Annotated in this window: 104 protein-coding genes and 2 CRISPR repeat arrays (2 of these 106 running past the window's edge); of the genes, 35 read left to right on the top strand and 69 right to left on the bottom strand. The window is 69.7% G+C overall.

The genetic code is table 11. From position 1 onward, the window contains the following. Together OG884_RS22935 and OG884_RS22930 are read right to left on the bottom strand one after the other, a co-directional pair. Positions 1-2,122, bottom strand: partial view of a carbon starvation CstA family protein gene (locus tag OG884_RS22935; protein ID WP_326636001.1) — the 5' portion only. It extends 56 nt beyond the left edge of the window; 2,122 of the gene's 2,178 nt are visible here — the first part of the coding sequence; it begins with the start codon at positions 2,120-2,122; its stop codon lies beyond the left edge, outside the window. 121 nt (positions 2,123-2,243) lie between these two features. After that, positions 2,244-2,498, bottom strand: coding sequence for a DUF3311 domain-containing protein (locus tag OG884_RS22930; protein WP_326635999.1), 255 nt, complete (start codon positions 2,496-2,498; stop codon positions 2,244-2,246). Positions 2,499-2,660: 162 nt separating this feature from the next. Between OG884_RS22930 and OG884_RS22925 the strand changes: the two genes are divergently transcribed. From OG884_RS22925 to OG884_RS22915, 3 genes are all read left to right on the top strand, one after another. Then, positions 2,661-4,193, top strand: coding sequence for a sodium:solute symporter family protein (locus OG884_RS22925; RefSeq protein WP_326635996.1), 1,533 nt, complete (start codon positions 2,661-2,663; stop codon positions 4,191-4,193). Positions 4,194-4,255: 62 nt separating this feature from the next. Beyond that, entirely contained in the window at positions 4,256-4,807 is a 552-nt protein-coding gene (locus OG884_RS22920) for a SigE family RNA polymerase sigma factor (RefSeq protein WP_326635994.1), read from the top strand. Further along, positions 4,804-5,106 (top strand): hypothetical protein, encoded by a 303-nt coding sequence (locus OG884_RS22915; protein ID WP_326635992.1) that lies wholly within the window; start codon positions 4,804-4,806, stop codon positions 5,104-5,106. Before OG884_RS22920 ends, OG884_RS22915 begins: the two co-directional genes overlap by 4 nt. A gap of 114 nt (positions 5,107-5,220) precedes the next feature. Here OG884_RS22915 and purE read toward each other — a convergent pair whose 3' ends face one another. Next, positions 5,221-5,724 carry a 5-(carboxyamino)imidazole ribonucleotide mutase gene (gene purE / locus OG884_RS22910; RefSeq protein ID WP_326635990.1) on the bottom strand — a complete coding sequence of 168 codons (504 nt, stop codon included), beginning with the start codon at positions 5,722-5,724 and terminating at the stop codon, positions 5,221-5,223. Positions 5,725-5,799: 75 nt separating this feature from the next. Further along, on the bottom strand, positions 5,800-6,957 hold the full coding sequence (locus OG884_RS22905) for a 5-(carboxyamino)imidazole ribonucleotide synthase (RefSeq protein ID WP_326635988.1): 1,158 nt from the start codon (positions 6,955-6,957) through the stop codon (positions 5,800-5,802). 461 nt (positions 6,958-7,418) lie between these two features. On the opposite strand from OG884_RS22905, the gene OG884_RS22900 reads away from it, so the two are divergent. Continuing rightward, the gene (locus OG884_RS22900; protein WP_326635986.1) at positions 7,419-7,952 is read left to right on the top strand and encodes a GtrA family protein; all 534 of its coding nucleotides are present in this window, start codon (positions 7,419-7,421) and stop codon (positions 7,950-7,952) included. 133 nt (positions 7,953-8,085) lie between these two features. On the opposite strand, the gene OG884_RS22895 is transcribed toward OG884_RS22900, so the two are convergent. The 9 genes from OG884_RS22895 to OG884_RS22855 all read right to left on the bottom strand — a co-directional run bounded on the left by OG884_RS22895 (position 8,086) and on the right by OG884_RS22855 (position 15,360). After that, on the bottom strand, positions 8,086-9,363 hold the full coding sequence (locus OG884_RS22895; RefSeq protein ID WP_326635984.1) for an ATP-binding protein: 1,278 nt from the start codon (positions 9,361-9,363) through the stop codon (positions 8,086-8,088). 3 nt (positions 9,364-9,366) lie between these two features. Continuing rightward, a complete protein-coding gene (locus OG884_RS22890; RefSeq protein ID WP_012888073.1) occupies positions 9,367-10,035 on the bottom strand; it encodes a response regulator transcription factor in 669 nt (222 codons plus the stop codon). 251 nt (positions 10,036-10,286) lie between these two features. Next, positions 10,287-10,769 (bottom strand): bacterioferritin, encoded by a 483-nt coding sequence (gene bfr / locus OG884_RS22885; RefSeq protein ID WP_326635967.1) that lies wholly within the window; start codon positions 10,767-10,769, stop codon positions 10,287-10,289. A gap of 15 nt (positions 10,770-10,784) precedes the next feature. After that, entirely contained in the window at positions 10,785-10,988 is a 204-nt protein-coding gene (locus tag OG884_RS22880; RefSeq protein ID WP_326635965.1) for a (2Fe-2S)-binding protein, read from the bottom strand. 171 nt (positions 10,989-11,159) lie between these two features. Continuing rightward, complete coding sequence (locus tag OG884_RS22875; protein ID WP_326635964.1) at positions 11,160-11,777, bottom strand: MBL fold metallo-hydrolase; 618 nt, start codon at positions 11,775-11,777, stop codon at positions 11,160-11,162. After that, positions 11,774-12,859, bottom strand: coding sequence for an S-(hydroxymethyl)mycothiol dehydrogenase (locus OG884_RS22870; protein ID WP_326635963.1), 1,086 nt, complete (start codon positions 12,857-12,859; stop codon positions 11,774-11,776). Before OG884_RS22870 ends, OG884_RS22875 begins: the two co-directional genes overlap by 4 nt. A gap of 83 nt (positions 12,860-12,942) precedes the next feature. Then, a complete protein-coding gene (locus OG884_RS22865) occupies positions 12,943-13,947 on the bottom strand; it encodes an adenylate/guanylate cyclase domain-containing protein (protein WP_326635961.1) in 1,005 nt (334 codons plus the stop codon). Between the two features lie 36 nt (positions 13,948-13,983). Next, positions 13,984-14,502, bottom strand: coding sequence for a PH domain-containing protein (locus tag OG884_RS22860; protein ID WP_326635959.1), 519 nt, complete (start codon positions 14,500-14,502; stop codon positions 13,984-13,986). A gap of 33 nt (positions 14,503-14,535) precedes the next feature. Beyond that, positions 14,536-15,360 (bottom strand): biotin--[acetyl-CoA-carboxylase] ligase, encoded by an 825-nt coding sequence (locus tag OG884_RS22855; protein WP_326635958.1) that lies wholly within the window; start codon positions 15,358-15,360, stop codon positions 14,536-14,538. Between the two features lie 152 nt (positions 15,361-15,512). Here OG884_RS22855 and fdhD point away from each other — a divergent pair, with 152 nt between their 5' ends. Continuing rightward, positions 15,513-16,400, top strand: coding sequence for a formate dehydrogenase accessory sulfurtransferase FdhD (gene fdhD, locus OG884_RS22850; RefSeq protein ID WP_326635957.1), 888 nt, complete (start codon positions 15,513-15,515; stop codon positions 16,398-16,400). A gap of 77 nt (positions 16,401-16,477) precedes the next feature. Here fdhD and OG884_RS22845 read toward each other — a convergent pair whose 3' ends face one another. The 3 genes from OG884_RS22845 to OG884_RS22835 form a co-directional block, all read right to left on the bottom strand. Then, positions 16,478-19,114: a phosphoenolpyruvate carboxylase gene (locus OG884_RS22845; protein ID WP_326635955.1), complete on the bottom strand. Its 2,637-nt coding sequence runs from the start codon at positions 19,112-19,114 to the stop codon at positions 16,478-16,480. Positions 19,115-19,179: 65 nt separating this feature from the next. Then, on the bottom strand, positions 19,180-20,811 hold the full coding sequence (locus OG884_RS22840; RefSeq protein ID WP_326635954.1) for a hypothetical protein: 1,632 nt from the start codon (positions 20,809-20,811) through the stop codon (positions 19,180-19,182). Beyond that, positions 20,787-21,569 (bottom strand): ABC transporter ATP-binding protein, encoded by a 783-nt coding sequence (locus OG884_RS22835; protein ID WP_442811738.1) that lies wholly within the window; start codon positions 21,567-21,569, stop codon positions 20,787-20,789. The genes OG884_RS22840 and OG884_RS22835 overlap by 25 nt, the downstream gene beginning before the upstream one ends. Positions 21,570-21,676: 107 nt before the next feature. On the opposite strand from OG884_RS22835, the gene OG884_RS22830 reads away from it, so the two are divergent. From OG884_RS22830 to OG884_RS22815, 5 genes are all read left to right on the top strand, one after another. Further along, positions 21,677-23,281, top strand: a complete 1,605-nt coding sequence (locus tag OG884_RS22830) for an acyl-CoA carboxylase subunit beta (protein WP_326635949.1) — start codon at positions 21,677-21,679, stop codon at positions 23,279-23,281. Beyond that, complete coding sequence (locus tag OG884_RS37575) at positions 23,278-23,484, top strand: acyl-CoA carboxylase subunit epsilon (RefSeq protein ID WP_442811505.1); 207 nt, start codon at positions 23,278-23,280, stop codon at positions 23,482-23,484. Before OG884_RS22830 ends, OG884_RS37575 begins: the two co-directional genes overlap by 4 nt. A gap of 101 nt (positions 23,485-23,585) precedes the next feature. After that, complete coding sequence (locus OG884_RS22825) at positions 23,586-24,539, top strand: NYN domain-containing protein (protein ID WP_326635947.1); 954 nt, start codon at positions 23,586-23,588, stop codon at positions 24,537-24,539. A gap of 217 nt (positions 24,540-24,756) precedes the next feature. Further along, entirely contained in the window at positions 24,757-26,178 is a 1,422-nt protein-coding gene (locus OG884_RS22820) for an AlkA N-terminal domain-containing protein (RefSeq protein WP_326635945.1), read from the top strand. Beyond that, entirely contained in the window at positions 26,175-26,681 is a 507-nt protein-coding gene (locus OG884_RS22815; protein ID WP_326635943.1) for a methylated-DNA--[protein]-cysteine S-methyltransferase, read from the top strand. Before OG884_RS22820 ends, OG884_RS22815 begins: the two co-directional genes overlap by 4 nt. 191 nt (positions 26,682-26,872) lie before the next feature. Here OG884_RS22815 and OG884_RS22810 read toward each other — a convergent pair whose 3' ends face one another. The 12 genes from OG884_RS22810 to OG884_RS22755 form a co-directional block, all read right to left on the bottom strand. Beyond that, the gene (locus OG884_RS22810; protein ID WP_326635942.1) at positions 26,873-27,811 is read right to left on the bottom strand and encodes a hypothetical protein; all 939 of its coding nucleotides are present in this window, start codon (positions 27,809-27,811) and stop codon (positions 26,873-26,875) included. Further along, on the bottom strand, positions 27,808-28,428 hold the full coding sequence (locus OG884_RS22805; RefSeq protein WP_326635940.1) for a hypothetical protein: 621 nt from the start codon (positions 28,426-28,428) through the stop codon (positions 27,808-27,810). The genes OG884_RS22810 and OG884_RS22805 overlap by 4 nt, the downstream gene beginning before the upstream one ends. Positions 28,429-28,646: 218 nt before the next feature. After that, complete coding sequence (locus OG884_RS22800; protein WP_326635938.1) at positions 28,647-31,619, bottom strand: hypothetical protein; 2,973 nt, start codon at positions 31,617-31,619, stop codon at positions 28,647-28,649. Between the two features lie 52 nt (positions 31,620-31,671). Then, positions 31,672-32,079 (bottom strand): pilus assembly protein TadG-related protein, encoded by a 408-nt coding sequence (locus OG884_RS22795; protein WP_326635937.1) that lies wholly within the window; start codon positions 32,077-32,079, stop codon positions 31,672-31,674. A gap of 191 nt (positions 32,080-32,270) precedes the next feature. Continuing rightward, positions 32,271-32,678, bottom strand: a complete 408-nt coding sequence (locus tag OG884_RS22790) for a TadE/TadG family type IV pilus assembly protein (protein WP_326635936.1) — start codon at positions 32,676-32,678, stop codon at positions 32,271-32,273. Next, a complete protein-coding gene (locus OG884_RS22785) occupies positions 32,675-33,055 on the bottom strand; it encodes a TadE family protein (RefSeq protein WP_326635935.1) in 381 nt (126 codons plus the stop codon). The genes OG884_RS22790 and OG884_RS22785 overlap by 4 nt, the downstream gene beginning before the upstream one ends. A gap of 169 nt (positions 33,056-33,224) precedes the next feature. Continuing rightward, the gene (locus OG884_RS22780) at positions 33,225-33,467 is read right to left on the bottom strand and encodes a hypothetical protein (protein ID WP_326635933.1); all 243 of its coding nucleotides are present in this window, start codon (positions 33,465-33,467) and stop codon (positions 33,225-33,227) included. A gap of 2 nt (positions 33,468-33,469) precedes the next feature. After that, a complete protein-coding gene (locus OG884_RS22775) occupies positions 33,470-34,405 on the bottom strand; it encodes a type II secretion system F family protein (RefSeq protein ID WP_326635932.1) in 936 nt (311 codons plus the stop codon). Continuing rightward, complete coding sequence (locus OG884_RS22770) at positions 34,398-35,285, bottom strand: type II secretion system F family protein (RefSeq protein ID WP_326635931.1); 888 nt, start codon at positions 35,283-35,285, stop codon at positions 34,398-34,400. Before OG884_RS22770 ends, OG884_RS22775 begins: the two co-directional genes overlap by 8 nt. Then, positions 35,282-36,583 carry a CpaF family protein gene (locus tag OG884_RS22765; protein WP_326635929.1) on the bottom strand — a complete coding sequence of 434 codons (1,302 nt, stop codon included), beginning with the start codon at positions 36,581-36,583 and terminating at the stop codon, positions 35,282-35,284. Before OG884_RS22765 ends, OG884_RS22770 begins: the two co-directional genes overlap by 4 nt. Then, on the bottom strand, positions 36,580-37,389 hold the full coding sequence (locus OG884_RS22760; RefSeq protein WP_326635927.1) for a hypothetical protein: 810 nt from the start codon (positions 37,387-37,389) through the stop codon (positions 36,580-36,582). The genes OG884_RS22765 and OG884_RS22760 overlap by 4 nt, the downstream gene beginning before the upstream one ends. A 1-nt stretch (position 37,390) precedes the next feature. Further along, complete coding sequence (locus tag OG884_RS22755) at positions 37,391-38,092, bottom strand: hypothetical protein (RefSeq protein WP_326635925.1); 702 nt, start codon at positions 38,090-38,092, stop codon at positions 37,391-37,393. 631 nt (positions 38,093-38,723) lie between these two features. Here OG884_RS22755 and OG884_RS22750 point away from each other — a divergent pair. Both OG884_RS22750 and OG884_RS22745 read left to right on the top strand, forming a co-directional pair. Beyond that, positions 38,724-43,271 (top strand): FtsK/SpoIIIE domain-containing protein, encoded by a 4,548-nt coding sequence (locus OG884_RS22750; RefSeq protein WP_326635923.1) that lies wholly within the window; start codon positions 38,724-38,726, stop codon positions 43,269-43,271. 154 nt (positions 43,272-43,425) lie between these two features. Further along, on the top strand, positions 43,426-44,427 hold the full coding sequence (locus OG884_RS22745) for an ABC transporter substrate-binding protein (protein WP_326635921.1): 1,002 nt from the start codon (positions 43,426-43,428) through the stop codon (positions 44,425-44,427). A gap of 73 nt (positions 44,428-44,500) precedes the next feature. On the opposite strand, the gene OG884_RS22740 is transcribed toward OG884_RS22745, so the two are convergent. Then, a complete protein-coding gene (locus OG884_RS22740) occupies positions 44,501-44,773 on the bottom strand; it encodes a WXG100 family type VII secretion target (protein ID WP_030907662.1) in 273 nt (90 codons plus the stop codon). Between the two features lie 173 nt (positions 44,774-44,946). On the opposite strand from OG884_RS22740, the gene OG884_RS22735 reads away from it, so the two are divergent. From OG884_RS22735 to OG884_RS22725, 3 genes are all read left to right on the top strand, one after another. Continuing rightward, positions 44,947-45,069: a hypothetical protein gene (locus OG884_RS22735; protein WP_326635916.1), complete on the top strand. Its 123-nt coding sequence runs from the start codon at positions 44,947-44,949 to the stop codon at positions 45,067-45,069. Positions 45,070-45,198: 129 nt separating this feature from the next. Next, a complete protein-coding gene (locus OG884_RS22730; RefSeq protein WP_326635914.1) occupies positions 45,199-46,953 on the top strand; it encodes an acetyl/propionyl/methylcrotonyl-CoA carboxylase subunit alpha in 1,755 nt (584 codons plus the stop codon). A gap of 414 nt (positions 46,954-47,367) precedes the next feature. Further along, positions 47,368-48,711 (top strand): hypothetical protein, encoded by a 1,344-nt coding sequence (locus tag OG884_RS22725; RefSeq protein ID WP_326635913.1) that lies wholly within the window; start codon positions 47,368-47,370, stop codon positions 48,709-48,711. Between the two features lie 73 nt (positions 48,712-48,784). Here OG884_RS22725 and OG884_RS22720 read toward each other — a convergent pair whose 3' ends face one another. The 11 genes from OG884_RS22720 to cas3 all read right to left on the bottom strand — a co-directional run bounded on the left by OG884_RS22720 (position 48,785) and on the right by cas3 (position 59,851). Then, a complete protein-coding gene (locus tag OG884_RS22720) occupies positions 48,785-49,030 on the bottom strand; it encodes a hypothetical protein (protein WP_326635912.1) in 246 nt (81 codons plus the stop codon). Between the two features lie 252 nt (positions 49,031-49,282). Next, positions 49,283-49,762: a TIGR00725 family protein gene (locus OG884_RS22715; RefSeq protein WP_326635910.1), complete on the bottom strand. Its 480-nt coding sequence runs from the start codon at positions 49,760-49,762 to the stop codon at positions 49,283-49,285. Between the two features lie 132 nt (positions 49,763-49,894). Beyond that, positions 49,895-50,761, bottom strand: coding sequence for an aldo/keto reductase (locus OG884_RS22710; protein ID WP_326635909.1), 867 nt, complete (start codon positions 50,759-50,761; stop codon positions 49,895-49,897). Positions 50,762-50,862: 101 nt separating this feature from the next. Continuing rightward, positions 50,863-51,063 (bottom strand): hypothetical protein, encoded by a 201-nt coding sequence (locus OG884_RS22705; RefSeq protein ID WP_326635908.1) that lies wholly within the window; start codon positions 51,061-51,063, stop codon positions 50,863-50,865. Between the two features lie 89 nt (positions 51,064-51,152). Next, a CRISPR array of direct repeats spans positions 51,153-52,003; the repeat unit is 37 nt; unit sequence GTTGCGATCCTCACCGACCCCGGAGGGCCGGTGCTGG. 281 nt (positions 52,004-52,284) lie between these two features. Beyond that, positions 52,285-52,575: a CRISPR-associated endonuclease Cas2 gene (gene cas2, locus OG884_RS22700; RefSeq protein WP_326635906.1), complete on the bottom strand. Its 291-nt coding sequence runs from the start codon at positions 52,573-52,575 to the stop codon at positions 52,285-52,287. A 1-nt stretch (position 52,576) separates the two neighbouring features. Next, complete coding sequence (gene cas1c, locus OG884_RS22695) at positions 52,577-53,599, bottom strand: type I-C CRISPR-associated endonuclease Cas1c (protein WP_326635904.1); 1,023 nt, start codon at positions 53,597-53,599, stop codon at positions 52,577-52,579. Then, positions 53,592-54,236: a CRISPR-associated protein Cas4 gene (gene cas4, locus OG884_RS22690; protein WP_326635902.1), complete on the bottom strand. Its 645-nt coding sequence runs from the start codon at positions 54,234-54,236 to the stop codon at positions 53,592-53,594. Before cas4 ends, cas1c begins: the two co-directional genes overlap by 8 nt. Continuing rightward, on the bottom strand, positions 54,227-55,105 hold the full coding sequence (gene cas7c, locus OG884_RS22685; protein WP_326635900.1) for a type I-C CRISPR-associated protein Cas7/Csd2: 879 nt from the start codon (positions 55,103-55,105) through the stop codon (positions 54,227-54,229). The genes cas4 and cas7c overlap by 10 nt, the downstream gene beginning before the upstream one ends. After that, positions 55,102-56,919, bottom strand: a complete 1,818-nt coding sequence (gene cas8c / locus OG884_RS22680) for a type I-C CRISPR-associated protein Cas8c/Csd1 (RefSeq protein WP_326635898.1) — start codon at positions 56,917-56,919, stop codon at positions 55,102-55,104. Before cas8c ends, cas7c begins: the two co-directional genes overlap by 4 nt. Then, entirely contained in the window at positions 56,919-57,542 is a 624-nt protein-coding gene (gene cas5c, locus OG884_RS22675; RefSeq protein ID WP_326635896.1) for a type I-C CRISPR-associated protein Cas5c, read from the bottom strand. Before cas5c ends, cas8c begins: the two co-directional genes overlap by 1 nt. A gap of 56 nt (positions 57,543-57,598) precedes the next feature. Continuing rightward, positions 57,599-59,851 carry a CRISPR-associated helicase Cas3' gene (gene cas3, locus OG884_RS22670; protein ID WP_326635894.1) on the bottom strand — a complete coding sequence of 751 codons (2,253 nt, stop codon included), beginning with the start codon at positions 59,849-59,851 and terminating at the stop codon, positions 57,599-57,601. Between the two features lie 326 nt (positions 59,852-60,177). On the opposite strand from cas3, the gene OG884_RS22665 reads away from it, so the two are divergent. After that, complete coding sequence (locus tag OG884_RS22665) at positions 60,178-60,318, top strand: VOC family protein (protein ID WP_326635892.1); 141 nt, start codon at positions 60,178-60,180, stop codon at positions 60,316-60,318. Between the two features lie 91 nt (positions 60,319-60,409). Beyond that, positions 60,410-61,626: direct repeats of the CRISPR family, unit length 37 nt; unit sequence GTTGCGATCCTCACCGACCCCGGAGGGTCGGTGCTGG. A gap of 540 nt (positions 61,627-62,166) precedes the next feature. On the opposite strand, the gene OG884_RS22660 is transcribed toward OG884_RS22665, so the two are convergent. Next, positions 62,167-63,465, bottom strand: a complete 1,299-nt coding sequence (locus OG884_RS22660; protein ID WP_326635890.1) for a hypothetical protein — start codon at positions 63,463-63,465, stop codon at positions 62,167-62,169. Positions 63,466-63,654: 189 nt separating this feature from the next. On the opposite strand from OG884_RS22660, the gene OG884_RS22655 reads away from it, so the two are divergent. The 6 genes from OG884_RS22655 (at position 63,655) to OG884_RS22630 (ending at position 70,031) form a co-directional block, all read left to right on the top strand. Continuing rightward, positions 63,655-64,131: a hypothetical protein gene (locus OG884_RS22655; protein WP_326635889.1), complete on the top strand. Its 477-nt coding sequence runs from the start codon at positions 63,655-63,657 to the stop codon at positions 64,129-64,131. A gap of 54 nt (positions 64,132-64,185) precedes the next feature. Next, the gene (locus OG884_RS22650) at positions 64,186-64,563 is read left to right on the top strand and encodes a hypothetical protein (RefSeq protein WP_326635888.1); all 378 of its coding nucleotides are present in this window, start codon (positions 64,186-64,188) and stop codon (positions 64,561-64,563) included. Then, a complete protein-coding gene (locus OG884_RS22645) occupies positions 64,547-64,858 on the top strand; it encodes a hypothetical protein (protein WP_326635886.1) in 312 nt (103 codons plus the stop codon). The genes OG884_RS22650 and OG884_RS22645 overlap by 17 nt, the downstream gene beginning before the upstream one ends. A 196-nt stretch (positions 64,859-65,054) precedes the next feature. Beyond that, complete coding sequence (locus OG884_RS22640; protein WP_326635885.1) at positions 65,055-68,432, top strand: pyruvate carboxylase; 3,378 nt, start codon at positions 65,055-65,057, stop codon at positions 68,430-68,432. Positions 68,433-68,749: 317 nt separating this feature from the next. Continuing rightward, entirely contained in the window at positions 68,750-68,893 is a 144-nt protein-coding gene (locus OG884_RS22635) for a hypothetical protein (protein WP_326635883.1), read from the top strand. Positions 68,894-69,443: 550 nt separating this feature from the next. Continuing rightward, a complete protein-coding gene (locus OG884_RS22630) occupies positions 69,444-70,031 on the top strand; it encodes a histidine phosphatase family protein (RefSeq protein WP_326635881.1) in 588 nt (195 codons plus the stop codon). A gap of 109 nt (positions 70,032-70,140) precedes the next feature. On the opposite strand, the gene OG884_RS22625 is transcribed toward OG884_RS22630, so the two are convergent. Genes OG884_RS22625 through OG884_RS22615 form a run of 3 tightly spaced genes read right to left on the bottom strand, consistent with a single transcriptional unit; the run spans position 70,141 to position 73,528 of the window. Beyond that, a complete protein-coding gene (locus tag OG884_RS22625) occupies positions 70,141-71,772 on the bottom strand; it encodes a pyruvate, phosphate dikinase (protein ID WP_326635880.1) in 1,632 nt (543 codons plus the stop codon). Then, positions 71,769-72,413 carry a transcriptional regulator gene (locus OG884_RS22620; protein ID WP_326635879.1) on the bottom strand — a complete coding sequence of 215 codons (645 nt, stop codon included), beginning with the start codon at positions 72,411-72,413 and terminating at the stop codon, positions 71,769-71,771. The genes OG884_RS22625 and OG884_RS22620 overlap by 4 nt, the downstream gene beginning before the upstream one ends. Then, positions 72,410-73,528 carry a TetR/AcrR family transcriptional regulator gene (locus tag OG884_RS22615; protein WP_326635878.1) on the bottom strand — a complete coding sequence of 373 codons (1,119 nt, stop codon included), beginning with the start codon at positions 73,526-73,528 and terminating at the stop codon, positions 72,410-72,412. Before OG884_RS22615 ends, OG884_RS22620 begins: the two co-directional genes overlap by 4 nt. Positions 73,529-73,620: 92 nt before the next feature. Between OG884_RS22615 and OG884_RS22610 the strand changes: the two genes are divergently transcribed. Next, entirely contained in the window at positions 73,621-73,803 is a 183-nt protein-coding gene (locus OG884_RS22610) for a hypothetical protein (protein WP_326635877.1), read from the top strand. A gap of 185 nt (positions 73,804-73,988) precedes the next feature. Then, positions 73,989-74,825 (top strand): alpha/beta fold hydrolase, encoded by an 837-nt coding sequence (locus tag OG884_RS22605; protein ID WP_326635876.1) that lies wholly within the window; start codon positions 73,989-73,991, stop codon positions 74,823-74,825. Positions 74,826-75,323: 498 nt separating this feature from the next. Here the strand turns inward: OG884_RS22605 and OG884_RS22600 are convergent, their stop codons facing one another. From OG884_RS22600 to OG884_RS22580, 5 genes are all read right to left on the bottom strand, one after another. Continuing rightward, complete coding sequence (locus tag OG884_RS22600; protein ID WP_326635875.1) at positions 75,324-76,211, bottom strand: VOC family protein; 888 nt, start codon at positions 76,209-76,211, stop codon at positions 75,324-75,326. A gap of 54 nt (positions 76,212-76,265) precedes the next feature. Next, positions 76,266-77,450, bottom strand: a complete 1,185-nt coding sequence (locus OG884_RS22595; RefSeq protein WP_326635874.1) for a hydroxylase — start codon at positions 77,448-77,450, stop codon at positions 76,266-76,268. Positions 77,451-77,848: 398 nt separating this feature from the next. After that, positions 77,849-78,460 carry a TetR family transcriptional regulator gene (locus OG884_RS22590; RefSeq protein WP_326635873.1) on the bottom strand — a complete coding sequence of 204 codons (612 nt, stop codon included), beginning with the start codon at positions 78,458-78,460 and terminating at the stop codon, positions 77,849-77,851. 170 nt (positions 78,461-78,630) lie between these two features. Continuing rightward, the gene (locus OG884_RS22585; protein WP_326635872.1) at positions 78,631-78,843 is read right to left on the bottom strand and encodes a hypothetical protein; all 213 of its coding nucleotides are present in this window, start codon (positions 78,841-78,843) and stop codon (positions 78,631-78,633) included. Positions 78,844-79,056: 213 nt separating this feature from the next. Beyond that, on the bottom strand, positions 79,057-80,223 hold the full coding sequence (locus OG884_RS22580; protein WP_326635871.1) for a Rieske 2Fe-2S domain-containing protein: 1,167 nt from the start codon (positions 80,221-80,223) through the stop codon (positions 79,057-79,059). 316 nt (positions 80,224-80,539) lie between these two features. Between OG884_RS22580 and OG884_RS22575 the strand changes: the two genes are divergently transcribed. Continuing rightward, a complete protein-coding gene (locus OG884_RS22575; RefSeq protein ID WP_326635870.1) occupies positions 80,540-81,994 on the top strand; it encodes an MFS transporter in 1,455 nt (484 codons plus the stop codon). A 183-nt stretch (positions 81,995-82,177) separates the two neighbouring features. Here the strand turns inward: OG884_RS22575 and OG884_RS22570 are convergent, their stop codons facing one another. Further along, positions 82,178-83,677, bottom strand: coding sequence for an MFS transporter (locus tag OG884_RS22570; protein WP_326635868.1), 1,500 nt, complete (start codon positions 83,675-83,677; stop codon positions 82,178-82,180). A gap of 583 nt (positions 83,678-84,260) precedes the next feature. On the opposite strand from OG884_RS22570, the gene OG884_RS22565 reads away from it, so the two are divergent. From OG884_RS22565 to OG884_RS22555, 3 genes are read left to right on the top strand one after another with little or no spacing between them, the layout of a single operon-like run. Then, complete coding sequence (locus OG884_RS22565; RefSeq protein ID WP_326635866.1) at positions 84,261-84,455, top strand: hypothetical protein; 195 nt, start codon at positions 84,261-84,263, stop codon at positions 84,453-84,455. Then, entirely contained in the window at positions 84,436-85,980 is a 1,545-nt protein-coding gene (locus tag OG884_RS22560) for an FAD-dependent oxidoreductase (protein WP_326635864.1), read from the top strand. Before OG884_RS22565 ends, OG884_RS22560 begins: the two co-directional genes overlap by 20 nt. Continuing rightward, positions 85,977-86,348, top strand: coding sequence for a nuclear transport factor 2 family protein (locus OG884_RS22555; RefSeq protein WP_326635863.1), 372 nt, complete (start codon positions 85,977-85,979; stop codon positions 86,346-86,348). The genes OG884_RS22560 and OG884_RS22555 overlap by 4 nt, the downstream gene beginning before the upstream one ends. A 183-nt stretch (positions 86,349-86,531) precedes the next feature. On the opposite strand, the gene hsaA is transcribed toward OG884_RS22555, so the two are convergent. The 4 genes from hsaA to OG884_RS22535 all read right to left on the bottom strand — a co-directional run bounded on the left by hsaA (position 86,532) and on the right by OG884_RS22535 (position 91,520). After that, on the bottom strand, positions 86,532-87,767 hold the full coding sequence (gene hsaA / locus OG884_RS22550) for a 3-hydroxy-9,10-secoandrosta-1,3,5(10)-triene-9,17-dione monooxygenase oxygenase subunit (protein ID WP_326635862.1): 1,236 nt from the start codon (positions 87,765-87,767) through the stop codon (positions 86,532-86,534). 167 nt (positions 87,768-87,934) lie between these two features. After that, the gene (locus OG884_RS22545; RefSeq protein ID WP_326635861.1) at positions 87,935-88,969 is read right to left on the bottom strand and encodes a ferredoxin--NADP reductase; all 1,035 of its coding nucleotides are present in this window, start codon (positions 88,967-88,969) and stop codon (positions 87,935-87,937) included. Continuing rightward, positions 88,966-90,654, bottom strand: a complete 1,689-nt coding sequence (locus OG884_RS22540) for an FAD-binding protein (RefSeq protein ID WP_326635860.1) — start codon at positions 90,652-90,654, stop codon at positions 88,966-88,968. Before OG884_RS22540 ends, OG884_RS22545 begins: the two co-directional genes overlap by 4 nt. Then, on the bottom strand, positions 90,651-91,520 hold the full coding sequence (locus OG884_RS22535) for an alpha/beta fold hydrolase (RefSeq protein WP_326635859.1): 870 nt from the start codon (positions 91,518-91,520) through the stop codon (positions 90,651-90,653). The genes OG884_RS22540 and OG884_RS22535 overlap by 4 nt, the downstream gene beginning before the upstream one ends. A gap of 250 nt (positions 91,521-91,770) precedes the next feature. Between OG884_RS22535 and OG884_RS22530 the strand changes: the two genes are divergently transcribed. Next, positions 91,771-92,376: a flavin reductase family protein gene (locus OG884_RS22530; RefSeq protein ID WP_326635858.1), complete on the top strand. Its 606-nt coding sequence runs from the start codon at positions 91,771-91,773 to the stop codon at positions 92,374-92,376. A 16-nt stretch (positions 92,377-92,392) separates the two neighbouring features. Here the strand turns inward: OG884_RS22530 and OG884_RS22525 are convergent, their stop codons facing one another. Then, a complete protein-coding gene (locus OG884_RS22525; protein ID WP_326635857.1) occupies positions 92,393-93,283 on the bottom strand; it encodes an IclR family transcriptional regulator in 891 nt (296 codons plus the stop codon). A 579-nt stretch (positions 93,284-93,862) separates the two neighbouring features. Here OG884_RS22525 and OG884_RS22520 point away from each other — a divergent pair. Continuing rightward, positions 93,863-95,059, top strand: a complete 1,197-nt coding sequence (locus OG884_RS22520) for a pentapeptide repeat-containing protein (protein ID WP_326635856.1) — start codon at positions 93,863-93,865, stop codon at positions 95,057-95,059. An 840-nt stretch (positions 95,060-95,899) separates the two neighbouring features. Here OG884_RS22520 and OG884_RS22515 read toward each other — a convergent pair. Further along, entirely contained in the window at positions 95,900-96,802 is a 903-nt protein-coding gene (locus OG884_RS22515; protein ID WP_326635855.1) for a hypothetical protein, read from the bottom strand. A gap of 55 nt (positions 96,803-96,857) precedes the next feature. Next, positions 96,858-97,259, bottom strand: a complete 402-nt coding sequence (locus tag OG884_RS22510; protein ID WP_326635854.1) for an ATP-binding protein — start codon at positions 97,257-97,259, stop codon at positions 96,858-96,860. 211 nt (positions 97,260-97,470) lie between these two features. On the opposite strand from OG884_RS22510, the gene OG884_RS22505 reads away from it, so the two are divergent. Then, positions 97,471-98,334, top strand: a complete 864-nt coding sequence (locus OG884_RS22505) for a helix-turn-helix domain-containing protein (RefSeq protein WP_326635853.1) — start codon at positions 97,471-97,473, stop codon at positions 98,332-98,334. A 17-nt stretch (positions 98,335-98,351) separates the two neighbouring features. Further along, positions 98,352-98,582, top strand: coding sequence for a DUF397 domain-containing protein (locus tag OG884_RS22500; protein WP_326635851.1), 231 nt, complete (start codon positions 98,352-98,354; stop codon positions 98,580-98,582). 89 nt (positions 98,583-98,671) lie between these two features. Here the strand turns inward: OG884_RS22500 and OG884_RS22495 are convergent, their stop codons facing one another. Together OG884_RS22495 and OG884_RS22490 are read right to left on the bottom strand one after the other, a co-directional pair. Next, positions 98,672-99,007 (bottom strand): hypothetical protein, encoded by a 336-nt coding sequence (locus tag OG884_RS22495; RefSeq protein WP_326635849.1) that lies wholly within the window; start codon positions 99,005-99,007, stop codon positions 98,672-98,674. 65 nt (positions 99,008-99,072) lie between these two features. Then, entirely contained in the window at positions 99,073-100,467 is a 1,395-nt protein-coding gene (locus OG884_RS22490) for an NAD(P)H-quinone dehydrogenase (protein WP_326635847.1), read from the bottom strand. 153 nt (positions 100,468-100,620) lie between these two features. Here OG884_RS22490 and OG884_RS22485 point away from each other — a divergent pair, with 153 nt between their 5' ends. From OG884_RS22485 to OG884_RS22475, 3 genes are all read left to right on the top strand, one after another. Continuing rightward, on the top strand, positions 100,621-101,073 hold the full coding sequence (locus tag OG884_RS22485; protein WP_326635846.1) for a gamma-glutamylcyclotransferase: 453 nt from the start codon (positions 100,621-100,623) through the stop codon (positions 101,071-101,073). Positions 101,074-101,318: 245 nt separating this feature from the next. Beyond that, positions 101,319-102,122, top strand: coding sequence for a purine-nucleoside phosphorylase (locus OG884_RS22480; RefSeq protein WP_326635845.1), 804 nt, complete (start codon positions 101,319-101,321; stop codon positions 102,120-102,122). A gap of 253 nt (positions 102,123-102,375) precedes the next feature. Continuing rightward, on the top strand, positions 102,376-104,031 hold the full coding sequence (locus tag OG884_RS22475; protein ID WP_326635843.1) for a phospho-sugar mutase: 1,656 nt from the start codon (positions 102,376-102,378) through the stop codon (positions 104,029-104,031). A 104-nt stretch (positions 104,032-104,135) separates the two neighbouring features. On the opposite strand, the gene OG884_RS22470 is transcribed toward OG884_RS22475, so the two are convergent. From OG884_RS22470 to OG884_RS22425, 10 genes are all read right to left on the bottom strand, one after another. Further along, positions 104,136-104,891: a heme ABC transporter ATP-binding protein gene (locus OG884_RS22470; RefSeq protein ID WP_326635842.1), complete on the bottom strand. Its 756-nt coding sequence runs from the start codon at positions 104,889-104,891 to the stop codon at positions 104,136-104,138. After that, the gene (locus tag OG884_RS22465) at positions 104,888-105,997 is read right to left on the bottom strand and encodes a FecCD family ABC transporter permease (RefSeq protein WP_442811503.1); all 1,110 of its coding nucleotides are present in this window, start codon (positions 105,995-105,997) and stop codon (positions 104,888-104,890) included. Before OG884_RS22465 ends, OG884_RS22470 begins: the two co-directional genes overlap by 4 nt. Next, positions 105,994-106,971 carry a heme/hemin ABC transporter substrate-binding protein gene (locus tag OG884_RS22460; RefSeq protein WP_326635840.1) on the bottom strand — a complete coding sequence of 326 codons (978 nt, stop codon included), beginning with the start codon at positions 106,969-106,971 and terminating at the stop codon, positions 105,994-105,996. Before OG884_RS22460 ends, OG884_RS22465 begins: the two co-directional genes overlap by 4 nt. Before the next feature lie 611 nt (positions 106,972-107,582). After that, positions 107,583-108,332 (bottom strand): hypothetical protein, encoded by a 750-nt coding sequence (locus OG884_RS22455; RefSeq protein WP_326635836.1) that lies wholly within the window; start codon positions 108,330-108,332, stop codon positions 107,583-107,585. Positions 108,333-108,365: 33 nt separating this feature from the next. Next, entirely contained in the window at positions 108,366-109,445 is a 1,080-nt protein-coding gene (locus OG884_RS22450) for an adenosine deaminase (protein WP_326635835.1), read from the bottom strand. A gap of 178 nt (positions 109,446-109,623) precedes the next feature. After that, positions 109,624-109,977, bottom strand: coding sequence for a cupin domain-containing protein (locus tag OG884_RS22445; RefSeq protein WP_326635834.1), 354 nt, complete (start codon positions 109,975-109,977; stop codon positions 109,624-109,626). A gap of 38 nt (positions 109,978-110,015) precedes the next feature. Beyond that, complete coding sequence (locus OG884_RS22440; RefSeq protein ID WP_326635832.1) at positions 110,016-110,609, bottom strand: AMIN-like domain-containing (lipo)protein; 594 nt, start codon at positions 110,607-110,609, stop codon at positions 110,016-110,018. 341 nt (positions 110,610-110,950) lie between these two features. After that, positions 110,951-112,231: a thymidine phosphorylase gene (locus tag OG884_RS22435; RefSeq protein ID WP_326635831.1), complete on the bottom strand. Its 1,281-nt coding sequence runs from the start codon at positions 112,229-112,231 to the stop codon at positions 110,951-110,953. Positions 112,232-112,233: 2 nt separating this feature from the next. Further along, positions 112,234-112,632 (bottom strand): cytidine deaminase, encoded by a 399-nt coding sequence (locus tag OG884_RS22430; RefSeq protein WP_326635829.1) that lies wholly within the window; start codon positions 112,630-112,632, stop codon positions 112,234-112,236. Continuing rightward, on the bottom strand, positions 112,632-113,410 hold the 3' portion of the coding sequence (locus OG884_RS22425; RefSeq protein WP_326635827.1) for an ABC transporter permease. It continues 511 nt past the right edge of the window; only the last 779 of its 1,290 coding nucleotides appear in the window; its start codon lies beyond the right edge, outside the window; it ends in the stop codon at positions 112,632-112,634. Before OG884_RS22425 ends, OG884_RS22430 begins: the two co-directional genes overlap by 1 nt.

Below are 113,410 nucleotides of genomic sequence, written 5' to 3'. Positions count from 1 at the left end.
GCCGTTCCGCCGCGGTGGCGAACAACCCTGCGGGTGCCACGATGCTGGATTCGACGTAGGGCGCCTCTGCCGTCGACAGGAGGTCACGGGACCGTATCGCGCGCCGGCACACGACCACGGCGTTGACGAGGACGATGATGACCAGCAGCGCGAACATCGCCGCCAGCACGCCGTCTACGGTGGAGTTGACGACGACCGCCTGCATGTCGTCGAGGTTCTTGGCGGGCGCGATCACCTTCCCCTCGGCCAGCGCGTCGGCGTACCGCTCCCGCTGGGCGAAGAAGCCGATCTTGGGGTCATCGTGGAATACCTTCTGCCAGCTGGCGGTCAGCGTCACCGCCAGGTCCCAGGCCAGCGGTATGCCGGTGACCCACGCCCACTTGAGCTTGCCTGACTTGATCAGGAGCGTGGTGCAGAGGGTCAGCGCGATCGCGGCCAGCAACTGGTTGGCGATGCCGAACAGCGGGAAGAGCTGGTTGATGCCACCCAGCGGGTTGGTGACACCGGTGTAAAGGAAGTAGCCCCAGGCCAGCACGACCGCCGCGCTGGTGCCCCACAGGCCGGGCTTCCAGCTGACACGCCCGATCGGCTTCCAGATGTTGCCGAGCATGTCCTGCAACATGAAACGTCCGACACGCGTGCCCGCGTCCACGGTGGTCAGGATGAACAGCGCCTCAAACATGATCGCGAAGTGGTACCAGAAGGCCTTGAGGGCCGCGCCGCCGAAGACTCCGGACAGGATCTCCGAGATCCCCACGGCGAACGTGGGTGCCCCGCCCGTACGAGCGATCACGCTGCTCTCCTGGACCGCCGCCGCCGCGGCGCGCAGATCGTCCGGGGTGATGGTGAAGCCCAGTTTCGCCACGGCGGCGGCGGCGCTTTCCGGCGAGGTGCCGAGCAGACCCGCGGGAGCGTTCATCGCGTAGTACAGACCGGGGTCCAGCACGCAGGCGGCGATCAGCGCCATGATGGCGACGAACGACTCCATGAGCATCGCACCGTAGCCGATCAGACGGACCTGCGACTCCTTCTGGATCATCTTCGGGGTGGTACCGGAGGCGATGAGCGAGTGGAAGCCCGAGAGGGCGCCGCACGCGATGGTGATGAAGAGGAACGGGAACAGCGACCCGGCGAACACCGGTCCGGTACCGCTGACGGCGAACTTGGTGATCGCCTCGTTCTGCAACGGGGGCGCCACGATGATCACACCGACCGCGAGCAACCCGATCGTCCCGACCTTCATGAACGTCGACAGGTAGTCACGTGGGGCCAACAGCATCCACACCGGCAGGACGGAGGCCAGGAACCCGTAGATCACCAGGCAGATGACAAGGGTCTGCGGGCTGAGGGTGAAGGCGTCCGCCCAGGCCGACTCCTGGACCCAGCTGCCGCCCACGATGGCCAGCAGCAGGAGCACGACCCCGATGACCGTGGTCTCCATGACCCGCCCCGGCCGCAGAACGCGCTGGTAGAAGCCCATGAAAAGGGCGATGGGGATGGTCATCGCGATGGAGAACGTGCCCCAGGGCGACTGCGCGAGGGCGCTGACCACGACCAGGGCGAGGACCGCGAGCAGGATGATCATGATGGCGAACACCGCGATCAGCGCGGCGGCGCCGCCGATCGGGCCGATCTCGTCCCGGACCATCTGGCCGAGGCTCTTGCCGTCGCGGCGCATCGAGAAGAACAGGGTGACCATGTCCTGGACCGCCCCGGCCACGATGACCCCGACGATGATCCAGATGGTCCCCGGCAGGTATCCCATCTGCGCGGCGAGGACCGGGCCCACCAGCGGCCCGGCACCGGCGATGGCGGCGAAGTGGTGGCCGAGCAGCACCCGCCGGTCGGTCGGTTGGTAGTCGATCCCGTTGTCCAGCCGTTCGCCGGGAGTCGCGCGGCGGTCGTCGACGCCGAGCACCCGGCGGGCGATGAACCGGGAGTAGAACCGGTAGGCGATCGCGTACGAACCGAGGGCGGCGGCCACCAGCCAGATCGCCGAGATCTCCTCTCCTTGGGACAGGGCGATGACCCCCCAGGCGGCCGCGCCCACCAGGGCGACCGTCGTCCATATGAGTATCGACTTGGGAGTCGACCTCGATTTCGTGGTGCCGGTTTCGGACATGGGTGTGATCCTCCTGAACTCAGGGCATGGCAGAACAGCTCGGTACTACACATGGCAGAACAGCTCGGTACTACGAGGGGAAAAGTCGCCCGGAGATCCGAACGGAGTGACGTGGTCGGTACTACCGGCGATGCCGGTCGCAGGTGGGATGACGATCGCGAGGCGGGCGATCCGCGCCACGTCTCAGGACGTAGGCGATGGCCATGAACACCACGCTCCCCGGCACCCAGATGAGCTGGTACCAGAAAAAGAATTTCATCCCGGCCAGCTGCGGCGCGTCATGGGAATACCAGGGCACCCATAGGAGTGCCACGATGGGCAGGGCCAGACAGATACCGGCCGCGAAACGTCGCGCCCGCCGTGTCGGCTTCACCATCGTTGTCCTCCGGAATGTTCCCGCGTTCTTGTTGCAAGGGTTGTCGACAGGTCCGGTCTGGTTTACACAGATTTCGGGGAGGTTTCGTGTCAACCGATTGTGCGGACTACGCAACCTAGGGGTACTGCCCGGCGTAGTGGACGGTGGCCGATGATCGATCCGATGAGTACGGCGACGTTCCTCGTCGTGCTCGGCAGCACCTCTCTGCTCGCGGTCGCCGCGCGCTGGTTCCGGCCTGCTCCCGAACTGCCCACCCTGGAGGACTGGGCGCTGGCGCACCGCCAGTTCGGCACCCCGACGACGTGGTTCCTGCTCGGCGGGACGATATACACGGCCTACACATTCGCCGCCGTACCGGGCCTGGTGTACGGCACGGGTGCGCTCGGGTTCTTCGCCCTGCAGTACACCGTGATCATGTGCCCGCTGGCGTTCGTGCTGCTGCCCCGGCTCTGGTCGGTGGCACGCCGGCACGGGTACATCACCCCCGCCGACTTCGTCCGGGGACACTACGGCTCCCCCACCCTCGCCCTGGTCGTCGCGGCGACCGGTGTGCTGGCGACCATGCCCTACATCGCGCTGCAGCTGGTGGGCATCCGTTCGATCCTGGCCGCCGTCGGCCTGTATCCGAGGGGGGTGCTCGGCGACCTCGCGCTGGTCGCCGTGTTCGCGGTCCTCGCCGTGTCGACCTACCGGCACGGGCTGCGCGCGCCGGCGATCATCTCGCTGATGAAGGGCGCGGCCGTCTTCTGCTCGATCCTGGCCGTCTCCTTCCTCGTCCTCGACCGGTTCGGCGGGCCCGGGCCGATGTTCGACAGCGCGGAGCGCGCGCTGTCCGGCGGGGAGACGACCCAGGCCACGTTGACGCTCGATCCGAGCCAGTTCCCCGTTTACGCCACCCTGGCTCTCGGCTCGGCCCTCGCCCTGCTGATGTACCCCCACGTGCTGACGGCCGCCTTCGCCGCGTCCGGCCCGGACACGCTGCGCCGCGCGGTGGTGGCGCTGCCCCTGTGGACGGCGGTGCTCGGGCTGTTCGCCATGCTCGGCGTCGCGGCGCTCGCGGCGGGCATCCAGGCCCCGTCCACCGGCGCGGAGACCGCCGTCCCCCTGCTCGTCAAGGACCTGATGCCCGCCGCCCTCACCGGTCTGGTCTTCGGCGCTCTCGTCGTGGGCGCGCTCGTACCGGCGGCGGTCATGTCGATCGCGGTGGCGACCTCGTTCGTCCGCAACATCTACGTCGAGTACTTCCATCCGACCGCCACGCCCAAGCACCAGACACGGATCGCCCAGATGGTCTCGCTCAGCACCAAGGTCGGGGCGGTCGTCTTCGTGTTCGGACTGCGCAACCAGGACGCCATCAATCTTCAGCTGCTGGGCGGCGTCTGGATCCTGCAGACCTTCCCCGCCGTGGCCCTCGGGGTGTTCACCCGCCGCCTGCATCCCCGAGCATTACTGGTCGGGTGGATGAGCGGCATGGCCGCGGGCACCCTCCTGGTGGTACACAGCGGATTCTCCTCGTTGGTGCCCTTGGGCGTGGGCGGCCAAGAGGTGCAGGCATACGCCGCGGTGGTCGCCATGACACTGAATCTCGCCGTCGTCGTGACGCTGACCCCGCTCTTCAACCGAGTGGGCAGATCACACGTTCCGAAACCGAGCTCTCCGGTCCCCATCCCCCCCGAAGCGGAGACGATCATATGACCGGAATCCGGCCACATGCACCATTAACGACGTTCGTCGAATCCGGCTCCGTATCGGTTGACATGCCGCCCCCGGCACGGATGGACGGGCCGTCCGCCGAGGGACCGCAGGCACCCGGCTCGCCGGACACGGGACGTGAGGCCGCCCTGACCCAGCTGTTCGAGACGCACTACACCGGTCTGCTCCGGCTGGCCGTGTTGCTCGGCGCCGACGACGCGGAGGACATCGTCGCCGAGGCGTTCTGTCAGCTGCACCGCCGCTGGAACCGGCTGCGCTCGGCCGAGGCCGCCCTGCCGTACCTGCGCTCGGTGGTCTGCAACCTGACCCGCATGAGACTTCGCCACCTGCAGGTCATCCGCAAGCACACGGATTGGACCACGGGCCTGGAACGGTCGGCTGAGAGCGTCGCCCTGCTCCACGACGATCAGAAGGCGCTCACCGAGGCCCTGCAGCGGCTCTCGACTCGGCAGCGAGAGGCCCTTGTCCTACGCTACTGGCTCGGTCTACGCGAAAGTGACATAGCCGAGGCCATGAGCATCTCCTGCGGTGCGGTCAAGGCGCACACCAGCCGGGGCATGGCCACTCTCACCAAGATCATGCAGGAGCGACGATGACGACCGGCCCCGCCAGCACCGAGGATCAGTTGCGTGAGGTTCTCGACAAACTCGCCAACGGCGTCCAGCCGGCCCCGGACGCCTACCGCCGGGTCCAGGGCGAATGGCGGCGGCGCGAGCGCAGACGCCGGATCATCCTGGCCATCCTCGTGGTGCTCGTCCTCACGATCGCCGACATCGTGGGGCTGTGGGCACTGAACCAGTACCAGGACCAGTCGCGCATCGCCCCCGGGGAGCCGGTCCCGGCCAGGTCGCACGCACCGCCTGCCGTCGACCTGCGATACCTCCCGGTGGGGTGATCGAGGCCAGGCCCGCACAGTCCCACGCTGCCCGAATCCGCGCGGGCAGAGCCTGATGTCCGGCACCGGGGTGCCCTCCACCACGTCTCAAGCTATCGGGCAAAGATCGCGATATCAGGCACCTAGCTGGGCGGCCTCGGCGCGGAGTCTGGCGCCCTTGGCGTGGGCCTGATCTTTAAGGGCGAGCTGGAACGCCTCCATTTTCGTCCGCAGTTCCTCGTCGGCGGTGGCGAGGATCCGTACGGCCAGCAGTCCCGCGTTGCGGGCGCCGCCGACGGCGACCGTCGCGACCGGGACCCCGGCGGGCATCTGGACTATCGAGAGCAGGGAGTCCATGCCGTCGAGGTACTTCAGCGGGACCGGGACACCGATCACCGGCAGGGGGGTCACCGAGGCGAGCATGCCCGGCAGGTGGGCGGCTCCCCCGGCGCCCGCGATGATCACCTTCAGCCCGCGCCCGGCTGCCTGCGCGCCGTAGGCGATCATCTCCTCGGGCATTCGGTGCGCGGAGACCACGTCGGCCTCGAACTCCACCCCGAACTCGGCCAGCGCCTCGGCGGCGAGTCTCATCACCGGCCAGTCGGAGTCGCTGCCCATGACGATGCCAACGGTGGTCATCTTCTCTCCCTGCCTCGCGGCCAGAAGGCCGCACGCGTTCTTGGTGGTGCCGTGGCCCGCCGCCGGTACGGTGGCTCAGGTGTATCTTCCCTCGGTGAGGTAGACGGCGGCGTGCCGGGCGCGCGCGCGGACCTCCTCCAGGTCGGTGCCGAGCGCGGTGACGTGGCCGATCTTGCGCCCCGGCCGCACTTCCTTGCCGTAGAAGTGAATCTTGATCCCCGGGTCGTGGGCCATCACGTGCTCGTACCGGGAGAAGATGTCGGAGTCGTCGCCACCCAGGAGGTTGGCCATCACCACAACGGGGGCGGCCGGCGCGGGCGAGCCGAGCGGGAGGTCGAGGACCGCGCGCAGGTGCTGCTCGTACTGGGAGGTGCGGGCCCCCTCGATCGTCCAGTGACCGCTGTTGTGCGGGCGCATGGCCAGCTCGTTGACCACCAGGCCCGAGGAGGTGGCGAACATCTCCACGGCCAGCAGCCCGGTCACGCCCAGTTCCTTGGCGATGTTCAGGGCGATCCGCTGGGCCACCGCGGCCTGCTCGGGATCGAGGCCGGGGGCGGGGGCGAGGACCTCGACGCAGATGCCGTCACGCTGGACGGTCTCCACCACCGGGTAGCTGACGCCCTGGCCGTGCGGCGACCTGGCGACCAGCACGGCGAGTTCCCGCTCGAACGGCACGAACCCCTCGGCCATCAGCGGCACCCCGGAGGCCAGGGGTTCGGCCGCATCGCCCGCGGAGCGGCAGATCCAGACGCCGCGCCCGTCGTACCCACCCCTGATCGCCTTGAGCACGACCGGCCAGCCGTTCTCCGCGGCGAACTCCTCGACGTCGGCGGCCGTCCCGACCCGCCGCCAGGGCGGGCACGGGGCGCCGATCTCGGTCAGCCGCTCGCGCATCACCGCCTTGTCCTGGGCGTGTACGAGCGCGTCGGCGCCGGGGTGCACGGCGAAGCCGTCCTCGACCAGGGCACGGATGTGCTCGGTGGGCACGTGCTCGTGATCGAAGGTGATCGCGTCGCACCCCTTGGCGAGGTCACGCAGGTCCGCCAGGGACCGGTAGTCGCCCAGGCGCACGTCGGCGATCACGCGGGCGGCGCTCTCGTCCGAGGAGTTGGCCAGGACCCGAAGCTCGACGCCGAGGGCGATGGCCGCCTGCTGGGTCATCCGGGCCAGCTGGCCCGCTCCGATCACGCCGACGACGGGTCCGATGGGACTGGCCAAGGAAGGGCTGCTCACGGGGGTTGAGTTTACCGTCACGCGATACGGGGACGGCCGCCGGATGACAGGAGGAGGGACCGGGAGCGGCTGGTGAGGGTTCCGCCTCGGGGACGGTGCCCCGCATGTCTCTCTGCGCGCCGCAACCGGTCATCGTCGACAGACCGAGGATCAGAGCGAGGAGTCGGCGGCGCAAGGGTTGATCCCCGGGGTAGTGGCCGACGCGTACGGCAGTCCGTCAGGACCGATCACGATTTTCCAGAAGCTTTCCGTGATCTACCGGATTAGCGTAACCTCGGACGCGCCGATTTAGTCGACGTTATGCGATATTTATTGAAATAGCGCCTGATAGCGGCTATGTGGACCACCGGAGCCACGTCGCGCGAATCGCGGCCGGGCACCGGTAACCTGGCTCGACAGTGTTCGAGGGCCTCCTCCGTGGCGGATCAGTGGCCGACCCCCGAAAGGACCGTGCAGGAAACGTGGAGTTTCTCCGACACGCCTACCGGCGGCTCGCCGAGCTGGCGCGAGAGCTGGCCAAGTTCGGCACGATCGGGGCGGTCGCCTTCGTGATCGACGCGGGCGGCACCAACCTGCTCCGGTTCGGCCTCGACTGGGGACCGCTCACCTCCAAGGTCATCGCCACGATCATCGCGGCCACCTTCGCCTACCTCGGCAACCGCTACTGGACGTTCAGGCACCGGGAGCAGAGCGGTCTGGCCCGCGAATACTTCCTGTTCTTCGTGCTCAACGCCATCGGCCTGCTGATCTCAGTGCTGGTGATCGGCTTCGTGACCTACACCCTGGACCTGCAGGACGCGCTGAGCTACAACATCGCCATGCTCACCGGCACCGCCCTCGGGACCCTGTTCAGATTCTGGTCGTACAAGAAGTGGGTCTTCCTGCCCGGTGCCGACGCGGACCTGCCGATGGCGTCGAAGAGCCAGGTCAACGGCCACGTGTACCTGCTGAACAAGAGCACGGAGGAGAACTCGCCACCGCCCCTGCCTCGCTAGGACCCGGAGGAGAATCTCGCCGCCGCCCCTGCCTCACCAGGACAGCCGCCCCTGCCTCACCAGGACACGGGAGAATCTCGCCGCCGCCTCTGCCCCGCCAGGACACGGCCCCGCCGGCACCGCGAGAGCACACTCAGGCAGGCCCCCGGACGACACGGTTCCTGCCCGTCTCGCCCACCTGGCGCAGGAAGAACGCGAACGCCGCGGGACGCGGCCGTACGAGCTCCAGGCGCCCTCCGTCGGCGGCGGCCAGCGCTCTCGCGAGGGGCAGGCCGAGACCCGTACCGCCGGCCCCGCTCACGTTGCGCTCGAAGACCCTCGGGGCGAGGTCGTCGGGTATACCCCTGCCCTGGTCCGCCACCTCGATCACGACGGACCTCTCCTTGGCGCTGGTGGTCACGATCACCGTGCCGCCGCCGTGCTCCAGCGAGTTCTCCAGCAGGGTGGAGATCACCTGGCTGATACCGCCGGCGGTGCCCAGCGCCTGGAGCTCACGCGTACCGGCCAGCCTCAGCTGCCGCCCGGCCCTGCGGAACGCCGGGCCCCACTCGATGAACTGCTGGTCGAGCAGTGCGTCGAGCCTGACGCTCTCGGCCTGCGCCTGACGCTGTCGCCTGGCGGTGGCCAGCAACTCGTCGATCACCGCGGTGAGCCGCTCGGCCTGCACGATGGCGGCCTCGCCCTCCTCCTTGACGATCCCCGGCTCGTCCGCGGCGGCGACGATCTCCTCAAGCCTCATGGTCAGACCGGTGAGCGGGGTGCGGAGCTGGTGGGAGGCGTCGGTCGCGAACTCCCGTTCCCTCGCCAGGAGGTCGGAGATGCGGGTCGCGCTACGGTCGAGCACCTCGGCCACCCGATCGAGCTCCTGGATGCCGTAGCGGTGCTTGCTCGGCCTCGCGTCACCGGAACCGAGCCGCTCAGCGATCATCGCAAGGTCGCTGAGCGGTAACGTCAGGCGGCGCGACTGCACGATGGCAAGCCCGACCGCGACCGCGAGAGCAGCCGCGGCGAGCCCCAGGATGAGAAAGAGCCATGCGTGGATCTCACGCTCCACCCCCGTCCTGTCCCGGCTGACCGCGACGTACACGCCGTTCTCCGACTGTGCGTCCGCGGTCATCTTCTGGCTCTCGGGGGGCTCGGTGCCCACCGTTATCACCTGGGGAGGTGTCCCCTTCGCGTAGATCTGAATGTAGAGATGGGAATACTTACGTTCCAGTTGCTGCTCGTCAATGGGCTGGTCCTGGATCCGGGCGTACTCGACCTCCCCCAGCAGGCTCTTGGCATGGGAGGCGAGCTGCTGGGTCGCCTCCTCCTCGATGAGCCTGTTGACCGCCACGGCGAGGGGGATGCCAAGCAGCAACACCCCGATGACCGCGACAAGGAGGGTTGAGGAGAGCAGGCGTCGGCGCATTTCCTACTCGCGCTCGAACCTGAAGCCGACCCCTCGAACCGTTGTGATGTATCGGGGCTTGGCGGCGTCGTCACCGAGTTTCCGGCGTAGCCACGATATGTGCATGTCCAGGGTCTTGGTCGAACCCCACCAGTTGGTGTCCCACACCTCGCGCATGATCTGCTCGCGAGTGACCACCTTTCCGGCGTCGCGGACCAGGACCCTCAGCAGGTCGAACTCCTTGGTGGTCAGATGCAGTTCCTTGTCGCCCATCCACGCCCGACGGGAGTCGGCGTCGATGCGCACGCCCTGGACCACGGGCGTCTCGGACGTGCCGCGCCGCAGCAGGGCGCGGACACGCGCCAGCAGCTCGGCGAGGCGGAACGGTTTGGTGACGTAGTCGTCGGCCCCGGCGTCGAGGCCCACCACGGTGTCGACCTCGTCGACACGGGCGGTGAGGATCAACACGGGAGTTCCGTGGCCTTCGGCGCGGATGCGCCTGGCCACCTCCAGGCCGTCCATCTCGGGCAGGCCCAGGTCGAGAACAATCAGGTCGATGCCACCCGACAGAGCCCGCTCCAGAGCCTGCGGGCCGTCAGGGCTCACCTCTACTTGATAACCCTCGCGGCGCAGAGCTCGCGCCAGTGGCTCGGAAATCGAGGTGTCATCCTCGGCGAGTAGTACACAGGTCATGTTGCGATCGTAGGACCTTAGAGGATCGTTTCCCGGGTACAGCGCGCGGTTTGACTCGTCGTTGACCTATCCATTGACCTGGGCAAACACTGATAAATCCCGGATAGTCATCCCGCAACGGCCGAGGGTTCCGGAGTAGGTCTCCCGCCTTGGAAGTCCCTCGAAAGCACAGGAGCCCCAAAGGATTGACCGGCAAAGCAGAACACGCCCTACCAGAGGGGATCTGGTGGGCGTGTTCTTCTTAATTCACCTCAAGACGCCGAGGGCGGCTCGGCGTAGCGGGCGAGGTAGAGCTGCTCCCCGAGACTGTCCATGAGACCCAGCTCGGTCTCCAGGTAGTCGATGTGGTGCTCCTCGTCCTCAAGGATCTCCTCGAAGATGCGGGCCGAGGTGACGTCGCCCTTCTCGCGCATCAGGATGATGGCCGGCCTCAGGCGGGTGACCACCTCAAGCTCGATGTCCAGGTCGGCGCGGAGCTGCTCCGCGACGGTCTGGCCGATATGCAGGATGCCCAGCTTCTGGTAGTTGGGCAGTCCTTCGAGGAAGAGAATTCGGTCGGTGAGCTTCTCCGCGTGTCGCATCTCGTCCATGGACTCTTCGCGGGTGTACTTCGCCAGCCTGGTGTATCCCCAGTTCTCCTGCATCTTGGCGTGCAGGAAGTACTGGTTGATCGCGGTCAGTTCCGCGGTCAGCTGCTCGTTGAGCAGCTCGATGATTTTCTTGTCGCCCTGCATGGCGGGCTCCTCGTGCTATGCGGTCGGCATCAAGTCTTCAGACCGCTTCAGGATCGCACAGATCTTGCGCACGCAAGAAGCACAGTCGCCACCGGCACCCGTAGCGTCGCGAATCTGGCGCGCGCTCTTCGCCCCTGCCGAGATGCAGTCGTGCACCTCGTTCTCGGTGACCGCGCGGCAGACGCATACATACACGGGGGTGCGACCTTTCAGCAGCATAGCATAGGTTAGGCACACCTAAAGTACCTCATTTGGTTAGGCTTGCCTATGTGAAGTACGGCACACAGCCCCAACCTCATCGTCATCGCTACGAAGCACCCATTTCACACGGCTCCGAACACGCGAACGCGCCCCGGCGCGGGCCGGGGCGCGTCGCGGCGGACGTGCCGGTCAGTGTCCCCTGGCCAGCCACTCCTCCAGGTGCCCTGCCTCCTCGCCGATGGAGGTGGAGTCGCCGTGGCCGGTGTACACCGTCGTCTCCGGCGGCAGGGTCAGCAATCTCCCCTTGATCGACTCGATGATCGTGTCGAAGGAGGAGAAGGACCTTCCCGTCGCGCCGGGACCGCCGTGGAAGAGGGTGTCGCCGCTGAAGAGGGCGCCGATCTCCGCCCCGTACAGGCAGACCGCGCCCGGAGCGTGACCCGGCGTATGCAGCACGGTCAGATCGACGCCTCCGGCCGAGATCATCTGACCGTCCTTCAGCGGGGTGTACGGCAGGTCGGCGTAGACCATCTCCCACAGCACCCGGTCTGCCGGGTGGAGCAGGATCGGCGCGCCCACCCGCGCGGCGAGGTCTGCCGCCGCGTCGATGTGGTCGTTGTGCGCGTGGGTGCAGACGATGGCCTTCACCTCTCGGTCACCGACCCGCTCGGCGATCGCGGCGGCGTCGTGCGCGGCGTCGATGATGACCACCTCGCTGTCCGAGCCGACGATCCAGACGTTGTTGTCGACGTCCCACGTCCCGCCGTCCAGCGAGAAGGTGCCGGAGGTGACCACCTTGTCGATCACAGGATCACCACCGAGCGCAGCACCTCACCGCGGTGCATCTTCGTGAAGGCCTCCTCGACGTCGCCGAGGCCGATCGTCTCGGAGACGAAGCGGTCGAGGTCGAGCCGCCCCTGCAGGTAGAGGTCGATGAGCATGGGGAAGTCGCGGCTGGGCAGGCAGTCGCCGTACCAGGAGGACTTCAGCGCGCCGCCGCGGCCGAAGACGTCGAGCAGCGGCAGCTCCAGCGTCATCTCCGGGGTGGGCACCCCGACCAGGACCACGGTCCCGGCCAGGTCACGGGCGTAGAAGGCCTGCTTGTAGGTCTCCGGGCGACCAACCGCCTCGATGACCACGTCCGCGCCGTTGCCTCCGGTGAGCTCCCTGACCGTCTCGACCACGTCCGAAGTGCGGGAGTTGACCGTGTGGGTGGCGCCGAACTCCTTGGCCCAGCCGAGCTTGCGGTCGTCCACGTCCACCGCGATGATCTTCGAGGCGCCCGCCAGCCTGGCGCCGAGGATGGCCGCGTCGCCGACGCCGCCGCACCCGATGACCGCCACGCTGTCGCCGCGGGTCACGCCGCCGGTGTTGATGGCGGCGCCCAGGCCCGCCATCACGCCACAGCCGAGCAGCCCGGCCACCTGCGCCGGCGCCGACGGGTCGACCTTGGTGCACTGCCCGGCCGCGACCAGGGTCTTCTCGATGAAGGCGCCGACGCCCAGGGCGGGGCTGAGCGGTGTGCCGTCCTCCAGGGTCATCTTCTGGGTGGCGTTGTGCGTGTTGAAGCAGTACCAGGGACGGCCGCGCCGGCAGGCCCGGCAGTTACCGCAGACGGCCCGCCAGTTCAGGATCACGAAGTCACCGGGCGCCACCTCCGTGACCCCCTCACCGACGGCCTCGACCACTCCGGCGGCCTCGTGGCCGAGCAGGAACGGGAAGTCGTCGTTGATGCCGCCCTCGCGGTAGTGCAGGTCCGTGTGACAGACACCACAGGCCTGTACCGTCACCACGGCCTCGCCCGGCCCCGGATCGGGCACGATGACGGTCTCCAGCGAGACGGGCTCGCCCTTGCCACGCGCGACCACGCCTTGGACGGTGTACGGCATGTCCTGCACCTCATCTGTTGTGAAACTCTCCGAGCCCCCAGGGCTCGGCTTACTGGTTGAACGGCCTTGGAGAGGCCCCCGCCTCAATCATTACCAGCCCGGCGCAGCACGTACGGCTGCACCACCCCCAGACCGCGGGCCGGCCGCCGCCGGATGCGGCCGACCTCGACGCCCGGCGCGCCCTCCAGCGCCTCGGCCAGCTCGCTGTCGACGACGATGGTGCCGGGGCGGGCGATGGCCGTAAGCCTGGCCGCCAGGTTGACCGTGGTCCCGAAGACGTCGCCCATGATCGGCAGCACCGGGCCGTACGCCAGCCCGATCCGCACGTCGGGCCCGTACCGGCGGATGGCGCTGACCAGGTCCAGGGCGATCAGGGCGGCGGCCCGCGGGTCGGCCGCCGTGAAGAGCACCTCGTCGCCGAGCGTCTTGACCAGCCGTCCCCCGTGCCCGGCGACCACGTCGGAGGCTCGCGTCTCGAAGCCCTCGACGAGCTCGGCCAGGCCCCGCTCGTCCAGCTCACGGGAGACCCGGGTGAAGGAGACCAGGTCGGCGAAGCCCACCGTGAGGGTGAGCCGGGTCGGCACGATCTCGTCGGTGATGTCGGCGATCGTCAGCAGGCGGGTTCCCGCGGCCGCGAGCTGGGCGCGCCAGACGTGGATCAGGACCCGTTCGAAGCCGGGGAGCAGCCGGCGCGAGGTCTCCATGACCCCCGCCAGATCCTCGTCCGTGGGCCGGCGGCCGGGGTCGAGCAGGGCGCTGACTATGATCTCGGCCTGCCAATGCGCGAGCCTGGCCGTTGTCTGGCCGAGTGCCCTGGCCATCTTGATGACGGTCCGGTCGTCCAGCAGACCGCTCTCCATCATCGTCCGGACCTGTTCGAGCGCCGCCACGTCCGCGTCGGTGAAGGCCACGGCGTCGTCGGAAAGCGTGGCGAACCCCAGTGCACGCCAGATCCGCTCGGTGAGCTCCTGCGGGAGCCGGGCGAGGCTCGCCACCTGGATCCGGGTGTAGCGGGGAGAGGTGCCGACGAACAGGTGCTCGATCTGTTCGGCCGTGGGGCGTCCGGTGAAGACTTCCTCTCCGCCCACGCCTTCCCCCTGGCCCAGAGGGTCATGCCCCACCGGTCACCGCCCGCCGTGTTCCGAGGGCTCCCCGTCGATCGCGTCGTCGAGCGCGCGGAACACCTCAGCCCGCACCTCCTGGATCCGCGGGATGTCCCGCAGCGTGATCCGGCCGTGGTCGCCCGCCGACTCGACGACGAGCGTGCCGCAGCCGAGCATCCTCTCCATGAGGGTCTGGTCGGCGCTGACCGTGTTGACCTTGGCCATCGGGATGTCGTCTATGGACTTGTTCAGCACCCCCGTACTGATGGTGAACCGGTGCGTGGTGAGCACGTACGAGGTGTTCTTCCACCTGAGGTACGGCACGAACGACCAGACGGTCAGCAGACCGACGGCGAGCACGGCCACCGCGATACGCGCGTAGGAGTCGTAGGCGAAGGCGGGCATGAAGAAAATGGCGGCACCGGACCCCGCGATGATCAGGATCATCGCGAGGAACGGGCCGATCAGGCGCTTCCAGTGCGGGTGGAACGACCGGATTCGCCGCTCCCCCTCCGTCATGTGGTGATCGGGTAGACCCATGTGGCAAATCGTGACACGCCTTCGTGCCCCACGTCATGAGCTGTGCGGACGAACATGCACGACGTCTCCCGCGCTGAGCGCGTGCTGCTGTCCCTTGGAGCTGACCAGCAGGTGGCCGGCGCCGTCGATACCGGTGGCCGTGCCGGTGAGCACCCGCTCGCCGGGCAGCTCCACCCGGACCTCCTGTCCGACCGTGGCGCTGATCGCGAGGTAGGCGGCCCGCAGGCCACACGCCTCGGCGTCGCCGTCCGCCTCCGACCACTCCCGGTAGTGGAGCTCGATCTCCCGAAGCGCCGCCCGCAGGATCGGGTCGCGGTCGACGCAGGCGGCCTTCTCGATGGCCAGGGAGGTGGCGGTCTCCACCGGCAGCTCCTCGGCTCGCACGCTCACGTTGAGCCCGACGCCCACGATCACCGCGTTGTCGATCCGCTCGGCGAGCACCCCGGCGAGCTTGCGCCCGCCGACCAGCAGGTCGTTGGGCCACTTGAGCCGGACGTCGACCTCCGCGACCTTCCGCACGGCCGACGCGACCGCGAGGGCGACGAGCAGGGACAGCCAGCTCTGCCTGGCCGGGGGCGGGTCGGGACGCAGGAGCACGGAGAAGGTCAGGCCGGAGCGCGGCGGCACGCTCCAGACCCTGCCGAGCCTGCCACGCCCGGCGAACTGGGCCTCTGCGACGACGACGGCTCCCTGCCGCGCACCGTCGCGGACGGCCTGCGCGAGATCGGCGTTGGTCGATCCGGTCCTGGCGACGACGGCGATGTCGGACCAGAGGCCACCGGGACGGACCAGCGCACGGGTGAGCGCCGCCTGTGAGAGCGGCGGGCGGTCGAGATCAGTGAAGGGCGAGTCGAGCACTTAGCCATCTTGCCTCCCTTAACGACCCCCTGTTACCGAATTAGGGCAATGACCAGGGAATACTATTAACGAAGTCTGGGTGCGCAGGCGAAGCCCGGCTTTCCAACCGGGGAGGAAACCGTTTGGAATGTGGCGAAAAGGAAGATACCCGCATGAGCAGACACCTTGCCCCGCGAGACGGTACCGAGGTGGAGGCCGTGCACAGACCCGGGCCCACCACGCGGGCGCGGATCGGGCAGATGCGCTCGGGGACGCTCCACGAGCGCAGGGACGACCTGGCCACCGAGGAGCCACTGGAGATCCGGATCCAGGCGGGCGAGGAGCGCCGCACCGTCGCGATCACCATGCGCACCCCGGGGCACGACTTCGAACTGGCCGCCGGATTCCTGTACGGCGAGGGCGTCGTGGCCCCCGCCGACGTGGCCTCCATCGCCTACTGCACGGACGACGACGTCTCCCCCGAGGCTCGCTACAACACGGTGACCGTGCGGCTGCGCGGCGGCACCCTGCCTGATCTGCCCTCGCTCGACCGGCATTTCATGACGTCGAGCGCGTGCGGCGTCTGCGGCACCGCCAGCCTCGACGCCCTGCGTGGCCGCTGCTCGCCGCTGCCCGCCGCCGATGACCTGCTGCGCGTCTCCCCCGAGGTCCTGTACGGCCTTCCTGACCGGCTGAGGCGCGCTCAGGGGGTCTTCGGCAAGACCGGGGGGCTGCACGCGGCCGGGCTGTTCACCGCCGGGGGCGAGCCGCTCGCGGTCCGTGAGGACGTGGGGCGGCACAACGCGGTGGACAAGCTGATCGGCTGGGCCATGATGACCGGGAGGCTGCCGCTGGGCGGGCACCTGCTCATGGTCAGCGGGCGGACCAGCTACGAGATCATGCAGAAGGCCCTCACCGCGGGCCTGCCGGTCGTCTGCGCGGTCTCCGCGCCCTCCTCCCTGGCCGTCGACCTGGCCGGTGAGTTCGGGATGACGCTGGTCGGCTTCCTGCGCGAGGAGCGCTTCAACGTCTACGCGGGGGCGCACCGCATCGGCCCGTGAACACCGCACCCACCGGCCCCTGTGTGCCGGGGACCGGCGGGTGGCGGGTGGCGGGTGGCGGGTGGCGGTGCGGCGGATCAGCCCGTGTTCTGCAGACCGGCGGCGACCCCGTTGACCGAGAGCAGCAGCAGCGTGGACAGGCGCTCGCGCTCCTCCTCCGACAGCCCCTCGTCCGCGCGGAGCGTGGACAGGGCGCGGAGCTGCAGGTGGGAGAGCGCGTCGACGTACGGGTCGCGGAGCTGCACCGCGCGGGACAGGACCTTGCGGTCCTCCAGCAGGCGGGTGTGGCCGGTGATCTCCAGGACCAGACGGCGGGTCAGGTCGTACTCGGCCAGGACCTGCTCGACGAAGTCGTCCCTGGCGCCGAGCGCGAGGTAGCGGGCGGCGATGTCGCGGTCGGTCTTGGCCAGCGACATCTCCACGTTGTCCAGCAGCGAGGCGAACAGCGGCCACTCCCGGTAGGCGGCGCGCAGCTCACCCAGGCCCGCCTCGGAGATGACCGCCTCCAGGCCGCTGCCCAGGCCGTACCAGCCGGGCAGGTTGACCCTGGTCTGTGCCCAGGCGAACACCCACGGGATGGCCCGCAGGTCGTCCAGGGACCGGGGCGCGCCGAGGCCGCGCCGGGCCGGGCGGGAGCCCAGGCGGAGCGAGCCGATCTCCTCCAGCGGGCTGACCAGGGAGAACCACTCGGGGAAGCCGGGGGCCTCGGTCAGCAGCCGGTACGCCTTCTCCGAGGCGGAGGCCACCTGCTCGGCCACCCCGCGGAAGCGTCCCGCGGCCTCGGCCGTGCGCGCCTCGATGGACGGGGTGGAGGCGAGCAGCACCGCGGAGGTGACCTGCTCCATGTGACGGCGGGCGATGGCGTCGTGGCCGTAGCGGGCGAAGATGACCTCGCCCTGCTCGGTGACCTTGAACCTGCCTCCCACCGAACCCGGGGCCTGCGCGAGCACCGCCCGGTTGGCGGGACCGCCGCCCCGGCCCAGGGCGCCGCCCCGGCCGTGGAAGAGCGTCAGCGGCACATCGTGCTCGGCCGACCAGGCGGCCAGCGCCTCCTGGGCCTCGTAGAGCTTCAGTGTCGCCGCGGCCGGGCCGAGCTCCTTGGCGGAGTCGGAGTAGCCGAGCATGACCTCCAGGCGCCGGTCCTCGGCCAGCCTGGCCTGGACCTGTGGGATCTGGAGCATCCCCGACAGCACGGTGGGGGCGGCCGCCAGGTCGGCTCCGGACTCGAACAGCGGGACCACGTCGAGCCGTGGCGCCCGCTCGCCCAGCGCGTGCGCGGCCAGCGCGTGGACGGCGGCGATGTCGTCGGCCGAGCGGGTGAAGGAGACGACGTAGCGGGAGCAGGCACCCACCCCGAACCGCTCCTGGATCCAGGCGATCGTGCGGATCGTGGCCAGGACCTCCTCGGTCCGCTCTGAGGTTCGCCCGGCGGCGATCTCCTCCAGCGCGGCGGCGTGGACCTGCGAGTGCTGCCGGACCTCCAGCTCGGCCAGGTGGAAGCCGAACGTCTCCGCCTGCCAGATGAGGTGCTGCAGCTCCCCGTACGCCTGCCGCTTCGCCCCGGCCGCGACCAGCGAGTCCTGGGCGATCCGCAGGTCCTCCAAGAGCTGCTCGGGCGAGCGGTAGGCCAGGTCGAGGCCGCGCTGCCTGGTGGCCGCGATGCGGGCGGCGACGAACATCAGCCACTGCCGGTGCGGCTCCTGCGGGGAGCGGGTGGCCAGCTCCGAGACCAGGTCGGGGTGGCCGTTCACCGCGGCGGACAGCTTGGCCCGCAGCTCGGGCGAGGCGGGGGCGTAGCCGGCGGCGAGGGTCAGGGAGCGGCCGATCCGGCCGGCGGCGTTCTCCAGGGCGAACAGCACGTGCTCGGACTGGATGAGCACGGCGTCCCTGGTCACCTTGGCCGTGACGTTCGGGTTGCCGTCGCGGTCGCCGCCGATCCAGCTGCCGTACCTGACGAAGGCGCGGGCCCGGGGCTTCTCGGTGCCGCCGCCCCCGCCGAGCGCGGCGTCCAGGGCGCGGTAGACCTGCGGGACCACCCGGAAGAGGGTCTCGTCGAAGGCCGCCATGGCCGTGCGGACCTCGTCTCGCGGGTCCAGCTTGGTGGATCTGAGCTGGGCGGTTCGCCAGAGCAGGTCGATCTCCTCCAGCAGCCGCCGGCGGGTCTCCGCCCGCTCGGCGGCACCCCGCTCGGGGCTGTTGTACGTGGCGAGCCGGCCGCTGATGCGCTGGATCGCGGTGACCACGGCGCGCCTGCGGGCCTCGGTGGGGTGCGCGGTCAGCACCGGGTGCAGGCGCAGGCCCTCGACCAGGTCGGCGACCCTCTCGCCGCCGAGCTCCTGGACCGCCTGGGCCAGGGACTCCGGCAGCGGCTCCTCGCCGGTGTCGCGGACCCTGAGCGTGCGGATTCTGAAGTGCTCCTCGGCCAGGTTCGCCAGGTGGAAGTAGCACGTGAACGCACGGGCGATCTGTACCGCGCGCTCGACGGGCCACTCGGCCACCATCGCGGTGATCTCGTCGACCGACACCTGCCTGCGGCGGGCACCGATGACCGCCTTACGCAGCCGTTCGACGTCGGCGAGCAGGTCGTCGCCACCATGCTCGGCGATGACCTGCCCCAGAAGCTCACCGAGCAGTCGCACGTCCGCACGCAGCTCGTCGGGCATCTCGGTGACAGCGGAGGAGCGCTCTACCTGATGAGACACGGTGGCTGGCATGTTCGTCAGCGTACCCAGTCCGTTTTCTCCGGCGGAGACCGGTCTCACCCATTGGACTAGACCATTCAGGTGGCCCTGGAGGTCGCCTGCAGCAGCTCTGGATACCTGGCGAAAGCAGCTTTACCTGCGATTCTTCGGCCGCCCCAGGAGACCAGCACTCCGTACGGCACCGCCAGCGCGGCGACCCAGGTGAGGCCGAGCAGCATCGGCAGGACGATCGGCAGCGCGAGCAGGCCGGTGCCGATCAGCGCGCCGAACGACGCCACGAAGGCGATACCGCCCTGCCCCGGGGCGGCGCCGGTGAAGGCGTTCAGACGCTCGGGCACGCTGTAGGGCAGCTGCACGCTGGTCAGCGCGCCCACCCCGAGCCCGACCCCGAGGACGCCCCAGGCGGTCAGCGTGGCCGGGACCGCCCAGACGACGTCTCCGGCCCGCAGGGCCGCGACCGTGGCGAGCGCGATCAGCAGCGGGAGCGCGATCGTCGCCACGGCCAGGTGCCGCCCCGCCATGTCCGTGCGCCAGTCGCGGTCGGTGCCGTAGGCGACGGCGTTCATCCACAGGGAGCGGCCGTCGATGCCGAAGGCGTTGCACCACTGCATGCCGATCAGCGCGGCGCCGATGCAGGCCGGAACGACCGCCAGGGCGACCCCGGTCGGGCCGCCGCCGTCCTGGTTCAGCGAGAAGGACATGATGCCGGCCACCGCGACGGCGGCGAACCAGCCGACCCTGCCGCGCGGGTCTCGGCGGGCGTACCTGAGCTCCTTGCCCGCGACCGCGGCGAGCGGGCCGTCGGGCAGGACGGAGGCCAGCAGGCCCCGGGAGTTGCGCACCGAGGAGCTCTGGGTGGAGGCGTCAGGGGAGACCAGGGCGCGGCGCAGCGCCGCGATCCACAGCCATCCCACCCCGGTGACCAGGGCGGCGAGCACGACGATCGCCAGGAGGGCCGCCGCGCCTCCTGTCGCGACGGCGTGCGCCGCCATGCCTGACGGGGTCCAGCGCAGCACCGAGGCGACGCCGGCCAGCATCGCCGCCGGGTCGGCCGACAGGCCACCGTTGAGCAGCAGGTTGGGCAGCTGGGCCGCCAGCACAACGAAGATCACCGAGACGGCCAGCACGTCGCGGCCCCTGCGGGTGCGCAGCACGCCCGACAGCGCCGTGGTGACCAACCGGGAGAGAACGACACAGAGCGCGAAGTGGAGCAGCACCGCCACCGTCCCCAGGAGCACTCCGCCGACCCCGCCTGCCAGCCCGGCCACGGCCCCGATCATGACGACCAGCGTGGCGACCGGCCAGACGCCGGTGACCGAGGCGGCGAACATGCCGGTGGCGAGCCGGCCGGTCCGCAGCGGGAAGAGCGCCAGCCGCGACGGGTCGAGCGTGTCGTCCAGCCCGAACGCGAGCAGCGGCACGACCGCCCAGCCCACCAGGAAGGCGGCGAACAGCACGGTGACGACGTCACCCGCGACGTCGGGGGGCATGAAACGCAGCGTGCTCATGGCGAGGAAGCCCAGGGCGGCGAAGACGATCGCGGCGATCACCGTGAAGACGAACCCCAGCAGGTGCTGGACGCTGCCGCGCAGGTTGCCGGCGACGAGCCGGAGCTTGAGCCGTACGAACACCGAGGGCCCCACCCGCACCGCCCCGGTCACGGCGTTCTCCCGGTTCACCGCGCTCATGCCGGGGTCGTGCCCAGCCACGACAGGCCCTCCTGCCCACTCGCGCCGTCACCACGGACGCCGACCAGCCCCAGGAACGCCTCGTTGAGGCTGCGGCCCGCCCTGATCTCGTCCAGCGGCCCCTGGGCGACGATCCGCCCGCCGTCCATCACCGAGACCCAGTCGCACAGGCGTTCCACGAGATCCATGACGTGGCTGGAGAAGACCACGGTCGAGCCGGAGGCGGTGTAGCGCCTGAGCACCTCGACGAGCGTGTTGGCGCTTACCGGGTCGACGCCCTCGAACGGCTCGTCGAGAAAGAGCACACCGGGGTTGTGCAGCAGCGCGGCCGCCAGGCCGATCTTCTTACGCATGCCCGTCGAGTAGTCGACGACGAGCTTGTCCGCCGACTCGGTCAGGCCCATGACCTTCAGCAGCCCTTCCGCCCGCTGCTCCACCTCAGCCCTGGGGATGCCGCGGAGCTGGCCGTTGTAGGACAGCAGTTCCCTGCCCGACAGCCGCTCGAACAGGCGCAGCCCCTCGGGGAGCACACCGATGCGGCTCTTGACCGCGACCTGGTCGCGCCAGACGTCGAGGCCGCCGATGTGGATCGAGCCTCCGTCGGGACGCAGCAGGCCGGTGACCATGCTGAGCGTTGTGGTCTTCCCCGCCCCGTTGGGACCGACCAGCCCGGCGAAGCTGCCGCCGGGCACCACGAGGTCGACGCCTCCCACGGCCACCTGCTGCCCGAACCTCTTGAACAGCCCCTGCGTTCTCACCGCCTCGATGGCGTCCGGCATGCTCCCCCCTTCCAGGATCACGACTCCGGCGATCAGCCGGCTCACCCGGGAAACGAACGGTCGCCCCCGATAGTTCGCACTGTCAGAGGGCGGTTTACCCTGCTGGCATGAGCGAGCCCCTGAGCGCCGAAACCACGGCCGCCGCACCCGACGTCCGTACGACGGCCGGCAGACTGGCCGACCTGGAACGCCGTCTGGACGAGGCCACCCACGCCGGTTCCGCACGCGCCATCGAGAAACAGCACGCGAAGGGCAAGATGACCGCCAGGGAGCGGGTCCTCGCCTTCCTCGACGAGGACAGCTTCGTGGAGTTCGACGAACTCGCCAGGCACCGCTCCACGAGCTTCGGCATGGAGCGTGCGCGTCCGTACGGCGACGGGGTCGTGACCGGGCACGGCACCGTCGACGGCCGCCCCGTGGCGGTGTTCTCCCAGGACTTCACGGTCTTCGGCGGCTCCCTGGGCGAGGTCTTCGGAGAGAAGATCGTCAAGGTCATGGACCACGCGCTGAAGACCGGCTGCCCGATGATCGGCATCAACGACTCCGGCGGCGCGCGCATCCAGGAGGGCGTCGTCTCGCTGGGCCTGTACGCCGAGATCTTCAAGCGGAACGTCCACTCCTCCGGGGTGATCCCGCAGATCTCGCTGATCATGGGCCCGTGCGCGGGCGGTGCCGTCTACTCACCGGCCCTCACCGACTTCGTGCTGATGGTGTCGGAGAAGTCGCACATGTTCATCACCGGCCCCGACGTGATCAGGACCGTCACCGGCGAGGAGGTGACGTTCGAGGAGCTCGGCGGCGCACACACGCACAACTCCCGCTCGGGTGTCGCCCACTACGAGGCCTCCGACGAGGCCGACTGCCTGGAGTTCGCCAGGGCGCTGCTCTCCTACCTGCCGTCCAACAACATGGACGAGACCCCGGTGTTCGACGCCGAGGTGGTGCTGGAGACCACCGACTCCGACCGCGAACTCGACACGCTGATCCCCGACTCGGCGAACCAGCCCTACGACATGCACTCGGTTCTCGAACACATCTTGGACGACGGTGAATTCCTGGAGGTACACGCGCAATTCGCGCCCAACATCCTGGTGGGTTTCGGCCGGGTCGAAGGGCGCTCCGTGGGAATCGTCGCCAACCAGCCGATGAGTTTCGCCGGCACGCTGGACATCGCGGCCTCGGAGAAGGCCGCGAGATTCGTACGTACCTGCGATGCCTTTAACATTCCGGTGCTGACATTCGTCGATGTCCCTGGATTCCTTCCCGGCACCGACCAGGAATGGAACGGGATCATCCGTCGCGGCGCCAAACTGCTCTACGCCTACGCCGAGGCGACGGTGCCGCTGGTCACGGTCATCACACGCAAGGCGTACGGTGGAGCGTACGACGTCATGGGTTCCAAGCACCTGGGCGCCGACATCAACCTGGCCTGGCCGACCGCGCAGATCGCGGTGATGGGGGCGCAGGGCGCGGTCAACGTCCTCTATCGGCGCGAGCTCGCCTCGGCCGATGATCCGGACGCCCAGCGGGCCCGGTTCGTCACCGAATATGAGGACACGCTCGCCAACCCGTATCTCGCGGCCGAACGTGGGTATGTGGATGCGGTGATTCGCCCTTCCGCCACCCGGGTTCAGATCGTCAAGGCGCTCAGGGCCCTGCGCAACAAGCGCGCGACCCTGCCCCCGAAGAAGCATGGGAACATCCCGCTGTGAGACACCTGAAGATCATCAAAGGGGACGCGACACCCGAGGAGATCGCCGCGGTGGTGATCGCCCTCTCCGTCCATGCCGCGGCTGCGACTTCGGGCCATAAAGTCCCACAAACGCCGAAATCATGGAGCAATCACTCACATCGCATGCGAAAACATCTGCCTACCGGACAAGGCGCGTGGAGATCGAGCGCACTGCCGAGATAGATCCTCAGAACGGGGTGTCAACTTGCACGAGAGTTGGGACCATCTAAGAAATGGGCGCATATAGTCAGCCGATCAGCTAGTTCCGAGGCCTGGAGGACGACATGACCATCCTGGACCTCACGTCACACCCCATCGCCGCGAAGTACGCCGTCCTGGTCGACGTCGGATACCTGTACGCCGCGGCGGGGGAGGTGCTTCTGAGTGCCAAGGAGCGCAAGGAGTACCGGGTGGCGGCGGACGAACTGATCCAGGCGTTGCAGAAGCACGCGGAGGAGCGGATCCACGGCGAGCTGCTGAGGATCTACTGGTACGACGCCGCCCGTGACCGGGTGCCGACCGTCGACCAGCGGGTCATCGCGCAGCTCCCCTGGGTCAAGGTCCGCCTGGGCAACCTCAACGCGAGGGGCCAGCAGAAGGGCGTGGACGCGCAGATCAGGAGCGACCTGGAGGCGCTGGCCAGGCACCACGCGGTGAGCGACACGATACTGCTGGCCGGGGACGAGGACATGGTCCCCGCCGTCGAGGCCGCCCAGGCCTACGGTGTGCGGATCCACCTGTGGGGGGTGGAGCCGCCGTACGGCACCAACCAGGCCGAGCGCCTGGTCTGGGAGTCCGACACCGTCGAGATCATCAGTGCCGACTTCCTGCGCTCCTTCTTCAGCCGGGCCCCCGCGCCGGTCCCGGTGCCGGCCGCCCCGATCGCCCCCTCCCCCGCCCAGGTCTTCGCCGGGCGCACCGCCGCCACCGCCACCGCCAAGCCCAAGTCCCCGGCGGGCCAGGTCACCAAGCTGGGCCCGAGCCGCCCTCGCGTCGAGGAGGTCGGCGAGCACGTGGCCCAGAAGTGGATCCTCACCCGCGGCCGCGACAACATCCGCGACCTGCTGCCAGGGCCGATCCTTCCCACGGTCATCGACACCGAGTTGCTCATCGAGGCGGAGAAGGAGCTGGGTCACTCCCTCCGCCCCTACCCCGAGGCGCGCGTCTGGCTGCGCGACGGATTCTGGGCCCGTGTCTACCGGGAGTTCGAGATCGGGGTCGGCGTCTCCTCCAAGTGACACCTCGTCGCGCGTGTCCCCTGCCGCCCGAGACGTCCGGCACGCCCCCTGGGTGACGCCTCCCCCCGGCCGCGCTTTCGGTGAGGCACTTCCCATGCTCCCCGGCCCCGGCCCGTCACGGCCCTTCCACGGGCCGTTCCCGCTCCGCGACGGGCCACCACGACCATGTCCGATTCCCGCCAGCAGGATGACTTGGGCTGCGAGTAGCGTCGTCAGCATGTCCGTGAGAGAGCTCGACTTCGATGCCTGTTACCGCGCGGTGGCCGCCAGGGACGCCCGGTTCGACGGGCGGTTCTACACGGCGGTCACCTCCACCCACATCTACTGCCGGCCGATCTGCCCGGCACGCACCCCTTCCAGCCGCAACGTGCGGTTCTATCGCCACGCGGCCTCCGCCGAGGCGGCCGGGTTCCGGCCGTGCAAGCGGTGCCGGCCCGAGCTGAGCCCCGGCGATCCCGGCTGGGACCACCGGGGCGACCTGGTCGGCAGGGCCCTCCGGCTGATCGACGAGGGCGTGGCGGACGACGGCGGGATGGCCCGGCTGGCCGCGCGGCTGCACATCACCGGGCGGCATCTGCACCGGCTGTTCACCACGGAGATCGGCGTGGGGCCGCTGGCCGTGGCCAGGACCAAGCGCCTGCTGCTGGCCAAGCAACTGCTGACGGAGACCGGACTGCCGATCGTCGACGTGGCGTTCGCGTCGGGTTTCGGCAGCGTCCGGCAGTTCAACGCGACCATGAAGGACACCTACGGCTTCACCCCGGGCGAGCTGCGGGCGACCACGCGGCACAGGGCCGGTGTCCCGGGCGACGCACTGACCCTGCGGTTGCACCACAGGGAGCCGTACGACGCCGCGACCCTGATGCGGTTCCTGGCCGCGCGGGCGATCCCCGGCCTGGAACACGCGGACGGCACGTCCTACAGCCGCGCCGTCCCCGGCGGCACGGTCACCCTCACCCCCGAGGTGGACCACGTCCGGCTGGACGTGCGCGTCGACGACACCGGCCGCCTGGCCAGGATCGTCGCCCGCTGCCGCCGCCTCCTCGACCTCGACGCGGACCCCCAGGCCATCTCCGCCGCCCTCGGGGAGACCTCGCTGGAACCGCTCGTCGCCGCCCGCCCCGGGCTGCGGGTGCCCGGCGCGTGGGACGGCTTCGAAATGGCCGTCCGCGCCGTGATCGGCCAGCAGATCTCCGTCGCGGGCGCCCGCACCATCCTCGGACGCGTCGCCGCCCGAGCCGGCCGCCCGCATCTCGAAACAGGCGGCGACGAGGGGCCGGCCCACCTGTTCCCGACCGCGGCGCAGCTCCACGAGGCGGATCTGGGCGGGCTGGGCCTGACCGGGCGGCGGGTGGCCACGCTGAAGGCACTCGCCGCCAGGGTGGCGGACGGCGAGATCGACCTGGACGGGGCGCAGGAGCCCGCCCAGGCGGTGGCCGGGCTGCTTGAGGTTCCCGGGATCGGGCCGTGGACCTCGGGCTACATCGCGTTGCGGGCGCTGCGTGACCCGGACGCCTGGCCGGGCGGAGACCTCGGCCTGCGGCGGGCCATGGCCTGCCTGGGCATCCCGGAAGAGCACATCGAGCGGTGGCGTCCATGGCGGGCGTACGCCGCACTGCACCTTTGGAGTTCGGAATGATAGAGGCACAGGTACTCACCACCCCGACCGGTCCGCTGGCACTGCTCGCCCGCGAGGGCGTCCTGGTCGCGGCGGGCTTCACCGACGCCCCGGACGAGATGTTCGCGCGGCTCTCCCCCGGCCTCCGGTCGGAGGGCCTGGCCCTGACCGACGACCTGGGCCACCCGGCGCGGGCCGTACGCGACTACCTGGACGGCGACCTGAAAGCCCTCGACTCCGTGGCACTGGAACAGCCGGGCACGCCCACGCGGCAGCGGCTGCTCACCGCCCTGCGTGAGGTCCCGCCGGGCATCACGATCGGCTACGCCGAGCTCGCCGAGCGGGCGGGCCTGCCGAGGACGGCGGCCAGGGCGGCCGGGAGCGCGTGCGCGCAGAACCTGATCGCGCCGTTCGTCCCCTGCCACCGCGTCCTGCCGGCCACCGGCGGGTTCGGCGGCTACTACTACGGCACGCCGGTCAAGCGGTGGCTGCTCACCCACGAGAAGGCGATCGCCGGCGAGTAGCGCGGGCGGAGGTGTCCGGCCAGGCGCCGACCGGGAGTCCTCACCGGCTTCCCGGGAATCCCTGCCGGGGCCGTCTCCGACGGCCTCCTGCCGTCGAACCAGGCGAACATCGGCGGTCACCGCACGTTGGCGTCGAGGCCGGCCCGGATGGTGCGGGTGGTCGGACCGGGTGAACATGGGCGGTCACCGCCCTAGCCGGTCTTCCTGACCGTACTCTGCACCTCGCCCACCGGGACGTCTCGGGTGACCCCGACCTCGATCGGATCGTAGGCGAAGGGGACCACGTCGTCCTCGATCTCGATGGGCCAGACCGAGGTGACCGTCAGCACGTAGGCGTCACGCGGCTGGTCGATCGAGGCCCGCAGGTAGCGCACGCCGCAGGTGAACGCGGCGCCCTTCGCGTACGGCTTGCCGCCGGGGCCGCACTCCTCCTTGACCTCCGCCCGGTCGGCGGTGGTGCCCGCGTCGATCTGGATGTCCTCAAGGGTGGCGGTCACGGTGGCGCTCATGATCCCGGGCAGCGTCGCCGTCACCGACCTGGTGGTCTCGCCGATACCGCTCAGCCAGACCCAGGTCGGCAGGTTGACGTAACTCTTGGCGTCCGGGTTGAGCTCGATCTTCGGCTCGGGCACGGTCAGCGCGGCGCGGGCGATGTCGACCAGCTCGGCCATGGTGATCCCGGCGGGCGGGGTCGTGCCGGGCGGCACGAACACGTAGGTGTCCAGCGCCATCTGGCAGCTCACCCCGTTGGGATCGGACGAGTCGTGGGCGACCGTCCACCAGCGTCCCTCCTCGCCGAGCTTCTCCACGAACGGCTTGAGGGTCTCCTGCCGGGACTGTGGCGCGTCCGGGTCCACCCGGGTCGACCGCTGCTGGAAGTCCAGCATCTCCTCGGCGTTCTGGCTGGGTTCGTACCAGCAGGGACGCTTGAGCCGATAGCCGTCGCTCCTCCCCCCGCGGCCGTTCCCGCTGATGATGATCTGGGAGTTCTTCAGGCTGATCTCCGCTTTCCTCCCGCTCTGGCTGCCCCGGGCCTCGACGCTGGAGACCCCACCGCCACCGCCGGCGGTGTTCGGATTCGGATTCGGATTCAGCAGCAGCAGCCCGGCGACCACCATGTTCATGATCATCGAAGACATCCCTTCGAGGCCTCACTGAGAGGTTCGGCATGCTGGAGCAACTTGATCCGCCAGATCCCGTCGTCACCCCGCCGGAGCCCGGCGATCTGGAGGAAGGGGTGCCTGGTCCAGTCGGGTTGCCGGCGGACCGCCTTTCCGGTCTCCGTGTCCAGCAGCCGCATCCCGGTCTCGTCCACGCACGCGTTCAGCTCGGCCCCCCTGCCGGTGACCGAGACGATATTCAACGCGTACAGCCGGGAGGTCCCGCGCACCGAGCGGCGCTGGTTCAGGAACTCCTTCACCCACAGGTACGCGTCCGTGCTCGCCCCCTCCTGGACCGTCGCGTGATACGCGGTGTCCTGGCCACCGGTGACGACCGCACGGAACGATCCGGCCCGGTAGTCGCGGAAGGTGTTGATCATCCCGATGGCGTCCCTGTCGGCCGTGGCCGGCCACTCGACCACCACCCGCACCCCCGGAGCGACCTGGACGGTCTCCGCCCTTGGCGCCGTCTGCGTGGGCGCCGGCGAGGAGGTCTCGACGGGAAGGTCGGAGGGGGTGAACTGCTCAGCCTCCGACGGGGCACAGGCCGCCGACAGGAGCACGACCAGCGCGATCACAACACGCACACCGATCACGCTAGGAGCACCCGCCCGCCGAAACCACCGATATGCACGATTCGGCATGACTCCCCTCCTGGCCTCGCCCCTCACCCGGCGGCCCACCACGCCACTGCTCCCACCGCGGACCGCCACGCCACCACCCCCGTGGTGCCCCTCCGGCACGGCACCGGCCCCGCCGCGCCCCCGCGTGACCCCCGGCTCGCGGACCGGGCCCGCCGGGCCCGTCATGCCGTCGGGGCCGAGCGCATCCGCCACGAGGGCAGCAGCTCGTCGATGAGGGCCTCGGTCTCCGGCGCCATCCCGCCGCCGTAGGGGTGGGAGGCGGCCCGCCGGTGCAGGGCGTCGGCCACCGCACGCAGGCGGACGGGGTCGTCGGTGAGATGCGTGGCCCGCAGCAGGTCGCGCCAGAGCCCCTCGTCGTCGGCGGCCAGCAGCAGCCCGGCCCGTACCGCCGCCACCGCCTGGTCGGTCTCGCCGCGGGCCAGCCGCACCTCGCAGAGCCGGTGCGCGGCGTCCGCGACGCCCGCGGTCACGTTGTACTCCAGGTCGTCGGCCGCCAGCCAGGCGTAGCGGCCCCGCGGGCGGCCGTTCAGCAGCGGCCCCCGTACCAGGCCCAGTGCCCGATCGAGCAGCGCGGCACGGCCGCCGGGGTTGGCGTGCGACTGCCGGACGAGGTCGCGGAAGAGCATCCAGTCGGTGCGCACCTCGGGGCCGAGCCGCAGCCGCCCCGACTCGTCGGTGCAGAGGTTGGGCCGGCCCTGGCTGTCGGTGCCCAGCCACGCGACGACCCTGGCGATCGTGGCGTCCCTGACGACCGCCTGCACACCACGCGGCCAGAGGATGCCGCCGAGCACCACGGGGTGGACGCCGCCGGGGTGCGTCGCCAGGTAGACGACGAGCTCGACGGCGATCACCGCCCGCCCCTCCTCCATCGGCGAGGGGCCGGCGACCTCGGCGGGGCCGAGGATCCGCACCTCGACCGAGGGCGTCTGGGTGACCGGTTCCGGCTCGTCGGCGAGCGGCTCGCCCTCCAGCCGCTCGGCCGCCAGGAACAGCTCGATCAGCGCCCGGTACTGCCGCCGGGGCAGCAGCTGCGCGGCCACGTCGAACCCGAGCGCGTCCACCTCGGCGCGGCCCTCCTCGGTGATCGTCCAGTTCCAGGTGGCGTGCGGGACGTCGCCCGCGATGACGTATCCGGCGGCGGTCCTGACGCCCTTCCTGGCGAGCAGCGCCAGACGGCGGCCCTCCTCCTCGGTGGGGGCGATCGCGGACAGCAGGTAGTGCGGGGTGCAGACCGGGTCGGCGGCGCGTCCGTGGATCCTGCCGGTGAGCACCTCGCCTCCGTGACCGCGGCCTCCTCCCGATGCCTCCAGCTCGGGCAGGATCTCCGCCAGGCTGCCCACATACCTGATCCGATCGGAGGCGATCACGGTCAGCTCCTCGCCGAAGCCGACCAGCGTGACGCGCATCCGGTCCGACCAGCGGTTGGTCGCCAGCTCCACGGCGAGCGCCGCCAGAGCGGCGGTGGCCTGCGTGCCCCCGATGCTGATCGGACCGTGGGCGGCCTCCAGGTCGACGAGCACCCGGCCCTCACCGCTGGAGCCGAGCGAGACCAGCCCCGGGTACGGCGCGGGCGCGTCGGCGAGCGCCTGCTCGTCGAGCATCCGGCCCTCGTGCGCGGGAAGCCGCCAGACCTGGCCTCCGTCGTGGGCGGCCCAGGGCGCGGGCGCGTCGGGGTCCGGCGGGTGGATCCACAGGTCGAGGGTCTGCGCCGACAGGTGGGCCGCGTAGACCGTGGGCGGGACGCGGTTCTGGGCGGCCAGGGACCTGCCCAGCAGCCGGAGCCCGACGTCGAGCATCCGGCTGCCGGGGGCGTCCGCGCCGAGCCTGAGCGCCAGCTCGGCCTGGGCGGCGTCGTCCCTTGGCCGGGTGATCCGACGCCCGAACGCCCGGTGCCAGAGCTGCCGTCTGCGCCTGCGGCCGAGCGCCACCAGCAGCCCCGCCGCGGCCAGCGAGGCCCCGGCCAGGTAGTCGAGCATCTCCAGGCCGGTGTTCTGCCCCGTGTTCTGCCCGTTCTCCGCGGGCCCCGCCACCGCCGCTCCCGGGTCCGCCGCGCCGGGGTCCTGCCGCTCGGCCCTGGCCCCGCCGGTGCCCGGCGCGTTGGTGGCCGCCGTGTCCGGGCCGCGCTCGGCGGCCGGGCTGGGGGCGGGCACCTGGCGTGGGTCGTGGGTGCCGCGCTCGGCGGCGGTGTCAGGACGGTGCTGGGCCGCATCGTGGCGCCCCTGCTGTCCCCGGCCGGTCTCCCGTGCCCGGTCCGCGTCCGACCTCTCGCCGGGGGTGGAGATCTCGGGTGCGGGCTCCGCCGGAAGGTCCGCGTCGCCCGGGGTGAGGGCCTGAGTACGGCCGTCCAGCTCGGCGGGCTTGCCTGGGTGGTCCTTGAGGGTGTCGTCGCGCGGCTGGGACGCCGGGACGATGTGCACGTTGCGCGCGTCGTCCGGCATGTCCAGGACCCAGCCGGGCCTGATCAGGTCGGCCATCCGCAGACGGCTGCCGTCCGGCTGCTCCCTGTGCTGGTTGAGCCGGTAGATCTCCGGATACCGCCGTCCGTCACCGAGGCACTTCTCCGCGATCTCCCACAGGCTCTCGTGGTGGCGGCCGTGCGGCGGCTGCACCACGTAGACCTTCTTGGCCTTCTGCACCGGCTCCAGCTCCGCCCGCTCGGCGGCGGTCGGGGCCGACGCCGTGGACATCCCGGTCGAGACGATGGCGGAGGTCGCGGGCGGCAGGCTGGTCAGCTTCGCGATCGGCAGGGCCACCGCCGAGACGGTGAACAACAACATGGCCGCCGAGACCAGCCGGTTGGCGAACATCTGGGTGCCCCCGGAGAACGGCACCCGCGCCGGCATCCCGACCCGGCGCAGCCCGGCGTAGATCTCGACCAGCACGCAGACCACCATCTGCAGCCAGGCGAGCCAGACCAGCAGCACGAGGATCGCGACGATCGTGCTCGTGCCCACCTGGCTGGTCAGCAGGTCGAGGTCGCGCAGCTCGGCCGGGAGCGGCGGCCCGGCCAGCCGGAACAGGGCGTAGGGGACCCCCGCGATGAGCGCGACCAGGACGATCAGCGCACCGAGGCCCGCCAGCAGGTCTCCCGGTGTGCGCCTGTCCTTGATACGCACGGGCTGTCGCGTGGGCATTCGTCTCCCTCCTCGTCCAGATTCGTCGTCGGTCAACCGGTGGGCCGGCAATTCACGGCAATTGGTCTGCCCCGGTGTCCGGCCCCGCCGCGGCCAGGGCCTCCATGTCCGAGCCGGGGAAGCCGAACGCGGCCAGGAAGAACGCCTTCCAGGTGACGGAGACGTTCACGGTGACCTCGGCCTGGGCGCCGCCGAGCGCGCACTGGGTGAGCTGTACGTCGCCGGAGCCGTGGGCGGAGACGATCTCCTCGGCCTTCGCGCACACCTCCCCCTCTCCCAGCAGCCGGGCCTGGCCGGTGGCGCGCAGGTGCTCGACGTCGATCTGGTCCGCGGCGGCCCTGGCTGCCTGCTCGGCGACGTCGGCGGCCCGCAGCCGGGCGTTGATGGCGGCCCCGCCGTCCACGAGCAGCCCGGCCAGCAGGAACACCACCACCGAGAAGATCACCGTGAAGATCGACATCGACCCCCGCTCGCCGTGGCGTCCTCTCCCCGCGCCCGAACACGCCGGACGCCCGGACGTCCGGTACGCCACGGGCAGGGGTGCGAGGCGACACGGAGCGTGCGAGTGCCCGGACGTCGGGCATGCCATCGTCGGGCATGCCATCGTCGGGCGGGGGAGGCTCCGGCACCGCGAGGGTGGGTTCACGAGGTTCACTCGACTCTCCGGAACTGTTCCAGCGGGACCACCGAGTCGCCCTTCATCTCCTTGGCGGCGCCGAAACCGAGGAACTCCAGATCCAGGGAGCAGGTCACCTGGGCGTGGACCCGGCCGCCCTCCTGCCAGTCCGTACCGGCCAGGCTGACCTCCGGCTCACACTCGCCCGACAGGGCGGCGCGGGCCACCTCGGCCGCGGCGTCCTCGGCGTCGGCCAGCGTGCGCTCGACGGAGGCGGCCCTGGCGGCGTCCCTCGCGGCGCCGTTGACCTCGCCCTGAGCCTCCACCACCCTTCCCGCGCCGACCAGGAACAGCAGGAACAGCAGGAAGACCGGGGCCAGCAGCACCGTCTCGGCACTGAGCGACCCTCGATCGTCCCCGGCCGCGGGAATCCGAGGGTTCACTCGCATCCTTCGCTTCCGTCGTCGGGCCGGAAGCACTCGACGGGACCGCCGAAGCGCGCGGTGACCGTGAACGTGGTGGAGGGCAGCAGCGGGACGACCTGGACCGCCGAGGCGGTCACCTCGACACCCCGCTGGTCGCCCTCCGCCCAGGCGGTGACCGTGGCGCCCTCCAGGAGCTTCGGGCCGACGGTCCGGATCACCTCCTGGGCGCGGGACTCGGCGTCCTGCTGCCAGGACTCGGTGTCGACCCGGGCCAGCCGCGCCCCCTCCCTGGCCGCGGCGTCGGCGATCTGGCGCCCGTGGAACCAGAGGGCGGACTGCACGATGAGCAGGATGACGACCAGTACCACCGGCATGATGATCGCCAGCTCGATCACGGTGGCGCCGCGCTCACCGCCCCGGCCTCGTCTGCGCGTGGCCGAACGCGCACCGCGTTCCGTGGCACCGCGTCCCGTGACATCACGTCCTGTGGCGCCGCGTTCATCACTCCGGCCGCCGTCCCGGCCGGGCTCGGCCCCCCCGTTCCCGGGGCGGCCCCGCTCACGGTCACGGGTCTCCAAGGTCGCCGCCCCCGCCGCCCCCGCCGCCGAACTGGCTGGAGATCTCCGCCTGCTTTCCCTCGACGAGGCTCTTGATGAGCGTGGCGAGGCCGAGCGCCACCCCGGCGATGATGGCCGTGATGATGACCCACTCGACGGCGGAGGCCCCCCGAGTAGGGGCGTTGCGCGCCTTCTCGATCCGGACGCTCAGAACGGCGGTCGCGTAAGTGATCCACGGATGGCTCAGCATGGTCAGGACCCCAACATCTTCATAGCGGCCGGAAAACTCAGGAAAATCACGAAACCCGCGCAGAGCAGGAGCTGGGCGACGAGCATCGACTGGGAACGCTCACCCGCCTGCCCCTCGATCTCGGCCAGCTCGCGGCGGCGCATGGTCGCGGCGCGGGCGGTGAGGGAGGAACGGACCTTGGCACCGTCGTCGGCGACCAGCCCGAGCGCCGCGGACAGGTCGCGCAACTCGTCGACGTTGATCTCGTCACCGAGCTGGCCGAGGGCCTGCCAGGGGGTGATGCCGACGATCCTGGCGTTGCCGAGCGCCTGGCGGATGCGGGACATCGCCCAGTTGGCCCCCTCCTCGTCGGGTCCTGGGCTGCCCACGGAGACCGCCATCATCAGCGCCTCGGGCACCCCTCGCCCGCCCGCCAGGTTCATCGCGACGAGATCCAGGAAGGAGCCGACGACGTGCCGGAAGTCGCGGCGCATCCGCGCGGCGTCCCGCTTGACCTGCAGGTCCGGCAGGACGAAGAAGACCCCGGCGACCACGAGCGCCGCCCAGAGCGGGACGGTGACGGAGATGCCCCAGTCCATCAGCACCAGCCAGCCGACCAGCAGCGGGAAGGCCAGCAGCCCGGAGACCGCCAGCAGCACCTTGGTGGCCAGGAAACCCTCGAACGACCTGCCGAGCAGCGCCAGGTCGGCCCTGGCGGAGCGCGCCTCCCAGCCCCTGGCCGCGTAGAAACGGGCCATCCGCTCCCCCAGGCCGCGGCGGAAGGCGCTGACCTCCTCGTCGGGCAGGATGAGCCGGGCGCGAGGCGCGTCGGTGCCCTCGCGTGCGGCATCGAGCGCCAGCAGCCGCGTCACCAGCCCGGGGCGGGCGGGGAACAGGGCTCGAAACAGCAGGAACAGGCCCATCCCAAGCACGGAGCCCGCCAGCAGTGCCTCAGTCATCGGACACCTCACCCCCGGAAGGCAGGCCCAGCAGGCGGGCGGGCTTGTCGAAGCGGGCCAGGCGGCGCATCCAGGCGAACCCGGCGCCGAAGAGCCCGGCGACCACCACGAGCACGGCCTGGCCGAGCGCGTTGTCGTACTCCTCGACATAGGAGGGGTTGAACACCACGAGCATGACGGCGAAGGCGATGGCCGTGCCGACCACGATCTGCACGCTCCGCCGGGTGGAGCGGCGCTCGGCCTCGACCCGGCGGCGCATGTCGAGCTCCTCGCGGGCCGAGACGGCCAGCGCGCCGAGCACGTCGCGCAGGCCGGGACCGCGCAGCTTGGAGTTGAGGATGAGGGCGGCCACGACCAGGTCGGCGGAGGGGTCGTCGAGCTCGTCGGCGAAGCGTCTGAGCGCGTCGGGCAGCGCCATCCTGGTGTGCAGGCGGTCGACCAGCGACCTCAGGTGCGGGCGGAGCGTGGGGGCCGCCGCCCGGATCGAGGACGGGATCGCCTGCTCCAGTCCGGCCGCTCCGGCGATGGTGTCGCGGAGCGACTCGGTCCAGGCGGCCAGGGCCTCCAGCCGTCGCATCGCGGTCCGCTCCTCCGCGGCGCCGCCGGACAGGCCCCGCCAGGCCAGGGCGAGGAGCACGGCTCCGACCGCCATGACCGGCCACCCGGTCACCACGAGCACGACCGCCCCGACTATGGCCCCCACCGCGGTCCGGGTGGACAGGGCGCGGAGGAACTTGCGCCTGCCCGCCTTCCTGCCGGGGGCCGACGGGCGGGGGCGCACCCCGTACAGGGCGACGACGAGCAGGAACAGCCCTGCGCCGACCGCGATGCCCGCCAGCAGCACCAGCGGGTCGAACAGGCCCTGAGGTAGGGAGGTCATGTCCAGCCTCCCGGGTCGTAGCCGAAGTGGACGAGCTCCTCCAGGCACGACAGCGGCGCGTGCGGCACGACCCGGCCGTCGGGCGCCGTGGCGAACACCTCCGAGGAGAGCACCCTGCCGTCCACCCCGGCCACCTCGCGCACGCTCGACACGAAACGCCGCAGCCTGCCTCCCACCGCGTAGTCGTTGCGCTTCTCGATGAACACCACGAAGTCGATCGCACCCGCGATGAGCATGTGGGTGGCCTCGATCGGCAGGCGCTCCGTGGCCTGGAGCGCGTAGGTGGCGATGCGGTTGAAGACCTCCATCGAGGAGTTGGCGTGAATCGTCGACAGTGAGCCGTCGTTGCCCTGGGTCATCGCGTTGAGCATGGTGACGATCTCATCGCCGAGGACCTCTCCGACGATCACCCTGGACGGGTTCATGCGCAGGGAGCGGCGGACCAGTTCCGCCATGGTGATCTCGCCCTGGCCCTCGGAATTGGGGAGCCGCTGCTCGAAGGCGACCACGTTGGGGTGTAGTTCTGGAAATTGGTCGAGGCCGAGTTCGAGGGCGCGCTCGACGGTGATGAGCCGCTCGGAAGGCGGAATCTCGTTGGCGAGGGCGCGCAGCAGCGTCGTCTTCCCGGCGTTGGTCGAACCGGAAATCATGATGTTCTTCCTGGCCGCCACCGCCGCCGCCAGAAAACGCCCCAGCTCCGGAGTCAGGCTGCCGTTTCCCACCAGGTCGCTGATGAAGACCTTGCCCAGCCGGGAGCGGCGGATGGAGATGGACGGGCGGACCGTCACGTCCATCACGGCCGAGAGCCGGGAGCCGTCGGGAAGGCGCAGGTCGAGCTGGGGGTTGGCGGTGTCGAACGGCCTGCTGGACAGGCCGCTGTAGGCGGCGAGAATCTGGATCAGCTCGACCAGCTCATCGTCGGACTCGGCCACGGGGTCGCGCATGAGCTCCTGGCCGTCGGCGTAGCCGACGAACACCCGGTCGCAGCCGTTGATGTCGATGTTCTCGACCTCGGGGTCGTCGAGCAGGGGCTGGAGGCGGCCGACGCCGAACAGGGCCGCGTGGATTCCCGCGGCCAGCGCCTCCTCCTCCTCGGCGGTGGGAGGGGTCCTGCCGACGCCGATCTCGCCACGGGCGAACTCCTCAAGGATCTGGGCGATCAGCGCGCGGGCGAACTGGCGCTCGTCCTCGCCGGTCATCGGCTGCAGGCCGCTGGCCTGGTCCAGGCGGCGCTGGTGGGCCAGCCTGTCTCCGACGTCCTGCCGGAAGCGCTTCACCAGCGTGTGGTCGATGGTCACGGCCTGGCTCCGCTCGGCGGCTCGACGGGCACGCCCACGACCGGCTCGGGAGCGCCGACCTGGGCGGGAGCGCTGACCTGGGCGGCGAGGCGGCCGCCCAGCTCCCGGGCGGTGCGGATCAGCAGGGAGCGGTCCAGGCGCCCGCCCCACTGGCCGCGCAGCAGCTCCGCGCCCTTGGGATCGTGGGCGAGCCCGCTCACGAAGGCGAGGTTCCTGCCGGTGCCCACGACGATCCTGCGGACCTCCTCGATCGTCGTGCGGTACTGCCGGGGGTCGGCGATCACGACCACGCCCACCTGCGGCTCGCGAGGCATGATCTGCAGGCGTTCTCGCAGGTGGGCGACGTGGTCCAGGCTCGCCCTGGTGAACAGCACCACCAGCGAGGCCTCCGCGGTCAGTTCGGCCAGCTGCGGGTGGCCGCCGAGGCGTCCGCAGTCGGCCAGTACGTCGGCGCCCGGCATCGTGGCCAGTGCCCGGCCGAGCGGGCCCCAGAGCCAGGTCAGCCCGGCCGCCTGCTCGCCGTGGGTCAGCCCCGCCAGTATGTCCAGACCACCGATGATCTTCTGGGTGTGCTCGTGGATCTGTTCGGGGTGCAGGCCGCGCCGGGCCGTGGCCCCCAGGGTGAGCAGGCCTCTGGCCGGGTTGAGCACGCCGCCGTCGGCCGCGGGCAGGCGGTAGGCGAGATCGCCGCCCGCCGGGTCGCACTCGGCGAGCAGCACCGGACGCGGCCAGATGGCGCCGAGCGCGGTGGCCGCCGTGGTCACGCCGGGCGCGCCCTTGTCCGCGGCCAGCACGATGAGCGCCACGTCAGCGCGCTCCCGGCAACTCGGCGAGCGCGATCTCACCGGTGGAGGCGTACGCGGCGACCTCCGGTGAGATGGAACTGTCCACGATGATGGTGACCAGGCCGTTCGCGCCGCTCCTGCCGGGCGTTCCGATCTGGTGGACCAGGGCGCTCTGCGCCAGCACCCGCCGCTCCTGGCCCACGCCGCCACCCCTGCTCGGCACATAGACGACCTGGACCCGGTCTCCGCGCTCCAGGGTGCCCGGTGACTGCCCGGGTTTGAGGGCGAGACCGACCTGCGCCTTGCCGGGGCCCTGCTCCCTGCTGGAGGAGACCACCATCTCGCGGGTCAGGAGCGTTCCCGGGATGAGGGTGACGCGGGCGAAGTTCTCCGCGACGCGGGCGCGCTGGGACCAGGCCACGTAGCCGATGCCGGTGTCGGCGATCTGGACCTCCTTCAGCATCGCCTCGGTGAACTGCTGGCCGGCGCCGATCTGCTGGGAGACGGCGATCGCCGAGACACGATCGCCGCTGCGCAGGACGAGCAGGGTGGTGGCGAGGGCGCCGCCCAGGATGAGGAGGACGGCGAGGGCGGCGAGAGCTGGTTTGCGCTCGCGTGGGGGCACGGGAAGCTTGCGCGACGCCGGCCCGGACAGAGTGCCCGCCGACGACTGGCGCTCGGCGTTCACCGGGACACGGCCCGTTGGCTTCTCACTGGTCCTCATGGGTAGGGGGACTCCCAGAGTGATCATAAGTATGGGGACTACTGGTCGAATTTACGCCATTATGCGCACCATGCCGACGGGCTGCCGGACAAAAACCAGAACCCATGCTCGTTTGATAGGAACACGTCTGTCAACGCCACTTCAGAAGAACATGGCGGTTTCGCTAGATGACGGAACACTTATCTAGGTGATAAGGACGGTAATTAACTCTTACACCAATCGTCCCAGCGTTTACCTACCTCTATCTACCTCTACCTACCTCATTCCGGCCCCCACCCCCTCCTTCACTTCGCCGCTCGCGGGGGTGTGCGCCCCGCTTAGCCCTGGACCTGTTCACAATGTGGAACCCTGGAAAGATGGCCACATCATCCGGGCGCGGCCCGCCGCCCCCCGGTTCTCCGAACAGGTTTTCCACAGCCCCGCACGACAGGCAGGCCGACCCCAGGAGCCGATAAATCATCAAATATCCCCATAAAACGGCATAAGTAGCCGCCACTTCCGGGGAGTTATCCACAGGCTGGGATGTTTTCCACATACCGGGTCGCGAGCCATGAGATTGCCGCGAACACCCTCTCGGAGACCGTTTCCACTCTGTACGGTGGATCCGGGGCCTGACCCGAGGAGAGCGTCAATGCGGATCATGCTCACCGTGCTCAGCGAGCACGCCGACCGCGATGTCGTGGTCGAGGGCGACGAGACGACCACAGTGGCACGGCTCGCGGAGTCACTCGCGGGCCAGGGCGGCGAGCGCCCGAGCAACGTGGTGCGGCTGACACGCAGCAAGGCGCCGTACGGGCTGGGCCGCGACTCGGCCGGGGCCGACCCCCCGGCGCTCTGGCTGGACGGCCGTCCCCTCGACCCCACCGCCCCCGCGCTCGGCCTGCTCCGCGACGGCGACCTGGTCACCCTGGAGCGCTCCCTCGCCATGGCCACCCTCGCCGAGGAACCCGGCGGGATCGTGGAGATCCGGGTGGTCGGCGGGCCCGCCGCCGGGTCGGTGCACCGACTCAGCCTGGGCGTGCACACCATCGGCTCCGACCCCGCCTGCTCGGTGGCCGTGTCCGACCCCCGGCTGCCCGCACTGGCCGCCGTGGTGCGGCTCACCCCGGACGCCATCACCGTGGAACCGGGGGAGGTGGCCGGCGCCCTGCTCGACCGCGACCCCCTGGAAGGTCCGCTGCCCTGGCCCGAGCACGCCCTGCTGAGCTGCGGCGGCACCGTGCTGACCCTCAAGGCGGTGGAGCCGCCCGACGCGCACCTGGACGCGCAGCCGGACGGCGGCCTGGCCTACAACCGGCCGCCCAGGTTCCGCCCGCCGGGCGGCGCGCGGCGTTTCGAGGTCCCGGCCGAGCCCAGGCGTGCCGAGACCATGCGGCTGCAACTGCTGACCGCGTTCCTGCCCGCGGCGCTGGGGATCGGCATGGCCTGGGCACTCAATACGTGGTACTTCCTGCTGTTCGCGCTCATGACACCGCTGATCATGATCGGCCAGTGGTGGAGCGACCGGCGGCACGGCCGCAAGCAGTACCGCCAGCAGGTCAAGGAGTACCGGGAGCGGCTGAAGGTCTTCGAGGCGGCGGTGGAGCGCGCCCGCGCCGACGACGAGACCGCCCGCCGCGCCGCCGCGCCCGACCCCGCCGAGGTGCTGCTCACCGTGACGGGCCCCCGGCGGCGGCTCTGGGAGCGGCGCGATCACGACCCCGACGCGCTGCGGCTGCGGGTCGGCCTCGCCGATCTCCCCGCCGACCTGGAGTTCTCCCCCGAGCGCTCCGCGCCCCTCGACGCCCCGATGCCCGCCCCGCCCACCTGCCAGGCGGTGCCGGTGGCGCTGGCCATGCGCCGCCTGGGCGTCGCCGGCCTGACCGGGCCCAGGGAGACGACGGCCGGGCTGGCACGCTGGCTGGTCGCCCAGGCCGCCGCCCTGCACAGCCCACGCGACCTGGCGATCGTCGTGCTCTCCGCGCACGGCGACGGCGAGGAACGCTGGGGTTGGGTGCGGTGGCTGCCGCACTGCGCCCCGCGCGGCGGCGAGGACTGCGTGGCCCTGATCGGCGCCGACCCCGAGGCCGCGGCCCACCGGGTGAGCGAGCTGGCCGCGCTGATCGACGAGCGCCTCGGCGACGACGCCGCCGCAGGACCCGCGGCCAAGCTCGGCCGCGTTCCGGCCGGCTGGGGCGACCTGGGAAGCGGCGGCTCCGAGCAGCCGTACGCCGCCCCCGTCTACGACGAGCGCCCCTACGACGTGCTGGTGGTGCTCGACGGCGCGCAGGTGCTGCGCGCGCTGCCGGGGATGCCCCAGGTGCTGCGCCAGGGACCCCGCGCGGGCGTCTACACCCTGGCGGTGGACGGCGACCAGCGGCTGCTGCCCGAGGAGTGCGCCACCGTCGCCGCCATGGAGGCCGACGGCACCGTGCGGCTGCGCGGCGGCGGCCTGGACGACCTCGGCGAGATCCTGGCCGACCAGGTGACGGCCACCTGGTGTGACCGGCTGGCCCGCTCGCTGGCGCCGATCCGCGACGTCAGCCGGGACGACGCCGGCCTCGCCCTGCCGGGCTCCGCGCGACTGCTCGACCTGCTGGCGCTGCCCTCGGTCTCGGGCACGGTCCTGGCCGAGCGCTGGGGCCGGTCGACCGAGGCCGCGGTGGGGGTGGGCCCCGAGGGGCCGTTCTCCGTCGACCTGCGCAGGGACGGGCCGCACGCGCTCATCGCGGGCACCACCGGCGCGGGCAAGTCGGAGCTGTTGCAGACCCTGATCTGCTCGCTGGCGGTGGCCAACAGGCCGGACGAGATGACGTTCGTGCTGATCGACTACAAGGGCGGCGCCGCGTTCAAGGAGTGCGTGCGGCTGCCGCACACGGTGGGCATGGTCAGCGACCTCGACGGTCACCTGACCCAGCGGGCACTGGCCTCCCTGGCCGCCGAGATCCGCCGCCGCGAGCGCCTGCTGCTGGCGGCCGGGGCGAAGGACATCGAGGACTACCACGAACTGCGCGACGCCCGCACGGCTCGCGCCTCCCGCGACCTGCTCGTCGCCGGGGGCGGTGCGCCGGTCAGGCCGCTGCGCGGGCGCGCCGAGCCTCCGGCCCCGCTGCCCCGGCTGGTGCTGGTCATCGACGAGTTCGCGGCCATGGTCAGCGAGCTGCCCGACTTCATGACCGGACTGGTCGACATCGCCAGGCGGGGGCGCTCGCTCGGCATCCACCTCATCCTCGCCACCCAGCGCCCCGGCGGGGTGGTGACCGCCGACATCCAGGCCAACACGTCCCTGCGGATCGCACTGCGGGTCACCGAGGCCACCGAGTCCGCCGACGTCATCGACCGCCCGGACGCCTCGTACATTCCCAAGTCCGCTCCCGGCCGGTGCTACGTGAAGTCGGGCGCGGGCGCGGCGACGGCGGTGCAGACCGCGCGGATCGGCGGCCGGAGCCCCGGCGCCTCGGGCGGCGAGACCAGGGTGCGGGTGACGGAGATCGGGTGGCAGGCCCTGGGGCGCCCCAGACCGGCGCGCGCAGGGGTCGAGGGGGGCCACGTCACCGACCTGTCCATACTCGCCGACGCCCTCGTCGAGGCGGCCCGCGTCGCCGGAGTCGCGGAGCAGCCGAGCCCCTGGCTCGAACCGCTCCCCGAGCTCATGGTCGTCCCCGGCCTCTCCGCGGCGTCCGGCGGCCTGCCCTACCGGGCGGGGGTCGAGGAGGTGCCGCCGCTGGCCTTCGGGGTCACCGACATGCCCTGGGCACAGGACCGGCGGGCACTGGCGCTCGACCTCGCTCAGGGAGGGCACCTGCTCGTCGCGGGCGCCGCACGGAGCGGGCGGTCCACGGCGCTGCGCACGCTCGCGGGGGCGATCGCCGGCCAGACCTCCCCCGACGACGTGCACCTGCACGCGATCGACTGCGGCTCGGGTTCGTTGCTGCCCCTGATGACGATGCCGCACTGCGGGGCCGTGGTGACACGCGACCAGCTCGACCGGGTGGAGCGGCTGCTGGCCCGGCTCCGCGCGGAGGTGGGGCGGCGCCAGCAGCTCCTCGCCGAGGCCGGGTACGCCTCGCTGGCCGAGTTGCGCGCCGGCACGGACGGGCCTCGGCTGCCGTGGCTGGTCCTGATGCTCGACCGGTGGGAGGGATTCGTCGCCGCGTTCGAGGGCTACGACTACGGACGGCTGATCGATTCGCTGATGCAGTTGCTGCGGGAGGGTCCCGCGGTCGGGCTGCGGGCCGTGGTGACCGGCGACAGGTCCGTGCTGCTCGGGCAGATCTCCACGGTCTTCGACGACCGGCTGATCCTGCGGCTGGCCGACCCTTCCGACTACGGCCTGGCCGGGCTGCCCGTCAAGGACCTGCCCACGACCCTCGCCCCTGGCCGCGCGCTGTCCACCGGCGAGCACGGCATGACCGAGAGCCAGATCGCGCTGCTCTGCGACGACCCCTCGGGACCGGCGCAGGTCGCCGCGCTCCAGGCGCTGGCCCGCTCGGCACCGGAGATCACCGCCGACCCGCCGATGCGGGTGGACGCGCTGCCGATGCGCGTCACCGCGGCGCAGGTCCTGGATCTGGTGCCCTCCTTCCGGCCGCCGTCGCCGCTGTGGGCGCTGTTCGGCGCCGGGGGCGACTCGCTGGCCCCGCTCGGCGTCGACCTGCTCGCCCACGGCCCCGGCGCGGTCGTCGCGGGGCCGCCCAGGTCCGGCAGGTCCACGGCACTGCTGACCGCCACCCACTCGCTGCTCTCCCAGGGCACCCCCACGGTCCTGGTGACTCCCCGGCGCAGCCCGCTGTGCACGCTGGTGGACACCCCGGGCGTGCTGGCCGTGCTGGACGCGAACGGCGACCTGCACGAGGCCGTCGCGGGACAGGACCGCTACGTCGTGATCGTCGACGACGCCGAGCTGATCTCCGCCGACTCCCCGCTGGGCACCGCGCTCGAACAGGTGCTCCGGAGCGGCAGGGACGGCGAGCACGGCATGATCATCGGTGGTAGCACGGGCGACCTGACCACCGCCTACCGAGGTTTCGCGGCCGAGGCCCGCAAGGGTCGCACCGGCCTGCTGCTCTCGGTGCAGAGCCCCGCCGACGGCGATCTGTTCACGGTCCGGCTGCCCCGCGGCGCGGTCGGCGGCCCCCCGGGGCGCGGCCTGCTGGTGACCCTGGGCTCGGTGACCCCCATCCAGGCCGCCATCACATGAAAATGCCCAGAACGGCCGAGCTCGACCTCATGCCGGGCGTGCCGGTGGTCCGAGTTCTACGGACGGTTTACGACTCCGAGAATCGGCCACTGGAGGTTCAAGAGTCGATCGTGGCCGCAGACAGCCACGAGTTCCGATACGAGGTGAAGATGCGGTGGCGACACTCACCATCGGCGCCTGCCTGTCCCTCTCCGGCAAGCATGCCCGCTTCGGCAAGCAGGCCCGGCTCGGTTTGGAGATCTGGCACGCCTCAGACAGCACGCTGGACCTGGTGATCCGGGACGACCAGAGCGACCCCGCAGTCCTCCAGGCATCGCTCCGCGGGCTGTCGGATCGCTGCGACATCCTGCTCGGTCCGTACTCGACCCAGCTGATGCGCAGGGCAGGCCGCCTCGCCGCCGAGCTCGGCCGCCTGATCTGGAATCACGGCGGGTCGGGTGACGATGTCGAGGCGGCCCACCCTGGACATGTCGTCTCGGTTCTGACGCCTGCCAGCCGATACGCAGAGCCGTTCCTGTGGCATCTGGCCGGCACCGAGGCGCTCCCCGTATGGATCGTCCGCGGCAAGGGTGGTTTCGGCCGGCAGGTGGCCGCCGGCGCCGAGGTGATCGCGCGTTCCCTCGGCATCGATACGGTCCTGCTCGGCCCCGGGGACGGCCTGCCGCAGACAGCCGGAGGCGCTTGGGCTCTCCTCTGTGCCGGCGCCTTCGAAGAGGACATCGAGACGATCAGGCGGGCCAGATCGCTGCCTACGCCACCACGGGCGGTGTGCGCGGTGGCGGCGGGCGTCCGCGAGTTCGGCCAGGCGCTCGACGACCCCCACGGCATCTACGGGGTCGGCCAATGGTTCCCCGGCACCGGAGACTCGGCCGAAGTGGGCATCGGCGAACCTGACTTCCTCGCCGCCTATCAAGACCGCGCCGGGGTGCTCCCCGACTATCCAGCCGTTCAGGCGGTGGCCGCCGCGATCATCGCGACCCACTGCGTGACGGCGGCCGGCGACACGGGACGCGATGCCTTGTGGTCGGCTGCCGCGTCGTTGGAGACAACCACGCTGTTCGGCGCCTTCAAGATCGACCCCCACACCGGTATGCAGCTCGGCCACCGACCGGCGCTCATCAGATGGAAGTCTGACGGACCTGCGATGGCCGGGTGACCTCCGGCCCAGGCGCCAGCACATGAAAATGCCCCGGCCTGTCAAGCACCGGGGCATTTCGGCGGGCCGTTTCCTATCGCGTGGCGGACTCGATATTGCCGCGATAGGTGTTGATCACCCGAGAAGCCTCACCGAGCTCCTCGGACATGCGCTGGAAAGCGGCGCGATAGTTCTGCCATGCCTCGCTGAAACGCTGGGCGCCGGGCCCCGTCCAGGCGGTTCCGACCTTCGCCGCCTCCCTGTCGAGGGCGGCCACGGTGGCTCTGACCTGGTCGGCCTGCTGGGTGAACTGGGTGGCCATCTGCTGCATTTCCGCGGGGTTGCCGCCGAGCAAGTTCTGGCTCATGCCAGTCTCCTTCGGATCGATGTCGGGGGTTGGTCACCAAACGAAATCACGATAGGCGTACGGATCACAGGGGTATCCGGGATATACCGAGCGGCTATGGACGTTCCCCTACCTACCGAGAGGCTAACGTTCTTTATTGTCTTGATTTTTCATGATTCAAGGAGCTATGGACAGTGGGTGAGATTGTGGTAACGGGCGGAGGCACCGGGATCGTGAGGTTCGTCGCCGCTCCCGAGGCACGCCACCTGACCGGGCAGGTCCTGCACGTCAACGGCGGCGCATACCCAGGCAGGTAGGACCCATCCTCTCCCCGGCCATCAACTGGGCAGGTAGGACCCACCTCTCCCCGGCCATCAAGCGCCGCCTACACTCCGTGAAAGGCCCGCCAGCCCCCCTGCTCGCACGTACTGAAGGGAACGACGTCGGTGCATAAGGTCCTGATCGCCAACCGTGGTGAGATCGCGGTGCGAATCGCCCGCGCGTGCAAGGACGCCGGGCTGACCAGCGTCGCCGTCTACTCCGACCAGGACTTGGACGCGCTCCATGTCCGGGTCTCGGACGAGGCGCACGCGCTCGGTGGCCAGACCCCCGCGGAAACCTACCTCGACATCACCAAGCTGCTGCGGGTCGCCGCCGAGACCGGGGCGGACGCCGTGCACCCCGGCTACGGCTTCCTGGCCGAGAACGCCGACTTCGCCCAGGCCGTGATCGACGCCGGCCTGACCTGGATCGGCCCGCCGCCGGCCGCGATCACCGCGCTCGGCGACAAGGTGCAGGCCCGCCACATCGCGCAGAAGGTCGGCGCGCCGCTCGTGGCCGGCACCAAGGACCCGGTCTCCGGGAGCGACGAGGTCGTCGCCTTCGCCGCCGAGCACGGCCTGCCGATCGCGATCAAGGCCGCCTACGGCGGCGGCGGGCGCGGGCTGAAGGTGGCGCGCAACGCAGAGGAGATCCCCGAGCTGTACGACAGCGCGGTCCGCGAGGCGGTCACCGCGTTCGGCAGGGGCGAGTGCTTCGTCGAGCGCTACCTGGACCGTCCCCGGCATGTGGAGACCCAGTGCCTGGCCGACGCCCACGGCAACGTGGTCGTGGTGTCCACCCGCGACTGCTCGCTGCAACGCCGCCACCAGAAGCTGGTCGAGGAGGCCCCCGCCCCCTTCCTGACGCCCGAGCAGCTCGACCTGCTCTACACCAGTTCCAAGGCGATCCTGCGTGAGGCGGGCTATGTCGGGGCCGGTACCTGCGAGTTCCTGGTGGGCCAGGACGGCACGATCTCCTTCCTGGAGGTCAACACCCGCCTGCAGGTCGAGCACCCGGTGACCGAGGAGGTCGCCGGCGTCGACCTGGTACGGGAGATGTTCCGCGTCGCCGACGGCGAGAAGCTGGGCTACGGCGACCCCGTGCTGCGCGGCCACTCGATCGAGTTCCGGATCAACGCCGAGGACGCCGGGCGCGGCTTCCTGCCCGCCCCCGGCACGATCACGCGTATGAGCGCCCCCTCCGGTCCCGGGGTGCGCCTGGACGCCGGTTACGAGGCCGGCATGACCGTCCCGCAGTCCTTCGACTCCCTGGTCGCCAAGCTGATCGTGACCGGAGCCACCAGGGCGCAGGCCCTGGAGCGCTCGCGCAGGGCGCTGGCCGAGTTCGAGATCGACGGCATGCCGACCGTGCTGCCCTTCCACCGGGCCGTGGTGGCCGACCCCGCGTTCACCGGCGAGCCGTTCTCGGTGCACACCCGGTGGATCGAGACCGAGTTCGACAACACGATCGCGCCGTACGCCGGAGGGCCCGGCGAGGCCGGGGAGCCGGGCGAGCGGGAGCGGATCACCGTCGAGGTGGGCGGCAAGCGGCTGGAGGTGGTGCTCCCCGCGGGGTTCGCCGTCGGGAACGCCGGCGCGGGCAACGCGGCGTCGAAGGCGCCTCGCCGGGGCGGCGGCGGGGTGGCCAAGAAGGCCGCGAGCGGCGACTCCCTGGTCAGCCCGATGCAGGGCACGATCGTCAAGGTCGTCGCCGCCGACGGCGACACCGTCGCGGCCGGTGACACGATCGTCGTGCTGGAGGCGATGAAGATGGAGCAGCCGCTCGCCGCGCACAAGTCGGGCACCATCACGGGACTGGCGGCGCAGGTCGGCCAGACCGTCACCGCGGGCGCCACGATCTGCGAGATCAAGGACGTCTGAGTTCCCACGATCTACGAGATCAAGGGCATCCGAGTTCCCACGATCTACGAGATCAAGGGCATCCGAGTTCCCACGATCTACGAGATCAAGGGCATCCGGGTTTCAAGGACACCCGGCCCCCGAGCGCGTCCCAGAACGCGCTCGGGGGCCTGCTCGTTCGGCCCGGCGCGCGCCCGGCCGAACGGCGGCGGCGGCGGCGGCGGCGGCGGCGGCGGCGGCGGCGGCGGCGGCGGGTGTGACGGTCCACACGCCGAATGCCCCGGTAGGTGCCTGACACGATTCGGAAGAGATCGTGACGGTCCACACGCCGGATGCCCTGGTAGGTGCCTGACACGATTCGGAAGAGGATACGGTCAAGATGTAGGAACTCTGCCGTCCGCTCATTCGTCTTCAGGACGAAGGAGGCTTTCTGCCGTGACCACGATTAGAACCGCGCCAGGCCGTTTCGGTGCCATGCTCATGGCACTGTTCGCCGGGCTGCTGGCCGTTTTCATGCTCGCCCCGGCGGCCCACGCCGCGGCGCCGGACCCCAGTGCGATCGTCTCGGAACTGAAGGACGGGGACCACTTCTACGCCGATCCCGCGGCGGGCCTGCCCGCCAACGCCGTCGATGCCATGCGCGGCGCGGCCGAGCAGACTTCCTCCGTCTACGTGGCGATGCTGCCCGACGGCTCGGTCACCAGCCAGTCCCAGGCGAGGACCCTGCTGAGCTCGCTCCTGAAGGGCGTCGGTTCCAAGTCGACGGTCCTGGTGATGAACGGCAGGACCCCGTTCGGCGTCACGAACATCAAGGGTGTCGACGTCGACGAGCTGCTCGGACGGGCCAAGGCCAACAGCCCGACCGACAGCGTGATCAACTTCGTCAAGCTGGCGGACGACGCGGCGTCGGGCGCCGGCGTGCCCGCCAACTCCTCCAGCTCCAGCTCCTCAAGCGGCTCCAGCACCGGCGTGCTGGTCGGCATCCTGGTGCTGGCCCTGGCCGGTGGTGCGGGCATCTTCCTCTACTCCCGCAAGAAGAAGAAGGATCGTGAGATCCGTGAGGCCGCCGAGCTGGCCGCGGTCAAGCAGACCGTGGACGAGGACGTCACCAAGTTCGGTGAGGAGATCACCGACCTCGACACCGACGTCAAGCTGCTCGGCGACGGCGCCGACCACCTGGAGGACTGGCAGCGCGCCCTGGACTCCTACGAGCGGGCCAAGGTGGAGCTCGCGGCGGTCAAGCGCCCCGACGAGTTCCGCGGCGTGACCACCGCGCTGGAGGAGGGCCGCTACGCCCTCGCCTGTGTGAAGGCGCGCGTCAACCACCAGCCGCTGCCCGAGCGGCGCTCCCCGTGCTTCTTCAACCCGCAGCACGGTCCCTCCGTCCGTGACGTGCGCTGGGCCCCGCCCGGCGGCGCGCTGCGCGACGTGCCCGCCTGCGCGGCCGACGCCGAGGCCGTCGATCGCGGCTTCGAGCCCCAGACCCGCGAGGTCATGGTCAACGGCCAGCGCCGCCCGTACTACGACGCGGGACCGGCCTACCAGCCCTACGCCTACGGCTACTACGGCGGCTTCGGCGACGTCATGACCGGCATGCTCGTCGGCACGATGATGGGCAGCATGCTGAGCGGCGGATTCGGTGGCTACGGCGGCTACGGCGCCGGCGCCGACAGCGGCACCGACTTCGGCGGTGGCGGCGACTTCGGCGGCGGCGGCTGGGGTGACTTCGGTGGCGGAGGCGACTTCGGCGGCGGAGACTTCGGCGGGGGCGACTGGTAGCCCCACCCACGGCAGTACGCCGAGCCGCACGACGATGGGCGCGCTTCCCCTTCGGGGGGCGCGCCCATCGGTGTCACCGGAGCCCGCCGCCGTATCCCCGGCCTCCCCTGCGCAGCCGGCCGTCGAGGGTGATCCCGGCCCCGACCCCGATCTCGCCGATGAGATAGACCAGGTTGGCCGTGCCGGCGGCGCCGGGAAAGGACCTCCGCGCGGGGACGAGGCCCGCGACTCCTACCTGAAGGTCCTGCGGGACAACGGCCGTGCTTAGCGACCACGCGAAGACCGGACCGGCGGGTGACCTGACCTCACCCGCCGGCACCGGCACCTCCAAGGATGTCCGTAAAGGGGGGTCGAGGACAAGCCGGGCGCGCCCGCAACCCTTCGGATCGCGTCTGAAACGTGACTGGCAGCTGCTGCTGATGGCGCTGCCGGCGATCGGGCTGCTCATCCGGTTCCGCGGCTGACCTCGTCCACGGTTTCCGTACCGACAGGGGCTACGACGCGGACTGAGCACATGGGAATCCCCTGCCGCCGGCCATTGCCCGGCTGGGCCGGGCAATGGCCGAAGGAGTCAGTGGTCAGGCCAGAGCCCGGTGGCCGCCAGTGCCTCCTGCGGGGACGAGACGTACCTGACACCGGCGACCTGATGCCCCGCACGGTCAACCAGCCGCCAGCCGCCGAGCTGGACCACGGGGGCACGGCCGTGGCGCATCGCGAGCGCCAGTTCCGACAAGGTGCCCCACGATCCACCGACGACGATCACGGCATCACCCGAGTTGACGATGATGTTGTTTCGCGCCTCCCCGACGCCGGTCGGGATCACGATGGAAAGGTCCGGGTTGGCGTGCTCCCGGTCCGCTCGGGACAGGATGCCGACCACCGTCCCGCCCGCCGAGCGGGCACCGGACGCCACGGCGGCCATGACTCCCGTGTAACCACCGCAGATCACCACCGCACCGCGCTCCGCCAGCAGCCGGCCGATCTCGCGGGCATTGGACTCGTCCTCGCCGGTGCAGTCACGCGGACCGCAAACCGCTATCTGGATCGTCACGATGAGACCTTTCCAGCGGGTGGCGACCACCGGCCGGGGATCTCCAGAGCGAACCGAGCCGGTCGTACATCGACATCACGGCGGGCGAGGAACGTCGCCGCCGGCAGGACCGGCGGCGTCCGTCCTCCTCTCTCAGGCCCCCTTGGACAGGGCCGCGAACTCCTCGTCGGTCAGTTCGACGCCTGCGGCGGCGACGTTGTCCTCCAGGTGGGCGACCTTCGAGGTGCCGGGGATGGGGAGCATCACCGGGGAGCGCTTCAGCAGCCAGGCCAGAGCCAGCTGCGACGGGGTGACGCCGTGTGCCCTGGCCGCCTCGGCGAGCGGGCCGCCCTCCTCGGCCAGCTTGCCGGTGGCGAGCGGGAACCACGGGATGAAGCCGATGCCGTTGGCCTCGGAGTACTCCAGCAGCGGCTCGGCGTCGCGCTGGGCGAGGTTGTAGAGGTTCTGCACCGAGACGATCCTCGCGAACCTGCTCGCCTCCTCGACCTGCTCGACGCTGACCTCGCTGAGGCCGATGTGCCGGATCTTGCCCTCCTGCTGCAGCAGGGCGAGCTCCCCGACCTGGTCGGCGAGGGGCGCCTTCGCGTCGATGCGGTGCAGCTGGAACAGGTCGATCCGCTCCACGCCGAGGTGGCGCAGGCTCAGCTCGGCCTGCTGGCGCAGGTACTCGGGGCGGCCGACCGGGCGCCAGTCGTCGGGGCCCGACCGGGTGAGCCCCGCCTTGGTCGCGATGACCAGGTCCTCGGGGTAGGGGTGCAGCGCCTTCCTGATCAGCAGCTCGGAGACGAACGGGCCGTAGGAGTCGGCGGTGTCGATGAAGTCAACACCCAACTCGACGGCGCGACGCAGCACGCGGACCGCCTCCTCAGGGTCGCTCGGTTCTCCCCACACGCCTTTCCCGGTGAGCTGCATCGCCCCGTACCCCAGGCGGTTGACCGTGAGGTCGCCCCCGATCGCGAACTGGCCCGACGCCTCGGCGGGACGTTCCGTACTCGTCATGGTGTTCTCCTCATAATTGATCAAAATCACGGTTCGAAACGGCCACCGCGGCGTCTGGGCCGATGCTTCCCCTTGCAGCGCCCGTACCCGGAAAACCGCTTTCAACCACGTACGGCCGTGGCGGCCAGGATGAGCCCGATGAGCGTCGGGACGATACCCTCTCTGACCAACCCGCGATCACCCACCACCCGTACGGCTCCGGAACGGTCCTGTACGTCTCCACCCACCTGTCCGACGCCGCCTACGCCCGCCTGCTGGGCCTGGAAGTTCGTACGACGCGGCGACTGGCTCTTCGCGATCAACCACAGCGACCAGGAACACGAAGTGGATGGCCTGTGCCCGCCGCCCGGCGGTTTCGCCGAAGAACACGCGGCGACTCAGTGCCCTGATTGCTGCGCCCCTCACCGACCCCGGAGGGCCGGTGCTGGGACCAGATCGAGGCCGTCTACCGCCTGTATGAGTCCACGTTGCGATCCTCACCGACCCCGGAGGGCCGGTGCTGGCCGACCAGCTCGACCGCGACTTCCCCGATTTCGACCAGGTTGCAATCCTCACCGACCCCGGAGGGCCGGTGCTGGTCGTGTGCTGCCACACCCTGACTGCCTCCGTTGTCTTGTTGCGATCCTCACCGACCCCGGAGGGCCGGTGCTGGAAGTCGCGAGCGGTGCGGGGCTCGCCGCTGTGGTTGCGGTTGCGATCCTCACCGACCCCGGAGGGCCGGTGCTGGGCTACGACACGTTGCCCGAGGCCCAGGGCGAGTACCCGTTGCGATCCTCACCGACCCCGGAGGGCCGGTGCTGGTACGACCTCGGAGGCGGCGACGGCTGGAACATCCGCGTTGCGATCCTCACCGACCCCGGAGGGCCGGTGCTGGCCGTGATCGACACCAGCGGCATGACGACCTCCATGGTGGTTGCGATCCTCACCGACCCCGGAGGGCCGGTGCTGGATCAAGAGCATGCTGCACGCTCACATCGCTGACGAGGTTGCGATCCTCACCGACCCCGGAGGGCCGGTGCTGGCATGCATTGCTCCATGGGCTCCCCGTCCGGTCCCTGGTTGCGATCCTCACCGACCCCGGAGGGCCGGTGCTGGCGGTGCTGGCCGCTCTACCGGGGCACAACCCCCTGGCTGTGGGTCCTCACCGACCCCGGAGGGCCGGTGCTGGCGGTGCTGGGGAGCGGGGCAGCGGTGTGCCGTCCTGCGTGAAGAGCCTCACCGACCCCGGAGGGCCGGTGCTGGCGGTGCTGGGTGAGCACGTTGTTGCGGATCCGGGCCTTGGGGCCGGCTCACCGACCCCGGAGGGCCGGTGCTGGCGGTGCTGCCCTGCAAGGGCCGGGAGAGAGGCGACAGCGATGGTGGCTCACCGACCCCGGAGGGCCGGTGCTGGCGGTGCTGCGTTCTTGAGCTGGGATTTTAACCATTTCTCAACGAAGAAGCATCCGACAGGTGGGGAGAAATGCCCGATTGGTGTTGATTTCCGGTTCGGAACAGGTGGCGTGTCGCGGGCATACCGGAGGTTCCTAGATCACCAAGGGGCCTCGGGGGTCAATGGCCCGTCTGATGCCCAGGTGTTCGACGTCGTCCAGCGCCTGGGCGGGGAGGCGGTAGATGCGCACCGTGTCGCTGCTGTGATCGATGGTATGGGTAAGAGCTGCGACCAGGCGGAGCTTGTCCGCCTCGGAGCACACGATTTCGAAGACCGATTTCTGGACGCGGTGGCCGTAACCCTCGCAGATCTTCGCGACCCGGCGCAGCCGTGCCTGCCCCTCCTTTGTGATGGTCTCCACGTCGTAGGTCACCAGCAAGTCCATGTCAGTTCACAGTCCATGGGAGGTATTCATCCAGATCACCGCGCAGGTGTCGGGCCAGCAGCCGGGCCTGAATGAGGGGCAGAAGTGCGGCGGGCACCTCGCGTTGCAGGTGAGCATGTGGCCAGGTCCGTTGGCGGCTGGTCTGCCAGGCGTTCAGGACGGTACGCCGGGCGTTGTCGGTGAGACGGACCACGTCCCCGGGTAGGCGTTCGAAGTCGCCTTCGCTGAGCTCTTTGCGGTTGAGCATGGTCATGACGAGCCTGTCGGCCAGCAGCGGCCTGAACTCCTCCATCAGGTCCAGCGCCAGAGCGGGCTTTCCTGGCCGTACGCCGTGCAGGAACCCGATGTAGGGATCAAGTCCAGCCTGTTCCAGGGCTCCATGGACCGCGACGCGCAACATGCCGTACAGAAATGACAGCAGGCAGTTGACCGGGTCGGCCGGAGGGCGGCGGGTACGTTGGAAGGGCGTGGCGGCGCTGGGACACATCGCGGGCAGGGCTGCGAAGTAGTCACGGGCGGCCATGCCCTCGGTACCCATCAGGACCGAGATGTCATCGGCTTGGCCCGTTTGGGTCAGCGCGACGGCGTTGCGCTCGGCGGCTGCGCGAAGAGTGCTCTGTTTGGCGCCGCTGGCGTCCCGAGCGGCACGGAGGAGCACCTGCCGGCTGTTGTGGATCTTTCCGGCGACCATGCGCTGAGCGATGGAAAGCCGCCAGGCTTCATCGTCATGGGCACGATGTTGGGAGCGGCGCAGCAGTGGGTTCCCCGCTGTGGGGCCACACACGCGGGCGCGGAAACGTCCGAAGCCGGTCAGCCAGCTGATACTGCGACGGTCATCGGCGCAGCGCAGCAGCAGATCATCGGTGATGGTGACGCCGCCGAACAACACCAGATGGTCGATGCGCGCGAGCGGCAGAATCTTACGGCCGGGCTGGTCGGGGTGAACCACTCGGAGGGTGTCGTTTTCCAGGTGCAGGCTGCTACCGGGCGTCTGGACGTACAGGGTGTTGAGGAGTTCAGTCACGCCAGGTTCCCAACGGACGGATTTCAAAAGGGGTGGTGGTCCGGTGCGATGTGTGGGTGAGTTCGGGCATGCAGTCATCGCGGAGCGAGCAGCGACGGCAACGGCGGTCGTTGTGGGCGGGAGGGAGCCTGTCCTGGAGCAGGAGATCACGCATTGCGACAGTGGCTTCGAGGGTACGAGTGATCAGTTCAGGGGTGATAGGTATCTGGTGGCGACGACGGTCGGCGGCGGAGTAGATGTAGCCCTCGGGTACGGCGTAGCCGGCTTCCGCCAGGCAGACGGCCTGACCTGCGAGTTGGAGGTCGGCCGGCCCCTGAGGATGGTAGGGGCCGACCTTGTACTCCACGGGTGTGGCGTGGTCGCCTTCGATCTCCACCAGGTCGCAGACACCGTGCAGGCCGTGAACACGGCTGCGGACCGGCAGAGAACGCACCAGGGCCACACTGCGCCGCCGACGGGTACCCGGTAGGTCGACGACGGCGTGTGCGAGTTCGCCGCGTACGGTGTCGACGTTGTCGGTCCAGGTGGCCTCGACGTGGATCAAGGCCGCCTGGCGTCGGCAGTAGGTCAGGTGTTCCAGCGCCGACAGCGGGATGCTGACCAGTTCCGCGCTCCCGTCATCGGTGGTCAGGGCCACAGATCCACTGCTGTCCAGAAGGTGACGCCTTCTGGCAGGTCGTCGTTGGCGATGACGCGCCGGTAGTCGGTGTAGTGGCGCGGCGGCTTTTCAGTGTCGGAACGCTCCACCCGGATGCGGCTGGAAAGGGCCGCCGCGGGTGCCACGCCGAGGGCGTTGGGGTGGCTGTAGACGTACAGGCCGCACAGTCTCATCTCTCCGCGTGCGGCGGAGCGGTCATGGTCGAACATCAGGGTCAGGGCCGTCCACAGGGTTTGCAGGTCTTCGCCGGTGACGCCGGTCTTGGCCGCGCGTCCAGCGGAGTAGAAGGCGTGGGCTCGGTAGAGCCCGTAGGGAAGGGTCCATTTGGAACCCATCTCGGTGCGCTTACCCGAGTCGAGGTCTTCTTGCCGAGTAGGGGTGACGCGGGTGATGGCGTTGTCACTGGGCAGTACCGGGTCCAGACTGCGTGCGAAGGTGAACTGCAGGGGGCCGCGTACCTGTCCCGCTCCGGCGGTTTTGCTTCCCTCTTCCTTCTTGCCGGTACTGAGCACCGCGCCGAACAGGCGGATGTCAACATAGCGGTCACACAGCCAGCGCTGCTGTTCCTCGGTCGTGCCCTTGGTGATGGTGCGGGCCTGCTCGATGCGCGGGTTGAGGGCGTGTCCGGCTTCGACGAAGATGCCGTAGCGATCGTCTGCGGGCTTGATCTGGGGAATGACGTCGCGGATCTTGCGCTTGAGCGCGACATCGGTGACCAGGCCCTGGCCGGTCTCGTCGTCGGTGCGTGGCTGGTTACCCGCGTCCGGGTCGCCGTTGGGGTTGCCGTCGGTGACGTCAAACAGCAACACGATGTCGTGCCGGACGGCCGGGTCCAGGTGTGCGCTCATGCGCGAGCTCCTTCTTGCGGGTCGAGCTGCTGGTTGGAGGTTTTGGCTGCTTTGCTGGCGATACGCTCGGCTCGGGTGGTGGCGCGCTGGTGGTGGTAGCCCAGGATGAAGGCCGCCTGGTCGGCCAGGACTGCGCCGTGCGGGACGCCCCCGGCGACTACCAGCTGGGAGAACAGATCGTCCAGGGTCTCTTGGGCGCGCTGGGCCCAACCGGGCTGGTCGCGGCGCAGTCGTTTGAGCCAGGCACGCGCGTCTTTTCGGCCGGCGACCAGAGCGACGGCGGGGCTGGTCACCGCTCGGCTGAAATAGCGGTCGGTGAAGGTGACGTTGGGGGCGTCGTCACCGCCCGCGCGAGAGGCCGAGAGTTGCACGTCTTCGAGAACGGCGAAGAGCCGACCGGCCAGGTAGGACGGCTGATGATGATCGGGATTGAGCAAGGGCATGTATGCCTCCGGATGGGAGATACCGGGTCGCCGGACCAGTGCCAGGCGCAGCAGGGCCGCGCGTTCGGTGTCCAGGCGGCCATCGGCTCGGATTCGGTGGACCACGTGGGCCAGCAGCTTGGGCGGCAACGGTTTGTTCAGCAGGGCGGCGCGAAGCAGTCCTTGATACAGGCCGTCGGGGCGATCGGCTCCGGAGGCACCGAAGGCGGCATATATTTTGCGGTCGCCCAGCCAGCGGCCACCGGCCAACGCCATCCTGCCAAGCCCGGTGTGGCGAACCTCTCCGGTCCAGGCATCGGTGATCGCGTGGTCGGTGAACCAGGCCGCAAGGTTGTCCTGGATATCAGCCAGGGGCAGTTCGATCCAGTCGCGGACCATGACCCGTGAGACGTTGCCCCCGATGGTGACCGCGCAGAAGGTGCTCAGGTCCTCCTGAGTCAGTGGGGCCGCCTGCCTGCCGCGTGCTGCGGCGCCCAGGATGCGGGCCACCTGTTCGGGGTGAGCACGAGGGTCGTCCAGCGGATCCAAGGTGAGGTCGCTCTCTCCGGTGACCCACCAGGCCAGGCGAGTGTTCTGCCCGGTCAGCGCGCTTCTCCACTGATGGTCCAGCAGGCTTTCCAGCGCACCCATCGCCGCCAGACCGCACTGTACGCAGATCGGAGTGTGGGTGAGTTGCTCCTGCAGGGCGAAGCCGTGGGTGGCCTTGTTCACGCTGACCAGGGACGCGCTCTGACTTGCTTGTGGCACCAGCCTCGCGGGTAACTGCTGGGGAATGGTTTTCAGCAGTTTCCCCATGCTGCCACAGACCAGGCAGAGCCCACTGTTTCCTAAACCTTTTCGCGAATAAGCCACCGTGTCCCAGAACTGGTGGGCCGATTCGGTCTCGTGCAGGAAGACACCCCCAGGTACCGAATCATCATGGATCCGTACCAAGATCAGGTCTCCCCGGCCCCACCCTTCCTGCTCGGTGAACCGCTCAACATGTCCCTCGGTCAGGAAGCGGTGCAGTGTATGCGCGGGAGAGTCAGGATCAGATTTCACCCACTGGTCAGTCAGGTCGATGAATGCCTGATGGGCTTTGGCCACCCGATCAGGTTTGGCAACTTTGGCGATCCAGCCCAGCAGGTATTCCGGGTTGTCCAAGGCAACCTTCGGTTCGATGCCCACAGTTTTGGTGATCGAGGGCACCACGTACTCGACGCCGTTCTTACGCAGCGGATCGCCAGGGTCGACCAAGGGCGTCAGCGTGGGCGACAGCGGAGAACCATCGGCCCGCAGTTCCAGGATCCATTGGGCTTTCTGTGCTCTGTAGAACGGCGGTGGCGATATCAAGCGGTCTCTGGCGTACTCCACCAGGCGTGCCAGCAGCATCAGCCACCGCCGGTCGAGACCGCTGGGACGTGGATTCCGCGTTCAGGCACGTACAGCACACCATTGTCGAGTCGGGCGGTGAACCACTCCATCTGGATCGGTGGCCCGAAATGGATGGTGTGCAGCATCACCCCCAGATCCTCGGTCCGGTTGATCGGCGGTGTGTCGTCGGGATCGCCGAAGTCCGCGCTGAACTCCTTGGTGCCCAGGAACGGCTGGTGGAAGCAGGAGCCTCGGGTAACCCTGCGCCGGAACTGGTCCCGGTAGGCTGCGGCGTTCTTGTTGGCCTGCGTACCGGCCTCGATATGGGCGTGGATCCGATAGGCCACATCACGCAGGCACACAGCGTTGCGTTGGTCCCGATTGGCGGCGGTGTCCACCCGATCCCCGCGCAGCGCCCCGGCCATCGACACCACCTGATGGGTCTCGTTGCGCCGGATGGTGAACTGTTTGATCGGTTTGAGCACTTCGACGGCCACCACCCGGTAGCGCATCTGCGGCTTCCAGAAGATCGCCTCCAGCACTCCCCTGGCGGCAGTCGGTGTCATCACCGGATAGGTCAGCCGCTCGGCCTTCAACTCCGGCCGCGAGAACAACGCGGCCTCACCCGCGACCTGCACCACCACCGGAGGTGAACCGTCAGAGGAGCGCGGCAACTGTAATGAGGGTTTGACCGTGTTCAACAGATGAACTCCTCGGTGCGGGGGTCGAGTTCGATACCGGTGTGAGAGTCGTAGTCGCCGATCCACTCGGCAAGAGAGCCGGCGCGTCCGGGCTCACCAATGATTGGTTTCATCAGGGCGACCACTCCGGGCTTTCGCAGTGCGGAGGGGTGCACGGTGGTCACGTACGGCTGAAGCAGTCGCAGGTCGGCCCCGTCGGGGCGGGCGGCGGTACGAACCCGTTCCACGACCTGATCGATGAGTTCCCGCTGCTCCTCATCGACCGCTCCTCGTGAGGTCACCACGCTGACACCGTCATCGGTGATCATACGGAAGGCATAGCGGCGATCACGGATACCGGTGACAGGGTCGGCCGGCCCGTCGGTCACAGCGGGGAAGTCCAGAATGCCTCTGGCGTCCTGAATTCGCTGACCGGCGCTGCGTGAATCCTCCAGGTTCAGTGCGCCGTACACCGACCGGTAGTAGCCGCGTAGCGCAGCGAGATTGTCGGGATCGGCCTTGCCTGGACCGAAATACAGGCGGGTGGCAGCCAGCAGGGTTTTGTATGCCTGTGGATGGCCGGCGTCCTCGGGATCAACAATGACCACCTTTCCCAGGCCGAGCAGATTGCCTTCACGGTTGGCTCGTCCCGCCGCCTGAAGCAAGGAATCCGCCGGCGCCATGACCCGGTAGACGAGGGGAAAATCGACATCGACCCCGGCCTCGATCAGCTGCGTCGACACCAGAAGAACCGGCATCCCCTCAGCTAACCGAGTACGGACCGTTTCGAGCACGCGGCGCCGATGTGCGGCGCACATCCGGGTCGACAGGTGCCAGGCCACACCCTCGGGAACCTGCGTACGCCAGATGTTGAACACCGTACGGGCGTCGGCGGTGGTGTTGACCACGACCAGCGCCTGCTCCTGGGCGGCCGCCTCATCGGCGAGTTCGTCCAAGGTGGGGCTGGGATCGATTCGCCAGTCGAATTCGACTCGCCGCAACCGGGATACCAGCGCGGCGGGATCAGCAACGATCTCGGTCGCCGGAAGGGTTTCGAAAGGACTCAGGTGCCAGAAGTCCGGCTGGGTGGCCGAGGTGAGGAGCACGGTCGTCCCGAAGTGGTCGACCAGCGTTCGAAGGGCGTCCAGAATCGGCACCAGCATCTGGTGCGGTAGTGATTGAACTTCGTCCAGCACGATCACCGCTCCCGCCAGCCGGTGCAGTCGGCGCATGGCAGCGGGTTTCCGGTCGAACAAAGCCTCGAACAGCCGGACGGTGGTCGTCACCACGAACGGAGCGTCCCAGTTTTCCGCGGCCAGACGTGCCCAGCGGTTGGACGGTTCGTCCAGATTGACCCCGCTGTGATGCTCCAGCACGACCTGTGCCCCCTGCGAGGTCTCCAGCAAACTCCGGTAAACACCGGCGTTCTGCTCAGTGATCGTCAAAAAGGGGACCGCCACGATCACTCGGCGATGTCCGCGCAGAGCGGCGTGGTGTAGCGCGAATCCTCCGGCCGAGATGGTCTTGCCCACCCCCGTGGGTGCGGCCAGCCGGAAAACGCCGGGCTTGGCAGCAGCGGCACGTACGCATGCTCGATAGACCTCCTCCCGCTCGGCATCAATGACGGAGCGGACGAGACGATCTTCCAACAGAGCTGTACGTCTCTTCTCGAACCGATCACGTAAATATCCGAAATCAGCGTCGGGGCGTACGACAGGACCGGAGGCATCCGCGAAATGGGCGGCGGTGTCCAGGAAATCCGCATCGCACAGCGCGCTGAAAGTCAGCCGCAGTGCCATCTCTCGCACCAGCGGTTGCCTCCATGCCGGGGGGATCACCACGCGATCGGTATTGTCCAACTCCGGGAGTATTCCGCTTTCCAGCACAGCGAGTGCATCGGATTCCCGGTCGCGATCCGCTTTCGTCGGGTTGTCCAATCGCTCGCGCAACGCCTGCGGATCCACGAGCCCACCATGATGACCGGCGATCGCCAGAGCAAAGGACCCCAGCCCTCGCTCCCGGGCCATGCGGGCACCCAATGTCTTGTGATCGATGCCCACCGGGCGCCCGGTTCCCGACACCTCTGCCAGGCGTTCCTGCCAGTCACACGAGGCCTTGCCGCAATCGTGCAGCAGGCCAAGCCACCAGGCGATGCGCTCTCCGCCGAACCTCTCAGCGAAGCGGGCCGCCAACTCCGCCGTACCCCGTAGGTGATCGGTCAGCAGATGCCAGTTCCGTAGCCGGTCACTCTCACTATGAGCAAAAACCACAATGATCCTCAGCTAACACCTTCACATCCCTACCTGGGAAAACAACCGGTTCACCATAACAGGAAAAGGAGGCGTTAACCACGCCAAAGCAGAACATGAAAACTATTCAGTACACCACATCCGACAATTGCGACTTATATTTATAAATATGACAAAATAGACATAAAGCGCAAACCCGAAAACCATGGTGAGAGGGCGATTAAATTTCCCGATAATTCACGTTCCCCCCGCCAAAAATCATGGGAGTCATGGGAAATATGTGTTCGAAGAGCCGTACACGCAGGCCGCCGACAGAGCTTACGATCACGAAGACGCGAGTCGAACCGGTGGCGATTATCGTGGAGGACCACGACCAGGCCATCGAGTTCTTCGCCAACGCCCTGGGCTTCGAGTTGGTCGAGGACTCGCCGTCGTTGACGAACAATGGTCGCCCGAAGCGGCGGGTCGCGGTCCGGCCGGCGTGGTGACGGTCCTAAATATGCCGTTGCGATCCTCACCGACCCCCGGGGGGTCGGTGCTGGCCGCCTACCCGGGCGTGCACCTGATGTTCCGGGTCCCGTTGCGATCCTCACCGACCCCGGAGGGTCGGTGCTGGTCTGTGGACGAGGGCGGGACGGCGGGCGCCGTGGCGGTTGCGATCCTCACCGACCCCGGAGGGTCGGTGCTGGGGGCGGGGTCTGCTCGACACCGGTCAGAACCTCGGGGCGTTGCGATCCTCACCGACCCCGGAGGGTCGGTGCTGGCCGGCCGACCGCCGGCCGGAGGCGACATCCCACAGCCGTTGCGATCCTCACCGACCCCGGAGGGTCGGTGCTGGGTTGTCCTCAACGCCGGTCACCGCGACCAACGCCACGTTGCGATCCTCACCGACCCCGGAGGGTCGGTGCTGGGCCCGCCGCGACCCGCTCAAGGTGGCGTTGTCCTGGTTGCGATCCTCACCGACCCCGGAGGGTCGGTGCTGGTCAGCTTCCGCCTGGCCTTCCGGACGCGCTTGGGCTCGTTGCGATCCTCACCGACCCCGGAGGGTCGGTGCTGGACCGGCCCCCAGGCCGCATGCCCGGACGCCTGGTCGCCGTTGCGATCCTCACCGACCCCGGAGGGTCGGTGCTGGTCGCGCTCGGCGCCGCGCTGGACCCGGCCACCGAATTCAGTTGCGATCCTCACCGACCCCGGAGGGTCGGTGCTGGGGGGCGGACGCGGGTGTGCTCGCGCCGCTTGTCGCCGTTGCGATCCTCACCGACCCCGGAGGGTCGGTGCTGGGTCGAGGCGTTCATTGCTGCGGGCTTCCTCACCGCCGTTGCGATCCTCACCGACCCCGGAGGGTCGGTGCTGGGGGGCGGACGCGGGTGTGCTCGCGCCGCTTGTCGCCGTTGCGATCCTCACCGACCCCGGAGGGTCGGTGCTGGAAGGATCTTCACTTCCTCGGTGCGCAGCAGTTCGAGGTTGCGATCCTCACCGACCCCGGAGGGTCGGTGCTGGAAGACGATCGAGTCGCTCGCATTCGACAACCGCCCCGTTGCGATCCTCACCGACCCCGGAGGGTCGGTGCTGGAGGCGGGGCTTGAGTGGTGTCCGGGGTGTCGACGTCGTTGCGATCCTCACCGACCCCGGAGGGTCGGTGCTGGCCCAAGTCTCTGGACGTGGGCAAGGCGATCGACCGGCCGTTGCGATCCTCACCGACCCCGGAGGGTCGGTGCTGGCGGTGGGGACGTCTCAGGCAACGAGCCGAGCACCCCCAGTTGCGATCCTCACCGACCCCGGAGGGTCGGTGCTGGCGTTCTTGAGCTGGGATTTTAGTCTTTTTCGGGGGAGAGACGTCCAGCAGGCAGGGAAAAATGTCTGATTGCTGATGATTTCCGGTTCGGAACAGGTGGCGTGTCGCGGGCATACCGGGGGTTCCTAGATCGTTAAGAGGCCGAGGGAGGTAACGGCCCGCGTGATACCTATGTCCGGCATCGTCAAGTACCTGAGCAGAGAGATGGCAGGTGTGCATCGCAACACCTTCATGACCTCCCCTGCTCATGGTGAACAGGAAAGTTTCTGCTGTCTTGCCGACTCTCGGATTAGGTCACAGTGGTGTACTCCGAATGCTTCAAGCAGGTGGCGCCGTACCGTGTCTGAAATCTGGGCGTTACTACGGTGGGTCGGATAGGACGGTGCCGGTCTCGGCGATGAGTCCGGCTGGGAGTCCGGGCTGGTATTTCATGAGCTTAAACCAGTTCTTGATCAGAGTGGTGAGTTGGCCGAAAACTCAGCGGGGGAAGCGGCGCCCCGTCGGTCAAGCCTGGCATGCGGGACGTTGAATCGAATGATGTCTATCTCACGACCTCAAGAGCCAGAACTTCACGAAATTCGCCAATGGCCGGACGGTTTCGCTGGTCGGGGGGAACAGCGCGCAGCAGCATCCGCCCGGTTTCAATGATGTAGCGGCTGCGGTAGGCGGGCGAAAGGGCATCGATCACTGTTGCCGCGCGTTGCATACCCTCGTCAACACCCCCATTGACGACCGTGCAGAGCGCCTCATGGAGCATGACGTTGGTTCCGTATTGGTACTCGGGGGTGAACCCGAGCACATTCTCTCGGGCCGCGTCTGCCTTGGCCTCGTCACCCGCACCGGCGTAAACCCAGCTCTCGGCGAAATGGATCTGATCTGGCTTCCAGAAGCCGAGAGAATCTCCAGCGGCACCCTTTTCCGCCAGATCGACAAGAGCGTTCAGTGTCGTGCGCGCATCATCGTGCCTGCCGAGCAGGGAGAGTGCCTTTGCCCGGGTGGTCATCAAGCCGACGGAAGGTTCGCCGGCGATCCGCTCCGCGTCGTGAATAAGGCGGACAACCGTCTCCGGGGCGCGCTGTCCGTACAGGCCCGTGCCCGCTTCCGACACACGAACCAGCAGTCGCACTTCCCGATCGCCGGACGCATCGGCCGCATGGCGAGCCGTGTGCCACCACCGGATGGCCGCCCCGTGGTCGCCCAGGCGGGTCAACGCGTTGCCGTGGATGGCGGAGAGTGTGGCTAGGACCCGCTGCAGTTCGGCGACCTCGGCGGGAGGCGACACTTCCATCTGCCGCCGTACCAGGAGCAGGTCGATGATGAGGTCGGCCGCCACCTGCGCGGGAGGCCGGGTCCGAAGCGCGTGCAGGTGGTCCTCGCGAGCCAGTTCCCATTCCTCTGCACTGCGGAAATCGTGATCGAGGGACAGGTCGAGGAGCTGGCGAACCGGCTCGCCGGAGATGCCGAGTATGCCGATTCCGGCACCGGCGGCAAGCCGTAAAAGTCGTCGGCGTTCCATGTCGTCGTCTCCATCTGACGCCTTCTGGATGAGACTATTCTGTGACGCTTTCCCCGGTTCGGGAACATCCAGCGAGTCGGCGAACAACTTCTCCTCGCTGACCCCGAAGGCCCGCGCGAGCAGCCGCGGGTAGGGCTCGTTGGGACGGTGCTTACCCGACTCCCACGCCCTGAGCATCCTGGTCAGTGACTCGCGGGTCGGCAGGTGTGCCCGCGTGGACTCGTCGGCGGCTTCGGCCAGCCGCCGGATGGTCCCTCTCTGTGACCAGCACCGCTCATTCCTCGCCGCTCGGAGCCGGGCGGCCCATGCCGGTACGTCAGCCATGATGCACCTCCGCAAGGGGCGGACACACCAGAGGACGTCCGCTTTCCATCCTCCATCGTCCTCTAGCGGATACCAGTGGCGCTGCGTTCTGATGATTTCACTCAGTGACATTACGACTACAAAAAGCGGGACCCGCAGGCGCTCACAACGCCGTACGGGTCCCTTGATCAGGAAGGGAGTCCTGACCCGATGCATAACCCTAGTGCTCCGGTTCTCGACCGGGCCGTGGTGAGCGGCTGCGGCTGTTTCGCGGAGAGGCCGCCGCTGCCGATGGGGTGCGCCGTTTGTGGGCACGCGCCGTACGCGCACGGCTGCCCCGGCCAGGCCGCCGACCACGAGTACGCGCAGCCGTCCGGTGAGCTGATGGCCGAGCGCCTCGATGTGCGCCGCCGACTCGGCCTGGGCCGGACCCTGCCGACCTTCGAGCCCGCTCACGAGGTCACCGCGCACCTCGTTCCGGTCGTGCCCGCGCCCCGCCAGGCCGAGCGCGAGATTCCATCGGCCCACACTCGGCCTTCCGGGCGTACGGACACGCGCCGCCCGGTAATGCCCGGCACCGGCCGTCCGCACCGGCCGGAGCTCACCATCGCTCCCGGCCGGGACCATTCACCGGACGCCCCTTCGTCCTGGCGACACCACCCGCACCACCAGGGGGTCGCGGCATGAACACGACCCCTGAGCGGGACGACACCCTCGCGTGCGGGTGCGATTGCAGGTGCGGTGGCGAGCCCGCGTCCCAGGCGATCGCCGCCGCGCCGCCGACCGCCGTGGAGTACGCCCAGGACCTGGCCGCCGTACTGGCCTGAGGTTCACCACATCCACGCGGACGTCCACGAACTCTCCTCCGGCAACGCCATCGTCTCCGTCCACTACGGGCTGCTGGCCTACACCGACGGCGAAAGCTTCTGGTGGACCGGCCCCGAACTCAACCACGCCGGCAGCCCACTGCTCAGCTCCGAGCCGACACTGCTCGCGGCTGCCAGACAGCTCGCCGAACACCACGCCATCCTGCGCACCAAAGACGCAGCCGATGTGGTGCGCAACGGGCTGCCGCTGCCGGCCGATGTGATCCTGGCCGAGCATGTTGACCCTCGCTGACCTCGACGCGGCCCGAGCCGCCCAACAGGTCCAACAGCACGCACCTGACTGGTTCGTCATCTGGAGCCTGCGCCACCGCCGCTTCGAAGCCTGGCAATGCACCGACCCCAACGAGTGCCGCATCGTCTGCGCAAGCAGCGCCACCGCCCTGTGGAACCTCATGCAACAGGCAGAACTCGACCTCTGGCGGACCTCACCACCCGCCCCCACACCGCCCACACCCGGCGCGGCCAGCCGTCCGGACCCGCCGCTCTCCGCAGCCCCGCCCTCTCTGTCGGACTCTCGTGAGGCATAGGACATCTAACTCCTTTTAGTGCGAAGTAGGGCGAGGCAAGGCGATCAAGACCATGCGCCGGTGTTTGCCTGGCTCGACGGGCGGCGCTACGGCCTGGCCCCGCCATGGTCCGGGCCACCGGATTGTGCGATGGTCTGTTGCAGGGTCTGGCACGTCTGGCCGAGACCTCCCAGCGCAAGGAAGGCTAGGTCCCCCCATGTTCAGCAAAGTCCTCGTCGCCAACCGAGGCGAGATCGCCATCCGTGCCCTTCGCGCGGCGTACGAGCTCGGGGCCGAGACGGTGGCTGTGTTCCCGTTCGAGGATCGGGGTTCGGAGCACCGGCTGAAGGCGGACGAGGCGTACCAGATCGGAGAGCGTGGGCACCCGGTACGGGCGTACCTGAACCCGCGGCTGATCGTGGAAACGGCGCTGTCTGCGGGTGCGGACGCGGTGTATCCGGGCTACGGCTTCCTGTCGGAGAACCCTGAGCTCGCCGAGGCGTGTGCCGCGGCGGGCATCACGTTCGTGGGCCCGTCGGCCGATGTGCTCACCCTGACGGGCAACAAGGCGCGCGCCATCGCCGCGGCGAAGGCTGCCGGGGTTCCGACGCTGGCGAGCATCGCACCGTCGACCGACGTGGACAGTCTGGTCGAGGCTGCCACCGCGATGCCCTATCCGCTGTTCGTCAAGGCGGTCGCCGGTGGCGGTGGCCGGGGAATGCGCCGGGTCGATTCGCCCACTGGTCTACGTGACGCGGTGGAGACGTGCATGCGTGAGGCCGAGGCCGCGTTCGGGGACCCGACGGTGTTCATCGAGCAGGCGGTGGTCGACCCCCGCCACATCGAGGTGCAGATCCTGGCGGATGCCACGGGCGAGGTGATCCATCTGTTCGAGCGGGACTGCTCGGTGCAGCGGCGGCACCAGAAGGTGGTCGAGATCGCGCCGGCACCGAACCTCGACCCGGACTTGAGGGACCGGATGTGCGCCGACGCGGTGCGGTTCGCGCGCACGATCGGGTACGTCAACGCGGGCACGGTGGAGTTCCTCCTCGACCGGGCAGGCACGTATGTGTTCATCGAGATGAACCCGCGGATCCAGGTCGAGCACACCGTGACCGAGGAGGTCACCGACGTCGACCTGGTGCAGGCGCAGCTGCGGATCGCCTCGGGTGCGACCCTGGCCGACCTCGGGCTCTCCCAGGACTCGGTGCGGCTGCGGGGCGCGGCCCTCCAGTGCCGGATCACCACAGAGGACCCGGCCAACGGGTTCCGTCCCGACACGGGCACGATCACGACATACCGCTCGCCGGGTGGGGCCGGGGTCCGCCTCGACGGGGGTACGACGTACACCGGCGCGGAGGTGTCGGCGCACTTCGACTCGATGCTGACCAAGCTGACCTGCCGGGGCCGCGACTTCGCCACTGCCGTCGACCGGGCCCGCCGCGCGGTCGCGGAGTTCCGCATCCGCGGCGTCGCGACCAACATCCCGTTCCTCCAGGCGGTCCTGGACGACCCCGACTTCCAGGCCGGCCGGCTCACCACCAGCTTCATCGAGACCCACCCGCAGCTGCTGACCGCCCGGTCCAGTGCCGACCGCGGCACCAAGCTGCTGACCTTCCTCGCCGACGTGACCGTGAATCAGCCCCACGGCCCGGCACCGACGGCCGTCGACCCCCTGGCCAAGCTGCCCACCGGGTCGGGCGCCCTCTCCGACGGCTCCCGTCAGCGGCTCCTCGAGCTCGGCCCCGTCGGGTTCGCCCGGGCGCTGCGGCAGCAGACCCCGGTGGCGGTCACCGACACCACCTTCCGCGACGCCCACCAGTCGCTGCTCGCCACCCGGGTGCGGACCAAGGACCTGCTCAACGTCGCCGAACACGTGGCCCGCACCACGCCCCAGCTGCTGTCAGTGGAGGCCTGGGGCGGAGCGACGTACGACGTGGCGCTGCGGTTCCTGTCCGAGGACCCCTGGGAACGGCTGGAAGCGCTCCGCGCAGCGATCCCCAACATCTGTCTGCAGATGCTGCTGCGCGGCCGCAACACCGTCGGCTACACACCGTATCCGACCGAGGTGACCGAGGCCTTCGTCCACGAGGCCGCCGCCACCGGCATCGACATCTTCCGGATCTTCGACGCCCTCAACGACGTGTCCCAGATGGCCCCCGCGATCCAGGCCGTCCGCGACACCGGAACCGCTGTCGCCGAGGTCGCCCTCTGCTACACCGGCGACCTGTCCGACCCCCGCGAGACGCTCTACACACTGGACTACTACCTGCGCCTGGCCGAACGCATCGTCGACGCCGGCGCCCACATCCTGTCGATCAAGGACATGGCCGGTCTGCTCCGCGCCCCGGCCGCCCGCACACTGGTGACCGCCCTCCGCGAGCGCTTCGACCTGCCGGTCCACCTGCACACCCACGACACCCCCGGCGGCCAGCTCGCCACCCTCCTCGCGGCCATCGACGCCGGGGTCGACGCCGTCGACGCCGCCTGCGCCGCCATGGCGGGGACCACCAGCCAGCCGGCGCTCTCCTCGCTGGTCGCCGCGACGGACCACACCGATCGCGAGACCGGGCTCTCCCTCGCCGCGGTCTGCGACCTCGAGCCCTACTGGGAGGCCACCCGCCGCCTCTACGCACCCTTCGAGTCCGGACTGCCGTCCCCCACCGGCCGCGTGTACACCCACGAGATCCCCGGCGGCCAGCTGTCCAACCTGCGGCAGCAAGCCATCGCGCTCGGTCTGGGCGAGAAGTTCGAGCAGGTCGAGGGCATGTACGCCGCCGCGAACGGCATCCTCGGCAACATCGTCAAGGTCACCCCGTCGAGCAAGGTCGTCGGCGACCTCGCCCTCCACCTGGTCGCCGTGGGAGCAGACCCCGCCGCCTTCGCCGACAACCCCGGCGCGCACGACATACCCGACTCCGTCATCGGGTTCCTGGCCGGGGATCTTGGCGACCCGCCCGGAGGCTGGCCCGAACCGTTCCGCACCAAGGCACTGGCCGGCCGCACCCAAAAGGCCCCCACCGTCGACCTGACATCCGACGAACGCCGCAGCCTGGAGAAAGACGCCAGGCTCACCCTCAACACGCTGCTCTTCCCCGGCCCCACCCGGGACTTCCTCGAGTCCCGCGAGAAGTACGGCGACATCTCCACACTCCCCACGCTCGCCTACCTCTACGGACTCAAGCCCGGCGAGGAGCACGAGGTCGTCATCGACGAGGGCAAGACCCTCATCCTCGGCCTGCGGTCGATCAGCGACCCCGACGAACGCGGCATCCGCACCGTCATGTGCACGATCAACGGCCAGCTCCGCCCGATCAACGTCCGTGACCGGGCCGTCTCCGCCGAGGCACCCGCCCAGGAGAAGGTCGATCCGGCCTACCCCGGGCACGTCGGCGCACCGTTCGGTGGCGTGGTCACCCCGGTCGTCAAGGTCGGTGACATCGTGGCTGCCGGCGACACCGTTGCCACCATCGAGGCGATGAAGATGGAAGCCTCCATCACCGCGCCGCTCTCCGGCACCGTGCGGCGCATCGCCCTCAGCGGCACGCAGCAGGTCGACGGCGGGGACCTGGTCCTCGAGATCACCCCCGCTTGAGGCGCGCCTGGCGAGTCAGGTGACGAGCCGCGTCCCGAGTGTGCTGGGCTTAGAGGTCACACGCGATGATCGCTTGAGCCTAAGAGCCTGCTGACAAAGGGATCTGGCGTCGAGGTTCGAGTCAGGAGACCGCCGGGGTGTGGTCATTTCCGGGTCGTTGACCCGTGAACGGGAGCGGGCTCCCGGTAGCTGAGGTGTTGTCCAAGCAGCTCAGCTACCGGGAGCCCGTGGTTGTCCGTCTACACGTCCGCGCCGGCGTAACCGCGAGACCGCCCCCGGTCCCGGTTTCGCCGGGGGTGTCGTCGGAGGTGTGGTGGATGAACCGGCCGGCGACCCTCGCGCAGAAGTCCCGGTACTCGCGGGTGTACATCAGGAACGTGTGCCAGCCGATGTCGACCTGCTCGGACGGCCCGAGGCCCGGCACCTATGGCGTGCCGGTGAGCCTGCTCAACACCTCGTAGACCTGTTGCGGTGTCGCTGGGCCGATGGGGAGCGGATGGCGGGCGGCTTCGGTGCGCAGGCCGTCGAGGAGGAACGTGATGCTGCGACGCCAGGCGTCGGGGGCGGCATCGGCTCCGGCGCGGGCGAGCAGGGCGATGGCCCCGAAAGTGAACGCGAGGTCCCCCGAGTGCCCACTTCAGCGGCCCGGGCCCGGTGATGGCCGCGGCCCGCAACTACCTGTACTCGCTCAGTGGATTCGGGCGCGGGTGTGTCCAGTAGTTAACGGTGTAACTCGATGCGGCCTCCTTCATCTCTCGCCTACTCAAATGTTGTGACCATTTGGATTTTGTGAATATCCTAATTTGGGTTGCCTGGGGAAGGAGCAGGGATGGTTCGGCTGACTCGGAGTGCTCGGCTGACTCGGAGTGCGGTGTGCTCGAACTTTCCGGGCAAGCCAGCACCGGATGGCGGGGACGAGCGTCGGCTCTTTCCACGCGGTATGGATGGAGCCGCACGAGGATCCGGCCACCGCGCTCGGTATGCGGCGCGGATTAGGCCCGGGGTCTGACAATGGCGACTCGGCACTTGTACGTGATGAGGCACGGCGCGGCGGACCCGTTCGGCGAGTTGACCGATGTTGGGCAGCGGCAGTCGGAACTGGCCGGGGAGCGCCTGGCCGACCTGCCGGTCGATGCCGTGTGGCATTCGCCCCTTCCCCGGGCAGTGCGGTCTGCCCAGATCGTGGGTAAGCACCTGCCGGGCGCCGCCGTGCGGGAAGCGGCCGAGCTGGTTGACCACGTGCCGCATGTGCCGAACGAGATGCCCCCCGCGTGGGCGGGGTTCTTCGATGGGTACGACGCCGCGGAAGCCGCTGCGGGCGCAGGCCTTGCGGATGCACTGATCGACAGGTTCGCGCGCCCCGCCGAAACCGAGACCCACGAGGTCCTGGTCACCCATGCCTATCCGGTGGCCTGGCTGGTGCGGCACGCCCTCGACGCACCACCGGCGCGGTGGCTGGGGCTGAACTGCGGAAACACGGCGCTGACGGCGATCGAGTATCGCGACGGTGTAGCACCGACGGTGTTGTTGTACAACGACATGGGTCACCTCCCGCCTGACCTGCGTTGGACGGGGTTCGGGCCCGGCGCGCGGCCATGAGTGGCGGTGTGGTCGCCACGCAAGGCCGGACCGGCGCGCCGGAGCGGTCCAGCCGTGACGATCCAGCTGGCGGATGCGCTCGCGCGTCAGGCCGACCAGCCGGAGCGGTCTAGCCGTGACGAAGTACGGCATGGGCGGCACCGAGGCGCTGGGCTTCATCGCGTTCGGAACGGTCGCCCGATACGTCGTCGGCCCATTCGAGTAGTCGATGCAGGTGGACGTCGGCTGTGGTCGTGACGATACGGGGGCTGCCGAGGGCGACTTCGCCACCGGTCCCGTCGATGGTGACGAGGGTGCCTTCACCGATGGTGCGTCCACCGGCTCTCACCGAGGCGTCGGCGACGTCAACGGTGAGGTCGGTGATCCCCACGACGGCGGGCTTTCCCATCGCTCGTGCGACGACCGCGGCGTGGCTGGCCGGCCCGCCACGGGCGGTGACGATTCCGGCGGCAACCGCCAGGCCGCGCATGTCGTGCGGGGAGGTCTCCGGCCGTACCAGGATGACCGGGCCGTCCGCGGCCATGCGCACTGCTCCGTCGGCCGTGGTCGCCACCTTGCCGACCGCGACACCGGGACAGGCGCCCAGCCCTCGGGCCAGGATGTCGACCTTCTCGGTGGTCGCTATCCGGGGTGTGCGGACGTGCTGGAGATGCCGCGGTGAGATCCTGAGCAGCGCTTCGTGACGCCCGATCACACGCTCGTCGGCGAGGTCGGTCGCAACGCGGACGGCGGCACCCCCGACGAACCGGCCGGGCCGGACCTGCAGAATCCACAGCTCCCCGGCCTGGAAGGTGAACTCGACGTAGCACGCGTCGCGGTAGTGCCCCTCGACCCGGCTCAGGGCATCGAGGAGGCCGACCCACACTGCCGGTTCTCGGCCGGCGAGTTCGTGCAGGGGCCGGGTCAGTGATCTGCCGGAGACGACGTCTTCGCCTTGGTGTCCGAACAGGACCTCGCCGAACGGGACGTTCTCCCCGGTGTTGGGGTCGCGGCTGAACGCGACTCCGGTGCCGCTGTGGTCATCGCGGTTCCCGAACACCATCGTCTGTACGATCGCGGCTGTGCCGAGGTTGTGCGGGACGTCATGCAGTTCGCGGTAGGTTCGTGCGCGCGGTGTGTCCCAGGACGAGAACACGGCCTTGACCGCCAGCTCCAGCTGCCGGGTCGCGTCGTCCGGAATCGGCCGGCCACCTCGTTGCCGGATGAGGTTCTCGACCGCTCCGATCGCGCTGGTGATGTGTGCCTCCTCGTCGCCGGTTCCTTGCCCCGGGGCTCCGCTGAGGACGGTCCCCACGCCGTCCACGTCCAGGTTGGCGATCGCAGCGGCGAAGCCGGACAAGAACCGCAGCCGCGAATTCAGCGCGAACCGCGAGTCGCCCGTCTCGGCCGCCAGCCCGGCTGTGGCTCCGGTGGTGAGGCCGAGGTTGAGGATCGTGTTCATCATGCCGGGCATCGACACGGCGGCCCCGGAGCGAACGGACACCGCCAACGGCACCTGTGATCCCCCGAAATGGCGTCCGGTGGAGGCTTCGAGGTCGGTGATGGCCGTCGCGAGTTCGTCGTCGAGTCCGTCGGGAAGACTCCCGTCACGCAGGAACGCGCGACATGCCTCCGTGGTGACGACGAACCCGGCGGGCACCCGCAACCCGAGACGCTGGAGGACCAGGAGGCCGTGGGCCTTGCCGCCCAGCATCTCCGCTGTCTCCTCGACCTGCGTGGAGAGCCGGCGAATCCATCTCATCCCCATCGGGGGATCCCGAGTGTGGCGAGCAGGTCTTCGTGAAGCTCGAACCACACGATGTGGTACGACGCGGTGTTGTCGGCCACGTACTCCAACGCGCCGGCGGTGGCGCGATCGAGGGCTTCGGTGAGGCGGGTCCGGTAGCGGCCGAATCGAGGCAATGCCGCGGACAGCTCGGCGCCGACAACGGCGGCACGCTGGTCGAACTCGACGAATCGGGCGAGGACGCGGGCGTCGTAGGAGGGATCTCCGTGGTCGTTGGCGGTCATGGCACCGTCGATGGATCGGAGTTGCCATGCCGTGCAGAGGTCGAGCAGTTCCGGGTTGAGCACGAGAAAGCCGTCGAACGCCGCTGTCACGGCGGCGCGAGCACCGGCCGACTCCAGCTCGTCGGTGATCCGTTCGGCATCTACGGCACGGCCGGTGTCCGACAGACTCCACCCGCCGAAGTCGCCGGCCATATGCGTGACGAGACCGGCGACCGCGAGATCGATCAGCTCGGACTCGACGTCGGATTCACCGAGACCCGTGGCCTTGGCCAGGCGAGCGAGGCCGGCACCGCCGCCGGCACCGCCGCCGCAGCGCAGGGCATGGAGGACCAGCAGGCCGGTGTCGGTCGCAGGAAGCTCGGGTCGGGTCATGTCCGGGCACTCCGCGGCCGCGTGCCGTTCGAAGCGCCGGCGGTCGATGCCGCGTACGCGGCGCCTCGCCCGTGGGCTCGGGCGACGATCGCACCACCCTGGACGCGTACCGCGGCCTCTGTCTCGTCGTCGAGGTCCGTCAGGCCGATCGCCGACGCCGTCAGGGCTTCATCATCGAGGACCAGCCGAACGCACCGCCAGACCTCGGGAGCGAACACCCGCCGCAGGCAGCCGATGAGGTCGGTGATCCTGAGCCGTACGAGGCGGCCCGTCTCGGCGGCATCATTCGCGACGACGACCACCGTCACCTGCTCGCCGGGCCGAGCGGAACGGACGGCTTCCTCGGCGGCGGCAAGGCGGCCGGCCCCCAGCACCGCGATCAGCCCATCGGCGCCGAAGTCGACCTGATCCCCGCTGATCCGATCCGCGAGTCCCGTGGGCGGATCCCACGCGTCCCCACACGGTCGCGCCGGAGCGACATAGGGCAGATACGGCGGCGTCCAGGTGTCAGCGAGATCGATCCCGGCCAGATGCTCACACGCACGCGCCAGGTCGAAAGGGTCACCGAATCCCGGTGCGGTCTCAGCCAGGTGACCCGAACCGTCCAGCAGCGTCAGCACCAGCTCAGCCAGCCGTACGCGCCGTACCGGCGTCGCATGGGCCGGTTCGCACGATTCCAGCGCGATGGCGAGCAGCAACGCCTCCAGCCGGACGACCTGCGCCAGCACCGTGCGCCCGTGCTCGTCATCGAGGACGCCGACCAGCGAGCGCAGGTGCAGCCGCCCTCCCGAGGCCGTGTCGTCGACCAAGGGCAGCCGTTCAAGCCAGGCCCGGGCGAACACGCCCAGCGCGTCGGCCGACGACACCGACGGCACCGGCGGCACCGGCGGCTCACCCGTGCCGGCGTTCTCCACCATGTCGATCAGCACCGCCAGATACAGCGCGCGCTTGCTCGGGAAGTTCGAGTACACCGCCCCGCGGGTCAGTTCGGCCCGCTCGGCGATCCGATCAACCTTGGCCAAGGCGTAGCCGTGCTCGGTGAACTCCTCCCTCGCCGCCGCCAGCACGGACGCCCGAGTGCGCTCCTGCTGCTGCACCCGAGTCAGTCGAACCATCGCAATTCCTTTCCCTAGAGCGCCGATATCAGGATACTCTCAAAATTCAGATGTTAGAAACATCTGAATCGCCGGAGTGGCCGAGGTGAGGGATGGTGACGGTGAGCGATCACGGGTTCGAGACCGAGGGACTGGCCGAGGTCTTCGGTGCGGCACTCCTTCTGGATGAGGTTGCGTTGTGCGAGGAACACTACGAAGCAGTGGCGGGTAATACAGGTGTGGGTTCCGGTGAGTGGGAGGCGGAAATCGAGACCTCCCATTCGTGCTCCTGGTGAACGGATTGGCTTTGGAACCCCGATGAGCCGGTCGTCGAGCTCCTCGCGAGATCTCCCGGTGAGTGGGAGGAGTAATGGCCGCCTTCTCAGCGAAATACCTAGCATCACGACCCAGCGGCGACCGAGCGTCGCATCCGCGGGTGTCCCTGCGGGGTTCCTCATCGAAGAGAAGGTGGAAACCACCGATGACGACAGTCGAGATCGCACCAAAGGTGAGCCGTGGCACCTACGAACTGACCTACCGCGAGGCCGGCACCGGACCCGTGGTGGTCATGCTGCACGGTTCGGGCCCCGGCGTCTCCGGCATGTCGAACTTCGCCGCCAATCTGGCACCTCTCGCTGAGACGTTTCGGACGATCGTCATTGACATGCCCGGTTTCGGTGACAGTCCCGAAGTGCCCTATACCCGCCCGTATCCGGAGCACGCGGCCGACGCCGTCATCTCCCTGCTCGACGACCTGGGCATCGCCAAGGCCCATCTGGTCGGCAACTCGATGGGAGGCTTCGTCGCGCTGGAGACCGCGTTCGCCTACCCCGACCGGGTCGATCGGATGCTCATGATGGGCCCCGGCGGGATCGCGGCCGAGATCTTCGCCCCGCCGAGGTCGGAAGGGGCTCGACGGCTGTTCGATTTCGTCGCCTCTCCCTCCCCGGCCGCCATGCGGGCGTGGGTGGACACCATGGTCTCCGATCCGGCCGGCGTGTCCGACGAGTTGATCCAGGAACGCACCGACCGCGCACTCGCGCCCGGCGCGATCGACCGGATGCGCAACATCTTCGGCAGCCTCGCCATCCCGTCCGTCCACGGTCCGATGTGGACGCGAACCGGGCAGATCCACCACCGCACGCTTGTCACCTGGGGCCGTGACGATCGGATGCTGCCGCTGGAGGGCGCCTTCTTCGCCACCCGGCGCATGCCCAACGCCGACCTGTACGTCTTCTCCAACTGTGGCCACTGGGCCCAGGTGGAGCGCAAGGCGGCGTTCGAGGCGCTGGTCCGCGACTTCTTCACCGCAGCCTGAACAGAAGGCGCGTTCTGGGGGCACCGCTTCACTTCACCGCCCGCGCCTTCGGCCTGATCGGGTCGACCGGCGGCGGCCGAACCCCCGGCCGCCGCCGGCGCCTGTTTCCCGCTCCCCCGGCGCACGTACCTCGCGCTACCGGGCGCGGGCGTGTCGAGCACACACCCGCTCGTCGAGGTACGCCGTAAGTCCGCCCTCGGCGACGTCTTCGGTCGGTGGGCTGATCGTGGACGAGGAGTACGGCGAGGTGCGCCGCAAGAACGGCACCGCAGTCCGCGGACCGCGAGAACGGCACCACAACCCGCGGACCGCGAGAACGGCACCACAGTCCGCGGACCGCGATGCCGTCGGAATCCGCTCGCTCTCCTACGTCAGCGGGCCTTCTCTCACCGACTGTGTCTTCAACGCCGCAGCGTCAGCCGACTGTCCGGATCCATCAGACTCTCCCGAGGCGGTTCGGATCCCTGTCCGGGGCGCGCCCGCCGGGCGGACGAGTGGTCAGGTCCGGTCCCACTTGTGACCCCAGTAGCTGTCGGCGGTGATCTCCTCGGCGGTGTAGGAGGTCTCGTCGACGAGCATGCCCTCGCAGCCGACCTCAAGGTCCCAACGGCCGGGGGTGCGCACGTAGAAGGAGACCATCTTGTCGTTGGTGTGCCGGCCCAGCGTCGAGGAGAGGTGGTAGCCGCCCGCCGTGACGCGGTCGAGTGCCCGGCCGACCTCATCGAGGGTTTCACACTCGACCATGATGTGCACCAGCGCCGGCGCCTTGAGGTCCGGGGTCGGCAGGATCGCCAGGCTGTGGTGCCGGGCGTTGACGCCCATGAACCGCAGCCGGATCGGGCCGTACTCGGGCGGCACCGGAAGGCGGTACGCCCCGCGGGGCAGGAAACCGAGGGTTTCGGCGTAGAACCGGTGGTCGCCCTCCAGATCGCTCACCGGCACCACCACGTGGCCCATGCCGAGCCGCCCGGCGACGAAGCGGTTGCCGAACTTCGTCGCGATCGGGCTGTGGTCCAGTGCGGGACCGTGGAAGACCTCCAGTGGAGTCCCACCCGGGCTCTGGAAGGCGATCCCCGCCTCGATCCGGCGGGCCTCGGCGTCCTCCAGCGACAGCGGCTTCGTCGCGATGCCGGCAGCCTCGACGGCCGACTGCACGCGCCGCAGCGCCAGGTGGTCGCGGACCTCCCACCCGACGGCCTCCACCCGGTCCTCCTCGCCGGGCAGCAGCACGATGCGGGCGTGCCGCTCGTCCATGCGCAGGTACAGCGCGTCGGATTCCGGCCCGGTACCTTCGGCGAATCCGATCGTGTCGAGGGCGAACGTGCGCCATGCGTCCAGGTCCGTGGCTCGGACGCGCACGTAACCCAGCGAGCTGATGTCGGTCATGCCCATCTCTCCTGAATCGATTGAGGTGTTGGTCGAGATCGTCCGGAGCGGGGATCAGATCAGCGCGCGCAGCGCGCCCTGCGGCTCGACACCCATCTGGGTCAGTGCCGTCGCCTGGTAGGCGTTGCCGGGAATGTGGATGGCGTGCTGCAACCCGACGTGCGCGTCGCGCCAGAACCGCTGCATCGGGTTGTTGCGGCGCACCGCGTTGCCGCCGGACCGCGCGAAGATCTCATCGACCGCCGACACCGCCCGCCACGCGCAGCGAACCTGGTTGCGCCGGACCACGGCCCGATCCGCGAAAGTGATCGGCTTTCCGGAGTCGGCGAGGTCGTAGAGCCGGCTGATGCCGTCGAGCAGTTGCAGCCGCGAGGACTGGATGTCGGACGCGGCCTCGGAGATCGCGTACAGCGTGTGCGGGTCTTCCTTCACCTTTGCGCCGGAGGCCGTCACCCGGTCCCGCTGGTAGTCCAGGTGCGTGGCGAGCACGCCCTCGCAGATGCCGATCACCGCGGCGGTGATGCCCAGGGGGAACATCGACCAGAACGGCAGCCTGTACACCGTCTCGGTCCGGCCGGCCCGCTCGGCCGCGACCTCGCCCTCGGCGACCTCCGCGGCGTCGATCGTCCGGTAGGCGGGGATGAACGCGCCGTCGACGATGATGTCCTTGCTGCCGGTCCCGCGCAGTCCGATGACGTCCCAGGAGTCCTCGACGATCGTGTAGTCGGAGCGGGGCAGCACCACGTGCATTCCCTTCATCGGCTGCGCCGGCTTGCCCTCGGCGTCTCCGAGCAGCGCGCCGAGGAAGATCCAGTCGCAGTGGTCGGTGCCCGAGGAGAACTGCCAGTGGCCCTTGAGGATGTACCCGCCGTCGGTCGGCGTCGCCACCCCGCTGGGCATGTACGGCGAAGCGATCCACGTGTTCGGATCGGAGCCCCACACCTCCTCCTGCAGCCGGCGGTCGCACAACGCCATCTCCCACGGGTGCACTCCACCGACCCCGCACACCCAGCCCGTTGAGCCGCACGCCTTCGCCACCGCCATCACCGCCTCGGCGAAGTCCCGGGGGTGCGCCGCGTATCCCCCGAAGTCGGTCGGCTGCAGCAGCCGCATCACTCCGGTCTCGCGGATCAGCTTCACACTCTCATCGGACAGCTTGCCCAGGCGCTCGGTCTCGTCCGCGGCCGCGGCCAGCTGACCGGCGATCTCCTCTACTCGGGAAACAACTTCATGCGCCATCAAGGCACCTCCGGACTGAATCTGAGAGAGTCGCAATCCGCCGTTTCTGCGGCGGCTCGCTGACGCTAAGTCGCCCTCGACCACCGAGTCCACGGCACATCCCGCTGGCCGGGACTGGACAACGGGGTACGGCGGGCAGGTCCGTCATCCTCTTCGGGGGAGACTCCGGCGGGCACCGCGCCGCGTCGGGAAAAGACGCGGCCGACGACCGGGGACCGGCGGTGGCATGGGGGCGACGGCAACGGTCGCGAGGTTCCGGTCACCGGGACTCGCGGGGTGACCTGGGGCGGGTTCCCAACGCGGTGACAGACGGCGGGAACCGGCCCGGTCACCGGGACTCGCGGGGGTGACGGAAGGCGGGTTCCCAACGCGATGACAGGCGAAGGGAACCGGCCCGGTCACCGATCGTCGGAGTACGGCGCGAGGAGCAGCCGCGCGGCCAGCCGGATGTCGGCATCCGCCCTCGGCAGGGTCGTCTGGCCCCCGAGGGTCGAGATCAGCGCACCCCACCAGCAGTGCGTGAGCAGCCGCACCACGCTCAGATCCTGCCTGTTCGGCTCCTCTGCCCCGATGATGCGCAGCAGAATGCGGCCGAGCTCGGACTTCGTCGGTTCGACCTCGTCCATCGTTGCCGTTACATATACGGCGCTGGTGCCCTGGAACATCGCGGCGGCCAGCATCGGCCGCACCAGCAGATGGCGGCTCAGCCCCACCAGGAAGTCGGTGACCTGGTCGACGAGGTCCTCGCCCTCGCCGGGCCGCCTGCTTTCGCCGAAGGCTTTGATCTCCGCCCAGAAGACCGCGGCGAACAGCGCGTTCTTGGAAGGGAAGTAGCGGTACAGGGTCGCGATCGCCACGCCGGCGTCCTTGGCGACCTCGTGCATCTGCACCACGTCGACTCTCTTGCGGGCGCCGAGCTCGGCCGCGGCGTCCAGAATGCGCTTGTACCGGGCGATCTGGCTCTCCGAGGTCGGCGACGCCGGAGCCCGCGCTTCGGCGATTCTCGCCACGAATTCCCCTTGTCTTGCCTGTCTACTCCCGAGCGAACCGTGTGTGAGTACCGATCTCAGGATATCGGCCCCCCAACGGACATGGGCTCCACCGCGTCATCGGAGTGGAGCCCATGTCTTCAGCGCCCCTTGTACCGAGTGGTCGGCGGGGGGCGGTCTCGCCGGCCGTCTCAGAGGTCAGGAACCGGGATGGCCCCGAGGCGGACGGAGTTCTCGATGCTGTCGCGCAGTCGCGTGCAGGTCGGGACGACACCCCGGTCGGTATCCCGGCTCAACTCGACACACTGATCGGTCTCTGTGGTCCACTGGACGAGCGTGTGCGCCAGGCTGTGCTTCTTGACCAGGACGCACGAGCCGCAGCTGCTGCAGGACACGGGGCGCACGGAATATCTCCTCGGTTGCGATCACTAACGTTCCTGACGGTGGTGGCGCGTCGTCGCGAAGCGCCACCGCCGGTCCGTCCCGGCCGATCGGCCGGGACGGGCTAAGCCGGACGGGCTAAGCCGGACGGGCTAAGCCGGACGGGCTAAGCCGGACGGGCTAAGCCGGACGGGCTAAGCCGGACGGGCTAAGCCGGACGGGCTAAGCCGGACGGGCTAAGCCGGGGCCGGGGCCGAGGTGACGATCCGACCGTTGGCGATGTTGTCGTCGACCTCTTTCTGCCAGAACTGGTTGGCCCGCTCGGTGTCGATCTCGAACTCGAACCGCTGGGTCATCTCCGGGGCGACGTCATCGACGTCGACGTAGAACTGGTCGTACCAGCGGCGCAGCTGGTAGACCGGGCCGTCCTCCTCACACAGCAGCGGATTGTCGATCTTGGCCTTGTTCCTCCAGATCTCCACGTCCTGCATGAAGCCCGTCTCCACGCCCGCCGCGAAGCCCGCCGCCATCGCCTGCGCCGCGTCGTCGGAGACGCCCTGGGGCTTCTTGACCATCGCGCCCCACTGGAGCACGAAGCTGGTCGGCGACACCGGGTAGTGGCAGTTGATCAGGACGGACTCGATCGTCTGCCCCGCCACGGTGTGCCACAGGTAGTCGATCATGTACGACGGGCCGTAGTACGCCGCCTCCGAACGCCCGTCGGTCCTGTCACCGGAGTAGTTCGTACCGATCTGGATATCCGGACGGGGCCGGCTGTTCATGTACTGCGCGGCGACGTGCCCTTCGAAGACGTTCTTGAAGTACGTCGGGAAGGCAAAGTGGATGTAGAAGAAGTGGGCCATGTCGACCACGTTGTCGACGATCTCACGGCAGTTGGAGCCCTCGATCTTGATCCGGTTCCACGTCCAGGAGGTCCACTCCGATGTGTTCACACCGGCGATCTCCGGGATCGTCACCTCCGGCGGGGGCGGGTTGCCCTGCGGGTCGTGCCAGACGTACAGCTGCGCGTTGCGCTCCAGGGCCAGCCATGTCCTGGTGCGTGCCCTCGGCGGCACCCGGCGGGCGTACGGAATGCTGGTGCACCGGCCGTTGCCCGCCCAGCGCCAGTCGTGGAAGGGACAGGCGAGCGAGTCGCCCTTGACCTCCCCCTGGCTGAGGTCGCCGCCCATGTGCGGGCAGTAGGCGTTGAGGACGTTCAGCGTGCCGGTGCTGTCGGCGAACACCACCAGCTTGGTGCCGAATGCCTCGATCTTGTGCGGTTTGCCGTCCCTGAACTCGTTCGCCAGGCCCAGGCAGTGCCAGCCCCGGGCATAACGCGCCGGAGGTGGGGCCGCCTCGATCACTCGAATCTCGTCATCACCGGCGGTCTGTATCGACGTCATGAAGTCTCCCTTGCCGTCCAATGCGCCCGGGCCGAATCGCCCTGCCCGCGGGATCCTCATCATGCGAAGCCGACGGTGTGCGACACCTCCCCTTTCCCACTGACCGGGACCTCGTCTCGCAAGTCACGGCAACGCGTTCCGCGAAACACCGGTCTCCGGTCTCCGGTCTCCCGTCGAGATCGAGCAGTTCGAAAGCCCGTCCCGCTCGCCGGGAGGACGAGTTGTGGGGCACCTCGGGCATCGACACCGTGGGGTCGACCGATTCGGGCGAAGGAAATCGTCCGATCCGGGCGAACGAAGGAGACCGAAGGCCGATATGACCACTCACCAGATCTTGTCCGGACCCGGAAGCGGGGATTCGACACGCGCTCCGGATCCGGCCCCCACCGTGGTGAAGCACCCGTTGCGGGTGGTCCTCGTCGTCGCCTTCGCGACCCTGGTGACCACGCTCAACCAGACGCTGGTCGTCCCGGTGCTGCCCGAACTGCCCGGCCGCCTGGGGGTGACGCCCTCCATCGCCACCTGGCTGGTCACCGCGACGGTCATCGCCGGCGCGGTGTCGCACCCGGTGCTGGGCAGGCTGGGCGACCAGTTCGGGATGCGCAGGATGATGATCGTGGCGCTCGGCGCCATGATCCTCGGGTCCCTGATGTGCGTGATGAGCGACAACATCGGCGTCCTCATCGCCGGGCGGGCGCTCCAGGGGATCTCCAGTGCGACGATCCCGCTCGGGATGAGCCTGGTGGGGGTGGTCCTGGAGCCAAAGCGCCGCGCCTCCGCCATCGCCTCCGTCAGCGCGATGATGGGGGCCGGCGGCGCGCTCGGGCTGCCGACCGCCGGGCTGGTCTCCCGGCTGTGGGGCTTCCACGGGCTGTTCGCCGTCTCGGCGGTCGCGGGTGCGATCGCGGTGGCCGCCCTGCTGCTGGCGGTCCCGGCGCCGCCCCGGCGCGAGCACACGCAGCGGGTCGACCTCTTCGGCGCGGTACTGCTCACCTGCTTCATCGTCACCCTGCTGGTCGGGCTCGACCGCGGCGGCGAGTGGGGGTGGACGAACGCGCTGACCATCGCGTCCTTCCTCGCGGCGCTGGTGTCCGGGTGCCTGCTGACCCTGGTGGAGCTTCGCCGCCATGCTCCGCTCATCGACCTCAGGGTGGCGGTGAGCCGCTCCTCCGCCACGATCAACGGAGGGTCGATCCTGATTGGTTTCGCGCTGTTCACGAACTTCCTCGGGATCGTCGGACGCCTCCAGGCGCCGGTGTCGACCGGTTACGGGCACGGGCTGTCGGTGCTGATGACCGGTCTGTGCCTGCTGCCCGGAGGGCTGCTGTCGGCGGTGGTGGCGCCGCTGTCGGCCAGGCTGAGCGCGATCGTCACCCCACGGGTGACGATCGCGCTGGGCTGCGCGATCTCCACCGCCGGGTTCGCGGCCCAGATCCCACTGGGACACGGATCGCTGTGGGTGCTCGTCTGCGTGATCGCCGTCGTCTCGGTCGGCAACTCCATGGTCCTGGCGAACCTGCCCGCACTGATCCTTCAGGTCACGCCGGAGGAGAACATCGGTGTCGCGAACGGACTCAACTCGCTGGCCCGCGCCGTCGGCATGTCGGTGAGCAGCGCGGTGTTCGGCATCGTCACGACGATTCCCGTCGGCGTCGCGTTCGTACCGCGCGGCTCCTACGACGCGTTCACCGCCGCCGGCGCTGCCGCGGCGCTGGTCGCCCTCGTCCTGTTCCTCCTGCAGCGCCCCCGCCGCAGCGCCACGGCCCGGTGAGAAGCCGGTGAGAAGAAAGCAGCCGCTCCACCGATCCGAAGATCGGTGGAGCGGCTGTCCCTGGTCCACCGGGCGGTCGGCGTCCGTTGTCCGGACCCGCCGCCCCTGGCCGGGCGGTCAGCGCCCGATGGCCGGACGGTCAGCGCCCGATGGCCGGACCCGCCGCCCTGGTCCGCCGGGCGGTCAGCGCCTGCTGTCCGGACCCGCCGCCACGGTGACCGCAGGCGGATCGAGCAGCGAATCCGGGTCCTGGCTGATCATCGCATCCTGCTTGGGGATCCGCAGGACCGTTGAGGCGAGGAGCAGCCCGAGGGTCACCAGGCCTACCAGGAACACTCCGCCCGCGTTGATGGCGCCCTCGGGGTACCGGATGGCACCGTCCGGGGTGCGCATCGCGAGCTCCCCCATGATGACGAACAGGATGACCGGCGCGGTGCTGGCGAAACCGCTGTAGCTCACCTGCACCATCCCGGCGATGGAGCCCTGCTTGTCGGCCGGGGAGCCGGCGATGACCAGGCCGGGGACCGAGCCATAGGCCAGGCCCGTTCCGGCGCCCACCAGCAGGGCGGCGATGAGGACCTGCACGTAGCTGCCGTGGTTGAAACCGAGCTGGATACCGCCCACCAGCAGGAGCAGCAGGCCGATCCTCATCATGGTCGCGCCGCCCACACGGCTGAGCAGCTTGCCGACGACGACGCCCATGACCACCATGGCCACCGACTGGGGTGCGGTGATCATCGCGTACTCCGACGCGGTCATCCCCAAGCCGTAACCGAGCCCGGCGGCGCCCGGCGTCATGCCGATCATTGGAAGCATCGAACCGGTGATGGCGGTCGACCCGTACGCGGTGGCGGCCGTCACCGCGGCGAGCACGATCGGCCGGCGGGTGAAGATCCGCAGGTCGACGATCGGCTGGGCGAAGTTCAACGACCGCTTGACGAACCCGAACAGAAGCAGCAGGCCGACCGCGAACGCGCCCAGCGTGGCGACCGAGCCCCAGCCCCACTTGCTTCCGGAGCTGATCCCCAGGAGCAGGATGCCCAGGCCGAAGCCCAGCATGCCGGCGCCCAGGAAGTCGACCTTCGAGGGGACGCGGAGCCGCGTCTCCGGGGTGGTGATCAGCAGCAGCGGCGTGAGGATGATCATCCACAGCACGTCGAAGGCGAACAGGCCGCGGAAGCCCCAGTTGTCGAGCAGCCAGCCGATGAGGAACGGCACGCCGATGGAGAAGACCCCGATGCCGGTCATCGCGATCGCACTGGCCAGCGGCAGGATCCGCCGAGGGTACACATCGCGCATCAGCGAGTAGCTCAGGAACATCGTGGGCAGCACGGCGCCCTGCAGCATCCGACCCGCGATGAGCACGCCGAAGGTCGGCGCGACAGCCGCGACGACCGAGCCGACCGTGCTCGCCATCAGACAGACGATCATCATCCGCCGCTTACCGTGGATGTCGGCCAGCTTCCCCACCAGCGGGCAGAGGACGGCCCCGGCGAGGATGAAGCCGGTGAGGAGCCAGCCTCCCTGGTCCGTCTTGAAGTGGGTGGTGATCGCCGGCAGCGCGGTCGTCACAAGGCTGTACCCCAGCGCGGTCCCCTCCATGATCATGACCATCGTCAGCATGGAGAGGGCGAGCCGCGGGGTCCACCCGCCCTTCTCCGCCGTCGTATCTGTCGTACTCATCGTCAGGCCTCCAGAAAAACGTGATATTTCAATGAATCTCGGCGTGGCCGCGGACCCCGGCGTCTTCGTGGCGCAGGTCCCGGCGGGGGGATGCTGTTCCTCCTTGGCACCACGCGGACACCACGGTGTCACGCACGTTTTCCGGTCGATAACGGACCGCAGGTTCCCCCACGACGGGGGTGCGGTCATCCCGGCCCGGCGGGGAACCGCCGGGGCTCGGGGAGATCAGGGGCGGCGCGGAGCACGACCGGCCCGCCTGGCTTCAGGTCGTGCACTGGCGCAGACGCTAAGTGCCCGGTGACGTAGATCACGTCGGGCATCCCAATGAGCGGGACCCGGCGGTGAGAAGGCGGTGACACACATCTCATCCGCACTGCGACGTCCGTACCCGGCGGCCGGTCGGAACCGATGATCGGCAGGTCGTTCACGCCGCCGGCCGGCCCCTCACCCCGGTCTTGCCCCGCGCGTCCTGCTGAGCGGGATCGGCCCGGGAGCGCGGCGAGACCGTTGATTACGGTCCGGTTACCCGGAAGGCCACGCCCCCGGGTTCCTGCGGGCCAATGCGGACGGAAGTGATGATTCGGTGAGCTCCACCTGTAGCCGGGCGAAGGACGGTGGGTTCCACATCGCCGACACCCTCGCCTTCGGACAGGTCAAGGACGGCGGGTTCCACATCGCCGACACCCTCGCCTTCGGACAGGTCGCCGGCCGCACGGCCGCCGCACCGCCCGCCAACACGAGCGATCTGGAGGAGATCAGTGCCAGTTCAGTGGGATGAGACGGCCGACGTCGTCGTCGTGGGATCCGGAGGCGCCGCGCTGACGGCGGCCTACACAGCGGCGGCGGGCGGATTGCGCACCCTGGTGCTGGAGAAGACCGAGTACTTCGGCGGCACCAGCGCCTACTCCGGGTCGGGCCTGTGGCTGCCCGGCAACCACATCCTGCGCCAGGCGGGCGTCGAGGACAGCGTGGAGCGGGGGCTGGAGTACTTCCGGGCCGTCGTCGGCGACCGCACACCGGCCGCACTGCAGAAGGCCTACGTCTCGACGGCGCCCGAGCTGGTGGAGTTCCTGGACCGTGACCCGGTGCTGGAGTTCGAGTACCTGCCGTTCCCGGACTACTTCGCGGCTCCGGGACGCGCCCCCGGCGGCCGGGGAATCCGCCCCAAGCCGCTGCCGGCGCACCTGCTGGGCGCCCGGCTCGGTCAGGTGCGCCCGCCGATCTCGATCGACCAGTTCGGCGTGCCATACGACCGGGAGACGCTGACCGGCGGTCAGGCCCTCATCGGCAGGCTGCTGCTCGCCCTGGACGGCACCGGGAACGCCACGTCGCGGACCGGAACGCGGATGCGCTCGCTGGTGGTTGAGGACGGCCGGGTCGTCGGCCTTGAGGCCGAGCATGAGGGCCGCACACTGATGATCCGCGCCGAGCTCGGCGTGATCGTGGCCGCCGGCGGGTTCGAGCGCAACGCGGAGTTGCGGCGCGAGCTACAGGACCTGCCCGGCGCGGACTGGTCGTCGGCGGCGCCCGGGTCGAACACCGGGGACGCGCTCGCCGCGCTCCAGGCGGTGGGCGCCGCGACGGACCTGACCGACGAGGCGTGGTGGTGCCCGGCCGTGCTGTTCCCCAACGGCCACGCCGCCTTCACCCTCGGCCTGCGCGGAGGCGTCTTCGTGAACGCCGCGGGCGAGCGGTTCGCCAACGAGTCGCTGCCGTACGACCGGATGGGCCACGAGATCCGCGCGGGGCACGCCACCGGTGTGTCGCACCTGCCGGTGTGGTGGATCTTCGACGGGCGCTTCGCCAACGTGCCGGGGATGTCCCAGCCCGCGCCCGATCCCGAGGCGTTCCAGGCTGCCGGCCTGTGGCGCACCGCCGACACACTCACCGCTCTCGCCGAGCGGATCGGCGTGCCCGCCGACGTGCTGGGCAAGACCGTCACCCGGTTCAACGGGTTCGCCGCCTCCGGCGTGGACAGCGACTTCCACCGGGGCGAGGACCCCTACGACCGGTTCTTCGCGACCGGTGACGGCCCGAACCCCGCCCTCGTCCCGATCGAGCGGGCCCCGTTCCACGCGGTGCAGGTCGTGCTCGGCGACCTCGGCACCAAGGGCGGCGCGCGGGTCGGGGAGGACGGGCAGGTGCTCGGCGAGGACGGAAACGCGATCCCCGGCCTGTACGCCATCGGCAACTCGGCCGCCTCGGTGGCCGGGCATGTCTACCCGGGCCCCGGGGTCCCGCTCGGCTCCGGCATGGTCTTCGGCTACCGCGCCGCCACCCGAATCCGGACGGCGGACCGATGAGCGCCGAGAAGATCAACGATGCCGTCGTCCGTTACCTGGACGCGGTGGCGAACGGGACCGCGGACGACTTGGCGGCCTGCTACGCGGAGGACGGGACGCTGGAGGACCCGGTGGGCAGCGAGCCGCGCCGGGGCCGCGCCGCGATCCGCGAGTTCTACTCGGCGCTCGAAGGCGCGCGCCGGAGCACGGAGTTGCTGACCGTCCGCGTCGCCGGCGACAGCGCCGCCTTCCACTTCCGGGTACGGAGCGAGCGGGGTGACCGGGCGTTCGAGATCGAGCCGATCGACGTGATGACCTTCGACGAAGAGCAGCGGATCACCAGCATGCGGGCGTTCTGGAGCGGCGACGACATGCGGGAGGCACAGTGAACCCTCGGTGCGCGGCCGGCCGGGCCGTCGTCCTCCGCCGCAGGGCGGACCGCCCGGCCGCATAGGCCGAAACCGTTCATGCCACAGGCCCGGCGCATCGCGCGCCGGGCCTGTGGCCGTTCCACCCGCCCGTCCTGGTCCCACCGGGATGCCCGCCGGGATGCCCGGCGGGACCGGGTGGCATCAGACCAGGTTGTCCTCGACGGTCAGGCCGAACTCGCCCTTGCCGTACATCCCCAGGGCGCGCTCGGCGTCGTTGGCGACGTGCACGCTGCCCGCGTGCGCGTCCCGCCAGGCCCGCTCGATGGGGTTGCCTCGGCCGAGCGAGTTCCCTCCGGCGGTCTTGAAGAGACTGTCGATCGCCTCCACCGCCCGCTCGGTGGCACGGACCTGGTCCCTGCGGACGCGCAGCCGCAACTCCATCGGAATTCGTTCGCCCCGGACGGCGTACTCGTACACCCGGCGCACGTTGTGGTCCGTCTGCAGCACCGCCGCGTCGATCTCCGAAGCGGCCCGGGCCACCGCGACCTGGGCGAACTGGTCCTCGGCGAACCGGCCGCCGCCCAGGCTCAGCCGTACCCGGTCGCGCATCGCGGTGACGTAGGCCCGGTAGCAACCGGCCGCCATGCCGACGACGGGAGCGGTGATCGCGTTGGTGAAGACGGTCGCGAACGGCATCCGGTAGAGCGGGCCGGTATTCACCTTCTGGCCGGGACCGCGCAGTTGTGCCTGCTCGTAGTTGCGCATGGCGCGGTGCTCGGGCACGAACACCCGCTTCACGATGATGTCGTTGCTGGCCGTGCCGCGCAGTCCGATGACGTCCCAGACATCCTCGGTCACGTAGTCGGTACGGGGGACGAGGAGGGTCATGAAGTCCACCGGCCTGCCCTGCTTCCCCACCACCAGGCCCCCGACCAGTGCCCACGACGCGTGGTCGCAACCGGAGGAGAAGCGCCACCGACCGGAGAGCTCGTATCCGCCCTCGACCGGAGTGAGCCGCCCCACGGGAGCGTACGACGAGGACACGAGCGCGTCCGGGTCCTCCCCCCAGACCTCGTCCTGCGCTGCCTCGTCGAACAGGGCGAGCTGCCACGGGTGGACGCCGAGCACGGAAACCAGCCAGCCTGTGGATCCGCAGACCGCGGAGATCTCCCGGACGACCTCGAAGAACTTCACGGGGTCGCTCTCGGCGCCGCCGTACCTCCTGGGCTGCAGCATCCGGAAGACCCCCGTCCGGATGAGCTCCCGTATCGTCTCCTCGGGCACCCGCCGATTCACGTCGGCTGCGCCTGCCCGCTCCCCGATCGTCGGCAGCAGTGCGCGGACCGCGTCCAGGACCTCGTCGCCCGGGGGAGACATAGGAGAGTCGCGTTCGCCCGGCCCGTGCCGTTCACGCCGGTGCGCCGTACCGATTTTCACCTTACCTCCAGCATTCGGTCCTCCCGAGTTCGTGTCCCGCATCGTGCTCGGGCAGTGCGGGCGGTTGAGAGATGGGGATGGTCAACGGTGCTGCGGGGTTTCCGTGACGGCTCTCCCAGCGGTGCCCGTCTCCCCCTCGGCGAAAGGGTTCCGGGCCCGGACGAGGTTCACTCGTCGTAGGTGATCCTGAGGTGCTCGCTGAGCGGGGTCGCCTGGCAGGAAAGGATCAGCCCGTCGGCGAGGTCCTGCGCGTCGAGGACCGTGTTGCGCTCCAGCGCGACCTCGCCCTCCAGCAGCACGCAGGCGCAGGCGCTGCAGGACCCCTCACGGCACGAGTACGGCGCCTCCATGCCGGCCGCCAGTAGCACGTCGAGGAGCTTGTTGCCCTTCGGCCAGGTCAACGTCCTCTTCTCACCGTCCAGCTCGATCTCGAGCGTGCTGCCGGGGCCCGAGGAGTCGACCGCGACACCGGGCCCGGCGAAGGGGTCGGTGGCCAGCGACTCGAAACGTTCGACGTTGACCCGCCGCCTCGGGACACCCAGGTCGGCGAGGACCTTCACGGCGAGGTCCATGAACGGGCCCGGGCCGCAGATGAACGCCTCCCGGTCGGTGTACGGCCGGGTCAGCGCGGCCAGGCTGCTCGCGCTGGGCAGGCCCTGCACCGACTCCAGCCAGTGGACGACGGTCAGCCTCTCGCCGTACTCGGCGGTCAGCGCCACCAGTTCGTCACGGAAGATCACCGAGTTCTCGTCGCGGTTGGCGTACAGGAGGGAGACGGCGCCGGTGCCCCCGCGCAGGCACGATTTGAGGATCGACATGACCGGTGTGATGCCGCTGCCGCCGGCGAGCAGCAGCAGGTCCTCGTCGAGCGAGACGGGGACGAACGTGCCCGCCGGCCGCAGCACCTCCAGCACGTCCCCCTCGATGACGTCATCGCAGATCCAGTTCGACCCGTAGCCGCCCCGGGTGCGCTTCACCGTCACCTTGAGCTTCTCGTCGCACACCGGTGAGCTGCTCAGGGAGTAGCAGCGCGCCGCACCCTCGGGGCGGGTGGTGGGCACCCGGATGGTGAGGAACTGGCCTGGCCGGTAGCCGAACCGGGTGTGGTCTCCGTCGGCGGGCTCCAGCACCAGCGAGTGCGCGTCGGAGGTCTCCCGGATGACCTCGACGACCCGCGCCTTCAGTGGTCCCGGCTGGGTCATGCTCCCCACTCCTCCCTGATCGCGGAAACGGTCTGGTGGGATCGACCCGCCGCGTGCCGGGCGGCGATGTACCCGAAGACGATCGAGGGGCCGATCGTAGCGCCGGGACCCGCGTACTCGTTGCCCATGACCGATGCGGAGGTGTTCCCGGTGGCGTACAGCCCTTCGATCACCGAGCCGTCGGATCGCAGCACCCGGCTGTGCTCGTCGCAGACCAGCCCGCCCTTGGTGCCGAGGTCGCCGGCCTCGACACGAAAGGCATAGTACGGCGCCTTGTCGATCACGTCGAGGTTCGGATTCCTCAGCGTGGGATCGCCGTAGTAGCGGTCGTAGGCGCTGTCGCCCCGGCCGAAGTCCTCGTCCTTGCCGGCCCTGGCGAACCGGTTGAAACGCTCGACGGTCTCGGCCAGCGCGCCGGCGGGCATGCCGACCTTTACCGCCAGCTCGGCGAGCGTGTCGGCGCGGAACGCCACACCCCGCTCGTAGAACGCCTCCGGTATCGGCATCCCGGGAAGGATCTGCGCGAACGGGTACCGCGTCCGGGCCTTGGCGTCCATCACGAACCACACGGGCACGTGCCCGCCGGCCAACTGGTCGTGCACGAAGTTGACGTATGGGGCGGACTCGTTGGTGAACCGCCGCCCCTGCTGCGACACGATGACCGACGGCGGGATGCACCGCTCGGACACCAGCGGGATGGTCGCCCCCGCCGGGTGCCGTACGGCCGGCATCCACCAGGCGTCGTCCATCAGGTCGAGGGCCGCGCCGAGCCGCTCGCCCGCCAGGATGCCGTCGCCGGTGTTCTCCGTGGCCCCCATGCCGAAGTCGGTTCGGCCGCCGGCGGGCAGGTACTTGTCGCGCATTTCCTGGTTGTGGTCGAAACCACCGGTCGCCAGCAGCACCCCGCGCCTGCCGCGGATCCGGACGGTCTTCCCGTCGCGCCGAACGACGACGCCGGTGACGGCGCCGCTTTCGTCGGTGACGAGTTCGGTCATCGGCGTCCGCAGCCACAGCGGGATCCGCGCGTCCTTCAGCGCCATCCGCAGCCGGGCGACGAGCGCGCGCCCGCCGGTGGACATGTGGCGGCGGCGGAACAGGTTCGACCAGACCCGCCAGGCGGCGACGATCGACGCCCGGCGGCCGCTCCAGGTGCGCTTGACCATGGCCAGGTCGTGGTAGTCCTTGCTGGTGACCCAGAGCCCCAGCGGGCCCTTCATGCCGTTGGGACGCTGGTACTTCTCGTCCTCGCCGAGCGCGCGGGTGTCGAACGGGATCGGCTCGATCGACCGGCCCAGCGGCCTGCCGCCTTCGAACTCGGGGTGGTAGTCGGCGTAACCCCTGGTCCAGAAGAACCGGATCCACTTGCTCCTGCCGAGCAGTTCCATCGCGGCCGGACCGTTGTCCACGAACGCGTCGAGCCTGGCCGCGGGGACCCGGCGCTCGGTCAGCAGATCGAGGTAGCGGCGGATGGACTCGCGGCTGTCGTCGTGCCCCTCGGCCCGCAGGGTGGGATTGTTGGGGATCCAGATGCCGCCACCGGAAATCCCGGTGCTGCCGCCGAACGCCGCACCCTTCTCGACCACCACCGCGGACAGGCCGCTGTCGTGCGCGGTCAGCGCCGCCGTCATGCCGCCGCCGCCGCTGCCCACGATGACCAGGTCGAACTCGTGGTCCCACCCACTCACCGCTCGTCCTTCCTGGTCAGGAAGGCCAGCACGGCGCTCTCCCAGGCGGCTTTCTGCTCGATCATCACCCAGTGACCGCAGTCGGGGAAGATGTGCACCTCGACGTCGGGGATGGACCGCATCGGCAGGATCGCCATGTCAAGCGGGCTGACCCGGTCGTCGCGGCCCCAGGTGATCAGTGTCTTGGCCTTGACCTTGTGCAGCATCGCCCAGTACGGCGGGGCGTCCGAGGCCGCCGCGGCCGCGGCACGGGCGGCGAACGCCGCCTTGCCGTACATCTGGCGGGCGCCGGCCAGGGTGGCCGGTTCGGTGGCCAGCGCCCAGCGCTCCTCGATCAGTTCCTCGGTGACCAGGGACCGGTCGTAGACCATGGAGTCCAGCCACTGAACGAGCCGCTCCCGGGTGGGCTCCTCGGTGAAATCCATGAGCAGCTTGATGCCCTCACCGGGGCCCGGGCTGAACAGGTTCCTGCCGATGCCGCCGATGGTGACCAACCGGCGCACCCGGTCGGGATGGGCCATCGCCACCTGGGCACCGATGGCTCCGCCCATGGAGTTGCCGATCACGTCGGCCTGATGGAGCCCGAGCCCGTCAAGGAAGCGGATCACCGCGGTCTGCGCCCCCACCATGGGATGCTCGCCGGTGGAATCGCTCACCCCGAAACCGGGGAACTCCAGGATCAGGCAGCGGAAGTGCTCCGCCAGGACCGCGAGGTTGCCTCGGAAGTTCCGCCAGCCGGTGACTCCGGGCCCCGAGCCGTGCAGGAGCAGCAGCGGCGGGCCCTCGCCGGCTTCGTGGTAGCGCAGTACACCCTGGTCGGTCGCAAGTTCCCGCGCCGTCGACTCATAGGTCAGCTCGGTAAGCATTCATCCGTCCTGTTCATCGCGGAGTATCGGCTTCGGGGAAGGTAGCCCGCGAGGGCCGGCGAGCGGGTCGCCTCTCCCGATGAGTGAGACCCGGCCCACCTCCGCCCGGGATCGGCCGGGACACCGGGTCGCGCCCCGAGCCCCTTCCGCTCAGCGGGATCCAGCCCTGGTGAAGCCCACCGGAGGTCCGTAACTTCGTTGCCCGAGGCCGCCGACGGGGCGGCGCCCGACGTCACCCGAGGTGAACCGCATGACAGCCGAGACCTCCGAGCCCTCACTAGCTCCGGACTTCACCGGGGTGACACCACCCGATCCCGCGGAAATGCGGCAGGCGATGGGCATGTTCGCGAGCGGCGTGACGATCATCACCGGCATCGACGGCGGAGAGCCGGTGGGATTCGCGTGCCAGGCGTTCGCGTCGGTGTCCCTCGAACCGCCGCTGATCCTTTTCTGCGCCGACCACAACAGCCGCACCTGGCCGAGGATCAGGAGGTCCGGGAGGTTCAGCGTGAACGTGCTGGGCGAAGGGCAGTCCGACCTCTGCGGCCGGTTCGGCTCCAGCAAGGGCAGGAAGTACGACGGGCTCGACTGGGAGCTGTCCCGGTGGGGCACTCCGGCGCTGCGCGACGTGCTCCTGCGCGTCCACGCCGAGGTCGCCGACGTGCACGTCGCCGGGGATCACGATGTGGTGATCGGCCGGGTACTGGAGGTGGAGCGGGACGTCGAGCGGCGTCCCATGGTGTTCTTCCGCGGGCGGTTCGGCATCGACCATGAGACGGACACCGAACAGGCCCTGTTCGCTCCCGGTCTGTGGGGCTGGGCGGATCAGTGGGACTGGAATCGGGCCCGGGAATGACGCCGGGCCGCGCGAATCACAGCCAGCCGTCGTTCCCGCCCATGGTGAGCAATCGGTTCATGGTCTCCGTCGACCAGTTGCGGTCCGGCATCCGAGCGGCTTGACGGGATCGCCCCCGCTGGCTGTCCAGGTCGGGGAAGAGGGCGAGTGAGGCCTGCCGTGCCGCGTCGACCACCAGCGGGGCGACGTTCTCCAGCGGCGTGCGGGTGTCGCCGACGAGAGAGATGCTCGCCACCGGGCCCTCGTGGCCTCGGATCGCCGCGGCGGCACACGAGATGCTGGGGACGTTCTCGCCCCGTTCGAAGGCCAGCCCCTGCCGCTGCCGGATGCGGTTCAACTCCTGGTGCAGGGTGCCGATGTCGCCGATGGTGCGGCTGGTGAGCCGGCTGACCTTGCCTCCGACCAGTTCCTCGACCCGCTCGGGCTCCAGCCAGGCGAGGATCGCCTTGCCCAGCGCGGTGGAGTGCGCCGGGGCACGGCCGCCGACTCGGGAGGGCACGGACAGGGCGAACCGCCCGCCGGCCTTGTCCAGGTAGAAGATCTCCGAGCCGTCCAGGACCGCCAGGTGGACGACCATCCTGGTTCTCATCTGCAGGTCGTGCAGCAGCGGCGCGGCGGCCTCTCGGATCTCGCCGTGGCTGCCGTCGCCTCCGCCGATTCCGAGTGCCCGCTTGCCCAGGCTGTAGCCGAAGGACGAGTGCTCCAGCCAGTTCAGTCGTACGAGCTGGTCAAGGATGCGATGCGCCGTCGAGCGCGGCAGGTGAGTGCACCGAGCCACGTCCTCCAGGGTGAGATGGGTGAAACGGCCGTCGAACGCGTCGATGATCAGCGTCATTCGCTCGACCATCGAGGGCGGGAGCTCTCGCCGCGCGGACGCGGCCTGGCCAAGCTCAGAGAGAGCGGTCATCACATCTCCCCAAAACTGAAATAAATTCTTGTTTTGGAATGTAGCAACGGGACGAGCAACAGGGAAGAGAGGGAGAAAGATCGCCGAATAATACTTTTTGTTCGGTTCTTCCTGCGGGATGTCCGGTTCGTCCCGTGGGGCACGGGAGCCCGCCCCCCTCCACGCCGGGAAGACTTCCGCGAGGAGCGCCGGGGTACGAGAAGCCGCTCACCACACTGCGGAGGAGCGCGGCGGCGCGCCGAATCAGATTCATGCCATATGTAACATGTGGCCAATAAGTGCGTCAACGGACACAACCCCGCCATACTCCCGCAACAAGCCTGTGTAAGCCCGCCCCTCGCCTGACCGCCTCTCAGCAGCGTGTTCAGCTGAGACGGACCCCCGGAGCGCCCCATCGAGGACTCGCCGTCGCTGACGAACGACGGCCGCCCGAAGCGGTGGATCGTGGTCCGGCCGCCGGGTGGTGAGACCGGCATGCTGCTCGCCCGCGAGCACCTGGTAGTAAAGGTGCAAGTGATTGTTTAGCGTGATGCAATGATCTGCTGACACGATCGGGGCCGGTTTGAAGGAGGCTCCCCCTTGCGTCGTTCCATCCCCCTGGCTCTCGTTGTCGCGATCTTCGCGCTGTCGGGGACGGTCATCTCCCCCGCCCAGGCCACGGCCGGGCCGTGCAAGCCCGGCCAGGGTGCCAACCTGCGCGGCAGGGACTTCACCAGGGGCGCCCGGCTCCCCGACGACCTGCGCTGCGCCGACCTGACCAAGGCCAAGCTGAACGGCGTGGAGCTCATCCAGAAGGACCTCACCGGAGCGATCCTGCGCGGCGCCTCGCTCAAGCAGGCCAACCTCACCCAGGCCACGCTGAAGTACGCCGACCTGCGGGGCGCCAACCTCACCGAGGCCGACCTGGGCCAGATGCACGCCGACCACGCCGACCTGCGAAACGCGATCCTGGTCGACGCCGAGGCCGGTCAGGCGGAGTTCCCGCACGCGAACCTGACCGGGGCGAAGCTGACCAGGGCCGAGCTGACCCAGGTCAACTTCACCGGCGCCAAGCTCATCGACGCCGACCTCGACGAGAGCACCCCCGGCCAGCTCAAGGCCCGCAAGGCCGACTTCACCCGGGCCAAGCTCCGCGAGGCCAGGCTGAGCCAGTCGAACCTGCGCAACGCGACGTTCAAGTACGCCGACGTGAGCGAGGCCCAGTTCACCCAGGCCGAACTGAACGGCGCCGACTTCACCGGCGCGCTGGTCCAGGGCGCGTCCTTCACCCAGGCCGACGACGTCGACCTCACCGGTTCCCGGGGCACCCCCACGGGTCTCACCATCTCGGTGCCGACCTCGGTGCCCGGCTCCGACGCCCCCGAGATCGAGAAGACGGACACCTCGCAGGCCGAACCCGCGCGAGGCGGCGGCTTGTCCGTGGGCCTGGTCATGGTCGTGCTCAGCGCGGTGGGCCTGGCCCTGACCGTGGTGGCCTGGGGTGTCAGCACCCAGCAGCGTACCCGGCGCAACGCCCGGTTCGCCGTGGCGCGGCGGGGTGCCGAGGACGACATCACCCGGCTGGGCGAGGAGATCGACCAGCTCGACTACGAGTTCCAGGTCAGCGGGCGCGGCGGCATAACCGCCGACCACGACTGGCGGCACGCGCTCGACGCCTACGAGGCCGCCAAGCAGGCCCTGTCGGTCGCCCGCCGCTCCGAGGAACTGCACTTCGTGGCCCGCGCCGTCCAGGACGGCAGAGCCGCCCTGGACCGCCTCCGCTCCCGCGTCCGCTGACGCCCATCAGCGGAACTCGGCTCGGCAGATCCACCACGCAACCTTCGGCAGATCCACCACGTATCCCTCGGCAGATCCACCGGTCGCGTCCGCGCAGGTGGTGTACGAGTGTTTGAGATCGGTACCTGCGTCGCGCCTGGCTGATCGCCATTGAAAAGCGCGGCGTAGTCCGTGGGGAAAAGCGCGGCGAGGGTGGTGGAGTGGTTGGGGGCCGCTCACCGGTGTCGCATCGTGCGGGGTGGTGGCGGGCGTTGGGCGGGTGTGGGTGACCGGGGGCGGGCCGGTGGAGCTCCGGGAGGGGGCAAAGCGGGTCATGGCGGGCGTGGAGGCGGGGCCGTGGTGGTGACGATCGGGGATTTTCCATGATCTGGGTGAGTTGGCACGCTGGGGGCGTGCGGATTCACCCAGATCAAGGAAGGCGCCACTGCCACCCCTCGGGTGGGCCGCTTTTCGTGGTGGAAGGCCCGATTCGTCCCCGCGCCCGGCCGAGGGCGACCCGTGACCGGACGCCCCGCGGACCTTCGTACCCCGCACGGCGAGAGCCCCGCACGAGGCGGCGGCGAGCAGCGGCGAGGAGCGGCCCCGAATCCTGCCGCACCGCGGCGGACCCGTACCGATGGGCGGTCTTGGGCCACTCCACTGCCCTCGCTGCGCTTTTGATCTTCGACCCCGCACGACGCGACACCGACGAGCGGCCCTGAACCACTCCACCACCCTCGCCGCGCTTTCACCACGGACAACGCCGCGCTTTTCCACCGTGACCGGCTTACCGGATTCGGATGCTCGTACACCACATCCGTGGACGCGACCACGGGGGACAGATCTTATCGACCGGCTCGATTACGAGTTCCAGATCAGCGGGTGCGGCGGCGTACCAGAGCGGGCAGCCAGGGCGCGATGCCGATAAGGACCAGCAGCGAGAGCAGTGGCATCCGCCACCACCACGAGATGCTCGCCGGTGGCGGGGGCGGCGTGGGCGTCCCCCATGGAGGTGCCTCTGGCCACCTCGGCCGGCTCGCCGGTGTCGGGGTCGACCCGGTGCGGGAGCAGCCTGGTGCGCGGGTCGAGCCGTCGGCGCGCCTCCCGCAGCCAGCGTTCGGCGGTCCCGGCGAACCGGGCCGGCAGCAGCGTGTCGTGCAGCCGCAGCGACGCGATCGCCACGGTCGAGTCGACCGGCCACGCCTGACCGGGATAGGCGGTCAGGTAGGGCGACGCCGAGGCGTCGAACGCCGCGCCGAGCGCGGCGGAGTCGTCGGCGAAGCGGCGCAGCTCGCCCGGATCGCGTTGCCCGGCCGGTTGCAGGCTCAGCACCTGCCCGCGCAGCCAGTTGCTCCAGCCCCGGTAGAAGACACCGTACGAGGGGGTGAGGTCCGGGCTGAACGGGTCGCGGCCGGACGGCGAGTCCAGCCGCTCCAATGCCCACCGTGCCTCCCGCAGCGCCGACGCCCGCTCGCCGGCCGGTTCGCGTATCCCGATCTCGGCCCAGCTCAGGCCGTACAGCGCGTGCAGGAAGAAGTACCCCTCCGGAAACAGCCGCTGCGCCTCGTCACCGGCCCCGCCGTCCAGCGCGGCGCGCAGGAACGTCAACTGCCGCCTGACCCCGGCCGGTTCCTCGGTCGTCCCCGCGGTGGCGGGCGCGACCAGCCGCACCGCCCCCACCAGCGCGCAGACGCCGATCACGACGGCGACCAGCCGACGCGCCCAGCGCAGCACCCGGCGCGTTGTTGATCGCGGCTTGGACATCCGCCGATCTTAGTCCGGCACGCAGAGGCGACGGGAGGCTCCTCGTCCTCGTCCGCTAGCACCTCTCTTGGGCACCCCACTTGAGCTCCGCCCACACAGTGCGGCCTTCCTCGTCGCCCTCGGTGCCCATGTACGTGCTTAACGCAGCGACAATGGCCAATCCCCGCCCGCCTTCGAGCATCTCCCCCCGGACGGGAGAAGGAAGAGCCGGCACCGTAGGCCCTCCGGCGTCCGTTACGGCGATCCGGACGGAATCACCCACCAGCCGGAGCTCGACCGTGAACACGTCGCCACGCGACTTGGTGTGGACTACCGCGTTCGAAGCCAGCTCGGCAAGGCAGGCGATCGCGTCATCCAGGACGGGGCATTCGGCCAGGAGTGCTCCAACAAGTTTGCGGACATCGTGGAGCTGGGCCGGATCACCGGGAAAAGATCTACGCCACGTTACGCCGATCATGATGGGGCCTCCTCGGCACAAGGAGCGCGGTTAACGCACGCCAACGTTCTCATGTCGTTCACAACCTCTCGAACACGGAGAGTAATGAATTGAACACGATGAACTATGGCATGCGCTCTGCAAACCTGCACAGCGGAATCGTGAACTCCTCCCATATGCGTGACAGAGGTGTAACCTTCGACCACTGTCCGTGTATGAGGAAGGAACGGCTGTGAACGCCAAGCGCGGCGTAACCCTGCGATCCCAGTGGCTGGGCAAGCAGCTCCGTGAACTACGGGAGGCGGCCAACCTCACCCTCAAAGAAACCGGCGAGTTCCTTCAACGCGACGGCTCCACGGTCAGCCGCTTCGAAGCCGGTCTGTACCCTGCCCGGACACCGGATGTCATCGCGCTGCTCGACCTGTACGGCGTCACAGGGGAACAACGGCGAGAAGGGCTCATCCGGCTGAGCCGCGACGTCTGGCAGAGCGGCTGGTGGGACAACTACTCCGAGGACCTGTCCCTGAACATCGTCGACTACGCCTGGCTGGAGTCACGCGCTCAGAGGATCAGGTCGTTCGACGCATTCGTCATCCCAGGGCTGCTCCAGACCAGGGAATACATGAACGCCATGATCCGAGCCGAGGAACCCACGGCAGATCCGGAGCAGGTCGACCGCTGGATCAGGTTCCGGCAGACCCGCCAGCAGGTCTTGACCGTGGAGAACGCGCCAAACCTCATCGCGGTTCTCGACGAGGCCACGCTGCGCCGCAGGGTAGGCGGGTCCGAAATCATGTGTGATCAGCTCGCTCAGCTCGTCGCCTCCGCGAACCAGACGAACATCGAGATCCGGGTATTGCCCCTGACCGCGGGCGCTCACGCCAGCCCTGACGGGGCCTTTCGAATCTTCGAACTCCCTGGCCCCTACCCCGCAGTCGCCTATGTCCCGAGCCCCGCTGGTGCGATATACGTAGAAGCCGGAGCCGCCGACAGGCTTACGTCTAAGTTCGACCGCATTTGCAATGATTCGCTCAGCCCAAAGAGGTCCATCGAGCTGATCACAGCGATCGCGGAAAAGTTCCATCAGCCCGCATGAATGGAGCCGCACCGCTCATGTCTGCTCCCGAGCACGCCCCGATTTCCTGGCACATCAGCAGCTTCAGTGCCGACGGTGGCGGCAACTGTGTCGAAGCGGGTCCCGTGAACGACGGCACCGGACGTGTCGCCGTACGGCACAGCAAAGATCCCGATGGACCCGTGATCCACTACACCCGCACGGAATGGGACGCCTTCGTCTCCGGCGTCCGTGCCGGAGAGTTCGACTTCGGTCCGGGACCTGTCTGAAGAACCAAGACGGTTGAGCCGGACCGATTCCGCACCGGTAAGGTTCATCGGGTTCCTCCGGAGCCGCCCACCGGTTCGGGAGCACTCGACTACAGGGACGACGCCTGGCGGTCACTCCCGTGCTGAGCGGGCACCTCGGCCAGTGAGGCCGAGACGGCTGAGGTCTCCTCCTGGCCGAAGGTGATCACCATGTACCTGCCGTTGGCATAGCTGACCACAGGCCGCCCGAGCGTCTCGCCCACCCGGCGGGCGACCGCCTGGAACAGCTCCACCATCTCCGGCGTGTCGGCGCTCACCCTGAACCATCCGTTGGCGACGAGCTGCTGGGCGACCAAGGGGGCGAAGTTCGCCTCGCTCCGGACCCTCTCCTCCGCGCTGAGAGGGGTGCGCCGAGGCGCGGGCGGCGTGCCGAGAGGGTGGGGCATGGCTGATCTCCTTGTGATCGCGGGCCTCCCAGGATGCCAGCCGTGCCTCCCACCCGGGGGCCACGTCAGATGCCGCTGGGGGTCATGGGCTGCATGAGGCGGCGGGCGGCCTCGGTGATGGAGCCGGACAGGGAGGGGTAGACCGCGAAGGTGTGCGCGATCTGGTCGACGGTCAGGCGCTGCTGTACGGCCACCGAGACCGCCAGGATCAGCTCGGAGGCTCGGGGGGCGACCACGACACCGCCGAGGACGATGCCGGTGTGCGGGCGGCAGAACAGCTTCACGAAACCGTCGTTGAAGCCCTGCATCTTGGCGCGGGCGTTGGTGGCCAGCGGCAGCTTGACGATGTTGGCCTCGATCTCGCCGGCCTCGACCGCCCTCTCGGCGACGCCCACGGCGGCGATCTCGGGGTCGGTGAAGATGGCGGAGGCCACGGTGGCCAGGCGGAGCGGCTGCACGGCCTCGCCGAGGGCGTGCCAGACGGCGATCCGGCCCTGCATGGCGGCGACCGAGGCGAGCATCAGGACCCCGGTGCAGTCCCCGGCCGCGTAGACGCCGGGCGCGGAGGTGCGGGAGACCTTGTCGACCTGGATGAAACCGCCCCGATCGAGGGTGACCCCGGCCTCCTCAAGACCGATCCCGGCGGTGTTGGGGACCATGCCGACGGTCATGAGGCAGTGGCTGCCCTCGGCGGTCCGGCCGTCCTCCAGCGTGACGACCACACCGTCCGCGGTGCGCTTGACGGATTCGGCGCGCGAGCGGCCCATGACGTTCATGCCTCGGCGGCGGTAGACCTCTTCGAGGACCTCGGCGGCGTCGGCGTCCTCATTGGGCATCATCCGGTCGCGGGAGGAGACGAGCGTGACCTCCGAGCCCAGCGAGCGGTAGGCGCCCGCGAACTCGGCGCCGGTGACGCCGGAGCCGACCACGATGAGGTGCTCGGGCAGTTCCTCCAGGTCGTACAACTGCCGCCAGGTGAGGATGCGCTCGCCGTCGGGCTCGGCGCCGTTCAGGATACGCGGGGTCGCGCCGGTCGCCACGATGACGACGTCGGCGCGGATCGTCCTGTCTCCGGCCCTGACCACCTGCGGGTCGACCAACCGCCCCGGGGCCTTGATCACCTCGACGCCCTCGGCGGCCAGTCGCGCGGCGATGTCGGCGGACTGCGCCCTGGCGAGATCCTTGACGCGCTTGTTGACCAGCGGCATATCGGCGATGACGCCGCCGACCTCGCCGTCGGGGCCGCCGGTGAAGTGCACGCCGAGCATGCTGGCGTCGAGAAGCGCCTGCTTGCGCGCGGAGGTGGCGATCAGCGTCTTGGAGGGCACGCAGTCGGTGAGCACGCAGGCTCCGCCGGGGCCGTCCTGTTCGACGACGGTGACCTGCGCTCCCAACTGGGCGGCGACCAGCGCAGCCTCGTATCCACCGGGCCCGCCACCAATGATCACTATCCTCGTCACGTACCCTATTCTCCCGCATGGCGGGACCGGCCATCGCTCAGCATCCCTCCCAAAACGCGAAAGTCCTCCAAAACCGCCGTAATTCCACGGGACACCGGCGTGGCTTCGAGGCTGGGTGAGCGTCTCGCGGATCTTCGATTAGTGTTGGCCAACGTGCCTGTCTACGCCGCTTACGGCAGCAACATGGACCCGAAGCAGATGGCCCAGCGGGCCCCTCACTCCCCGATCAGGGGAACGGGCTGGCTCCAGGGCTGGCGTCTGACCTTCGGCGGGAACGATCTCAGCTGGGAGGGCGCCCTCGCCTCCATCGTCGAGGACGCAGCCGAGCAGGTCTTCGTCGTCCTCTACGACGTGCCCGAGTGGGACGAGAGCTCTCTCGACCAGTGGGAGGGTGCGGCGCGCGGCCTCTACCACAAGGTCAGGCTCCGGGTGCAGACCCTGGAGGGCGAGGTCGTGGCGTGGTTCTACGTGCTCGACGGCTACGAGGGTGGGCTGCCCTCGGCCCGCTACCTCGGCATCCTGGCCGAGGCCGCCGAGCGCGCGGGCGCCCCCGACGACTACGTCAAGGAACTACGCGGCCGCCCCTGCACCTCCCTGGGGAGCTAGGCCCTGTATTCCGCACATGACCCCCGATCGACCTGGGGTGATTACCTGCTGCACTGGATCAGGTATAGCTGCTGACCTGCAACGACGCGGCACATACGGAGAACGGGGCTAGCCGTGCTGGAAGAGGACGGACGGGGCGCTCTTCGGCGCCTGTCCGCGGCCGTCCGCCGGACGGCCATGGACAGGTAAGCAGAAAGCGGTACGGAGCGGACGAGACGCCACCGTCGGCCGGTACGCTCGGTGAGGTGAGCAATGATCCCTATGCACTCGCCACGGACGCCGCGGACACGCTGAGGAGCACCGTCGGCGTGGACTCCTTCGACGTCGCGCTGGTGATGGGTTCGGGCTGGGTCCCGGCCGCCGACGCGATCGGCGAGACGATCGCCGAGATCCCGGTGACCGACCTGCCCGGCTTCGCTCCGCCCGCGGTGGCCGGCCACGCGGGCCGGATCCGCGCCGTGCGGACCGGGTCGGGCAAGAACGTGCTGATCTTCCTCGGCCGCACCCACCTCTACGAGGGCCGCGGCGTGGAGCCGGTCGTGCACGGGGTACGGACCGCGATCAGGGCCGGGGCGGGCACGGTCGTGCTGACCAACGCCGCGGGGGGCCTGCGCCCCGAGACCCAGGAGGTCGGCGAGGCGGTGCTGATCAGTGACCACATCAACCTGACCGGTGCCAGCCCGATCACCGGCGCCACCTTCGTCGACCTCACCGACGTCTACACCCCGCGCCTGCGCGAGCTGGCCCGCGAGGCCGACCCTTCGCTGGCCGAGGGCGTCTACGTGGCCTTCCGCGGCCCGACGTACGAGACCCCGGCCGAGGTCCGCATGTGCCGCATCCTCGGTGGCGACATGGTGGGCATGTCCACGGTGCTTGAGGCCATCGCGGCCCGCGAGGGCGGCGCCGAGGTGCTCGGCATCTCCCTGGTCACGAACCCGGGCGCCGGTCTCGTGGGCGAGCCGCTCAACCACGAGGAGGTGCTTGAGGTCGGCCGCGCCACCGCCGCACGCATGGGCGGCCTGCTGGCCAAGGTCGTCGGCAAGCTGTAGGCCCCACAGCCCGGACCACACGGTCTGAGACCACACGGACCACACGATCTGAGACCACACGGACCACACGATCTGAGACCACACGGACCACACGATCTGAGACCACACGGACCACACGGTCTGAGACCACAGCCCGGACCACACGGTCTGGGACCCCCTGGCCGGGAACCGGTCAGAGGAAGCACCCGGCTTTCAAGAATCACCCTGGTTTCAAGGGTTCAACCGGCGACGGGCCCAGGCCCGAGAGGTGACAATGAGCAGCGATCTCGCGGGGCTCGCCCGTTCCTGGCTGGCCCAGGACCCCGACCCCGACACGCGCGCGGAGCTGGCCGAACTGCTGGAGAGCGGCGACGGTGACGCGCTGCGCGAGCGGTTCGGCTCGAAGCTGGAGTTCGGCACCGCCGGGCTCCGCGGCGAGCTGGGCGCCGGCCCCAATCGGATGAACCGGGTGACGGTCATGCGTGCCGCCGCCGGTCTGGCCCGCGTCCTCGGTCCCGGCAGGCATGTCGTGATCGGCTACGACGCCCGGCACAAGTCCGACCTCTTCGCCCGCGACACCGCGGCCGTGCTCACCGGGGCCGGACTGCGCGCCTCGGTCCTCCCGGCGCCGCTGCCCACGCCCGTGCTGGCCTTCGCGGTCCGCCACCTCGGCGCCGACGCGGGCGTGACCGTCACCGCCAGCCACAACCCGCCCCGCGACAACGGCTACAAGGTCTACTGGGGGGACGGCTCGCAGATCGTGCCGCCGATCGACGCGGAGATCTCCGCCGCCATCGACGCGGTCGGGCCGGTCTCCGAGCTGCCCCTCGGCTCCCCTGACGACCCCGCCTGGACCGCGCTGGACGACGGCGTCGTGGCCGCCTACCTGGAGGCGGTGACCGCGCTCCCGATCGGCGGCGCCCGCGAGCTGCGGGTGGCGTACACCCCGCTGCACGGCGTGGGCGGCGACACCCTGGCCAGGGCCTTCGCCGCCGCCGGGTTCGACGCGCCGGCCATCGTCGAGGCCCAGGCCGAGCCCGACCCCGACTTCCCCACCGTCGCCTTCCCCAACCCGGAGGAGCCCGGCGCGATGGACCTCGCACTGGAGCTGGCGGAGCGGGTCGGCGCCGACCTGATCCTGGCCAACGACCCCGACGCCGATCGCTGCGCGGTCGGTGTGCCGCTGCCTGGCGGTGGCTACCGGATGCTGACCGGCGACGAGGTGGGCGCCCTGCTGGGCGAGCACGTGATCGGGCAGACCTCCGGCGAGGACCGCCTGGTGGCGACCACCATCGTCTCCTCGTCGCTGCTCGGCAAGATCGCTGCCGGGCACGGGGTGCGCTACGCCGAGACCCTGACCGGCTTCAAATGGATCATGAAGGCCGGCCCGGGCCTGCTCTTCGGGTACGAGGAGGCGCTGGGGTACAGCGTCGGCTCCGACCTCGGGCTGCCCGTGCACGACAAGGACGGCATCGGCGCGGCGCTGACCGTCGCCGGGCTGGCCGCCCAGGCCAAACTCGACGGCCGTACCCTGCTCGACCTCCTCGACGACCAAGCTCGCCGCTACGGCCTGCACGCCACGTCCCAGCTCTCGGTCCGGGTGGACAACCTGTCCCTGATCACCGGCGCCATGACCCGCCTGCGCACCACCCCGCCGGTGGAACTCGGGGGCCGCAAGGTCGAGTCCACCGACGACCTGATCGAGGGCTCCGCCGACCTCCCGTCCACCGACGGCCTGCGCTACCGCCTGTCCGGCGACGCCCGCGTCGTCGTCCGCCCCTCGGGCACCGAGCCCAAGCTCAAGTGCTACCTGGAGGCCGTCGTCCCGGTCACCGGTGAGGTGTCCGAGGCACGGGAGCGGGCCGCGCGGGACCTCGACGCGCTGAAGTCGGGCCTGGCCGACGTCCTCGGCCTGACAGCAGGACAGTAGCCGCAGTCGGGCCTGGCCGACGTCCTCGGCCTGACGGCGGGACAGTAGCCGCCAGGCGCGACAGGCCGGGGGCCGGGGTCGGCCATCCGGTTCACGGGCCGGGGTCAGACGGCGCGGCGGGGGGCGACCAGCAGCGCGCTGCCGTTCCGGTGGACGTCGATGGCGCAGCCGTACACCTCGCTGAGGGTCTCCGAGGCCAGGACCCGGTCCGGGGAGCCGTCGGCGACGAGCCGCCCGCCGGACATGACCAGCACCCGGCCGGCGTAGGCGGCGGCGAGGTTGAGGTCGTGCAGGACGACCACCACCGCGTCCCCCGCCGCCGCCCGCTCACGGGCGACGCACATGACCTGCTCCTGGTGGCGCAGGTCCAGGGCCGCGGTCGGCTCGTCCAGCAGCAGGATCGGGGCACTCTGGACCAGGACCCGGGCCAGTGAGACCCGGGCCTGCTCACCGCCCGACAGGGTGGGGTAGGTCCGCCCGGCCAGGTGCGCGACGTCGGTCACCTCCATGGCCCGGGCGAGGATCTCCTCCTCCTCGTGGGCGGGACGGCGGGAGCCGTACAGGCCCATGGCGACCACCTCGGCGACGGTGAACGGGAAGGCCAGCGTGACCCGCTGCGGCAGCACCGCGCGCAGCCGCGCCAGCGCGGCCGGGCGCAGCGCGCGCACCGGCCGGCCAGCCAGGGTGACCGCGCCGTGTGTCGCGGGCACGTCCCCGGCCAGGACGGACAGCAGCGATGACTTGCCTGCGCCGTTCGGCCCGGCGATCGCCACCAGTTCGCCGGGCGCCACCCGCAGCGACACGTCGTCGAGCAGCCGGGCGGAGCCTGCGGTGAGGGACACCCCGGAAACGTCGATCATGCCCATCCTCCCTGCTGGGATCGGGTACGGCGGAGCAGCCAGAGGAAGAACGGGCCGCCGATGAGCGCGGTGAGCACGCCGATCGGCAGTTCGGCGGGGATCGCCAGCGTCCGGGCCGCCAGGTCGGCCGCGAGCAGCACGACGGCTCCGGCTAACGCCGAGGCGGGCAGCAGGACGCGGTGCCCCGGCCCGGCGGCCAGCCGGATGAGGTGCGGGACGACCAGGCCGACGAAGCCAATGATCCCGGCGGCCGCGACGGCGGCGCCGGTCAGCAGCGCGGCCAGCAGGATCACCCCGACGCGGACCCGCTCGGTGTCCACTCCCAGGTGCCGGGCCCCGCGCTCCCCCAGCGCCAGCACGTCCAGCGCTCGCGCGAAGAAGGGGATCAGCACCAGCCCCGCCGCGGTGAACGGGGCGACCGCCGCGACCACCGGCCAGGTCGCGCCGCCGATGCTGCCCAGGCTCCAGAAGGAGATCGAGCGGAGCTCGGCGTCGTCGGCCAGGAAGGTCAGCAGGCCGACGATCGCCCCGGCGACGGCATTGATCGCGATACCGGTGAGGACCAGGGTGACCACCTCGGTCCTGCCTCCGGACCGGGAGAGCAGGTAGACGGCGAAGGTGGCGATCAGACCGCCGAGGAAGGCGGCCACGGTCACCGACCACTCCCCGAAGGCGCTCACGCCCAGCACGATCGCGCCGATCGCACCGACGGCCGCGCCGGAGGAGACGCCGATGACGCCGGGTTCGGCGAGCGGGTTGCCGAAGACGCCCTGCATGGCGGCCCCGGCGACGCCGAGCGCGGCCCCGATGAGCACGGAGAGCACCACGCGCGGGAAGCGGATCTGCCAGAGCACCGCGTCGTGCGGTCCCGAGCCACCGAAGACCGAGGCGGCCACCTCCCCGAGGGGGACCGGGACGGCGCCGATCCCCGCCGACGCGACGCAGAGCGTGGCGAGCAGCACCGCCAGGGCGGGGATCAGCGCCTTCCTGAGCACCACGCGGCCGGATCGGGGTGTGGACGGCCGCGCCGGCGTCCCCCCGGTCTGGCCGCGGGCGGCGGCGGGTGCGCTGTGGGACGCCTCCGCCACGGTCTGTGCGGGGTTCACTTCGCCTGGAAGGCCGTGACGAGCTTGCCGATGGCCTGCCCGGTGCGCGGGCCCATACCGAGCAGTTCCAGGTCGTCCAGCGACACGATCCGCTTGTTCTTGCCGGCCGGGGTTTCGGCGACGCCGGGCAGCTTGAGCAGGCCGTCCACGCCGCCGACCGACTCCAGGCCCATCTTCATCACCAGGATGTGGTCGGGGGCGGCCTTCACCATGGCCTCGGCGGTGATCGGCTTGTATCCCTGGACGCCGGCGCCGGTGCCCGCGTCCTCGGCCCCGGCGGCGGCGATCATGGCGTCGGCGCGGGTGCCCGTGCCGCCGATCTGGTAGGTCTTGGACTGGCCGCGCAGGTAGAGGAAAGCGACCCGGGGCTTCTCCGTGCCCGCGGCCGCCGCCTTGGCCCTGGCCGCGTCGATCTCGGACTTGGTCTTGGCCGCCAGCTCGGCGCCCTTGTCCGGCACACCTAGCGCCTTGCCGATGAGCTCGATCTTGGCGGGGACCTCGTCCACGCCGCCGGCGCCGGAGGGCACCATGACGACAGGGATCCCGGCCCCCTTGAGCTGCTCGATGACCGGCGGCGGGCCGGCCTCCTCGGTGCCGAGTAGCACGGTCGGCTTGAGCGAGAGGATGCCCTCGGCGGCCAGCGCGCGCTGGTAGCCGATCTGCGGCTTCTGCCGCGCCTCGGGCAGCCCCATCGCGGACAGGTCCACGCCCACGACCCGGTCGGCCAGGCCCAGCGCGAACACGATCTCGGCCACGTCGCTGGTCAGCGGGATGATCTTTGAAGCGTCCTTGACCTCGACGCTGGATCCGTCTGCGGACTGCACGGTCACCGGAAGCCCCTGGGCCGCGGGGGCAGTCGAGGCAGCCGGGGCCGATGTCTCGGGTGCGGCTTCCGCCGAGGTCTCCGCCGTGCTCCCGCACCCGGCCAGGACGACCGTTCCCACAGCCAGTAGGGCGATCAAACCGCGCTTCATGCTTCTGCCTTCCCGCGGGCCCGCACATCGACGGACTCGCCGACCCCGATGTCCGCCGTACCGCGGAACGTGACGCCACCGTCGTCGAGCGGCAGCTCGGCCGGGAAACCCGCGAACTCGGCGGGCCGCCGGCAGATAGGCGCCTTGACACGTTCCAGAAGTACGACTTCCGGGTCATCTCACTTAAAAGTTAAGGTAAGCCTAAACTCAATTAGGCAAGCCTAACCTAATCAGGCCGCCCTCTGAGCGTCAAGATATACGGCCAGAAAAAGGATGAAACGCCCATATCCTCCTCGGGCGGTATTCGAGCACCAAGACGGGCGACGCACCGCTCGCGGAGCACCGCGGCGGGTGGTCCACCGGGTTCGAAGCATCGGGACGCGCGGTCTACCGGCTGCGGAGCACCGCGACAGACGGACCGTCGGTCACGAAAGCACCACGACAGACGGCCCGCCGGTCACGAAAGCACCACGACAGACGGCCCGCCGGTCACGAAGGCACCAGGATGGACGGCCCGCCGGTTGCGACGTATCGGGACAGGCCGGAACGGCCGCCCCTCCGGCGCCTCGGCCCGCTCAGTGAGCGGCCTTCAACGGCCGCGGGAGGAGCCGTCAGGCGACGAAGGCGGCGACCACGAGAGCGAGCGCGAGCACCAGGGCGACCAGGGCACTCGGCGCCCAGGTGACTTTGAGCCCGTCATTCCCGGTTCCGGTCTCGGACCCGTTCTCGGTCCCGGTCTCGGACCCGGTCACTGCCGCAGCCCCGTTCCCGGTTCCGTTCTCGGTCACTGCCGCGGTCCCGGTCCCGTTCTCGGTCTCGGTCTCGGGCACTGCCGCGGTCCCGGCCACGGAGGCCGTCCGCTGGGCGGCCTCGGCGCGTTCGGTGATCTGCTCGGCCACCCAGTCGGCGTGCGTCTTGCCCGCCATCGCCTCGTCAGCAGCCTGCTCGGCCTTCGAACGGACCGGCTCGGTCCTGAAGCGACCCCGGGCGGGCGCGGGCCTTCCCTTGCGCGCGGCCGCCGCCCGCTCGCGGGCCGAGGTCTGCGGCGCCCAGCAGCGGACGCTCCGGCCGCCGGAGGTGATCGTGATCGAGTGCGAGACCGTGACCTCGTCCACTCCGCTCCAGGGTACGAAGGCGTTCCGCAGCGGGTTGCGGACCAGCACCCCCTCCTCGGACATGACGATCACCGGGCGCAGGCAGGTGACGAAGACCAGCGCGGTCAGCACCCCCAGCACCGCCGCGGCGACCATCGAGGGACGGCCGTTGTAGCGGACGACCAGGTCCACCGCGTTGTACGCGGCGAACACCATCCAGAGCCAGCCGACGATCATCGCGAGGTTGGAGCGGAACACCTGCTTCATGGGAGAAGGCTCACTTCACTCGTACGAGCCCGGTCACGCCTGCCACTTGAGGCGCGCGAAACCGGGCTTGATGACGCCGTTGATGAGCGCCAGGCGCTCGTCGAACGGCAGGAACGCGGACTTCATGGCGTTGACCGTGAACCACAGCATGTCGTCCCAGTCGTAGCCGAACGCCTCCGACAGCTTGGCGAACTCCTCGGAGAGGCTCGTACCGCTCATCAACCGGTTGTCGGTGTTGACGGTCACCCGGAAGTTCAGCCGACGCAGCAGGCCGATCGGGTGCTCGGCGATGGAGGCCGCCGCACCGGTCTGCAGGTTGGAGGTCGGGCACATCTCCAGCGGGATGCGCTTGTCCCGGACGTAGGCCGCCAGGCGGCCCAGCTTGGGCTCGCCGTCATCGGAGACGGAGATGTCGTCGATGATCCGGACGCCGTGGCCGAGCCGGTCCGCGCCGCACCACTGGATCGCCTGCCAGATCGACGGCAGGCCGAAGGCCTCACCGGCGTGGATGGTGAAGTGGGCGTTCTCCCGCTGGAGGTATTCGAAGGCGTCGAGATGACGGGTGGGAGGGTAGCCCGCCTCCGCGCCGGCGATGTCGAACCCGGCCACCCCGGCGTCGCGGTAGCGGACCGCCAGCTCGGCGATCTCCATGGACCTGGCCTGGTGGCGCATGGCGGTGAGCAGGGTGCCCACCCGGATGCCCCGCCCCTTGGAACCGGCCCTGAAACCCTCCTGCACCGCCTCGATGACCTCTTCGAGGCTCAGCCCCCTGGAGGTGTGCTGCTCGGGCGCGTAACGCACCTCGGCGTAGACGATGCCGTCGTCGGCCAGGTCCTCGGCACACTCGGCGGCGACCCTGACCAGCGACTCGCGCGTCTGCATGACGCCGACCGTGTGGTCGAAGGTCTCCAGGTAGCGCACCAGCGAGCCGGAGTCGGCGGCCTCCCTGAACCAGGCGCGCAGGCTGTCGGCGTCGGTCGTCGGCAACCTGTCGTAGCCGGAGTCGCGGGCCAGCTCGATGATGGTCTCCGGCCGGAGCCCTCCGTCGAGGTGGTCGTGGAGCAACACCTTCGGAGCCAGACGGATCTGCTCAAAAGTGGGTAGCTGACTCATCTACATCCTTCCAGCGGGGAGACCTCGACTTTAGTCACGGGGACGGGGTGCGGCGCGGTCCCGCGTGTTTCGGGTGACGTGTTCACGACCGGCCCATCGCGCGTAAGGGCCGGGACCCTCGGCTCTGGCATGGCCGAGGGTCCCGGAGCCGCGGACCTGGTCGACGTCGTACGGGCGGCTAGTCGTCGCGGTTGGCGGTCTCGGGAGAGAAGGCGGGCAGGCAGACGGCGACGTATTCGGCGCCGTCGGGGCCCGAGCTGTAGCGGATCCGCTCCCCCGGCTCGCACGTGAACACCTGCCCCGCGCCGACCTCGGTGGTGCCCCCGTCGTGCTCCACGACGACCGTTCCGCTGAGCACCAGGGTGTACTCGGCGAACTCCGGGGTCTGGGCGGGCTCCTCCCACCCCGCTGGGGCGATCATGCGTGCGATCGAGATCCGATCGTCGCCGCTGTTGACCCGGCCGACGTATTCGTCGATCGTCTTGCCCCCCGGAACGGGAATCCGCGTCGCGCTGTCGATTTTGCGTACCATCAGACCAGTCTGTCACTGGTCTCGGGGTGCGGCGCCTCTCAGTTCGCGACGTCGATGACCAGCCGGTTCGGGCTCTTCTGCTCCAGCACCCGGAACGGCGCCCTGCGGTCGAGGACGATGCCCACGCTCACCACGGCCTCGAAGTCGCCCGTCTTGACCACGTGCTGGACGTTGCCGAGCTGCGCCTGGAACACCGGCCCGCCCGTCCAGGTCGTCTTGCCCGCCTCGGTGTGCGCGACGGCGGGGTTCATCGTCAGCTGGAGGTAGGCACCGCCCTTGACGTCGACCCGGTCGCCGGAGCCGTCCTGGACGAGCTCGGGCACCCACCGCACCGTGTAGCCGGGCAGGTCTCCCTTGAGGTCGATCACTACGCGGTCGAACCCCTGATGCTGGGCGAACCGGGCCCCGGTGACCGTCGGCGGGGTGCCGGCGGCGCGGTCGACCTTGATCTCCTTGGTGCTCATCGGGGGCTGCAACTCGGCCGGCGCGGCGGAGGGCGTGGCGGTCGGCGTGACCACCGGGGCCGTGGCCGCCGGGGCCCCGGTGGACGGGGGCGCGGTCTGGGTGGCCGAGCCGCAACCGGCCAGCAGGAAGAGGGGGACGAGCGCGAGGGAAACGAGGGTGCGGTTCATGTTGAGCCTCCTGCCCCGTTAGATGCCCAGGTCTCCGGAGAGGTTCACCCTCTGCCGTCCACATGCGCCCCGAGAAGATCCTGACAGCTTGTCGAAGGGCGAGTCAAGTACCGCGATCATGGTAAGACCCGCGGCGATTCGCGGCACACGGCCGTGAAGTCGGGGCGAGCGGTGCGGAGGCAGCGGGGATGCCGCCGCCGGGCCCCGGTATCCGGCGGTTGAGCAGGCCGGAGGCCAGTCCCTGCTCGTCGGCGATGTGGTCCCAATCGGGGTATGTGGCCCGGGCTCGGTCGTCGGTGAACACGAACCTGACTCGGTTCGGCGGCCGGGCGGCCAAACCGTCAGGCCGTGATGCGGTCGATCACCAGGGGGAGCAGGTCCGGATCGGCGCTCTCCCCGACGGTGTAGGCGCCCTCCAGGGCGGCGAGTGCCCGCTCGAAGCGGAAGGTCTCGTCCGCGTGCAGCGTCATCAGCGGCTGCCCCTCACGGACGAGGTCCCCCGGCTTGGCGTGCAGCACGATGCCCGCGCCGAACGACACCGGGTCCTCCTTGCGCTCCCGGCCCGCGCCGAGCCGCCAGGCCGCCAGGCCCACGCCGTACGCGTCGAGCCTGGACAGCACGCCGGACGCGGGCGCGGTGACCTCCATGGTCTCGGCGGCCCTGGGCAGCAGGGCGTCCGGATCGCCCCCCTGAGCGGAGATCATCCGGCGCCAGGCGTCCATCGCCGAGCCGTCCGCGAGGGCCCGCTCGGGGTCCTTGCCCCCGGACAGGCCCGCCGCCTGAAGCATCTCCCGCGCCAGCCGTACGGTCAGCTCGACCACGTCGGCGGGCCCGCCTCCGGCGAGCACCTCGACCGACTCGGTGACCTCCAGCGCGTTGCCCACGGCCCTGCCCAGCGGCCGGTCCATGGCGGTCAGCAGCGCGACCGTGTTGACTCCGGCGTCGGTGCCCAGCGCGACCATGGTCATGGCCAGCTCGCGGGCCCGCTCAGGAGTCTTCATGAAGGCCCCGGAGCCGACCTTGACGTCGAGCACCAGCGCACCGGTACCCTCCGCGATCTTCTTCGACATGATCGAGGAGGCGATCAGCGGGATCGACTCGACCGTACCGGTGACGTCGCGGAGCGCGTACAGCTTCTTGTCGGCCGGGGCGAGCCCGTCGCCCGCCGCGCAGATGACCGCGCCGGCCTTGCCGAGCACGTCGAGCATCTCGTCGTTGGACAGGGACGCCTGCCAGCCGGGGATGGACTCCAGCTTGTCCAGGGTGCCGCCGGTGTGGCCGAGCCCCCGGCCGGACAGCTGGGGCACGTGCCCCCCGCACGCGGCGACCAGCGGAGCCAGCGGCAGCGTGATCTTGTCACCGACGCCGCCGGTGGAGTGCTTGTCCGTGGTGGGTCCCGGCAGCGCCGACCAGTCCATCCGCGCCCCGGAACGGATCATGGCCTGGGTCCACTCGGCGATCTCCCGCCGGTTCATACCGTTGAGCAGGATCGCCATCGCGAGCGCGGACATCTGCTCGTCGGCGACGACGCCCTTGGTGTAGGCGTCGATCACCCAGTCGATCTGCTCCGCCGACAGCTCCCCGCCGTCCCGCTTGGTGACGATGACGTTGATCGCGTCCATGCTCAGGCCCCCCGGCTCAGGTCGTCGGGCCCGAAGGCGTACGGAAGGATCTCCGACATCGTCTTCGGGCCGTCGATGGTCTCCAGCAGCAGCTCGGGACCGCCGAACTCGTACAGCAGCTGGCGGCACCTGCCGCACGGCATGAGCAGTTCCTCGTGCCCGTCGACACAGGTGAACGCGACGAGACGGCCGCCGCCCGTGGCCTGGAGCGCGGAGACCAGCCCGCACTCGGCGCACAGTCCGATGCCGTAGGAGGCGTTCTCGACGTTGCAGCCGGACACGATCCGCCCGTCGTCCACCAGGGCGGCGGCGCCGACCGGGAACTTCGAGTAGGGGGCGTAGGCGTGCCCCATGGCCCGCACCGCCTCGGCCTTGAGGGCAGTCCAATCGATCGACACCATCAGTGTTGCTCCCCCCGGCGGTAGCGCACGCCGTCCGCCTGTGGCATGCGCAGGCTCTGCGAAGCCGCGGAAAGCACCAGCAGGGTCAGCACGTGCGGTGTGATGAAGACGAATTCGTTGGGCAGCTTGTCGACGGTCATCCAGAGCCAGATCAGCACCACGGCGGCGAGCACGGCCGCCACCGCGGCCGTGTACTGCCTGACACCGGGCTCTCCCGCGGCCAGACGCCTGCGGACCTCGTGGCCGGTGTAGATCAGCAGCAGCAGGGCGCCGAAGAGCAGCAGGCCGGTGACCGCCTGGGAGCTGCGGAGCTGGAGGCCGTCGGCATAGCCGAACAGGGAGGCTCCGATGGCGAGGCCGCCCGGCCGCCAGTTACCGAAGATCATCGCCGCCAGCCCGATGAACCCCCGGCCCGCGGTCTGCCCCTCGACGTACTTGGTGGTGACGAAGACCAGGAACACGCCGCCGAGACCGGCCAGCGCGCCGGAGATGACCGTCGCGACGTACTTGGTCCGGTAGACGTTGACACCCAGCGACTCCGCCGCCCACGGGTTCTCGCCGCACGAGCGCAGCCGGAGCCCGAAGGAGGTACGCCACAGGACGAAGAACGTCAGCGGGATCAGGGCCACGGCCAGGATGACCAGGACGTTCACGTCGTGCGTGAGGCCGCGCAGGATCCCGGCGACGTCGGAGAGCAGGAACCAGTGCGTGTTCTCCAGCTTCCCGAGCAGGTCGGGGCCGTCGGAGAGGATCGGCAGGCTGACGCTCGGGGCGTCCG

It is taken from the genome of Streptosporangium sp. NBC_01755 (genome assembly GCF_035917995.1).
In the GTDB taxonomy this organism is placed as follows: domain Bacteria; phylum Actinomycetota; class Actinomycetes; order Streptosporangiales; family Streptosporangiaceae; genus Streptosporangium.
Note: the sequence above shows the minus strand (reverse complement) of the source record. Positions and strands in the feature narration are given on the sequence as shown.

What these genes read in the sequence shown, in the direction of transcription:
- OG884_RS22925 (WP_326635996.1), top strand. Translation starts at nt 2,661, where the DNA reads ATGAGTACGGCGACGTTCCTCGTCGTGCTCGGCAGCACCTCTCTGCTC.
- OG884_RS22545 (WP_326635861.1), bottom strand. Translation starts at nt 88,969, where the DNA reads ATGACCCAGCCGGGACCACTGAAGGCGCGGGTCGTCGAGGTCATCCGG.
- OG884_RS22475 (WP_326635843.1), top strand. Translation starts at nt 102,376, where the DNA reads ATGAGCAGCGATCTCGCGGGGCTCGCCCGTTCCTGGCTGGCCCAGGAC.
- OG884_RS22795 (WP_326635937.1), bottom strand. Translation starts at nt 32,079, where the DNA reads ATGTCGATCTTCACGGTGATCTTCTCGGTGGTGGTGTTCCTGCTGGCC.
- OG884_RS22430 (WP_326635829.1), bottom strand. Translation starts at nt 112,632, where the DNA reads ATGGTGTCGATCGATTGGACTGCCCTCAAGGCCGAGGCGGTGCGGGCC.
- OG884_RS22600 (WP_326635875.1), bottom strand. Translation starts at nt 76,211, where the DNA reads ATGACCGACATCAGCTCGCTGGGTTACGTGCGCGTCCGAGCCACGGAC.
- OG884_RS22640 (WP_326635885.1), top strand. Translation starts at nt 65,055, where the DNA reads ATGTTCAGCAAAGTCCTCGTCGCCAACCGAGGCGAGATCGCCATCCGT.
- OG884_RS22930 (WP_326635999.1), bottom strand. Translation starts at nt 2,498, where the DNA reads ATGGTGAAGCCGACACGGCGGGCGCGACGTTTCGCGGCCGGTATCTGT.
- OG884_RS22880 (WP_326635965.1), bottom strand. Translation starts at nt 10,988, where the DNA reads ATGCTGCTGAAAGGTCGCACCCCCGTGTATGTATGCGTCTGCCGCGCG.
- OG884_RS22535 (WP_326635859.1), bottom strand. Translation starts at nt 91,520, where the DNA reads ATGCTTACCGAGCTGACCTATGAGTCGACGGCGCGGGAACTTGCGACC.
- OG884_RS22770 (WP_326635931.1), bottom strand. Translation starts at nt 35,285, where the DNA reads ATGACCTCCCTACCTCAGGGCCTGTTCGACCCGCTGGTGCTGCTGGCG.
- OG884_RS22515 (WP_326635855.1), bottom strand. Translation starts at nt 96,802, where the DNA reads ATGTCCAAGCCGCGATCAACAACGCGCCGGGTGCTGCGCTGGGCGCGT.
- OG884_RS22595 (WP_326635874.1), bottom strand. Translation starts at nt 77,450, where the DNA reads ATGGCGCATGAAGTTGTTTCCCGAGTAGAGGAGATCGCCGGTCAGCTG.
- OG884_RS22635 (WP_326635883.1), top strand. Translation starts at nt 68,750, where the DNA reads ATGAACCGGCCGGCGACCCTCGCGCAGAAGTCCCGGTACTCGCGGGTG.
- OG884_RS22825 (WP_326635947.1), top strand. Translation starts at nt 23,586, where the DNA reads ATGACCATCCTGGACCTCACGTCACACCCCATCGCCGCGAAGTACGCC.
- cas7c (WP_326635900.1), bottom strand. Translation starts at nt 55,105, where the DNA reads ATGAGCGCACACCTGGACCCGGCCGTCCGGCACGACATCGTGTTGCTG.
- OG884_RS22815 (WP_326635943.1), top strand. Translation starts at nt 26,175, where the DNA reads ATGATAGAGGCACAGGTACTCACCACCCCGACCGGTCCGCTGGCACTG.
- OG884_RS22525 (WP_326635857.1), bottom strand. Translation starts at nt 93,283, where the DNA reads ATGACCGCTCTCTCTGAGCTTGGCCAGGCCGCGTCCGCGCGGCGAGAG.
- OG884_RS22625 (WP_326635880.1), bottom strand. Translation starts at nt 71,772, where the DNA reads ATGAGATGGATTCGCCGGCTCTCCACGCAGGTCGAGGAGACAGCGGAG.
- OG884_RS22810 (WP_326635942.1), bottom strand. Translation starts at nt 27,811, where the DNA reads ATGATCATGAACATGGTGGTCGCCGGGCTGCTGCTGCTGAATCCGAAT.
- OG884_RS22510 (WP_326635854.1), bottom strand. Translation starts at nt 97,259, where the DNA reads ATGATCGGCGTAACGTGGCGTAGATCTTTTCCCGGTGATCCGGCCCAG.
- OG884_RS22530 (WP_326635858.1), top strand. Translation starts at nt 91,771, where the DNA reads ATGACAGCCGAGACCTCCGAGCCCTCACTAGCTCCGGACTTCACCGGG.
- OG884_RS22615 (WP_326635878.1), bottom strand. Translation starts at nt 73,528, where the DNA reads ATGGTTCGACTGACTCGGGTGCAGCAGCAGGAGCGCACTCGGGCGTCC.
- OG884_RS22620 (WP_326635879.1), bottom strand. Translation starts at nt 72,413, where the DNA reads ATGACCCGACCCGAGCTTCCTGCGACCGACACCGGCCTGCTGGTCCTC.
- OG884_RS22500 (WP_326635851.1), top strand. Translation starts at nt 98,352, where the DNA reads ATGTCTGCTCCCGAGCACGCCCCGATTTCCTGGCACATCAGCAGCTTC.
- OG884_RS22460 (WP_326635840.1), bottom strand. Translation starts at nt 106,971, where the DNA reads ATGAAGCGCGGTTTGATCGCCCTACTGGCTGTGGGAACGGTCGTCCTG.
- OG884_RS22555 (WP_326635863.1), top strand. Translation starts at nt 85,977, where the DNA reads ATGAGCGCCGAGAAGATCAACGATGCCGTCGTCCGTTACCTGGACGCG.
- OG884_RS22605 (WP_326635876.1), top strand. Translation starts at nt 73,989, where the DNA reads ATGACGACAGTCGAGATCGCACCAAAGGTGAGCCGTGGCACCTACGAA.
- OG884_RS22655 (WP_326635889.1), top strand. Translation starts at nt 63,655, where the DNA reads ATGCATAACCCTAGTGCTCCGGTTCTCGACCGGGCCGTGGTGAGCGGC.
- OG884_RS22895 (WP_326635984.1), bottom strand. Translation starts at nt 9,363, where the DNA reads ATGCGCCGACGCCTGCTCTCCTCAACCCTCCTTGTCGCGGTCATCGGG.
- OG884_RS22830 (WP_326635949.1), top strand. Translation starts at nt 21,677, where the DNA reads ATGAGCGAGCCCCTGAGCGCCGAAACCACGGCCGCCGCACCCGACGTC.
- OG884_RS22775 (WP_326635932.1), bottom strand. Translation starts at nt 34,405, where the DNA reads ATGACTGAGGCACTGCTGGCGGGCTCCGTGCTTGGGATGGGCCTGTTC.
- OG884_RS22435 (WP_326635831.1), bottom strand. Translation starts at nt 112,231, where the DNA reads ATGGACGCGATCAACGTCATCGTCACCAAGCGGGACGGCGGGGAGCTG.
- OG884_RS22835 (WP_442811738.1), bottom strand. Translation starts at nt 21,569, where the DNA reads ATGCCGGACGCCATCGAGGCGGTGAGAACGCAGGGGCTGTTCAAGAGG.
- purE (WP_326635990.1), bottom strand. Translation starts at nt 5,724, where the DNA reads ATGACCACCGTTGGCATCGTCATGGGCAGCGACTCCGACTGGCCGGTG.
- cas2 (WP_326635906.1), bottom strand. Translation starts at nt 52,575, where the DNA reads ATGGACTTGCTGGTGACCTACGACGTGGAGACCATCACAAAGGAGGGG.
- OG884_RS22710 (WP_326635909.1), bottom strand. Translation starts at nt 50,761, where the DNA reads ATGACGAGTACGGAACGTCCCGCCGAGGCGTCGGGCCAGTTCGCGATC.
- OG884_RS22820 (WP_326635945.1), top strand. Translation starts at nt 24,757, where the DNA reads ATGTCCGTGAGAGAGCTCGACTTCGATGCCTGTTACCGCGCGGTGGCC.
- OG884_RS22580 (WP_326635871.1), bottom strand. Translation starts at nt 80,223, where the DNA reads ATGACGTCGATACAGACCGCCGGTGATGACGAGATTCGAGTGATCGAG.
- OG884_RS22890 (WP_012888073.1), bottom strand. Translation starts at nt 10,035, where the DNA reads ATGACCTGTGTACTACTCGCCGAGGATGACACCTCGATTTCCGAGCCA.
- OG884_RS22495 (WP_326635849.1), bottom strand. Translation starts at nt 99,007, where the DNA reads ATGCCCCACCCTCTCGGCACGCCGCCCGCGCCTCGGCGCACCCCTCTC.
- OG884_RS22455 (WP_326635836.1), bottom strand. Translation starts at nt 108,332, where the DNA reads ATGAAGCAGGTGTTCCGCTCCAACCTCGCGATGATCGTCGGCTGGCTC.
- OG884_RS22445 (WP_326635834.1), bottom strand. Translation starts at nt 109,977, where the DNA reads ATGGTACGCAAAATCGACAGCGCGACGCGGATTCCCGTTCCGGGGGGC.
- OG884_RS22660 (WP_326635890.1), bottom strand. Translation starts at nt 63,465, where the DNA reads ATGGCTGACGTACCGGCATGGGCCGCCCGGCTCCGAGCGGCGAGGAAT.
- fdhD (WP_326635957.1), top strand. Translation starts at nt 15,513, where the DNA reads ATGAGCAGACACCTTGCCCCGCGAGACGGTACCGAGGTGGAGGCCGTG.
- OG884_RS22750 (WP_326635923.1), top strand. Translation starts at nt 38,724, where the DNA reads ATGCGGATCATGCTCACCGTGCTCAGCGAGCACGCCGACCGCGATGTC.
- OG884_RS22570 (WP_326635868.1), bottom strand. Translation starts at nt 83,677, where the DNA reads ATGAGTACGACAGATACGACGGCGGAGAAGGGCGGGTGGACCCCGCGG.
- OG884_RS22610 (WP_326635877.1), top strand. Translation starts at nt 73,621, where the DNA reads ATGGTGACGGTGAGCGATCACGGGTTCGAGACCGAGGGACTGGCCGAG.
- OG884_RS22870 (WP_326635963.1), bottom strand. Translation starts at nt 12,859, where the DNA reads ATGCCGTACACCGTCCAAGGCGTGGTCGCGCGTGGCAAGGGCGAGCCC.
- OG884_RS22645 (WP_326635886.1), top strand. Translation starts at nt 64,547, where the DNA reads ATGTTGACCCTCGCTGACCTCGACGCGGCCCGAGCCGCCCAACAGGTC.
- OG884_RS22755 (WP_326635925.1), bottom strand. Translation starts at nt 38,092, where the DNA reads ATGAGGACCAGTGAGAAGCCAACGGGCCGTGTCCCGGTGAACGCCGAG.
- OG884_RS22470 (WP_326635842.1), bottom strand. Translation starts at nt 104,891, where the DNA reads ATGATCGACGTTTCCGGGGTGTCCCTCACCGCAGGCTCCGCCCGGCTG.
- OG884_RS22800 (WP_326635938.1), bottom strand. Translation starts at nt 31,619, where the DNA reads ATGCCCACGCGACAGCCCGTGCGTATCAAGGACAGGCGCACACCGGGA.
- cas8c (WP_326635898.1), bottom strand. Translation starts at nt 56,919, where the DNA reads ATGCTGCTGGCACGCCTGGTGGAGTACGCCAGAGACCGCTTGATATCG.
- OG884_RS22440 (WP_326635832.1), bottom strand. Translation starts at nt 110,609, where the DNA reads ATGAACCGCACCCTCGTTTCCCTCGCGCTCGTCCCCCTCTTCCTGCTG.
- OG884_RS22920 (WP_326635994.1), top strand. Translation starts at nt 4,256, where the DNA reads ATGCCGCCCCCGGCACGGATGGACGGGCCGTCCGCCGAGGGACCGCAG.
- OG884_RS22780 (WP_326635933.1), bottom strand. Translation starts at nt 33,467, where the DNA reads ATGCTGAGCCATCCGTGGATCACTTACGCGACCGCCGTTCTGAGCGTC.
- OG884_RS22630 (WP_326635881.1), top strand. Translation starts at nt 69,444, where the DNA reads ATGGCGACTCGGCACTTGTACGTGATGAGGCACGGCGCGGCGGACCCG.
- bfr (WP_326635967.1), bottom strand. Translation starts at nt 10,769, where the DNA reads ATGCAGGGCGACAAGAAAATCATCGAGCTGCTCAACGAGCAGCTGACC.
- OG884_RS22450 (WP_326635835.1), bottom strand. Translation starts at nt 109,445, where the DNA reads ATGAGTCAGCTACCCACTTTTGAGCAGATCCGTCTGGCTCCGAAGGTG.
- OG884_RS22575 (WP_326635870.1), top strand. Translation starts at nt 80,540, where the DNA reads ATGACCACTCACCAGATCTTGTCCGGACCCGGAAGCGGGGATTCGACA.
- OG884_RS22845 (WP_326635955.1), bottom strand. Translation starts at nt 19,114, where the DNA reads ATGCCAGCCACCGTGTCTCATCAGGTAGAGCGCTCCTCCGCTGTCACC.
- OG884_RS22915 (WP_326635992.1), top strand. Translation starts at nt 4,804, where the DNA reads ATGACGACCGGCCCCGCCAGCACCGAGGATCAGTTGCGTGAGGTTCTC.
- OG884_RS22860 (WP_326635959.1), bottom strand. Translation starts at nt 14,502, where the DNA reads ATGGGTCTACCCGATCACCACATGACGGAGGGGGAGCGGCGAATCCGG.
- OG884_RS22740 (WP_030907662.1), bottom strand. Translation starts at nt 44,773, where the DNA reads ATGAGCCAGAACTTGCTCGGCGGCAACCCCGCGGAAATGCAGCAGATG.